The organism is Xanthomonas sp. NCPPB 1638, assembly GCF_041475635.2.
Classification (GTDB): Bacteria; Pseudomonadota; Gammaproteobacteria; order Xanthomonadales; family Xanthomonadaceae; genus Xanthomonas; species Xanthomonas cucurbitae.
Window position 1 is genome coordinate 1,599,651 of the sequence record NZ_CM192984.1, and the last position, 112,789, is coordinate 1,712,439.

104 protein-coding genes, 2 tRNA genes, 1 other RNA gene and 4 pseudogenes (1 of these 111 running past the window's edge) are annotated in these 112,789 nt (G+C 65.0%); 67 read left to right on the top strand and 44 right to left on the bottom strand.

Translation table 11 applies throughout. The features are described from left to right. Positions 1-4, bottom strand: the start of a protein-coding gene (hutH, locus tag ACCQ13_RS06940) for a histidine ammonia-lyase (protein ID WP_104601697.1). It extends 1,544 nt beyond the left edge of the window; 4 of the gene's 1,548 nt are visible here — the first part of the coding sequence; the start codon lies at positions 2-4; its stop codon lies off the left edge, out of view. A 23-nt stretch (positions 5-27) separates the two neighbouring features. Then, positions 28-1,227 (bottom strand): imidazolonepropionase, encoded by a 1,200-nt coding sequence (gene hutI / locus ACCQ13_RS06945; protein WP_104601696.1) that lies wholly within the window; start codon positions 1,225-1,227, stop codon positions 28-30. A 60-nt stretch (positions 1,228-1,287) separates the two neighbouring features. Here hutI and ACCQ13_RS06950 point away from each other — a divergent pair, with 60 nt between their 5' ends. Continuing rightward, positions 1,288-2,664 (top strand): formimidoylglutamate deiminase, encoded by a 1,377-nt coding sequence (locus tag ACCQ13_RS06950; RefSeq protein ID WP_104601695.1) that lies wholly within the window; start codon positions 1,288-1,290, stop codon positions 2,662-2,664. Positions 2,665-2,668: 4 nt separating this feature from the next. Here ACCQ13_RS06950 and ACCQ13_RS06955 read toward each other — a convergent pair. After that, positions 2,669-2,745: non-coding RNA, sX9 sRNA (locus tag ACCQ13_RS06955), on the bottom strand. Positions 2,746-2,837: 92 nt separating this feature from the next. Here ACCQ13_RS06955 and hutC point away from each other — a divergent pair. After that, complete coding sequence (hutC, locus tag ACCQ13_RS06960) at positions 2,838-3,590, top strand: histidine utilization transcriptional repressor HutC (RefSeq protein ID WP_223214445.1); 753 nt, start codon at positions 2,838-2,840, stop codon at positions 3,588-3,590. Positions 3,591-3,656: 66 nt separating this feature from the next. Here hutC and ACCQ13_RS06965 read toward each other — a convergent pair whose 3' ends face one another. The 3 genes from ACCQ13_RS06965 to ACCQ13_RS06975 all read right to left on the bottom strand — a co-directional run bounded on the left by ACCQ13_RS06965 (position 3,657) and on the right by ACCQ13_RS06975 (position 5,965). Further along, on the bottom strand, positions 3,657-4,634 hold the full coding sequence (locus ACCQ13_RS06965) for a restriction endonuclease (protein ID WP_104601694.1): 978 nt from the start codon (positions 4,632-4,634) through the stop codon (positions 3,657-3,659). A gap of 332 nt (positions 4,635-4,966) precedes the next feature. Next, positions 4,967-5,530: a phasin family protein gene (locus ACCQ13_RS06970; protein ID WP_104601693.1), complete on the bottom strand. Its 564-nt coding sequence runs from the start codon at positions 5,528-5,530 to the stop codon at positions 4,967-4,969. A 159-nt stretch (positions 5,531-5,689) separates the two neighbouring features. Continuing rightward, complete coding sequence (locus tag ACCQ13_RS06975) at positions 5,690-5,965, bottom strand: polyhydroxyalkanoic acid system family protein (RefSeq protein WP_104601692.1); 276 nt, start codon at positions 5,963-5,965, stop codon at positions 5,690-5,692. A gap of 224 nt (positions 5,966-6,189) precedes the next feature. Between ACCQ13_RS06975 and ACCQ13_RS06980 the strand changes: the two genes are divergently transcribed. After that, positions 6,190-7,002, top strand: a complete 813-nt coding sequence (locus ACCQ13_RS06980; RefSeq protein ID WP_159407941.1) for an FHA domain-containing protein — start codon at positions 6,190-6,192, stop codon at positions 7,000-7,002. Here ACCQ13_RS06980 and msrQ read toward each other — a convergent pair. Together msrQ and msrP are read right to left on the bottom strand one after the other, a co-directional pair. Beyond that, positions 6,944-7,600, bottom strand: coding sequence for a protein-methionine-sulfoxide reductase heme-binding subunit MsrQ (gene msrQ, locus ACCQ13_RS06985; protein WP_159406881.1), 657 nt, complete (start codon positions 7,598-7,600; stop codon positions 6,944-6,946). The genes ACCQ13_RS06980 and msrQ overlap by 59 nt on opposite strands. A 106-nt stretch (positions 7,601-7,706) precedes the next feature. After that, complete coding sequence (msrP, locus tag ACCQ13_RS06990; RefSeq protein ID WP_104601689.1) at positions 7,707-8,675, bottom strand: protein-methionine-sulfoxide reductase catalytic subunit MsrP; 969 nt, start codon at positions 8,673-8,675, stop codon at positions 7,707-7,709. A gap of 175 nt (positions 8,676-8,850) precedes the next feature. Between msrP and serC the strand changes: the two genes are divergently transcribed. From serC to aroA, 3 genes are all read left to right on the top strand, one after another. Beyond that, entirely contained in the window at positions 8,851-9,936 is a 1,086-nt protein-coding gene (gene serC / locus ACCQ13_RS06995) for a 3-phosphoserine/phosphohydroxythreonine transaminase (protein ID WP_159406882.1), read from the top strand. Between the two features lie 66 nt (positions 9,937-10,002). Next, positions 10,003-11,214: a prephenate dehydratase gene (pheA, locus tag ACCQ13_RS07000; protein ID WP_159406883.1), complete on the top strand. Its 1,212-nt coding sequence runs from the start codon at positions 10,003-10,005 to the stop codon at positions 11,212-11,214. Between the two features lie 120 nt (positions 11,215-11,334). Next, entirely contained in the window at positions 11,335-12,651 is a 1,317-nt protein-coding gene (gene aroA, locus ACCQ13_RS07005; RefSeq protein ID WP_159406884.1) for a 3-phosphoshikimate 1-carboxyvinyltransferase, read from the top strand. Here the strand turns inward: aroA and ACCQ13_RS07010 are convergent. Both ACCQ13_RS07010 and ACCQ13_RS07015 read right to left on the bottom strand, forming a co-directional pair. Then, the gene (locus ACCQ13_RS07010) at positions 12,635-13,201 is read right to left on the bottom strand and encodes an energy transducer TonB (protein WP_104601685.1); all 567 of its coding nucleotides are present in this window, start codon (positions 13,199-13,201) and stop codon (positions 12,635-12,637) included. The two genes, aroA and ACCQ13_RS07010, sit on opposite strands and share 17 nt — an antisense overlap. Before the next feature lie 247 nt (positions 13,202-13,448). Beyond that, on the bottom strand, positions 13,449-14,108 hold the full coding sequence (locus ACCQ13_RS07015; protein ID WP_167526852.1) for an energy transducer TonB: 660 nt from the start codon (positions 14,106-14,108) through the stop codon (positions 13,449-13,451). 110 nt (positions 14,109-14,218) lie between these two features. Here ACCQ13_RS07015 and serS point away from each other — a divergent pair, with 110 nt between their 5' ends. Further along, positions 14,219-15,499, top strand: a complete 1,281-nt coding sequence (serS, locus tag ACCQ13_RS07020) for a serine--tRNA ligase (RefSeq protein ID WP_104601684.1) — start codon at positions 14,219-14,221, stop codon at positions 15,497-15,499. 96 nt (positions 15,500-15,595) lie between these two features. On the opposite strand, the gene ACCQ13_RS07025 is transcribed toward serS, so the two are convergent. Beyond that, entirely contained in the window at positions 15,596-16,174 is a 579-nt protein-coding gene (locus ACCQ13_RS07025) for an FMN-dependent NADH-azoreductase (RefSeq protein ID WP_104601683.1), read from the bottom strand. A 101-nt stretch (positions 16,175-16,275) separates the two neighbouring features. On the opposite strand from ACCQ13_RS07025, the gene ACCQ13_RS07030 reads away from it, so the two are divergent. From ACCQ13_RS07030 to ACCQ13_RS07045, 4 genes are all read left to right on the top strand, one after another. Further along, entirely contained in the window at positions 16,276-17,298 is a 1,023-nt protein-coding gene (locus ACCQ13_RS07030; protein WP_104601682.1) for a LysR family transcriptional regulator, read from the top strand. A gap of 385 nt (positions 17,299-17,683) precedes the next feature. After that, positions 17,684-17,773 (top strand) — tRNA-Ser (locus ACCQ13_RS07035). 84 nt (positions 17,774-17,857) lie between these two features. Further along, a complete protein-coding gene (locus ACCQ13_RS07040; RefSeq protein ID WP_167526853.1) occupies positions 17,858-19,342 on the top strand; it encodes a site-specific integrase in 1,485 nt (494 codons plus the stop codon). Positions 19,343-19,387: 45 nt separating this feature from the next. Beyond that, positions 19,388-20,095, top strand: coding sequence for a hypothetical protein (locus ACCQ13_RS07045; protein WP_159406885.1), 708 nt, complete (start codon positions 19,388-19,390; stop codon positions 20,093-20,095). A gap of 520 nt (positions 20,096-20,615) precedes the next feature. On the opposite strand, the gene ACCQ13_RS07050 is transcribed toward ACCQ13_RS07045, so the two are convergent. The 3 genes from ACCQ13_RS07050 to ACCQ13_RS07060 are packed head-to-tail and all read right to left on the bottom strand — an operon-like array spanning position 20,616 to position 22,072. Next, a complete protein-coding gene (locus tag ACCQ13_RS07050) occupies positions 20,616-20,954 on the bottom strand; it encodes a hypothetical protein (RefSeq protein ID WP_159406886.1) in 339 nt (112 codons plus the stop codon). After that, positions 20,951-21,265, bottom strand: a complete 315-nt coding sequence (locus ACCQ13_RS07055; protein ID WP_159406887.1) for a hypothetical protein — start codon at positions 21,263-21,265, stop codon at positions 20,951-20,953. Before ACCQ13_RS07055 ends, ACCQ13_RS07050 begins: the two co-directional genes overlap by 4 nt. A gap of 45 nt (positions 21,266-21,310) precedes the next feature. Then, the gene (locus ACCQ13_RS07060; protein WP_274392074.1) at positions 21,311-22,072 is read right to left on the bottom strand and encodes a hypothetical protein; all 762 of its coding nucleotides are present in this window, start codon (positions 22,070-22,072) and stop codon (positions 21,311-21,313) included. Positions 22,073-22,183: 111 nt separating this feature from the next. Between ACCQ13_RS07060 and ACCQ13_RS07065 the strand changes: the two genes are divergently transcribed. Together ACCQ13_RS07065 and ACCQ13_RS07070 are read left to right on the top strand one after the other, a co-directional pair. Next, a complete protein-coding gene (locus ACCQ13_RS07065) occupies positions 22,184-22,528 on the top strand; it encodes a helix-turn-helix domain-containing protein (protein ID WP_372372363.1) in 345 nt (114 codons plus the stop codon). Further along, positions 22,525-22,761, top strand: a complete 237-nt coding sequence (locus ACCQ13_RS07070) for a hypothetical protein (protein ID WP_159406890.1) — start codon at positions 22,525-22,527, stop codon at positions 22,759-22,761. Before ACCQ13_RS07065 ends, ACCQ13_RS07070 begins: the two co-directional genes overlap by 4 nt. Positions 22,762-22,776: 15 nt before the next feature. Here the strand turns inward: ACCQ13_RS07070 and ACCQ13_RS07075 are convergent, their stop codons facing one another. Together ACCQ13_RS07075 and ACCQ13_RS07080 are read right to left on the bottom strand one after the other, a co-directional pair. Continuing rightward, complete coding sequence (locus ACCQ13_RS07075; protein ID WP_159406891.1) at positions 22,777-24,177, bottom strand: site-specific integrase; 1,401 nt, start codon at positions 24,175-24,177, stop codon at positions 22,777-22,779. Between the two features lie 476 nt (positions 24,178-24,653). Next, positions 24,654-24,953: pseudogene (locus ACCQ13_RS07080) on the bottom strand (hypothetical protein); the annotation flags it as partial. 215 nt (positions 24,954-25,168) lie between these two features. Here ACCQ13_RS07080 and ACCQ13_RS07085 point away from each other — a divergent pair. The 4 genes from ACCQ13_RS07085 to ACCQ13_RS07100 all read left to right on the top strand — a co-directional run bounded on the left by ACCQ13_RS07085 (position 25,169) and on the right by ACCQ13_RS07100 (position 32,513). Continuing rightward, positions 25,169-26,686: a site-specific DNA-methyltransferase gene (locus ACCQ13_RS07085; protein WP_159406892.1), complete on the top strand. Its 1,518-nt coding sequence runs from the start codon at positions 25,169-25,171 to the stop codon at positions 26,684-26,686. Positions 26,687-26,688: 2 nt separating this feature from the next. Beyond that, a complete protein-coding gene (locus tag ACCQ13_RS07090; protein ID WP_159406893.1) occupies positions 26,689-29,331 on the top strand; it encodes a DEAD/DEAH box helicase in 2,643 nt (880 codons plus the stop codon). 88 nt (positions 29,332-29,419) lie between these two features. Beyond that, complete coding sequence (locus ACCQ13_RS07095) at positions 29,420-31,126, top strand: ATP-dependent nuclease (RefSeq protein ID WP_208800498.1); 1,707 nt, start codon at positions 29,420-29,422, stop codon at positions 31,124-31,126. Positions 31,127-31,310: 184 nt separating this feature from the next. Continuing rightward, positions 31,311-32,513: a UvrD-helicase domain-containing protein gene (locus ACCQ13_RS07100; protein WP_338000525.1), complete on the top strand. Its 1,203-nt coding sequence runs from the start codon at positions 31,311-31,313 to the stop codon at positions 32,511-32,513. A gap of 109 nt (positions 32,514-32,622) precedes the next feature. On the opposite strand, the gene ACCQ13_RS07105 is transcribed toward ACCQ13_RS07100, so the two are convergent. Continuing rightward, the gene (locus tag ACCQ13_RS07105; RefSeq protein WP_159406896.1) at positions 32,623-32,877 is read right to left on the bottom strand and encodes a hypothetical protein; all 255 of its coding nucleotides are present in this window, start codon (positions 32,875-32,877) and stop codon (positions 32,623-32,625) included. Between the two features lie 266 nt (positions 32,878-33,143). Between ACCQ13_RS07105 and ACCQ13_RS07110 the strand changes: the two genes are divergently transcribed. Beyond that, positions 33,144-34,739 carry a MobA/MobL family protein gene (locus tag ACCQ13_RS07110; RefSeq protein ID WP_159406897.1) on the top strand — a complete coding sequence of 532 codons (1,596 nt, stop codon included), beginning with the start codon at positions 33,144-33,146 and terminating at the stop codon, positions 34,737-34,739. 52 nt (positions 34,740-34,791) lie between these two features. Here ACCQ13_RS07110 and ACCQ13_RS07115 read toward each other — a convergent pair whose 3' ends face one another. Both ACCQ13_RS07115 and ACCQ13_RS07120 read right to left on the bottom strand, forming a co-directional pair. Further along, complete coding sequence (locus ACCQ13_RS07115; RefSeq protein ID WP_159406898.1) at positions 34,792-35,133, bottom strand: hypothetical protein; 342 nt, start codon at positions 35,131-35,133, stop codon at positions 34,792-34,794. A gap of 554 nt (positions 35,134-35,687) precedes the next feature. After that, positions 35,688-37,799, bottom strand: coding sequence for a methyl-accepting chemotaxis protein (locus ACCQ13_RS07120; protein ID WP_159406899.1), 2,112 nt, complete (start codon positions 37,797-37,799; stop codon positions 35,688-35,690). 497 nt (positions 37,800-38,296) lie between these two features. On the opposite strand from ACCQ13_RS07120, the pseudogene ACCQ13_RS07125 reads away from it, so the two are divergent. Beyond that, a pseudogene (locus tag ACCQ13_RS07125) lies at positions 38,297-40,723 on the top strand (hybrid sensor histidine kinase/response regulator); the annotation flags it as partial. A gap of 132 nt (positions 40,724-40,855) precedes the next feature. After that, positions 40,856-41,161, top strand: a pseudogene (locus ACCQ13_RS07130) (response regulator); the annotation flags it as partial. Positions 41,162-41,229: 68 nt separating this feature from the next. Here the strand turns inward: ACCQ13_RS07130 and ACCQ13_RS07135 are convergent. From ACCQ13_RS07135 to ACCQ13_RS07200, 14 genes are all read right to left on the bottom strand, one after another. Beyond that, positions 41,230-41,937, bottom strand: coding sequence for a tetratricopeptide repeat protein (locus ACCQ13_RS07135; RefSeq protein ID WP_274392075.1), 708 nt, complete (start codon positions 41,935-41,937; stop codon positions 41,230-41,232). After that, positions 41,937-42,338 carry a cytochrome c-type biogenesis protein gene (locus ACCQ13_RS07140; RefSeq protein ID WP_159407944.1) on the bottom strand — a complete coding sequence of 134 codons (402 nt, stop codon included), beginning with the start codon at positions 42,336-42,338 and terminating at the stop codon, positions 41,937-41,939. The genes ACCQ13_RS07135 and ACCQ13_RS07140 overlap by 1 nt, the downstream gene beginning before the upstream one ends. 80 nt (positions 42,339-42,418) lie before the next feature. After that, a complete protein-coding gene (locus ACCQ13_RS07145; RefSeq protein WP_159406902.1) occupies positions 42,419-42,961 on the bottom strand; it encodes a DsbE family thiol:disulfide interchange protein in 543 nt (180 codons plus the stop codon). Further along, positions 42,958-44,946, bottom strand: a complete 1,989-nt coding sequence (locus tag ACCQ13_RS07150) for a heme lyase CcmF/NrfE family subunit (protein ID WP_159406903.1) — start codon at positions 44,944-44,946, stop codon at positions 42,958-42,960. The genes ACCQ13_RS07145 and ACCQ13_RS07150 overlap by 4 nt, the downstream gene beginning before the upstream one ends. Before the next feature lie 56 nt (positions 44,947-45,002). Continuing rightward, the gene (gene ccmE, locus ACCQ13_RS07155) at positions 45,003-45,473 is read right to left on the bottom strand and encodes a cytochrome c maturation protein CcmE (protein ID WP_159406904.1); all 471 of its coding nucleotides are present in this window, start codon (positions 45,471-45,473) and stop codon (positions 45,003-45,005) included. Continuing rightward, a complete protein-coding gene (ccmD, locus tag ACCQ13_RS07160; protein WP_159406905.1) occupies positions 45,470-45,670 on the bottom strand; it encodes a heme exporter protein CcmD in 201 nt (66 codons plus the stop codon). The genes ccmE and ccmD overlap by 4 nt, the downstream gene beginning before the upstream one ends. Then, positions 45,667-46,425 carry a heme ABC transporter permease CcmC gene (gene ccmC / locus ACCQ13_RS07165; RefSeq protein ID WP_159406906.1) on the bottom strand — a complete coding sequence of 253 codons (759 nt, stop codon included), beginning with the start codon at positions 46,423-46,425 and terminating at the stop codon, positions 45,667-45,669. Before ccmC ends, ccmD begins: the two co-directional genes overlap by 4 nt. A 13-nt stretch (positions 46,426-46,438) precedes the next feature. Further along, the gene (locus ACCQ13_RS07170; protein ID WP_159406907.1) at positions 46,439-47,758 is read right to left on the bottom strand and encodes a S8 family serine peptidase; all 1,320 of its coding nucleotides are present in this window, start codon (positions 47,756-47,758) and stop codon (positions 46,439-46,441) included. Beyond that, complete coding sequence (locus tag ACCQ13_RS07175; RefSeq protein ID WP_167526856.1) at positions 47,755-48,402, bottom strand: anti-sigma factor; 648 nt, start codon at positions 48,400-48,402, stop codon at positions 47,755-47,757. The genes ACCQ13_RS07170 and ACCQ13_RS07175 overlap by 4 nt, the downstream gene beginning before the upstream one ends. After that, positions 48,399-48,992 (bottom strand): RNA polymerase sigma factor, encoded by a 594-nt coding sequence (locus tag ACCQ13_RS07180; protein WP_208800538.1) that lies wholly within the window; start codon positions 48,990-48,992, stop codon positions 48,399-48,401. Before ACCQ13_RS07180 ends, ACCQ13_RS07175 begins: the two co-directional genes overlap by 4 nt. A 51-nt stretch (positions 48,993-49,043) precedes the next feature. Then, positions 49,044-49,775, bottom strand: coding sequence for a hypothetical protein (locus ACCQ13_RS07185; RefSeq protein WP_159406908.1), 732 nt, complete (start codon positions 49,773-49,775; stop codon positions 49,044-49,046). 319 nt (positions 49,776-50,094) lie between these two features. After that, positions 50,095-50,484: a c-type cytochrome gene (locus tag ACCQ13_RS07190; RefSeq protein ID WP_167526857.1), complete on the bottom strand. Its 390-nt coding sequence runs from the start codon at positions 50,482-50,484 to the stop codon at positions 50,095-50,097. 25 nt (positions 50,485-50,509) lie between these two features. Then, entirely contained in the window at positions 50,510-51,862 is a 1,353-nt protein-coding gene (locus ACCQ13_RS07195) for a cytochrome C (protein WP_104601670.1), read from the bottom strand. 72 nt (positions 51,863-51,934) lie between these two features. Beyond that, entirely contained in the window at positions 51,935-52,555 is a 621-nt protein-coding gene (locus ACCQ13_RS07200) for a cytochrome b (protein ID WP_104601805.1), read from the bottom strand. Positions 52,556-52,862: 307 nt separating this feature from the next. Here ACCQ13_RS07200 and ACCQ13_RS07205 point away from each other — a divergent pair, with 307 nt between their 5' ends. The 14 genes from ACCQ13_RS07205 to ACCQ13_RS07270 all read left to right on the top strand — a co-directional run bounded on the left by ACCQ13_RS07205 (position 52,863) and on the right by ACCQ13_RS07270 (position 66,596). After that, positions 52,863-53,300: a sugar 3,4-ketoisomerase gene (locus tag ACCQ13_RS07205; RefSeq protein WP_159407945.1), complete on the top strand. Its 438-nt coding sequence runs from the start codon at positions 52,863-52,865 to the stop codon at positions 53,298-53,300. Next, positions 53,297-53,968, top strand: a complete 672-nt coding sequence (locus ACCQ13_RS07210; protein WP_159406909.1) for an acetyltransferase — start codon at positions 53,297-53,299, stop codon at positions 53,966-53,968. Before ACCQ13_RS07205 ends, ACCQ13_RS07210 begins: the two co-directional genes overlap by 4 nt. A gap of 4 nt (positions 53,969-53,972) precedes the next feature. Next, positions 53,973-54,926: a glycoside hydrolase family protein gene (locus ACCQ13_RS07215; RefSeq protein WP_159407947.1), complete on the top strand. Its 954-nt coding sequence runs from the start codon at positions 53,973-53,975 to the stop codon at positions 54,924-54,926. A 7-nt stretch (positions 54,927-54,933) separates the two neighbouring features. Beyond that, positions 54,934-55,845, top strand: coding sequence for a GNAT family N-acetyltransferase (locus ACCQ13_RS07220; RefSeq protein WP_159407946.1), 912 nt, complete (start codon positions 54,934-54,936; stop codon positions 55,843-55,845). After that, the gene (locus ACCQ13_RS07225) at positions 55,845-56,957 is read left to right on the top strand and encodes a DegT/DnrJ/EryC1/StrS family aminotransferase (protein WP_159406910.1); all 1,113 of its coding nucleotides are present in this window, start codon (positions 55,845-55,847) and stop codon (positions 56,955-56,957) included. Before ACCQ13_RS07220 ends, ACCQ13_RS07225 begins: the two co-directional genes overlap by 1 nt. Beyond that, entirely contained in the window at positions 56,954-58,207 is a 1,254-nt protein-coding gene (locus ACCQ13_RS07230; protein ID WP_159406911.1) for an O-antigen translocase, read from the top strand. Before ACCQ13_RS07225 ends, ACCQ13_RS07230 begins: the two co-directional genes overlap by 4 nt. Further along, positions 58,204-59,154: a glycosyltransferase gene (locus ACCQ13_RS07235; RefSeq protein WP_159406912.1), complete on the top strand. Its 951-nt coding sequence runs from the start codon at positions 58,204-58,206 to the stop codon at positions 59,152-59,154. Before ACCQ13_RS07230 ends, ACCQ13_RS07235 begins: the two co-directional genes overlap by 4 nt. Further along, positions 59,151-60,284 (top strand): hypothetical protein, encoded by a 1,134-nt coding sequence (locus tag ACCQ13_RS07240; protein WP_159406913.1) that lies wholly within the window; start codon positions 59,151-59,153, stop codon positions 60,282-60,284. Before ACCQ13_RS07235 ends, ACCQ13_RS07240 begins: the two co-directional genes overlap by 4 nt. Before the next feature lie 43 nt (positions 60,285-60,327). Then, positions 60,328-61,182: a Wzz/FepE/Etk N-terminal domain-containing protein gene (locus ACCQ13_RS07245; protein ID WP_104601664.1), complete on the top strand. Its 855-nt coding sequence runs from the start codon at positions 60,328-60,330 to the stop codon at positions 61,180-61,182. A gap of 270 nt (positions 61,183-61,452) precedes the next feature. Beyond that, a complete protein-coding gene (locus ACCQ13_RS07250) occupies positions 61,453-62,295 on the top strand; it encodes a class I SAM-dependent methyltransferase (RefSeq protein ID WP_104601663.1) in 843 nt (280 codons plus the stop codon). 12 nt (positions 62,296-62,307) lie between these two features. Next, positions 62,308-63,528 carry an amidohydrolase family protein gene (locus ACCQ13_RS07255; RefSeq protein WP_104601804.1) on the top strand — a complete coding sequence of 407 codons (1,221 nt, stop codon included), beginning with the start codon at positions 62,308-62,310 and terminating at the stop codon, positions 63,526-63,528. Next, positions 63,525-64,223, top strand: coding sequence for a class I SAM-dependent methyltransferase (locus tag ACCQ13_RS07260; protein WP_104601662.1), 699 nt, complete (start codon positions 63,525-63,527; stop codon positions 64,221-64,223). The genes ACCQ13_RS07255 and ACCQ13_RS07260 overlap by 4 nt, the downstream gene beginning before the upstream one ends. Positions 64,224-64,356: 133 nt before the next feature. Next, positions 64,357-65,487, top strand: coding sequence for a glycosyltransferase family 4 protein (locus ACCQ13_RS07265; RefSeq protein ID WP_159406915.1), 1,131 nt, complete (start codon positions 64,357-64,359; stop codon positions 65,485-65,487). After that, positions 65,484-66,596: a glycosyltransferase family 4 protein gene (locus ACCQ13_RS07270; protein ID WP_104601660.1), complete on the top strand. Its 1,113-nt coding sequence runs from the start codon at positions 65,484-65,486 to the stop codon at positions 66,594-66,596. Before ACCQ13_RS07265 ends, ACCQ13_RS07270 begins: the two co-directional genes overlap by 4 nt. Before the next feature lie 212 nt (positions 66,597-66,808). Here the strand turns inward: ACCQ13_RS07270 and ACCQ13_RS07275 are convergent, their stop codons facing one another. Further along, positions 66,809-68,023, bottom strand: coding sequence for a nucleotidyltransferase family protein (locus ACCQ13_RS07275; protein WP_159406916.1), 1,215 nt, complete (start codon positions 68,021-68,023; stop codon positions 66,809-66,811). 109 nt (positions 68,024-68,132) lie between these two features. Further along, the gene (locus ACCQ13_RS07280; protein WP_167526999.1) at positions 68,133-69,623 is read right to left on the bottom strand and encodes a B12-binding domain-containing radical SAM protein; all 1,491 of its coding nucleotides are present in this window, start codon (positions 69,621-69,623) and stop codon (positions 68,133-68,135) included. A 209-nt stretch (positions 69,624-69,832) separates the two neighbouring features. Between ACCQ13_RS07280 and ACCQ13_RS07285 the strand changes: the two genes are divergently transcribed. Together ACCQ13_RS07285 and ACCQ13_RS07290 are read left to right on the top strand one after the other, a co-directional pair. Continuing rightward, positions 69,833-70,888, top strand: a complete 1,056-nt coding sequence (locus ACCQ13_RS07285) for a phosphoenolpyruvate carboxykinase (ATP) (protein ID WP_104601803.1) — start codon at positions 69,833-69,835, stop codon at positions 70,886-70,888. Between the two features lie 55 nt (positions 70,889-70,943). After that, on the top strand, positions 70,944-72,668 hold the full coding sequence (locus ACCQ13_RS07290) for an ATP-binding cassette domain-containing protein (protein ID WP_104601658.1): 1,725 nt from the start codon (positions 70,944-70,946) through the stop codon (positions 72,666-72,668). A 25-nt stretch (positions 72,669-72,693) separates the two neighbouring features. Here the strand turns inward: ACCQ13_RS07290 and ACCQ13_RS07295 are convergent, their stop codons facing one another. Continuing rightward, positions 72,694-74,097 carry an MFS transporter gene (locus tag ACCQ13_RS07295; protein ID WP_104601801.1) on the bottom strand — a complete coding sequence of 468 codons (1,404 nt, stop codon included), beginning with the start codon at positions 74,095-74,097 and terminating at the stop codon, positions 72,694-72,696. 297 nt (positions 74,098-74,394) lie between these two features. On the opposite strand from ACCQ13_RS07295, the gene ACCQ13_RS07300 reads away from it, so the two are divergent. Together ACCQ13_RS07300 and ACCQ13_RS07305 are read left to right on the top strand one after the other, a co-directional pair. Beyond that, the gene (locus tag ACCQ13_RS07300; protein WP_104601657.1) at positions 74,395-75,396 is read left to right on the top strand and encodes an LLM class flavin-dependent oxidoreductase; all 1,002 of its coding nucleotides are present in this window, start codon (positions 74,395-74,397) and stop codon (positions 75,394-75,396) included. 60 nt (positions 75,397-75,456) lie between these two features. Continuing rightward, a complete protein-coding gene (locus ACCQ13_RS07305; protein WP_104601656.1) occupies positions 75,457-75,957 on the top strand; it encodes a pyridoxamine 5'-phosphate oxidase family protein in 501 nt (166 codons plus the stop codon). A 236-nt stretch (positions 75,958-76,193) separates the two neighbouring features. On the opposite strand, the gene ACCQ13_RS07310 is transcribed toward ACCQ13_RS07305, so the two are convergent. Then, positions 76,194-76,865, bottom strand: a complete 672-nt coding sequence (locus ACCQ13_RS07310; RefSeq protein WP_167526859.1) for an exopolysaccharide biosynthesis protein — start codon at positions 76,863-76,865, stop codon at positions 76,194-76,196. Next, positions 76,849-78,189, bottom strand: coding sequence for a hemolysin family protein (locus ACCQ13_RS07315; RefSeq protein ID WP_104601800.1), 1,341 nt, complete (start codon positions 78,187-78,189; stop codon positions 76,849-76,851). The genes ACCQ13_RS07310 and ACCQ13_RS07315 overlap by 17 nt, the downstream gene beginning before the upstream one ends. A gap of 274 nt (positions 78,190-78,463) precedes the next feature. Between ACCQ13_RS07315 and ACCQ13_RS07320 the strand changes: the two genes are divergently transcribed. The 3 genes from ACCQ13_RS07320 to ACCQ13_RS07330 all read left to right on the top strand — a co-directional run bounded on the left by ACCQ13_RS07320 (position 78,464) and on the right by ACCQ13_RS07330 (position 81,096). Continuing rightward, entirely contained in the window at positions 78,464-79,090 is a 627-nt protein-coding gene (locus tag ACCQ13_RS07320) for a DUF47 domain-containing protein (protein WP_104588294.1), read from the top strand. Between the two features lie 9 nt (positions 79,091-79,099). After that, positions 79,100-80,227 (top strand): inorganic phosphate transporter, encoded by a 1,128-nt coding sequence (locus tag ACCQ13_RS07325; RefSeq protein ID WP_064508361.1) that lies wholly within the window; start codon positions 79,100-79,102, stop codon positions 80,225-80,227. A 107-nt stretch (positions 80,228-80,334) separates the two neighbouring features. Beyond that, entirely contained in the window at positions 80,335-81,096 is a 762-nt protein-coding gene (locus ACCQ13_RS07330; RefSeq protein WP_104601654.1) for a YdcF family protein, read from the top strand. A gap of 77 nt (positions 81,097-81,173) precedes the next feature. Here the strand turns inward: ACCQ13_RS07330 and ACCQ13_RS07335 are convergent, their stop codons facing one another. Further along, positions 81,174-82,688 (bottom strand): S10 family peptidase, encoded by a 1,515-nt coding sequence (locus tag ACCQ13_RS07335; protein WP_104601653.1) that lies wholly within the window; start codon positions 82,686-82,688, stop codon positions 81,174-81,176. A gap of 414 nt (positions 82,689-83,102) precedes the next feature. Next, a complete protein-coding gene (parE, locus tag ACCQ13_RS07340) occupies positions 83,103-84,992 on the bottom strand; it encodes a DNA topoisomerase IV subunit B (protein ID WP_104601652.1) in 1,890 nt (629 codons plus the stop codon). A 162-nt stretch (positions 84,993-85,154) separates the two neighbouring features. On the opposite strand from parE, the gene ACCQ13_RS07345 reads away from it, so the two are divergent. The 8 genes from ACCQ13_RS07345 to truD all read left to right on the top strand — a co-directional run bounded on the left by ACCQ13_RS07345 (position 85,155) and on the right by truD (position 92,560). After that, complete coding sequence (locus ACCQ13_RS07345) at positions 85,155-85,397, top strand: hypothetical protein (protein ID WP_159406919.1); 243 nt, start codon at positions 85,155-85,157, stop codon at positions 85,395-85,397. 172 nt (positions 85,398-85,569) lie between these two features. Beyond that, positions 85,570-87,234 (top strand): CTP synthase, encoded by a 1,665-nt coding sequence (gene pyrG, locus ACCQ13_RS07350; RefSeq protein WP_159406920.1) that lies wholly within the window; start codon positions 85,570-85,572, stop codon positions 87,232-87,234. 219 nt (positions 87,235-87,453) lie between these two features. Further along, positions 87,454-88,287 (top strand): 3-deoxy-8-phosphooctulonate synthase, encoded by an 834-nt coding sequence (gene kdsA / locus ACCQ13_RS07355; protein WP_104601650.1) that lies wholly within the window; start codon positions 87,454-87,456, stop codon positions 88,285-88,287. Positions 88,288-88,381: 94 nt separating this feature from the next. After that, positions 88,382-89,674 (top strand): phosphopyruvate hydratase, encoded by a 1,293-nt coding sequence (eno, locus tag ACCQ13_RS07360; RefSeq protein ID WP_104601649.1) that lies wholly within the window; start codon positions 88,382-88,384, stop codon positions 89,672-89,674. A 3-nt stretch (positions 89,675-89,677) separates the two neighbouring features. Continuing rightward, positions 89,678-90,043, top strand: coding sequence for a cell division protein FtsB (gene ftsB, locus ACCQ13_RS07365; protein ID WP_159406921.1), 366 nt, complete (start codon positions 89,678-89,680; stop codon positions 90,041-90,043). Next, positions 90,040-90,852, top strand: a complete 813-nt coding sequence (gene ispD / locus ACCQ13_RS07370) for a 2-C-methyl-D-erythritol 4-phosphate cytidylyltransferase (protein ID WP_159406922.1) — start codon at positions 90,040-90,042, stop codon at positions 90,850-90,852. The genes ftsB and ispD overlap by 4 nt, the downstream gene beginning before the upstream one ends. A 7-nt stretch (positions 90,853-90,859) precedes the next feature. Continuing rightward, positions 90,860-91,351, top strand: a complete 492-nt coding sequence (ispF, locus tag ACCQ13_RS07375) for a 2-C-methyl-D-erythritol 2,4-cyclodiphosphate synthase (RefSeq protein ID WP_104601646.1) — start codon at positions 90,860-90,862, stop codon at positions 91,349-91,351. Positions 91,352-91,453: 102 nt separating this feature from the next. Continuing rightward, a complete protein-coding gene (gene truD, locus ACCQ13_RS07380) occupies positions 91,454-92,560 on the top strand; it encodes a tRNA pseudouridine(13) synthase TruD (protein WP_372372364.1) in 1,107 nt (368 codons plus the stop codon). A 90-nt stretch (positions 92,561-92,650) separates the two neighbouring features. Here the strand turns inward: truD and ACCQ13_RS07385 are convergent. Both ACCQ13_RS07385 and ACCQ13_RS07390 read right to left on the bottom strand, forming a co-directional pair. Then, positions 92,651-92,842 (bottom strand): annotated as a pseudogene (locus ACCQ13_RS07385) (Smr/MutS family protein); the annotation flags it as partial. Between the two features lie 88 nt (positions 92,843-92,930). Next, the gene (locus tag ACCQ13_RS07390) at positions 92,931-93,470 is read right to left on the bottom strand and encodes a Smr/MutS family protein (protein ID WP_167526860.1); all 540 of its coding nucleotides are present in this window, start codon (positions 93,468-93,470) and stop codon (positions 92,931-92,933) included. Positions 93,471-93,569: 99 nt separating this feature from the next. Here ACCQ13_RS07390 and surE point away from each other — a divergent pair, with 99 nt between their 5' ends. The 4 genes from surE to ACCQ13_RS07410 are packed head-to-tail and all read left to right on the top strand — an operon-like array spanning position 93,570 to position 96,426. Beyond that, positions 93,570-94,349 carry a 5'/3'-nucleotidase SurE gene (gene surE / locus ACCQ13_RS07395; RefSeq protein ID WP_104601643.1) on the top strand — a complete coding sequence of 260 codons (780 nt, stop codon included), beginning with the start codon at positions 93,570-93,572 and terminating at the stop codon, positions 94,347-94,349. Further along, positions 94,346-95,023, top strand: coding sequence for a protein-L-isoaspartate(D-aspartate) O-methyltransferase (locus tag ACCQ13_RS07400; RefSeq protein WP_104601642.1), 678 nt, complete (start codon positions 94,346-94,348; stop codon positions 95,021-95,023). The genes surE and ACCQ13_RS07400 overlap by 4 nt, the downstream gene beginning before the upstream one ends. Positions 95,024-95,041: 18 nt before the next feature. Continuing rightward, positions 95,042-95,656, top strand: coding sequence for a YqaA family protein (locus ACCQ13_RS07405; RefSeq protein WP_159406924.1), 615 nt, complete (start codon positions 95,042-95,044; stop codon positions 95,654-95,656). Then, entirely contained in the window at positions 95,653-96,426 is a 774-nt protein-coding gene (locus tag ACCQ13_RS07410; protein WP_167526861.1) for a peptidoglycan DD-metalloendopeptidase family protein, read from the top strand. The genes ACCQ13_RS07405 and ACCQ13_RS07410 overlap by 4 nt, the downstream gene beginning before the upstream one ends. A 324-nt stretch (positions 96,427-96,750) precedes the next feature. On the opposite strand, the gene ACCQ13_RS07415 is transcribed toward ACCQ13_RS07410, so the two are convergent. Together ACCQ13_RS07415 and yhbY are read right to left on the bottom strand one after the other, a co-directional pair. Then, entirely contained in the window at positions 96,751-97,125 is a 375-nt protein-coding gene (locus ACCQ13_RS07415; RefSeq protein WP_104601639.1) for an Mth938-like domain-containing protein, read from the bottom strand. Between the two features lie 16 nt (positions 97,126-97,141). Beyond that, the gene (gene yhbY, locus ACCQ13_RS07420) at positions 97,142-97,447 is read right to left on the bottom strand and encodes a ribosome assembly RNA-binding protein YhbY (RefSeq protein ID WP_104601638.1); all 306 of its coding nucleotides are present in this window, start codon (positions 97,445-97,447) and stop codon (positions 97,142-97,144) included. Positions 97,448-97,512: 65 nt separating this feature from the next. On the opposite strand from yhbY, the gene rlmE reads away from it, so the two are divergent. The 14 genes from rlmE (at position 97,513) to ACCQ13_RS07490 (ending at position 112,740) form a co-directional block, all read left to right on the top strand. Next, on the top strand, positions 97,513-98,145 hold the full coding sequence (rlmE, locus tag ACCQ13_RS07425; RefSeq protein WP_104601637.1) for a 23S rRNA (uridine(2552)-2'-O)-methyltransferase RlmE: 633 nt from the start codon (positions 97,513-97,515) through the stop codon (positions 98,143-98,145). Between the two features lie 60 nt (positions 98,146-98,205). Further along, positions 98,206-100,146, top strand: coding sequence for an ATP-dependent zinc metalloprotease FtsH (ftsH, locus tag ACCQ13_RS07430; protein ID WP_014089977.1), 1,941 nt, complete (start codon positions 98,206-98,208; stop codon positions 100,144-100,146). Between the two features lie 146 nt (positions 100,147-100,292). Next, on the top strand, positions 100,293-101,195 hold the full coding sequence (gene folP / locus ACCQ13_RS07435; protein WP_159406925.1) for a dihydropteroate synthase: 903 nt from the start codon (positions 100,293-100,295) through the stop codon (positions 101,193-101,195). Beyond that, positions 101,195-102,178, top strand: a complete 984-nt coding sequence (gene miaA, locus ACCQ13_RS07440) for a tRNA (adenosine(37)-N6)-dimethylallyltransferase MiaA (RefSeq protein WP_159406926.1) — start codon at positions 101,195-101,197, stop codon at positions 102,176-102,178. The genes folP and miaA overlap by 1 nt, the downstream gene beginning before the upstream one ends. 77 nt (positions 102,179-102,255) lie before the next feature. Continuing rightward, positions 102,256-102,534, top strand: a complete 279-nt coding sequence (gene hfq / locus ACCQ13_RS07445) for an RNA chaperone Hfq (RefSeq protein WP_005915027.1) — start codon at positions 102,256-102,258, stop codon at positions 102,532-102,534. Positions 102,535-102,545: 11 nt separating this feature from the next. After that, positions 102,546-103,865, top strand: a complete 1,320-nt coding sequence (gene hflX, locus ACCQ13_RS07450) for a ribosome rescue GTPase HflX (protein WP_104601634.1) — start codon at positions 102,546-102,548, stop codon at positions 103,863-103,865. A 233-nt stretch (positions 103,866-104,098) separates the two neighbouring features. Further along, the gene (locus tag ACCQ13_RS07455; RefSeq protein ID WP_104601633.1) at positions 104,099-104,593 is read left to right on the top strand and encodes a CinA family protein; all 495 of its coding nucleotides are present in this window, start codon (positions 104,099-104,101) and stop codon (positions 104,591-104,593) included. A 514-nt stretch (positions 104,594-105,107) separates the two neighbouring features. Continuing rightward, positions 105,108-106,784 (top strand): 2-polyprenylphenol 6-hydroxylase, encoded by a 1,677-nt coding sequence (gene ubiB / locus ACCQ13_RS07460; protein WP_159406927.1) that lies wholly within the window; start codon positions 105,108-105,110, stop codon positions 106,782-106,784. A gap of 79 nt (positions 106,785-106,863) precedes the next feature. Beyond that, positions 106,864-107,508: a transcriptional repressor LexA gene (gene lexA, locus ACCQ13_RS07465; RefSeq protein ID WP_104601632.1), complete on the top strand. Its 645-nt coding sequence runs from the start codon at positions 106,864-106,866 to the stop codon at positions 107,506-107,508. Positions 107,509-107,680: 172 nt separating this feature from the next. Continuing rightward, positions 107,681-108,715, top strand: coding sequence for a recombinase RecA (gene recA, locus ACCQ13_RS07470; RefSeq protein ID WP_104601631.1), 1,035 nt, complete (start codon positions 107,681-107,683; stop codon positions 108,713-108,715). Positions 108,716-108,973: 258 nt separating this feature from the next. Continuing rightward, positions 108,974-109,462, top strand: a complete 489-nt coding sequence (recX, locus tag ACCQ13_RS07475; RefSeq protein ID WP_104601630.1) for a recombination regulator RecX — start codon at positions 108,974-108,976, stop codon at positions 109,460-109,462. Between the two features lie 101 nt (positions 109,463-109,563). Continuing rightward, the gene (alaS, locus tag ACCQ13_RS07480) at positions 109,564-112,212 is read left to right on the top strand and encodes an alanine--tRNA ligase (RefSeq protein WP_159406928.1); all 2,649 of its coding nucleotides are present in this window, start codon (positions 109,564-109,566) and stop codon (positions 112,210-112,212) included. 139 nt (positions 112,213-112,351) lie between these two features. Next, on the top strand, positions 112,352-112,564 hold the full coding sequence (gene csrA, locus ACCQ13_RS07485) for a carbon storage regulator CsrA (protein ID WP_003481884.1): 213 nt from the start codon (positions 112,352-112,354) through the stop codon (positions 112,562-112,564). Between the two features lie 83 nt (positions 112,565-112,647). Beyond that, positions 112,648-112,740: transfer RNA gene (locus tag ACCQ13_RS07490), tRNA-Ser, on the top strand. Positions 112,741-112,789 lie beyond the last annotated feature (49 nt).

The following is a 112,789-nucleotide window of genomic DNA, read 5'->3' on the forward strand; positions in this document are numbered from 1 at the left end:
TCATGACAACTCCAGAGGTAAACAGGTTCAATGCCCGCGCCAGACGCGGGCATGCAGCGGGTTGAAGCCCATGCGATACACCAGGTCAGCCGGCGCCTCGATGTCCCAGATCGCCAGGTCGCAGTCCATGCCGGCGCGCAGCCGTCCCAGCCGCGCACTGCGGCCGAGCGCGCGCGCCGCTTCGCGGGTGAAGCCGGCGATGCATTCGTCCACCGTCATGCGGAACAAGGTGGCGGCCATGTTCATCGCCAGCAACGGGCTGGTGAGCGGGGAGGTTCCCGGGTTGCAGTCGGTGGCCAAGGCCAGCGGCACGCCGGCCGCACGCAGCGCGGCGATCGGCGGCAGTTGCGTATCGCGGGTGAAGTAGAACGCGCCCGGCAGCAGCACCGCGACCGTGCCGGCGGCGGCCATCGCTTCGATGCCGGCCTGGTCCAGGTATTCGATATGGTCAGCCGACAAGGCGCCATGGCGTGCGGCCAGCGCTGCGCCGTGCTGGTTGCTCAATTGTTCGGCGTGGATCTTGACCTGCAGGCCGTGCGCCTGCGCGGCGACGAACACCTGTTCGGCTTGCGTGGTCGAGAACGCCAGATGCTCGCAGAACACATCCACCGCCTCGGCCAGCCCTTGCGCGGCCACGGCGGGAATCATCTGCGTGCAGACCACATCGATATATGCCTGTGCATCGCTGCCCGGCGGCACCGCATGCGCACCCAGAAAGGTGGGCACCACCTCGACCCGGCGCAAGCTGGCGAGCTGGCGTGCCACGCGCAGCTGTTTGATTTCGTCTTCCAGGGTGAGCCCGTAGCCGGACTTGATCTCCAGCGTGGTCACGCCTTCGGCGAGCAGCGCATCCAGGCGCGGCAGGCTGGATGCGAGCAGCGCCGCATCGTCGGCAGCGCGGGTGGCGCGCACGGTTGCCACGATGCCGCCACCGGCCGCGGCGATCTGCGCATAGCTGGCGCCGCGCAGGCGTTGCTCGAACTCGTTGGCGCGGTTGCCGGCATGGACCAGGTGGGTATGGCAATCGATCAGGCCCGGGCTGATCCAGCGCCGCTGGCAGTCGTGCGCGATGCCGGCGGTCAATGCCGGCGCCTGCGCGGCCGGGCCGGCGTAGACGATGCCACCGTCCTGGCAGGCGACCACGCCGTCGTCCACGATGCCCAGGCCACCATCGGCGGCGTCCAGGGTCATCAGTTGCGCGTTGTGCCAGAGAACGTCGCAATGCATGGCGCAGGCTCAGGGTGTCTGATATGTATATACAATAGAGTCGTCGATCGGAGGTGTCCAGTGGCAGACGAGCAGGCACATGCGCAGGTGTTTTGGGCCGCCCGGGCCTTGCTGCCGGAAGGCTGGGCCAGCCAGGTGCGGATCACGCTGGCGCAAGGGCGCATCGTCGCGGTGCAGCCGGAGGCCGCGCCCGGCGGTGCCGACCTCCGCTGCGAGGTGCTGCTGCCCGGCCTGGGCAACCTGCACAGTCATGCCTTCCAGCGTGGCATGGCGGGGCTGACCGAAGTCGGCGGGCGCAGCGGCGACAGTTTCTGGAGCTGGCGCGAGCTGATGTACCGCTTCGTCGACCAGCTGGACCCGGACAGCCTGCAGGCGATCGCCGAGCAGGCCTACGTGGAAATGCTGGAGAGCGGCTTCACCCGGGTGGGCGAATTCCATTACCTGCACCACAGCCCCGGCGGCACGCCCTACGCGCAGGCCGGGGAAATGTCCGGGCGCATCGCAGCGGCCGCCGCCAATACCGGGATCGGACTGACCCTGTTGCCGGTGTTCTACGCGCATTCGGACTTCGGCGGTGCCGCACCGAACGTCGCGCAGCGGCGGTTGATCCACGACATCGACGGTTTCGCGCGCCTGCTCGACGACTGCCGCCACAGCCTCAAGACGCTACCGGATGCCGTGCTCGGACTGGCGCCGCACAGCCTGCGCGCGGTCACGCCGCAGCAACTGGCGGAGTTGATGCCGCTCACCGATGGGCCGATCCACATCCATATCGCCGAGCAGCAGCGCGAGGTGGACGCCTGCCTGGCGTGGTCGGGCCAGCGGCCGGTGGAGTGGCTGCTGGCCAATGCACCGGTGGATACGCGCTGGTGTCTGGTGCATGCCACGCATGTCACCGCCAGCGAGGTGCAGGCGATGGCGCAACGCGGCGCGGTGGTCGGGCTGTGCCCGATCACCGAGGCCAACCTGGGCGACGGGATCTTTCCGATGCAGGCCTTTGCCGCGGCCGGTGGTCGCTTCGGCGTCGGCTCGGATTCGAACGTGTTGATCGATGCCGCCGAAGAGCTGCGCCTGCTCGAATACGGCCAGCGCTTGACGCTGCAGGCGCGCAATGTGCTGGCGCCGGCGGAGGTTTCCAGCGGCCGCTGGTTGTACGAGCGCGCAGGTAACGGCGCAGCGCAGGCGTTGGGTGTCGCGCAGCAAGGGATACGGGTCGGTGCGGCGGCCGATCTGGTGGAACTGGATCTGACGCACCCGGCCTTGCTGGCGCGCAGTGACGATGCCCTATTGGACAGTTGGCTGTTTGCCGCGCGCGGCACGGCGGTGCGCAACGTCTGGCGCAACGGCCAGCCTGTGGTACGCGACGGACGGCATGTGGACCGTGCGCGGATCGCCGCGCGTTTTGCGCAAATCCTGCGCACCGTGCTGGGTCAATGAGCGCGGCTAACACACCGTAGCGAGCAGTCGTCAGCTGGATGCGGACGGCGCGCAGGAACCGGAGTGTTACGAGTGGTCAATGCCGATTCCGGGCACCGGCCGCACCCGCCTGGCGGTGAGCGCCGTCGTTCTGTTAGCTGCTCTAAGCGGATGCGCGCACAATGCAGGCCTGACTGGAGACCTCCGCTTTGACCGCCATCCCCATCGCCGCGCCCGGCACCTTGCACCAACGCATCCGGCAGGATCTTGAGCAGCGGATTCACAGTGGCGACTGGCCGCCCGGGCACCGTATTCCGCCGGAGCATGAGTTGATGGCGCACTACGGCTGCTCGCGCATGACGGTCAACAAGGTGCTCGGCCTGCTGGCCGACGCCGGCATGATCGAACGCCGCCGCCGCACCGGCTCGTTCGTGGCGCGGCCGCATCCGCATCTGGAACAGGTGGCGCTGTCGATCCCGGACATCGAGGTGGAAATGACCACGCGCGGTCACGCCTACCGGTTTTCGCTGCTCTCGCGGCGGCTGCGCAGCGTGCGCCAGCGCGTGCCGCAAGAGCGTGCATTGGGCAGCACCGGCAAGCTGCTGGCGCTGGAAAGCGTGCATCTGGCCGATGGCAGCCCGTTCGCACTGGAGCAGCGCGTGATCGATATCACCACCGTGCCCGATGCCCTGGCGCAGCCGTTCACCGAGGTGGCGCCAGGCAGCTGGCTGCTGCGCAACGTGCCGTGGACGCGCGCCGAACACCGCATCAGCGCCGTCGGCGCCGATGCCGAACAGGCCAGGCAATTGCAGGTGGACGAAGGCGCCGCCTGCCTGGTCATCGACCGCCACACCTGGCGCGGCGAACAGCCGGTAACCTACGTGCGGCAGTGGTTCCTGGGCGGCTCCTACGACCTGGTGGCGCGGTTCGCGCCGGGAATGCGCTGAGGCCAGTACCAGGCACTGGCGCCAGCTGTGTCCGACTGCACCGATTCCCGATTCCCGATTCCCGATTCAAATCGTCGTGCACTGCCGCCAGCGCACCGGTTCGGCCACCCCTGCGCGGGGATTGAGCTGCACGCGCACGGTGCGCAGATACGGGTAACGCTTGAGTTCCTCGCAGATCAGTGGCCAGGCCGCGCTGTCCTCGACAGTGCGATCCACCGCCAGCGTGGCCTGCGTGATCCAGATGCCGCGCACCAGGCCAGGTGTCTGCGCCAGCGTCCTGGAGACGTCGCGCCGGTAGCCTTGCAACGTTGCCGCATCCGGTTCGCCGGCGGCCGCTGCCGGCAGGGTGGTTAGAGCCGGTGTGGCCGGAACAGCTTGCGCGGTGGGCGCAGCTGCCTGCGCAGGTGGTGTCTTGCCCGCCGCCGCCCTGGGCATCGCTGTCGAGGTGGGCTGCGGCGCGCGTAGTCCCAGCACTGCCGCCAGCGCCAGCATCGCCAGTGCGGCACCGGCGATGCTGCTGTGGCGGATGGCGCGGCGCCTGGCCTTGCCCACCACGCCGGTTTCCACATCGCCCGGCAGATAAGGCTTGAGCAAGGGCCATAGACGCGTGCCGTCCAGCACTTCGATGGACTGCTTTTCGGCCGCCGCCAGGCCTTCGCGCTCCATGCGCCCTTCGGTCACCATCACGCCACCACTGGCGCCGGCCAGGCGGGCCATCGCGCCCAGCTCATTCACCGCGGCCACGCCAATGCGGTAACCGCGGCCGTGCTTGCAGGCCACCAGGCGGGTGCCATGGTCGGTTTGCATCATGAAGTCGGCGGTCGGCAGGCCGTCCTGCGGTACATGGGTCGGCTGCCAGCCGCGCTGGTCCTGCAGGACACGCAGCACCACGGCGGAAAAGTCGCGCCAATGCATGGCCGCCAGGGCGCGGATGCCTTCGGTGGTTTCGTCGGCGCGGCGCCGCACCAACCACACATAGGCGCACACCGCCAGCCAGAGCAGCAATGCAGCGATCAGCGCCAGAATCCAGGAAGGCATAAGCATCAAGGTATGACGCGTATTACGAGTCGATGCTCTTAGAAGAATCCTTCAGGCGGGATTCGTCAATGGATCGCGAGCGGCGATATCACGCGCCGTGACCCAGGCAGCGAAAGACCCGCCAGTCCGAAGCCGTGAGGGGAGGGGAGCAAACGGACTTCGTGAAGCAGGACTGGCGGGCCGTGCCCGATTGTCCAAAAAACCATGTTGCTTTGCAACATCAAAGGCGGTGGCGCTGCCTCCGCTGTTCCATGAAGACGGCAGCACCCGCCGCCGCGCCCGGTTCCAGGCGCGGCGGCGGAGCGAACGCTCGCACCGCCTCCGGTACCAAGCAGGCCTTATTCCCCGTCGAAAGCCGCCGCATTGCCGGACGTGGAGGCACCGCTGGGACCGGCCGGGCCACTGCCTGCGGAATCACCACCGGCGGCCTGCGCGGCCTGGTTGGCGGTGCGGTTGGCCCGCTTGGTCGCCGCGGTATTGGCGCGCACCTGGGCCTTCAGCGATTCGACCTCGCGGCGCAGGTTTTCCAGCTCCTCCTGCTCGGGGATATTGAGCGTGCGCAGCACGCCCTTGACGCGCTCGTCGAAGGCCTTGCCCAGCTTGTCCCAGCCACGCACCGCGGTGTCGCGGGCCTGTTCGAACTGGGTTTCCACCTCTTCGCGCAGCTCGTCCACGCTCTCGGCTGCCTTGCGCTGGCCGGTACGCTCGTAGGCGGCGCCTTCGCGCACCAGCGAGTCGAACAACTTGCCGCCCTCGCTTTGCACGCGCCCGAGTGCACCTAGCCCGGCCAGCCACACGGTTTGCGCCGATTCGCCGAGCCGGCGCGAAATCTGCTCCGCCTGGGCCTGGAAGCCCGAAGCGGCGGTGTCGCGGTTACCGTTCTGATCGTATCCGGTCGTCATGCGATGCTCCTGTCGATTGCCGAAGTGACGTTGGGTTCACCCTAGTGCCGGCCCTGCATCGGGCAAGTGAAACGTGGCGCGGGCAAGCCTATCCAAGCATCCGCCCATCCGGCGAGGGGCGGGTGACTTGGCGCTGAAGCAGCGGCAGCGACGACGTGCTCAGGCCAGCTTTTCCGACAATAGCCGACGGATTTCCGATTCCACCATCGGCTGCATCGCCGACAGCGGGAAGCCGAGCTCGGCCGTTACGTGCACCTGCTGCGGCAGCAAGGCGATCGCGCCCTCCACGCCGGACCGTGAAATACGCAAGGTGTCGCCTTCCCAGTGCGAGGCCACGCCGTAGCGATCGGTGAGCTTGCGCGCCGCCTCGTCGATCGCCGCGCGGGCCTGTGCCGGCGTCAGGGAATGGTCGTGGCGGAGATCGATGCTGGACATGAGCGGCCTGGGTGAGACGGAACGTAGGCGCGCATTGTGCGCATGCACGCGCCCGGCTCCAAGTGCGGCGGTACATGGCGCCTCGCCAGCGGATGCTTCGAATAGTCGCAAGGCTCAGGGATGGCTGCCTGCACGGCGCATCATCGACACGCACTGGCCACCGCCGCGCCGGTGTGGTGAGGTCGATGGCCGCTCTGAACGGCAAACCTGCTAGGCTGCGGCCGGTGCGCGACCTGCAAGTTCATTTCACCCACCGGCAGCAGCCGGATCATTCCCTCAAGCCCGGCGTCCACCGGATCGTACGGCATGCCTCCGGCAGCGTGCGGGTGGTGGCCGATGCGCAGGGGGCGCTGCTGTTGGCGCAGTTCTGCCTGGACCAGCGCGGCCTGTGGCTGCAGGTGGCCAATGGCATCCGCGGCATCCACGTCAACGGACGCCCGGTGCGCCGCATGGCCTTGTTGCGGCCCGGTGATGCGATCTATGCCGATGGCGTGGAGATGCTGCTGCGCAGTGCGCCGTCCAGTGCGCCAGCCAACGATCTGCCGGCCGACGATGCCGGCTTGAGCGAAGTCTGCCTGCTGCTGCGCGGGCTGGGTGGGCGCCATCACGGGCGCAGCTTCACCCTGGATCGCTCGCGCCTGGTCGGGAGCGACCCGGCTGCGGACATCGTCATCGACGACCCGGCCTTCGCTGCCCAGCACGCGCGCCTGGAACGTCATGGCGATCGCGTGCTGATTCGCGATCTCGGCTCGGAAGAGGGCAGCTGGATCAATGGCGTGCAGGTGCGCGATGGCTGGCTGCAGGCCGGCGACCAGGTAGTGTTCGATGCCCGCCACCGGTTCGTGGTGGAAGTGCCGCGCATCCATCACGGCACCACCTGGGATCTCCCCGATCCCGAACCGCCACCACCGTCGCCGCGCGTGGCTGCCGAACCGGCGCGTGCGCCGATGAAGGTCGCCCGCTGGCCGTGGCTGCTGCTCAGCGCGGTGCTGCTGGCGGCGGCGCTGAGCGCCTTGCTGTGGTTCGGCGCGCGCTGAGTTTTTTCCACACCCGCCAGCCCAGCAGGGCAGCGAGAATGCCGGCATACAGCGCCGGCTCGCGGATGTCGGATTTCACCAGCCACCAGAAGTGCAGTACCGCCAGCACCCCGATCGGGTAGATCAGCTGGTGCAGCCGGCCCCAGTTGCGCTTGAGCCGGCGCATCCATCCCTGGGTGGAGGTGATCGCCAGCGGCAGCAACAGCAGCCACGCGGCAAAGCCCACCGTGATATAGGGGCGTTTGAGGATCTCTTCGAAGATCTGCGTCCAGAAGCCGCGCAGGTCCAGGCTGAGGTACACCGCCAGATGCACGCTGGCATAGAAGAACGCATATAGCCCCAGCATGCGCCGGAAGCGGACCAATACCGCCTGACCGGTGAGCTGGCGCAGTGGGGTGATCGCCAGGGTCATCAACAGCAAACGCAGCGCCCACAGCCCGGTGCGGTGCTCGATCTCGGCCACCGGGTCGGCGCCCAGCGCATCGCTGCCGGTCTGCCACACCTGCCAGAACTGCCAGGCGAGCAAGGCGATCGGCAGCAGCGCGGCACCGTGCACCAGGGTCTTGGCGGCGATCAGCGGTGTGGAGGTCTTGGCCATGCGATCTCGAAAAAGAAGATGAGGCGTAGGAGCGCACCTGGGCGCGACAGGGCTTTCCCGGAAATGCCTGTCGCGCCCGGGTGCGCTCCTACGACAGGTCGACTGCCTAGAACCACTTCTTCAGATCCATGCCCGCATACAGCGACGCCACCTGATCGGCGTAGCCGTTGAAGGGCTTGGTCGCAATCCGCTCGGCAAACAGCTTGCTGGCGGTGCCGGCAATGCGGCGCTCGGTCTTCTGGCTCCAGCGCGGGTGATCCACGGCCGGATTGACGTTGGAAAAGAACCCATATTCGGACGGCTGCAGATCGTGCCAGGCGGTTTCGGGCATCTTCTCGACGAAGCGGATTTCCACGATCGACTTGATGCTCTTGAAGCCGTACTTCCACGGCACCACCAGGCGCAGCGGCGCACCGTTCTGCTGCGGCAGCGGCTTGCCGTACAGGCCGGTGGCCAGCAGGGTCAGCGGGTGCATCGCCTCGTCGATGCGCAGGCCTTCGCGATACGGCCAGTTGATCGAGCGGTAGCGTACGCCGGGCATCTGCTGCGGGTCGGCCAACGTCGTGAAGGCCACGTACTTGGCCTTGGAGGTCGGCGCAAACCGCTTGAGCACCTCGCCCAGCGGCATGCCGGTCCACGGAATCACCATCGACCAGCCTTCCACGCAGCGCAGCCGGTAGATGCGCTCCTCCGACGCAGTGCCCTTGAGCAGCTCATCCAGCGACAGGCTGCCGGGCTTTTCGCATTCGCCGCTGACCTTCACCGACCACGGTGACAGCTTGAGCGTCTTGGCCGCCTTCGATGGGTCGGTCTTGTCGGTGCCGAATTCGTAGAAATTGTTGTAGCTGGTGACGTCCTCCAGCTTGGTCAGCTCTTCGGCGGTGCGGAAGCCGCTGCGCGCCTGCGCCGGGCTCACCACGGTCTTGGGCGGCGGTGGCGGATCGGCGTCGGCGCAGCCGGCCACGCCCAATGCCGGGGTCAACGCCATCAGTTGCAGCAGCCGACGCCGCTCGCGGTAGACGGACTCATCGGTGATCTGGCTGGCGGGCAGTTGGAAGGCATCGCGAAACGACATGGCAGGCTCCGGCAGTGGCTGCAACGTGAGAGTAACCAACCGGGACAAAAGTTCGCTCCGGCGCACCATCACGTTACGTCATGCCTGGTCAAAAGGATGCAGCTGCAACTTGTTTAGCCGCTGCCAAGCCTGAAGCACTGCGGCATACTAGAAGGCTAGCTCGACAAGGTGTGCCATGACTCGCGCGTTCAATTTCAGTGCCGGCCCTGCGACATTGCCGGAATCGGTCCTGCGCCAGGCGCAGGCGGAGATGATGGAGTGGAATGGCGTGGGCGCCTCGATCGTGGAAATCAGCCACCGCAGCGCCGATTTCATTGCCGTTGCAGCTGCAGCCGAGGCTGACTTGCGCAGCTTGTTGTCGATTCCCGATGACTATGCGGTGCTGTTCACCGCCGGGGGCGCCACCACCATCCAGGCACTGTTGCCGCTGAACTTCGCCGCGCCCGGCCAGGCCGCCGACTACGTCATCAGCGGGCACTGGGGCAAGACCGCAATCAAGCAGGCCGCGCCGTACGTGGATGCGCGCATCGCCGCCGATGCGCAGGCCGAAGGCTTTATCGACATTCCGCCGGTGGCCAGCTGGACCCTGTCGCCGCAGTCGGCCTATGTGCACATCACCGCCAACGAGACCATCCACGGCGTCGAATTCCGCGACGTTCCGGCCGTGGGAACGCTGCCGCTGTTCGCCGATTTCAGTTCCTCCATCGCCTCCGAGCCACTGGAGATCTCGCGCTACGGGCTGATCTATGCCGGCGCGCAGAAGAATCTGGGGCCGGTGGGGATCTCGGTGGTGATCGTGCGGCGCGACCTGCTGGAACGCGCCGGCCAGCCGCGCGCGGATATCTTCAACTATGCCTCGCACCTGGCACGCGATTCGATGCTCAACACGCCGCCAACCTGGAACTGGTACCTGCTCGGACTGACCGTGAAGTGGATGCTGGAGCAGGGCGGGGTGGACGAATTCGCGCGGCGCAATGCGGAAAAGGCCGCGTTGGTCTATGGCGCCATCGATCGTTCCGGCGGCTTCTATCGCAACCTGGTCAAGCCGGCGGTGCGCTCGCGCATGAACATCCCGTTCTTTCTGCCCGATGAGCAACTCGATGCGTTGTTCGTCAGTGAATCCAAGGCCGCCGGCCTGCTTGCATTGAAGGGCCACAAAGCGGTGGGCGGTATCCGCGCCTCGCTCTACAACGCCATGCCAGTGGCCGGCGCGCAGGCGCTGGTGACCTTCATGCACGACTTCCAGCAGCGTCACGGCTGAGCCCATTTCCAACTGCGGCGAAGGCCGCGCAGGCGCACGCGCCGTCTTTTCGAGGAACGCCCAGCGATGGCACCCAAATCCAGCAAGTCCAGGCCCGCCACCGGCGGTAAGCGTCAATCGGCAGATGCCGCCGGGCAGGCCACAGCGCCCGCGCCGGTGGCCAAGCCGGCCAAGCCGGCCGGCAAGCCCGTCACCGCGGCACCGGTGCTCGCCGATGTGCGCGCCAAGATCGACGAGATCGACCGCACCATCCAGGCGCTGATCGCCGAGCGCGCCAACTTTGCCCATCAGGTCGGCAAGGCCAAGGGCAAGCTGGCCGCTGCCGTGGACTACTACCGCCCCGAGCGCGAAGCGCAGGTGCTGCGCATGGTGGTGGACCGCAACGAAGGCCCGCTCAGCGATGAAGTGCTGGTGCACGTGTACCGCGAAATCATGTCCGCGTGCCTGGCCCAGCAGGAGCCGTTGAAGATCGGCTACCTGGGGCCGGAAGGCACCTTCAGCCAGCAGGCGGTGCTCAAGCACTTCGGGCGCTCGGCGGTGGGCTTGCCGATGGCGACCATCGAAGAAGTGTTCCAGGAAGTGGAAGCCGGCAACGCCGATTTCGGCGTGGTGCCGGTGGAAAATTCCGGCCAGGGCACCATCCAGGTCACCCTGGACATGTTCCTGACCTCCAACCTCAAGATCTGCGGCGAAGTCGAGTTGCGCGTGCATCAGTACCTGCTCTCGCGCAACGGCCGGCTGGACGATATCGAACGCATCTACGCGCATTCGCAATCCTTCGCACAGACCGCCGGCTGGCTGCGTTCGCACCTGCCCAAGGTGGAAAAGATCGCGGTCTCCAGCAATGCCGAAGGTGCGCGCCGCGCGCGTAACGCCGAAGACGCGGCGGCGATCGGCGGCGAGAGCGCCGCGCATGTGTATGGCCTGAAGAAGGTCATCATGAAGTCGATCGAAGACGACGACGACAACACCACGCGCTTCCTGGTGATCGGCCGGCAGATCTTTCCTTCGTCCGGGCACGACCGCACCTCGGTGCTGGTGTTCATCCACGACAAGCCAGGCGCCTTGTTCGACGTGCTCAGCCCGTTCGCGCGGCATGGCATCAGCATGAACCGCATCGAATCGCGGCCTTCGCATCAGGCCAAGTGGGAATACGGCTTCTTCATCGATCTGGTCGGCCATGTGGACGACGAGGCGATGATGCAGGCGCTGGCCGAGCTGGAAGCGCATTCGGCACAGATCAAGGTGCTGGGTTCGTATCCGGTGGCCATCCCCTGAGCCTGCATGCCCGGTTCCGGGCAGTCACCGGCGCGCTGGCGCTTCGGCGATGACGGCGCCGCCATTTCTTATCAAGCGCATCGCCCTATACGGCGATGCCGCAGCATTCGGATCATTTGCATGAGCAGCAGCACCCAACACTGGATCGCGCAGCAAGGCAGTGCCTTGCGCGGCACCCTGGCCATTCCCGGCGACAAGTCGGTCTCGCATCGGGCGGTGATGTTCGCCGCACTCGCCGATGGCGTGTCGCAGATCGACGGCTTTCTGGAAGGCGAAGATACGCGTTCAACGGCAGCCATTTTCGCCAAGCTGGGTGTGCGTATCCAAACGCCATCGGCCTCGCGGCGCATCGTGCATGGCGTGGGTGTGGATGGCTTGCAGCCGCCGTTCGAGGCGCTGGACTGCGGCAATGCCGGCACCGGCATGCGGCTGCTGGCCGGCCTGCTGGCGGCGCAACGCTTCGACAGCGTGCTGGTGGGCGACGAGTCCCTGTCCAAGCGGCCGATGCGGCGAGTGACCGGCCCGCTGGCGCAAATGGGCGCGAAGATCCAGACCCGGGACGATGGCACGCCACCGTTGCAGGTGCAGGGCGGGCAGGCATTGCACGGCATCGACTTCGTCTCGCCGGTGGCCAGTGCCCAGGTCAAATCGGCGGTGCTGCTGGCCGGGTTGTACGCGCAGGGCGAGACCTCGGTGAGCGAGCCGCATCCCACGCGCGATTACACCGAACGCATGCTGTCGGCGTTCGGCGTGGAGATCGACTTTTCGCCCGGCAAGGCGCGCCTGCGCGGTGGCCAGCGCCTGCGTGCCACCGACATCGCGGTGCCGGCCGATTTTTCGTCGGCGGCGTTCTTCATTGTCGCCGCCAGCATCGTTCCAGGCTCGGAGGTGGTGTTGCGTGCGGTGGGCCTGAATCCACGCCGCACCGGGCTGCTGGCAGCGCTGCGCCTGATGGGCGGGGATATCAGCGAGCAACACCATGCCGAACATGGCGGCGAGCCGGTCGCCGACCTGCGCGTACGTTATGCCCCGCTGCATGGCGCGCAGATTCCCGAAGCGCTGGTGCCGGACATGATCGACGAGTTTCCCGCGCTCTTCGTGGCAGCGGCCGCAGCCTCCGGTCAGACCGTGGTCAGCGGCGCGGCCGAACTGCGGGTCAAGGAATCGGACCGTCTGGCCGCGATGGCGACCGGACTGCGCAAGCTGGGCATTCAAGTGGACGAAACGCCCGATGGCGCCACCATTCATGGCGGGGCCATCGGCAGCGGCGTGATCGACAGTCATGGCGACCATCGCATTGCAATGGCCTTTGCGATTGCCGGGCAGCTGTCTACCGGCAAGGTGCAGATCAACGATGTGGCGAACGTGGCCACCTCGTTCCCGGATTTCGACACCCTGGCGCAGGGCACCGGTTTCGGACTCAGCGCTGCGCGCTGAATTCCACCGGCACCTGCACGGTGCTGACCACCGCATGCCCGTCGCGCGTGGCGGGCTCGAAACGCCATTGCTGCAGGCTGCGCACCACCGCCGCATCCAGACGAGGGTCGTTGCTGCCCGCGCGCTCGACGATGGTCACCTCATTCACGCGTCCTTGCACATCCAGCTGCAGCCGCGCAGTCCGGCTGCCTTGCAGACCCGCACGCGCCAGCTCGGCCGGGTAGGTTGGCAATGCATTGCCGGGTAGCGGAATTGCCTCCCCGCTGCTGACCGGCGCGCGCGCCGGCTGGTGCGGCACCATGGTCATCGCGTGGGGTCCATCGGCGCTAGGCAGGATCTGACGGCTGGCCGCCGGCGCAGGGGCGGTATCGGTGGCGAACGATTCGTCGGCATGTCGTGCCCACCACCAGCTGGGAATCACCACCAGCAACGCGACCAGGGTCGCCCACAGCCACGGTGAGGCCCCGTCACTGGGCGTCTCCTGCCTGCGCGCGGTGGCGGCCCTTGGCAAAGCGGGGCGATGCGATGAGGGATTCGAGGTGAAGGACATGGCCGGCCTCCTGGCACATCGGTGGGATGACCGGGCCAGTCTGTTCGGCGTTGCCTGAGGGGCAGCTAAGGCGAGGGCCGTGTCGATGCACGCAAGCGGGGTCGGGATTCAGCTTAGTGACGCTAACGGGACACCCGGCGCAGCGTGCGGTAACCGTTTCAGTTCACGTTTTAACAGTCTTTTACCGAGCATCGGTTGCCGACGCTTGCCGGCTTCGAACTCGCACTACGCGCGCTGTTAGCCCAGCTTACTGCGCCGGCTTGAACTGGAACGGGACATCCAGGCTACCGGCCACCGGCTGGCCGCTGTTCTGCGCCGGATGGAAACGCCAGTGCCGCACCGCCTCCATCGCCGCGCGGTCCAGGTCGCGCGAGCCGCTGCGCTGCACCAGGGTGACCCCGCCCGGATTACCGGCTGCGTCCACATCCACGCGCACGACCACCTCGCCGGCATCGCCGCGCCGCAATGCTGCCGACGGATAGCGCGGTGGCGGCATCTGGCCCTGCATCGGAACCGGACGGTGGCCGCCGGCCACCGGCGCGGCGGTCGGCGTGCCTGGCGCACCAGCAACCGCGTCTTCGGGCAGCGGGGCCGGTGCTGGCGGAGGGGGGGGCGCGGTTTCCACCAGGGCGGGGGTGTCTTCCGGCGGTTTGGCCTGCGGCATATCGCTGGCGCCATCCTGCGCGGGCAACGGCGCCGGCAGCGGTTGGATGGCTTGCGCGTCCGTCGGCGCGCTGGCGCTCGGCGGCGCCGGCGCCGCCTTGTAGAAGTCGTCCTTGCGGCCGGTGGCCCAGACCAACAGGAACAGCAGCAGGCCGGCGCCGAAGGCAATGCCGGCAATTTTCAGGGTATGGCGGGGCAGACGCAGGACGATCTGGCGATCGGACGCAGGGCGGGGCGCGGGCATAGGACTCACCTGAAGGATCGCCGCAATTCTGGCATAGCCCCGGTGAATCGATCGCAGCAGGTGGCGGAACAGGCGATAATCCCAGGCTCCCACTGACACACAGACTTCCGATGCTAGATCCGGCCCTGCTTCGCCAACATCCCGCCGACCTTGCCGAGCGCCTGCGCAGCACGCGCGGCTTCTCCCTGGATACCGCGGAACTGGAGTCGCTGGAGAGCGAGCGCAAGCGCATCCAGGTGCGCACGCAGGAATTGCAGAGTCAGCGCAATTCCAAGTCCAAAGCGATCGGGCAGGCCAAGGCCAAGGGCGAGGATGTCACTGCGCTGATGGCCGAGGTGGCCGGTTTCGGCGATGAGCTCAAGGCCTCCGAAGACGCGTTGGAGATGATTCGCGCCAAGCTGGAAACCATCGCGCTGGGCCTGCCCAACCTGCCGGCCGACGATGTCCCGCACGGCAAGGACGAGGCCGACAACGTGGAGCAGTCGCGCTGGGGCACCCCGCGCACCTTCGACTTTGCGGTCAAGGACCACGTGGAACTCGGCGCGCCGCACGGCTGGCTGGATGGCGAAACCGCCGCCAAGCTCTCGGGCGCACGTTTCACCGTGTTGCGCGGGCCGATCGCGCGCCTGCACCGCGCGCTGGCGCAATTCATGCTCGACCTGCACGTCGGCGCGCACGGCTATGAAGAAACCAATGTGCCGCTGCTGGTCAACGCCGATTCGATGCGCGGCACCGGGCAGTTGCCCAAGTTCGAAGAGGATCTGTTCCAGACCGAAGTGGGCGACTCGCGGCGTTATCTGATCCCCACCTCCGAAGTGCCGCTGACCAATATCGTGCGCGAGGAGATCATCGATGCCGAGCGCCTGCCGCTGCGCATGACGGCGCATTCGCTATGCTTTCGCGCCGAAGCCGGCAGCGGTGGCCGCGATACCCGCGGCATGATTCGCCAGCACCAGTTCGAGAAGGTCGAGCTGGTCACCGCCTGCGCGCCGGAACACAGCGATGCCGAACACCAGCGCATGACCCGCTGCGCCGAGGTGGTGCTGGAACAGCTCGGCCTGCCGTATCGCAAGGTGCTGCTGTGCACCGGCGACATGGGCTTTTCCGCGGTCAAGACCTACGACCTGGAAGTCTGGCTGCCGTCGCAGAACACCTATCGCGAAATTTCCTCGTGCTCCAACTGCGGCGATTTCCAGGCGCGGCGCATGCAGGCGCGCTGGCGCAACCCGGCCAGCGGCAAGCCGGAACTGCTGCATACCCTCAACGGCTCGGGCACGGCGGTGGGCCGCGCCATGATCGCGGTGATGGAGAACTACCAGAACGCCGATGGCTCGATCGACGTGCCGCAGGTGCTGCGTCCGTACATGGGTGGGCTGGAAAAGATCGGTTGATGCCACTTGGGCAGCCCAGGGGCGCGCATCCGCACATGAATCACGCGATTCGCGCAGTGCGCGAAGTGCTGTGACGATGGCTTTGAAACTGCGCGCTCAAGCCAGCACTTCTTCCGGCTGCCGCAGCGCTGCCAGTGCCTGCGCAAGCGCGTCGCTGCGATGCTGCGGCGAGTAGGCAACGCCTTCCGCACGCACGAAGCTCACCTCGGCGATGCCCAGAAAGCCGAATACCTGTCGCAGGTACGGTTCCTGGAAATCGTTGCTCGTCTCGGGATAGATGCCACCACGCGCGCTGGCGATGATGACGCGCTTGCCGCCGGCCAAGCCTTCCGCTCCCGTGGCGGTGTAGCGAAACGTGCGCCCGGCCACCGCGATCCGGTCGATCCACGCCTTCAGCGTGGAGGGAATGCTGAAGTTGTACATCGGCGCCCCGATCACGATGACGTCGGCCTCCAGAAATTGCTGCATCACCTGCTCGGCGGCGGCAGCCTCGGCCGCATCGGCCTGCACCAGCGACTGGCCGGTGAGATGGGGGATCGGGTCCCGGTCCAGATCGCGGTAGCTCACCTGTAGGTTCGGATGAAGCAGGCGCTGCTGCGCCACCACGGCAGCACTGAGTTCGCGACTGATGGAGTTGGCACCCAGGGCGCTGGAATCGAGATGGAGCAGCTTCATGGCGAGGACCTGATGACATGCGGCAGTGCCGCGGAGGGGGGCAGCCTAGGTCGTTGCTCTGTTGGGATAAAGGTGGTTAAATATAACTTATCGTTCTATCCATGGATGTCTGCGCCATGCACGACCTGAATGACTTGTATTACTTCGCGATGGTGGTGGACCACGGCGGCTTCGCCGCCGCCGAGCGCGCGCTCGGCATCCCCAAATCGCGCCTGAGTCGGCGCATCAGCCAGCTCGAAACCGACCTGGGCGTACGCCTGCTGCAGCGCTCCACGCGCCGCTTCGCGGTGACCGACGTGGGCACCAGCGTGCACCGCCATGCCCAGACCATGCTGGCCGAGGCCCAGGCCGCGCGCGAGGTGGTGGATCGTCTCAGCGCCGAGCCGCGCGGTCTTGTCCGGGTGAGCGTTCCTGTCTCGCTCGCGCAGATCCAGTTGCCCAAGCTGCTGCCGGAATTCCTGGCCAAGTACCCCAAGGTGCGGCTGCAGCTCAATATCAGCAACCGCCGTGTGGATGTCATCAACGAAGGCTACGACATCGCCCTGCGCGTGCGTTCGCGCCTGGATGACGACGGCAGCCTGGTGATGCGCAGCTTCGGCCAGGTACAGGAATTGTTGGTGGCCAGTCCCAAGTACCTGGATCGCGCCGGGCGCCCCAAGGACCCCAGCGAACTGGCCAACCACACCACCATGAGCACCAGTGAGGACGAAGCGCACCAACGCTGGGAACTACACGGCCCCAACGGCGAAATGCGCCGCGTGGACCTGCAGCCGCGGCTGGCCGGATTCGACTTCCCGCTGCTGCAATCGATGGCGCGCGATGGCTTCGGCATCACCATGCTGCCGGAAACCGTCTGCGCCGAAGCAGTGCGCAGTGGCGAACTGGAAGTGGTGCTGCCGCACTGGTCGCTGCCGCAGGGCATCTGCCACGCCGTGTTCGCCTCGCGTCGCGGCCTGCTGCCGGCCGTGCGAGTGTTCATCGACTTCCTGGCCGAACACCTGCCGCAGGAGATCGAACGCTCGCGCCTGGATTGCGGCGGCAACTGCGCCGAACTGGCGGAAAAGCTCAAGCGTGCCGCCGGCACTGCGCCGCGCTTGGCAGTGGCCGTGGCCGAGGCTGGCTGAGCAGTGGTGGCCGCAGTCGGCTGAGCACGGTGTTTGGCCGCCGCGGCTGGCGGACCGGTTAGTCGGCAGTCCGCGAGCTGCTCGTCAGTCAGTTCGCTTCAGGCTTCGGCAGGCTGCACGGGTGCGTAGATGCAGCCCGCCAACCACAACGTATAGCGGCCGGCTACTAACAGCGCCGCGTCGCACGGCGACTGCGCCAGCCCCAGAAGCGAGTGGCGTCACCAAGCAGAACGCGCCCGGGCATGCGAGAATGCGCGCCCGGGAGCAATCCTGGGAGTGGTGGATCCGCACAAGATGCCCGTGCGGCTACCGTCAGGCGTCACCCGCGCAACGCGGGCCGCCAGCGTGACAGCCGATGCCTTCGGCGGTTACGCACAGCAGCATCGGAGAGATGGCCGAGCGGTTTAAGGCACCGGTCTTGAAAACCGGCGAAGGGTCAAACCTTCCGTGGGTTCGAATCCCACTCTCTCCGCCAGTCGTTTCCAAGCCATTGATTTTTAATGAGAAAATCTGATTTGGTTTGATTGGAAGGCAGGAAGCATGCACAGGAAACACTCGCATGCGTATCCCTCATCATTTGAGCCGGTCGTCCACCGGCCGCTGGTCGTTCGTCCAACGTGTGCCCGTCGATTTGCAGACCGTGATGGGCTGCCGACTTATCAAACGCACCCTGCAAACGAAGGACTTGGCGCAGGCGCATGTGCGTGCGGTGGTGCTTGGGGCGGGCTATGCTCGGCTCTTCGCACAGTTGAAGGATCAACGCGTGACCAAGCTGAGCAAGACGGACGCTGACCTGCTCATCGCTCGCCTGACGAGCGCCGAGAACCTCCAGGAACTGACGCTCAACCGCACCCGCCAGCCGGATGGCACGGTGGTCGAGCGGTGGGAGATCGACAGCCCCAAAGACCTAAAGCTGTATCGGCAGTTGATGGAGCTGGAAGCAAGGGGTGGGGCACCCACTCAACCATCGCGGCTCCCAGTTGCCGCGTTCAACACATTCGGAGCATCGCAGGCCAGCCCTGTGCGGCAAGCCTCAGTGCCAGCACTTGAAACGATGACCTTGGGCAAGGCTCGGGACGCGTTCCTGGCGACCCTCAAAGGCTCGACGCTGCCCAAGACCTACACCATCAAGAAGACCGCCATCGAGGCGCTGGTGGCGTATCTGGGTCCGAAGGCGAAGGTCCATGCCATCACGCGCTCAGACTTGGCGCGCTGGTATCAAGACATGCGAGAGAAGGGCGCATCAACGCCGACGCTCACGAACAAGCAGAGCTACATCGGTGGCAAAGGTGGCTTCTTCGAGTGGGCCATGGCGTCAGGACACTACCCCCGTGGTGACAACCCAGCCAGCGGGCACGTCAGCTATTCCCAGCGCGAGAAGCGAGCCCGCAAGAAACTGGGCTTCAAGGCGTATGATCGGGCCCAGATTCAGGCGCTGTTTGCGCCCGAGGCGCTGGCCAAGCTGTCCGAGTCCGCCCGCTGGGCGTCGCTCCTTGGACTCTATACGGGGGCGAGGGCGTCAGAGGTCGGCCAGTTGCTGGTCCGAGACGTGTTAGAGGAGGACGGCATTCCGTGCCTCCGCATCTCGGACGAAGGCGAGCATCAGAAAGTCAAAACGGAGGTCAGCCTTCGGACAGTGCCACTCCATCCTGAGCTCCTAAAGATGGGCTTCCTTGAGTGGGTTGGTGGCAAGCGCAAGGCCGGTGAAACGAGGCTGTTCCCGGCGGCTAAGGCCACCGCTGTGAACGGGCAGGGCAATTGGATCACCAAAGCCTTCAGTCGTCACCTGGCGGAGGTGGGGAGGGACTGGGAGCCGGCCAAGCGCGGGTTCCACTCGCTCAGGAAGACGTTTATCCAGGAACTGCAAGGGGCTGGGGTCGTGTCGGAACTGAGGGCTCAGATCGTGGGCCATGAACTCGATGACGAGCACCACTCGACTTATAGCCGACATTTCTCAGTTAAGGAAAAGCTTAAGGGTATTGGGAAACAGTCGCACGGCATTGAAAGCATACGATACCGTCTGACCATATCGCGTGACGGCTAGAATGAAGTTCAAAAGAACTAATGCTGCTGGAAATGGAGGTTCTAAGTGAGATTCATCGCGAATTTGCGCCGTATTTTTTATCGGATTGGTAATGAAGAAATCCATAACCAAAAAATCTTTTTTCAGGTTCGTAGCGATCTTGATGACCTCGACGCCAAAATATCCGAACTCAATATTAAAGTGGATGCACTTAAGGGAATTCCCGGTCAAGTGCAGACTATAGAAGATAGATTAAAAAATTCATTGCTTCCTAAGTTGCATTTTGGCGTAAACCCATTTAGCGTCATGGTTGTTCTGCTAGTAATTTCAATCCTGGCTTCAATTATTGCAGTGGGTGTTAAGTGGGATTTAATTCGCCTCATGGATTTGATGGCATATCTTTTTCCGATACTTGCGGGAGTTTTCGCAGGGCTGGGATTTTATATAAGAAAGCCTGATCTCGACTCGGCTGAAAGTGGGCCAGTCATCACTGAGGTGAATTGTTTCAAGGTATCGGTTCTATTTTTGTTCTTGGGTATTATTTCATATTTGCTATCGAAAGGACTCATCCAAGATGTTGTTTTGTCAGCATTTGGTCTTCTTGGCAGCGGCGTTTCGCTGTTTTCTGTGATCATTAATTCGGGGAGGATGAACAAAGCGCCGACCGTGGCGGATAAGGTATTCAAGCCAATTGTGCGCTTAATTTTTATCCTTAATCTTCTGGCTTCTATCGGCTGGGCACTAATTTTGATAACTAGATTTGACTGGACTTGAATATGCTAGCCAGAGCCACTATGAGGAAAAGTGCGGCTACCGCAGTGACACCGTATATGCCTAACGCAACACATTGAACGTGGCTCAGGTTTGCTAGTCTGGTTCGCACTCTTCTGATCTTGTCGGCTATCATGATTCTTAAATCCGGGTCTACTTGGACACCTTTTTAGCAAGAGTTTGACGCCTGTCAAGCGCGCAGCGATATTGATGTGCTCAAAGGAAGAGGGCGTCAGGGACGACGGTTACGAATGCGCTTATTCAAGATCTAAGCAGGGCGACGACGCCGGCTTTACAGCCAAGCTGGTCACCAAACGCTGGGCCGAGCTCTGAATCCGTGTTCGGCGGGCTGGACCAATTCGAGCTTGAGTTCCGGGGCAGTGCAACGACATCGGGCTTTAGTGCGATGGGCAGCATCATTGGGCTCTCTGAAGCCAACCCTAGTTATGAAAGGCCGCTGGTCTAGTCCTTTCAGCAACGAGGAGGCCCCCAATTAGGGGGCCTTCTTATTTCGTAAACGCTTTTAGGCTTGGGTCAGCTGCACATACATCACAAACAGGAACATCGGAAGACCGCTAATTATGGTCATAGCCCCAAACGCGCCCATCAGGGTGAGCACCGTCATGACCCACCACTGCCACCAGGCGAAACCTTTGTCCCGCGCTTGGGCCACGCGGGCCTCTGCCGGGTAGAGGCGAGCCACCTTCCGGTTTCCGCGTTGGGCCATGACTGGCCCAGCGACGAACCCAAAAGGTCCCAGGAGAAGCAATGCCCCCGAATACCACCAAAAGAACCTGTCCCGTGGGGTCATGAACTTGCGCCGGGCGGGCACCGGCTGGTCAAGCAGAGGAGGCGCGCTCATTTAGCGTAGGCCCTCCAGGTTCCGGATTCCTTGGCATACCTCAGGTTCTTGCTGACGGGGATCGGCACCTGCCGGCCCTCAATGTTGAGCAAGGCTTGGCCACGGGTGTCGCAGCGGTAGCCGTCGGCGCTTTCCGCTTCCACGCACCCCGAGAGCTCGAAGCTTTGAACGTCGGTGACCTGTCCGGCACCGCTGTCTTTCAGCAACCGGACGAACGCCTCTTTGGCATTGTCAGATGATGGCTTGCCGCTGCAGGCGGTCAGGCCCAGGGCCATGGTCAACGCGACCAGGCCGATCCTTGCGTGTTTCATGTCTGTCCTTTAATAGCGAGAGGGATTGGAAAGTAGGAGGCAGGGTTACTTGTCGCGGTTCCCGTCGGACTTGAACCCCGCAATCCACATCCGGGTGTCCTTGAAGGGCGTCAGGAGGCCGGAGGGTCCCGAATGCAGATCCGCGGTCTGGAGGAATCCGGAGACCCACGCCACGCGCAGCGACACGTCCACGGCGCGGTCAGCAACCCCGGGGCGGCTCACGTTGACGACAAAGGGCTGGGCCGGAGGATTGGGGCCGGTGGAGCGCTTGGCGCCCGTGTTGGGCTTGCTGGGAGGCACGCGGACGCCGTTGAGGGTATCCCTGCCTTTCCACAGAGCGGAGGTGTTGAGCTCGGCCGTCTCGCCCAGGTCGTCCGTTTCAGTTACCGCGGCATCGAAGCAGGTGCGGAAGGTTTCGACACTGGGGGCGGTCGGACTGGTCCAGATGCGCGCTTCCACCGTCCAGCAGGGCAGGGAGGCGCCCCATTCGATGAAGGTCAGCGCCACGCGGGGCCAGTCCAGCTTCCCGAGTTGGGCCTGCTGGTGGTTGTCGCCTTTGAATAGGTTCGGCAGCTTCCCGGCGCCATCGATAGGGGTGTAGATCGAGCCCGTCCCCTGGCTGCCGGCCTTGGTGCCGGCGTTCGGCTGGATGCCGACCATCCGCTGGCCCGCGTCCTTCAAGCTGCCGCCGAGCTGGCGCAAGAAGCTAGGCTTCTGCGCCGGCGCGTCTTGTGAGTGGGCGGTGAGTGGCGAGACGAGCGTCAACGCCAAGAGCGCAGCGCGCGCTCCTTGTCCTGCGTGATCCATGCGAAAAGCCCCTGTAGACCGCCGGTCTGGCAGCATTTACGATAATCGCAGATGAGAAGCCCGCTTCCAAGCGGCACACTGAGGGAATTCAGCTTTCGTGCAATCTTCTCGATGCCCAAACCCAAGACACCGGCCACGGTCTATGGCACGCGTCTACGCCATGCGCGGATGGTCATGGGTTGGACCCAAGCCGAGTTGGCGGAGCGCATCGGGATGGTGGACAGCGTCTCGGGAGCGACGCGCGTGAGCCGTTATGAGACGGGGCAACATGACCCGGATCCTGTGACGGCTGAGGCATTAGCGAAGGCGTTGAATCTTCCTGTCGCTTATTTCCACGCCACGTCCGACGTGCTGGCGGACATCATCTTGATCGTGTCTCGGTTGCCTGCCGCCAAGCAGAAAGAGGCGCTGAAGCGTCTGAAGGAGCTCATGGATAAGCCCGAGGTGGAGCGATGAAAAAGTTTGTTTGGCGTTGCCTCATCGCTGCCGCATCGGTTGGATCTCTGCTTTCAGGATTTTTCTGGTTTTTGTCGGCAAGGATGCAGCGCGAAATCATGGAAGCCGCGGTGAGCAATCAGAAGTCTGTCCAAGACCTTTTGCTTCTCTCGGCGGACATGAACTACTGGGCGGCCCTGGGGGCGTTTTGCACCGGGATTGCTCTTGTGCTTTCGGCTCTGTTCGAAGACTGATCAAATTAGCCATTTTCACGGGTAAAACTTGCTCGGATCAGCCAAGCACTTGTCGAACTGACCCCGCTGGTAGCGCGGCAGCTCCACGTTGGGCTGATAAAGCTCTAACGCGCTGATTTGCTTGCTTCGTGTCACCTGCGGTTTCTTGTGCAGGTAGTGCTGGCGCAAGACCTGGACCCGGTCGCGGGGATCGGTGCTGTGGCCTGTGACCAGGGCAATCTCCTTCTCTGGAACATCGTTGACATCAAGCTCGGTGGCAAGGGTATGGCGGAAGGCGTGGAATCCGACGCCCTTGGGGAAGCCGAGGTTCTTCAGGTAGCGCCCGAAGTCCACGACGAACTGCTGGCTGTAACGCGCATTCGTTTCCCCTGTCGTGCGATTCACGCCCGCCGAGAGCAACGGGAATAACCGGGGGTGGCCCGTCTCCTTCATGTCTTCCACGAACTCGAGGAAGCCTGCCTCCAATAACGGCTTGGCGATAGGGATGATGCGCATGCATCCCGCGCCTTTCATGCTTTGTCGGCTGCGCCGCCGTCGCTTTGGGTCTGCGGCCAAGTCTTGGTCCAACGTTTTCTGGAAGGCGATGCACCACACGCCGCGTTCTTCGATGATGTCGGTCAACTTCAGCTGGCACACCTCATTGACGCGAGCACCGGTATACAGGCCGAGCATCGGTGCCCACCAATACTGCGGTTTCTTGGCCCAATGAATGAATGTCGCGGGGTCAAAAATGGCTTGCAGGTCTGCGTCCTCGAACAGGCGGATCGCCTTGTCGGGATCGATGGTGTCGTCCTTCTTGGGCTTTAGGAATGACTTCATCGGTGACAAGTGGATGGCTTGCCCATTGACCAGGTGGTTGAAGAAGGCAACAAGGAATCGGCGGTGGCGTTCCTCGGTGGCAGGCGCCAGCGGCGGCACGTCTTGCTCTTTCCCCAGCGCGATCGCTTCATCAAAGGAGAGGTCCTTCAGCAGCGGATCCGACAATAGGTTCCTTGGGGCCCAGCGCAGCAGCGTCCAGAGCGCTTGGATGTGGTAGTAGTCGACTCGAGCCGCCGAGATATTGCCGCAGGTGAGAAGCAGCAGCTTCAACGTGCGCTCGGTGGACTGGACGGTCTTCGGGTCGAGCTGGCGGCGACGCATGTCCTCCAGGTGGTCTTCGATTTCCTTGGACAATGGGCGCGACGGCGTGCCCATGGGCAACTGCGCAGGGTAGCGCGTGCTGTTCTTCAAGCCGCTCTTTCGTCCGGTTTCGTCGAGCGCGGCAAGGATGCATTCCTGCAGGTTGATGGCCGCTTCCCGGCCTCGGATGATGGCGCGGTCAATGCGGAACCGGCCGATGTGGATGCCTTCCAAGTGCAGGAGGCCGAAGGGCGAAGCGATGTAATCGTTGAGTGCTGCGGAGGGTAGAGCGGTCATGGGTCACTTCCATCGGAGATGGAAGTAGGGATATGACAGGACGAAAATTCGTCAACGGGGGCGATACAAAAATTTGCGGCGGCGGCGAAGTCCTTAGGCGTTGAGGCATAGCCGCTGGGATGCTTACCAGACTCGTCAATCTGTTACCCGGTGAGAAGCCTTACGGGCCAAGCGTTCCAAGGGATTTTTGCTCGGTTTATCGCAGTCAATTGTGTACTGTTTGCAGTAAATAAGCTAACTAAATAGCCTTGAGGGCGCGGCTTTAAGGTGAATATATCTTAAATGTTAGCTTATTATTGTTAGTTTGATTTATTGTTTTAAGGGTGGGGGCGATACCGCTGGCTCAGAAATTCCTGATGCCTAGGGTGGGGGAGACCTGGTGCTTCACGAAACGCCCTTGGTGCGGAGCGGGACCGATGGCCGCTCATCCTGCGGCTCGTCTGAGCAGCGCTACGTCGGCATCTCGATCACTTTGACTAGCGGCCGCCCTGAAACTTGAAGGTGAAGCGAGCGACGGATGCAGCGGATTCCTCACCGACGGGCACTGGTGTGGCGTCCACCAGCGTCAACATGCCATCGGCAACTAGGGCCGGGACGCCCAGCGTGAGATCAGTCTCCTTTGACCAGCCACCACCGAGCACTGTCGCTCTGACGATTAGGCGCCCGGCCTGAATGCATTGAACGTCGGCTGGGCAACGGCTGTCTTCGATGACGCGATCGGGACGCACCCTGGAGCCATCGACCGCCGCAATCTCTCCCAGACGCCCAGGGCCTTCCGGCTAGGCGCTTACGTGCTTTTGTCTGCCCAGGTGGTGGGTGCCGGCGGTAGACTCTGGCCCTGTGAGGTGGAGGCCATACCCAAGCCCACGCTCCCGGTCTCAGGCACTGGGAACGAGCTTTGCGAGGCTTGGCCCCGAAATCTGAACGGCCCGCTAGAATGGGTCGATACAGGCCTCCCCACCACGAGGGCAGGCGCTATGGGGATACATGAATGCCTTGGTTGGAATGGCTGGAACGCCAGCAAGACGTAGAAGCGGCGGGACATACGCCCTATCGGCTCCTGGAGCCCGTTGCCAAACTAGATTACGGGGAGGCTGATGCTTCCAACATGCTCATCGAGGGGGACAACCTCGATGCGCTCAAAGCTTTGCTTCCTTACTACGGAGGCGAGGTCAAGTGCATCTTCATTGACCCGCCCTACAATACCAAGTCAGCTTTCGAGCAATACGACGACAACCTTGAGCACGCCAAGTGGTTGTCGATGATGTATCCAAGGCTGGAAATGCTGCGTGGCCTTATGCGCCAGGATGGCTCGATATGGATCACTATCGACGATAACGAAGGTCACTACCTCAAGGTCATCTGCGACGAGGTTTTTGGTCGCAGTAACTTTATTGCCAACGTCATCTGGCGCAAGAACTACGCGCCTAAGTCTTCGGCTCGCCATTTCTCGGTGGACCACGACCACATATTGGTCTATGCCCGAAACGCCGAAAAATGGACGCCGAATCTGGTCAAGCGCAGCGCGGCCCAGGACAAAATCTACAAAAATCCTGACGCCGATCCTCGAGGTTTGTGGCGTCCCGACAATCTTACGGCACGCAACTCCTACAGCTTGGGCACCTATGGTCTAACCACGCCGGGCGGACGAGTGATCGACGGTCCGCCAAAGGGACGCTTTTGGGCTATCTCTAAGGCCAAGATGGATGAGCTGGATAAGGATAATCGCATCTGGTGGGGCAACGACGGGAACAACGTTCCCGCGCTTAAACGTTTCCTCACCGAAGTAAAGCAAGGCCGCGTCCCCCAAACCTACTGGTCATGGGAGGAAGTCGGACACACCCAAGACGCGAAGAAGGAAAGCGTCATTTTATTTGGGGATGCGCCGTTCGGCACCCCCAAGCCTGAAAAGCTGATGCAACGCATCATCGAAATTGCCACTGAAGAGAACGACTTGGTGCTCGACAGCTTCTTGGGAAGTGGAACGACAACAGCGGTGGCCCAAAAGATGGGGCGCCACTGGATCGGCATCGAGGCTGGCGAGCATGCACAGACCCATTGTCTGCCACGCATGCAAAAGGTGATCGACGGCGAACAAGGTGGGGTTTCTGAAGAACTGAATTGGCAAGGAGGTGGTGGCTTTCGCTACTACAAGCTAGGTCCCACAGTGTTCGATGAAAACGGCCACATTCGTGACGGTATCAGGTTCGAATGGCTCGCGGCGCACGTGTGGTTCGCCGAAACAGGAAGCGCACGGTCCAGCCGCGCTAAGAAGGTGCCTCTACTGGGTGTGCACGAGGGCGTCGCCTACTACCTGCTTTTCAACGGGGTGCTAGGTGACAAGCGCCCTGATGGCGGCAACGTGCTCACACTCAAGGTCTTGGCGGAGCTTGCTGAGCATGACGGCCCCAAAGTCATCTATGGCGAGGCCAGCCGCCTAGGGCCTGAGCGGCTCAAAGCGTTGGGCATCACATTCCGCCAGACCCCATACGACATCAAGGCGCGCTAAACATGGATTTGAAGGACTATCAGAAACGCACGCTCAAACGCCTTGCATTGTTCTTGGCTCAAGCTCGTGTTGAAAGCCCTGCTGCTGCGTTTAACGCAACTGCCGAAGAAGACGCTGACGGCAATCGTGCCAGCTACCATCCCATGCTAGGCGAAGACAAAGCGCCGCTGCCGACGCTTGAAAGCGTCCCATATGTCGCCATCCGGATTCCCACAGGTGGCGGCAAGACGGTGCTGGGCGCGCACATCATTCACCAGACGGCAGAAGTGTTCTTGGAGCGCTCGCATCCGATGGTACTGTGGCTAGTGCCCAGCAAGCTAATCAAGACGCAAACGTTGGAGGCGTTTCGCAATAGCAAGCACCCCTATAGGCGCGAGCTAGATGCGAAGTTTGGCGTAGACAAGGTGGCGGTGTTCGACATTGCCGACCACGGCATGATTCGCCCACAAGACTTGGCAGATAAGCTGGTGCTCGTCATCGGCACCATGGCATCCGCCCGCGTGGACGACACCGAGATCCGGGACTTCTATGCGGACAAAGAGGACCTAGAGCCGCACTTCATCAAGCTGGGGGCCGTGGAAGGGCTGGAACAAAAGGAAGGCAAGGACCGGCCAAAGTTCTCTTTCGCGAACTTGTTGAAGATTCACCGCCCCTTGGTCATCACGGACGAGGCCCACAACGCCAACACCAAGCTCAGCTATAAGGTCTACGAGCGCTTGGCGCCCAGCGCCATCATTGAGCTCACTGCCACGCCTGACATGGTGGCCAGCAACGTCTTGGTGCGTGTGTCGGCGAGCGAGCTCAAAGCCGAGAACATGATCAAGCTACCTGTTGTGCTCAAGGAGCACACGGATGGCTGGGAGGAATGCCTGCAAGCAGCGTTGCAGCGTAGAGCCTACTTGGCCACATTGGCTCCGGGCGAAGAGCCCGACTACATCCGGCCCATCTTGCTCATCCAAGCGGAGAACAAGAACCTCACGGCCACCGTGGAGGTGGTCAAAGAGCATCTGATCAACAACGAGAACATCCCCGAAGCCGAAATAAAGATTGCCACGGGTGAGCAGCGGCAGCTGGACGATGTGGACCTGTTCGATCGCAACACGCCGGTCACGGTCATCATCACCAAGGACGCACTGAAGGAGGGCTGGGATTGCTCGTTTGCCTACGTGCTTTGCTCGCTGACCATGCAACGCTCAGGCACCGCCATCGAGCAGCTATTGGGTCGAGTGTTGCGGATGCCCTATGCCCGCTCACGCAATCATCCCGAAATGAACCAGGCCTACGCGCATGTGGTCAGCCCAGCGTTTGGCACGGTGGCCCAAGAGCTCACCGATGACCTGGAGAAGATGGGCTTCAATCCCGTGGAAGCGGCCCAGTCCATCCATCAGCCCGATTTGCCCCTCAAGGGTGGCGTGGGTGGTGGGCTGCTGGCCCAGACCCTGACGCTCACCTTGCCCAAAGCACCTGACCTCACCGGCATTCCTGCAGGTGATCGGGACAAGGTGAAGGTGGAGACCACCCAAGATCAGAAAGGCTTCCTTGTCACCGTGGAAGGGCAGGTGGACGAAGCCACCCAAGAAGCCATCGTGGAGACCTTGCCAGCGCGCCACCGGCCTGAAGCCAAGAAGCGCCTGGCTCACCACAATGCTCGCGCAGCAGCGGTGAGGGTCACCCCAGCCCAAGAACAAGCTGAGTTTGCTGTGCCCAAGCTCATGCTGGTGCAAGGCAAGCTCACGCTCGAGGTATCTTCGGATCTGTTGCTGGAGATCCATGGTTGGTCCATCAATGACTACCCGGCAAACCTGTCGTCATTCCGATACCAAGAGTCAGCCCGCACCTTCCTCGTGGACATCGATGGTGTGGAAGTTGGTTGGCAGCCAGTGGCGGAGCCCCAAGTCGGCTACATGCTGGGCATGGCCGGCAGTTGGTCCAGTCATGAACTGGTGGATTTCTTGGACCGCCGCGTGCGTCAGCCAGACATCACCCAGGCGGAGTTGGTGGAGTGGATTCGCGCAGGCGTCGCCAGCCTCACAGCCCGCGGCTTTGACTTGGCGCAGCTGGTGCGCGGTAAGTATGTGATTGCCCGCAAGCTCGAGGAGCAAATCGCCAGTGCGCGCTTGTCCGCTTCAGAGTCGAACTACCAAGACACCCTGTTCGCCAATGACGCTCCCGTGCTGGCCAACTTCGACCACGCATTCCGGTTCGACCCCAACGCCTATCCAGTGCGCAATCCGTGCACTGCAAACTACAAATGGCAGAAGCACTACTACGCCGTGCCTGGTGACTTGCCGCACAAGCGCAAGGACAACAGCCTGGCTGAAGAGTTCTTGTGTGCCATTGAGCTGGATCAACTTCCCCAGGTGGAGTTTTGGGTGCGCAACCTAGTGCACGACAGCCAGTTCTGGTTGCCCACGGCCAAAGGGCGAACCTATCCTGACTTCGTAGCCAAGCTCACGGATGGGCGCTTATTGGTTGTGGAATACAAGGGTGGTGACCGGGTGAGCAATAAAGACAGCCAGGACAAAGCTCAAATGGGCCACCTTTGGGCTAAGGCGTCTGGGGGTAAGGCCATCTACTTGATGGCGGTAAAGAAGAGCGATGACGGCTTGTCAGTCGGACAACAACTTGCCAAGGCTGTGAGCTAGCGATGGCCGCTGCCGGCGCCATGATCGCGTCGATTTTTCATCGGAAGGATTCGAGGTCGAAATCATGAGAGTTGGGCGTCTGCAGATAATGAACTTCCGAGGCATCTCGCAGCTTGACTGGTTGCCTGCCGGAACCGTTCTTTGCTGCCTGATCGGGCATGGGGACTCTACGAAATCTACAGTCCTCGACGCCATCGAGGCGGCTCTGTCTTCGCGCTGGTTTAGCTTCACGGAATCAGACTTCTACCTTTGCGATACGACTAGGTCCATATGCATTGAAGTCACCATTGGGGAGCTTTCGAAGGAATTGCTGTCGGACGAACGCTTCGGGCTCTACATCCGTGGCTGGGGCACCGATGGGCAGATTCATGATGAGCCAGAAGACGGAGACGAACCTGTATTGACGGTGCGGTTGAGCGTCGACGCAACCATGGAGCCGGTGTGGGAAATCATCAATGAACGAGCAAGCCATCCTCGCACCATTTCCAACCGTGACCGCGCCCTGTTCGGTTTGGTGCGGTTATCGGGCGATGACGCCCGCCATTTGACTTGGGGCCAAGGCTCCGTCCTGTCCAAACTGACAGACGATACCGAAGAAGCGGCCATGCATCTTGCTGATGCGTATCGCACAGCCAAAGCGAGCGCCAATCTTGGCGCTATTTCCGGCTTGGCAGACGCCTCTTTGCAGGCCGAATCCCGCGCGAAGAGCATCGGTGCATACGTGACCGGCTCTTACGGACCTGGGCTTGAGCTGGGTCGCGGTGGGTTCTCCTCTGGCTCCATTGCCCTACACGACGGCGCAGTTCCACTCAGGTTGGCGGGAATGGGGACCCGGCGCTTGGCGACACTTGCTATCCAACGCGCAGCTATCGGGGACGGTGCCATCATCCTCGTTGACGAGATCGAGCAGGGGCTGGAGCCACACCGCATACTGGGGGCGATCGTCCACCTGAAAGCAGCTCAGGCGCAGGCCAACGCCGACGGCAGGGCTGTAGGGCAAGTGCTGATGACCACACACTCCGATGTTGCGCTGAGTGAGATAACTCCTAGCTCACTTCATGTTGTACGGTCTTACGCTGCGCAAGGCGTGCGGATCCTGAAGCCTCCGTCCGGCTCCGACTTCCACCGAATTCTCAAGAAGTCGCCGCGAGCGCTCTTCGCTCGGCGCGTCTTGGTCTGTGAAGGAGAGACTGAACTGGGATTGATGCTGGGGATTCGCGAGCTTTACCCATCTAGGCATGCCGACGTTCCAATAGAGCAGCGTGGAGTCGCTATTGTTGACGGTTGTGGCACTGAGGCCCCATTCCTCGCTGCGGGGTTTGGAGCCCTGGGCTACCACACGGCGCTCTACCGCGACTCTGACGTGCCACTTGAGACCAATCAGGCCAAGTTTCTGGCGGAAAACTCGGTTGAGGTTATTACTTACGCAAGCGCGATCAACACGGAGCAAGCGCTGTTCCGCGCGATCAACAATCATGAGGATATGGATTTCATTTTGCAGGTCGCACGGGAGGTAAAAGGGTGCAATACCGTTAACGACCAACTGGCTAAGGCACTGCCAGAGCTCACGGGCGTCAACTTCGCTGATCCCTTTCAAACGTGGAACCAGTTTGATGAAGTTGCCAACGACGACTTCATTGAGCGCCTAGCAGTCCTAGCTCGCAAGAATTCTTGGTTCAAGAACCGTCATGTCGCACGCTCTTTGGCGTCTCGAGTAGACACTATCGTTCGGCTGAACCCATTGAACAACCTCGCACCCGTCTTAGCACGTCTCGAAAGCTGGATGTATGGTTGAGCCAATTGACCTGCTGGCTGTCCGGCGAGGAAGCATCGTAGCCCCTGCCGGACACGGGAAGACGGAGCTGATTGCTCGAACGGCCGCGCTGGGTCAACGGACGCTAGTCCTGACACACACGCATGCCGGCGTGCATGCCTTGAGGGCTCGGCTTAAGAAGGTTGGGGTTGCCCAACGGGCGTGCTTGGTAGACACCATCGCCGGCTGGGCTGCTCGCTACGCTGGCGCCTTTCCGGCCAAAGGCCAGCCACCGAAGGGAATACCCGAAGGTGCTGAGTGGAGCCAGGTCTACCGGGGAGGGAAGGATGTTCTATCCATATTGGGGGTCAGGAAAGTCGTTGAATCGTCCTACGATCGCATCTTGATAGATGAGTATCAGGACTGCGACGCGTTGCAGCATGAGCTGGCCATTGCTTTGGCCAACATACTTCCGACCATCGTATTCGGCGACCCAATGCAAGGCGTTTTTGAGTTCACCCGGTCAAGTGTTCGATGGCAAACTCAGGTGTTTCCTAGCTTCCCGTTGGTGGCGATGTTGGAGGAGCCGATGCGGTGGCGAGGCCACAACGTGGAATTGGGACTTTGGATAGCCAAGATCCGCGGTCAACTGGAGCGAGGCGAGCAGATTGACTTGGCCGCAGGGCCAGCCACTTTCATGCCATGCAAGGACGCCTATGAAATGGGAGCCCTCTTCGATGGGTTCAATGAGCGAGAGGGCACAGTGGCAGCCATTCACTGTAGGCGTGGAGCATGCGACCAGCTGTCCAAGTCTTCGAAAGGCGCTTATCAATCGATTGAAGAAATCGGAGCTAGGCGTTTGCAGCAATTTGCTGGTGAATGGGACGACGCAAACTCACCGACAGCCAAAGTTGCCGCCCTCAAGAGCCTACTGAGCGACACGACCACAATTAAGAAGCTTGAAGTCGGAGCTGCCGATACTGAGGATGATCTGGCAACGGGTGGGCGGGTGCGTGAAGCGCTGACAGCCTTGGAAACGTCAGGTAGCGCGGCGGATGCAGTGATCTACATTGAAGAGTTCCGTAAGCATTCCCGGGTTCGACCGTTTAGGGGGGAACTGCTTCGGGACACCGCGCGCGCTTTGCGAGAGGTTGACGCTGCCCGGTTCGAATCGGTGCGCGATGCGGCTACTGCCGTCAGACAACGGGTGAGCATTGCGGGGCGCGGAATCCAGAAAAGAACTGTGTCAACCCCACTTCTGCTGAAAGGCCTTGAATTCGACCACGTTGTCATCCCTGATGCGGCCCACTTCGCCAATGAGACATTCGCCGCTGCAAAGTTGTTCTACGTCGCTATATCTCGGGCGAGAGAGTCGCTGACGATTTCGTCATCCAGCCGATACCTCGCGTTCCCAGTGCCCAATACTTGAGCGAGAGTATTCGCACGTAGCTATTTTTACTCGCGGCGGCCCCGGTCCTGAGTAAATGGTGCCGCGTCCTTGAACGCGCTCATCGACGGGACGTTTAGTTAAGAGGGCTCTAGTGAGGTGAGCCAACACGACTTCTCATGTGGCTGGTGAGCAAGGTTTCAAGTTCTTTGTCATTGAGGGTTTGTGCGCCGGCTAAAAAAACTATGTCGGCCACGCGCTGCCGTCGTTGCACTTCTTCCCGCCTCGCGGTTTCCTGGGCTTTTGCTTCTCGCCGCTGGTTGGCTAAAAGTTCCTTTGCTTGCAGCTGAGCCAGGCGTTCGGTGGCTCGTTGGATTTGGTCTCGGTAGTGATTCGTTGCGGTCATGCGTTTCTCCTGCCTGGTGGAAATGAGTCAACCAGGAAAACGGCTTGCGTCAAGCGTTGGGCTGGTCTCGAATTTCGTCCACCCCGAGAATCGAAAAGACTGAAAAACAAGGCTTCAAAGAAAGAAGCAAGAGCGCACCTAGGTGTCACATGGTGACACGTGCGCAAAGGGCTCCGCCCCTTGAACCCCAAGCGCCGAGGGCGCTTGCGAAAATCCAAAGCCGAGGCATAAACCAAGCAATCCCATTGCTTCGGAGTCGCCGCCTCATGGCCATCTACCACGCCAACGTCAAAACCCTCAGCCGCGCCAAAGGGCATTCCTCCATTGCCGCGGCGGCCTACCGTGCCGGCCTGCTGCTCGAGGACGCGCTCACCGGCTTGCGGCACGACTACCGCCGCCGGGACGGCGTGGTCGAAACGCGCTGCATCGCCCCCGAGGACGCGCCCGATTGGGCCCTGGTCCCCGCTGAGCTCTGGCCGGCAGCAGAGGCGGCTGAGCGTCGCAAAGATTCGACGGTCGCGCGTGAGTTCGAGTTTGCGTTGCCCCACGAACTCGATGACCTCCAGCGCTCTGAGCTGGCCGTGGAAGTCACCCGTGCTCTGGTGGGTCGCTACGGGTTCGCGGCGCAGGCCAGTATCCACAGCCCTGGTTCTAAGGATGGGCTGAACTGGCACGTCCATGTCCTGGCAACGACGCGGCGCATGGGGCCAGACGGTCTCACGGACAAAACCAAGGAACTGGACGGCGGGCCGTCGGGACGTGTCGAGGTGCAATGGGTGCGCGAACTCATCGCCTCCACCATCAACGCCCATCTCGAAAAGGCAGCGCTTGAGATTCGGGTGGACCACCGCAGTTTGGAAGCACAGGCAAGTGACGCCTTGGCGCGCGGCGACCTAGCCGCGGCTGCCATCCTGTCCCGGGAGCCCACCAAGCACGTCGGCAAGAACGGCACCGCGCTGGCCCGGCGCGGCCAGCCTTCGGAGCGGTTCGAGGCCAACCAGCTCATCGAAGAGACCAACGAGACGACGTTTAAGAAGCTGGTTGCTGCGTTCGAGCAGGAGGGGCGCGCCATGCCGGTGCCCGACGGTCACAGCCAGGCCCAGGCCGAGCGCGAGGCTCGCCGACCTTCTGATGGGCTGTCCTTGTCGCTCGGGCCTGGGGCAGGGCACATCGAGGTGTCCCGCAGCATGGCGACCATTGCTCGTGGGTTGGGACTGATGGAGGCAGAGGATGCCAAGCCGTCGCGCGAGCCACGTTCGGTCTCCGAGCTCGCGGAGGAAGCCAGCGACGAATGGGGAGTGGCTGTTCAAGCGGATCTCCGGCTGGCTCAGACGCTCCAATCAACCTTGGCATTGTTGCAGTGGATCAGGGAGCGCGTGACTGCCTTCGCCGAGGAGGCCCGGCTGCGCCCGGACCTCAACGAGTTGCTCCGTCGGCTGCGGCGCTTCAAGGCAGCGACCATGAAATTCGCCCGCCGGCTGCTGGCCGTGCGCCGAGCCGAGAAGCTGCACCACATGGCCGAGAACGCGTGGCACGACTTCCTGGCGAACAATCCCGAGCCGGGGACCTCGTGGACGCAGGGAGACTGGAAGCAGCGGCGCGGGCGCCGACTCGGCACGCTTGAAAGCCGGACCGCAGAACTGGCCGATGCGAGGGCCAGGGTGACCCCGGAGGAACAAGCCCTCTGCGAGAGAGAGGCGTCGGCCAGCGCGGCGCACCTCGAGGCCTGGAGCCGGGACATGCTCCAGCGCCACCCCCTCCAACTTGACGTGGCGAACCAGCCCGATGGAGCGCGTCCAGGTCCTGCCATCTCCGCCCCTCCTGCGCCTTTCTACGTTCCCAAACCGCCGCGCTTCCACTGAAACCAAAGAGCCCCGCACTGCGGGGCTCAATGTTTGCGGGCTCTCGGCCGGCTCAGTGCAGGGTCGGGCGCTTCTTGCTGCGCACTGGATCCAGCTGGGCGTCTTTGGGCTTCCGGCCCGCGCGCCATTCCTCCACCGACGGGAACTCGCGCACGATGACGGCCTCGCGGGTGCGCACTGCCGGAGAGGACATCGGAGGGGCATGCTCCAGGGATTGGGCGGCGCCGCTCCCACCTGGCAGCTTCTTCTGGCTGTAGACGATCAGCTCGCCAGCAGAGGCCCAGGCATTGCAGACGTTGCGTTGGCGCACCAGCGGTTCGTCCGATAGGGTCTGGCTCATCAGCCCGGCGAGTAAGTGGCCGGCGATCTCAAGTTGTTGGGGGGGAGTGGTCATGAAAACTCCTACGTATGGGGGGAGCCCTCATCCAATCAGTAATTTGGAACTCCGCAAGAGTTCGCTTTGAGCGGCACTTCACAAATTTGAATGCGCCAAAAAAAATTTGATGGGCGCTATGCCTTCTTTAGAATATGAGCGCCTCAGACGCCTTTTTGAATTCTTTGTCTTAGCTCATGGGCAAGCGGGCTGCTTGGACGCGGGCGAATGGTTCCGTCAGATGAACTCCCCTTCCAGCGGAGCGCTGACCTGCCAACCGCCATTGTCCTCGTTGCTGAACGAGGAGGCTGGGACGGCTGTGATGGCAAGCGGACGCTAGCAATCGAGCCCAACCCGGGGCTATGATCGAGGAAACATTGAAAGGAAACCTGCCAAGCAGGCTTTCTGCAACGGTTTGAAGGGGTTGGGTCGAAGGTGATCCGATCCCACTCTCTCCGCCAACTGTAGTGCAAGGCATCGAGACCACCCTTGTCCTCAGGTCTCGTCCATCTGTTGCATCTGATGCCGCTCACTTACGCGCCTGCATGATCGCCTGCAGGCAGCGCTTCCACGGCTCACATCACCACTGCATTGACCTTGAACACTTCCACCGCGCGGTTGAGTTGCACGGAGTGTTCTTCCAGCGCATGTGCGGCGGTACTCGCGGCTTCTACCAGGCGTACATTCTGCTGGGTGGTTTCATCCATCTGGGCGATGGTGTGATTGACCTGTTCGATGCCGCCGGCCTGTTCCTGCGAGGCGGCGGAGATGTTGGCCATGATGTCGGTGACGTGCTGGACGCTGGTGACGACTTCGCCCATGGTGGTGCCGGCGGTGTGCACCAGTGCCGAGCCGTCGGTGACGCGTTGTACCGAGTCGTCGATCAGTCGCTTGATTTCCTTGGCGGCATCGGAGGAGCGGTGCGAGAGGGTGCGTACTTCCGATGCAACCACGGCGAATCCGCGGCCTTGTTCGCCTGCGCGTGCGGCTTCGACGGCGGCATTCAGGGCGAGGATGTTGGTCTGGAAGGCAATGCCGTCGATGACGGAGATGATGTCGGCGATGCGCTTTGAGGCGTCTTCGATGCCGGACATGGTGTCGATGACCTGGTCGACCACATCGCGCCCTTGCGAGGCAATGGCGGCAGCACCAAGCGCGAGCTGATTGGCGCGGCTGGCGTGCTCGGCATTCTGCTTGACGGTGGAGGTCAGCTCTTCCATCGAGGCCGCCGTTTCTTCGAGGCTGGCGGCCTGTTGTTCGCTACGGCGCGCCAGTTCCTGATTGCCACTGGCGATGTCTTCGGCGGCAAAACCAATACTGTTGGAGGTGGTCTGGATCTGGGTGACGATGTCGGTGAGCCGGTGCACGGTGCTGTTGGCATCGTCGCGCATGGCGGCGAACACGCCGTGGAAATTGCCGGACATGCGCACGGTGAGGTCGCCGTCGGCGATGGCGCGCAGCAGTTCGGAGAACCGGGTCAGGTTGGTGTCGGCGGTGGCCATCATAGTGTTGAGGTTCTCCACCATCAGGCGGAAGTCGTGCTCGAAGTGGTCTGGGTGGCCACGCAATGCGAAGTTGCCGGCGCAGGCTGCCTGGGTGAGAGCATGGATCTGCGCATTGATGGCGCGCAGGTTCTGTTTTACCTGCTGCATGGTGGTGGTGATGACGGCCTTTTCGCCGGGGTATTGCTCGATCTCCGGTGTCAGGTCGCCTACCGCGTAGCGACCCATGACCTCGGTCATGCGCAGCTGGGTCTGCACATGTGCGTCCACCAGCGCGTTGGTGTCCTGCACCATGTGGCCGTACTCGCCGGGAAAGCGCTGTGCGTCGGTACGGTAGCTGGTCTGGCCGGCGTCATGGCGGGCAGCCATGTCGCGTTGTGCGGAGATCACTTCCTGTAGCCGGTGTTGCATCTGCTGCATCGCGCGCAGCAGTTGGCCGGACTCGTCATTGCCGGCCTGGGCGTCTTTACTGCGCAAATCGCCTTGGCTGATGCGTTGTGCCAGCTGCAGCGACTGGCGCAGCGGCAGCACCACGCTGCGGGTCAGCAGGAGGGCAATGGTGGCGCCGAGCAGCAGGGCGACGACGGTGGAGAGCACCATCAGCATCGCAAAACCGCGTGCGGTGGCAACGGCATCCTTGGCCGCCGCACGGTTCTTGGCCTCCTGCAGGTCGATGAAGGCATTGATGCTGGCCAGCCAGTCGATGAAGGCCGGGCGTGCCTGTTGCAGCAGTTGCTGCTCGGCGTGCGGTTTGTCGGCGGCTTCGCGAAACCCACGCACCTCGGCGATCAACGGCATGGTGCGTTGTTCGACGGTCTTGATCCGCTGGAGGATGGCTTTTTCGTTGGTGTCGGTGGAGGCGGCCAGCATGTCGTCCAGCGGCTGCGCCGAGCGTGCGTAGTCGGCGGCAAGCTTGTCGATCAACTGCTCGGCGGCGTGGCGCTCTGCCGGGTCGTCCAGCAGGACCACGTCGCGTAAGGCGATCGCGCGATCGTGCACGCTGCCGCGGAAGTTGATTGCATAGCGTTGTTTGACGCTATTGACTTCGTTGATGGCGGTGAGCTGCCGGTCGATGCTTCGCACGCGCTGGATGCCGACCACGGTGAGGATCACCATCAGCACGATGATGGTGAGAAAGCCAAGGGCCAGGCGTTGGCCGATGCGTAGATTCGAAAGGAAGTGCATAGGGAGTGATCCACGATCCGGCTGACGGGAGAGCAGGGCGCCCCGGCGGCGGCAAGGGCGTGACGCACACGAGACGATGCTGCTATTGACACGCGGGGCGCGTGCAAGGGACTGATGGCAACTTGTTGGTTAGCGGCCTCGGCAGCCGATTCTTGACTGGCTGGGAGGGGTCCATTTGGGGCGGGAAGGGGCTGTCCTCGCTGATTCGTGCCGTACAACACAGTTGTAGCCTGCCAACCGGTGTCGTAGGCGACGCGCGGCGTTGAGGAGCGCGATTCAGCGACTGCGCAATGTGCTGCTGGACGCGACCCGCAGCACGCCAGATGATGGGCGCCCGCGGGCACCCGCCGCCGTAATGCGGGGGCCCCTGTCTTTCAGTTCTTTCCATGGTTCGAAACGATGCATCTGTGTATGACTGGTAGGGTTCTCACTGCCTATGCGGCGATCTCGCGCGGCAAGGCGCGCACGTACCTGCGAATCTGGGGGAGGCCGCTTTCGTGAGCGCCTCCTTCCCGCACGGCGACAGTGCCATGGCCCATGCGATACGCACGTACGATTGGAACTCCACACCGCTGGGGCCGAGTGCGCAATGGCCTCCCGCGCTGCGTAATGCGCTCGACCTGATGCTTTCCTCGCCGGAAAGCATGTATGTGGTGTGGGGCGATGCACTGATCTTCTTCTATAACGATGCGTACGCCCCGATCCTGGGGCCACGCCGGGCACAGGCGCTGGGCGCCCCGCTGAAGGCGTTGTGGGCCGATGCCTGGGACGCGGTGCGCGAGCCGATCGAGGCGGCGTTCGCCGGGCGGGCCTCGCGTTTCGAGGAAATGCCGATCGGCATGAACCGCTATGGCACGCCCGAGCAGACTTGGTGGACGTTTTCGTTTTCTCCGATCTATCTTGACGATGGCAAGGTGGGCGGCGCCTTCTGCGTCACCAACGAGGTCACCGCGCGCATGGTGGCGCAGGCACGGCTGGCGGACGAGCACGAACGCCTGATCCGGCTGTTCGAGCAGGCGCCGATGTTCATGGCATTCCTGAGCGGGCCGCAGCATCGTGTGGAATTCGCCAACCCCTGTTATTCGCGCCTGATCGGCCACCGCAGTGTGATTGGGCGGCCATTGGCCGAGGCGTTGCCGGATGCGGTGGAGCAGGGGCATCTGCGGCACCTGGACGAGGTGTATCGCTCCGGGCAGGCGTACGCGGCCAATGCGGTGGAGTACCACGTGCAGGTCACGCCCGGCGGGCCGACGCAGCGGCGGTTGCTGGACCTGTTCTATCAGCCGATCGCCGGTGCCGACGGCGCTGTGTCCGGTATCTTCGTGCAGGGGCTGGACATCACCGAGCGCATCAATCTTGAACGCGCCGTGCGCGTGGCGGAGATACGCAACCGGCAGATCCTGGATAGCGTGATGGACTACGCCATCGTCGCCACCGATCTGGACGGGCGCGTCACCCTGTGGAACGAGGGGGCGCAGCGGACGCTGGGCTGGAGCGAGGCCGAAATGCTGGGACAGACGCTGGAACGTGCGTTCACGCCTGAAGACGTCGCGCGTGGCCAGCTGTTGATCGAGGCGGCTGCGGCGCTGGAGAGTGGCAGTGGCATGGACGAGCGCTGGCACGTGCGCAAGTCTGGCGAGCGCTTCTGGGCCAATGGGTCGCTGATGGTGCTGCGCGAGGAGACCGGCATGGCGATCGGGTTCGTCAAGGTGTTGCGTGACCGCACGGCCGAGCGGTTGGCCAGCGAGGCGCTGGTGAAGAGCGAGCGCCGGCTGGATGCCCTGGTGCGTGCGTCCTCGCAATCGATCTTCTCAGCCACTGCCGACTGGGGTGCATTGCGTCTGCACGTGGGCGAAGGCCTGCTGGAAGGCGGCGATCTGCCGGGAAAGGTGGGCTGGCAGCAGGAATGGATCCATGCGGGCGACCGCGCGCAGCTGGCCAATGCCATCGCCGCAGCGATCGATGGCAAGACCAGCCTGGAGTTGGAGGTGCGCGTGAGGCATAGCGACCAGCGCCTGCGCTGGATGCTGCTGCGCGCGGTGCCGCTGCTGGATGCGCACGGCGCCATCGAGCAATGGTTCGGTACTGCATCGGACGTCACCGACAGACGCAAGGCCGAAGAACAATTGCAGCTGTTGACCAACACCCTGGAAGAGCGCGTGCGCGAGCGCAGCGCCGCGTTGCTGTTGGCCGAGGAGAAGCTGCGCCAGAGCCAGAAGATGGAAGCAGTAGGGCAACTGACCGGCGGGCTGGCGCACGACTTCAACAATCTGCTGACCTCCATCACGATGGGCCTGGAATTGCTACAAGCACGCGTTGCGCAGGGCCGTTACGAGCGCCTGGAGCGCTATGTGGAGATGGCACAGGCCAGCGCAGGGCGTGCGGCGGCATTGACCCAGCGGCTGTTGGCGTTCTCGCGCAGGCAGACACTGGCACCCAGTGCAGTGGCGGTGGATGCGCTGGTGGAGGGGATGCGCGAGATCATTGCGCGCACGCTGGGGCCTTCGATCAGCCTGCAGGTGGCGCCGTCGCCGCCGTCGTGGAAGGTGCTGGTGGACGCGCCGCAGCTGGAGAACGTGCTGCTCAACCTATGCCTCAACGCACGCGATGCGATGCCCGACGGCGGCACCTTGACCGTCAGCCTGCACAACCTGTCGCTGGATCCAGACGCGTCCGCGCCGCTGGATCTGCCGGCGGGCGATTATGTGTGCCTGGGCGTGCAGGATACCGGGACCGGAATGACGGCGGAGGTCATGGCCAAGGTGTTCGAACCCTTTTTCACCACCAAGCCCATCGGTCAGGGTACCGGCTTGGGCTTGTCGATGATCTATGGCTTTACCCGGCAATCCGGCGGGCATGTGCGGATCGACTCGGTCGTGGGCGTGGGCACCACCATGTCGGTGTATCTGCCGCGTGTGATCGGTGCGCGGTCGCAGGAAGTGGCGGTACCTGCGCTCGTGCAGCCGCCGTCGCGGTCGCCGGTGCACGCTTGCACGGTGCTGCTGGTGGAGGACGAGATCGCCATCCGCACGCTCATCCGTGAGGTACTGGGCGATGCCGGCTACCGGGTGATCGAGACGGCCGAAGGCAGCGCGGCGATGGAGCGGTTGCGCTCGCAGGAAGCAATTGACCTGTTGGTCACCGATGTCGGGCTGACCGGAGGCTTGAACGGACGCCAGATCGCCGATGCGGGCCGACAGTCGCGGCCCACGCTTCCGGTGCTGTTCGTGACCGGTTACGCGGCCAGTACGGCAGTAGGCGCGGGGCAACTGGAAGCCGGCATGGAGGTATTGACCAAGCCGTTCCAGGCCGCCGAGCTGAAGCGGCGCGTGGCGCGGCTGCTGGAGCGGCGCTCCACGTGACGCCGCACCGTGCGGGTGATGCCGACAAGCCAAGGCTCCGGGCGCAGTAGCGTGCCCGTTCGCCGCGGTCAGCGCCTGGCAGGCGGCGATTGCCGTGCACGTGCCATCGATTCGGCCACGGCGATCTTTTCTGCCACGGCTTGCTGCATCGCCGAGCCGGCGTCCAGCAAACCATGCAGGTGGCGCCAGTGCGCCGTGGCGGCCGCGTAGTCGTGCTGCTGGAAATCGCTGATGCCCAGCAGCCACAAGCCGCGCTGGTTGTCCGGTTCCTGCGCGACTACGTGTTGCAGGCGCGCGCGCGCGTCGGTGTCGATGGCGAAGTCGCTGCGGGTGGCCATGTCGGCCGCGATCCAGCCTACGATGGCAGCGCTGGTGTCGGGCGCAATCTTGAGCGCCTGCGCATAGGCATCGCGCGCCTGCGCGGGCTGGCCGTCGCGCTCGTGCGTCTTGGCCTGCTGCATCCATTCTTCCAGTGCCTGCCATTGCGCCTGTTCTGCCGCGCTCGTGTCTGGTGCGGCTGCCGGTGCGCCGTCGGCGGCAGCGGGTGCGGCGCTGCGGGCCGCCGGCGCTGCGGCGATGGGTTGGGTGATCGCCTGCGGCGCGCCGACCAGCCAATACAACCCGGCGGTGGCCAGCGGCAGGCCCAGCGCCAGCACCAACGGCAGCGCGGTGCGCGAGGTGCCGCTGCTGCCGGCGCGATGGCGCAGCAGTGGCAGCAGCAATAGCAGCACCGCCACGACCACCAGCGCGGCACTGGCGAGCAAGAATCCGGTCATCACCATTCGTCCTCCGCCTGTGGTGCCGCCGGGGTGCCCAGGCGTGCGCGCCGGCGCACGGTGTGGATCACCATGCCCGCGCCGGCGCCCAGCAGCAGCAGCGGCCCGAACCACAGCAGCCAGGTACCACGCTTGACCGGCGGGTCGTACAGCACGAAATCCGAGTAACGCTCGACCATGTACTGCTTGATCTGCGCATTGCTCCTGCCGGCCTGCAGTTGCGCGAACACCTGATGGCGCAGGTCACGGGCGAGACTGGCGTTGGAATCGGCCAGGTTCTCGTTCTGGCATACCAGGCAACGCAGTTGCGCGGTCAGGCGCTGGAAGCGTGCTTCCTCGGCGGGGTTCTTGAACGGCAGCGGGTCCACGGCCTGCGCCGATAGCGAGGGGGCCAGCAGCATGCCCAGCAGCAGGATCAACAGCAGGCGCAATTGCCGGCCTTGTCGCCGCCAGTCGCAGGGCACAGCGCGATGTTGCGCGCTCACGGCGTGGCCTTGCGCAGCGCGGCGATGGCCGGCAGCAGTTCGCTATCGATGATCTCGGGGGTGAGCACGCCGATGTGCTTGTAGCGAATCCTGCCCTGCGCATCGATCAGGAAGCTTTCCGGTGCGCCATAGACGCCGAAGTCGATCGCGGTCTGCCCTTGCTCGTCGGCGATCACCAGCGCATAGGGGTTGCCGTATTGTGCCAGCCAGGCGGTGGCATCGGCCGGCGCGTCCTTGTAGTTGTAGCCGATCAACGGCACTCCGAGACGGCCAGCCTGCGCCATCAGCACCGGGTGCTCGTGCACGCATTCGGCGCACCAGCTGCCGAACACGTTGAGGACGTAGGGTTTACCCAACAGCTGCTCGCGGGTGACACGGCGCTCGGGATGGTCCAGCAGCGGCAACGAAAATGCCGGCGCCGGCTTGCCGATCAACGGAGAGGGAACCTCGCGCGGATTGTGCTGGGTGGTCCAGTAGATGCCGAAGCCGAACAGGCCGGCCACCAGCAGAAACGCCAGCAATGGCAGCATGCGATTCATGGGGAAGACTCCTGCGCGATGACCTGGCCACCTGGAATTGGCGCGGTAACGGGCGTGCCGGCGGGCGCCGGCGCGCGGAAGCGGCGGGCGCAGGCACTGACGAAACCGCCCAGCATCATTAACAGGCCGCCCGCCCAGATCCAGCGGATCAGCGGTTTGTAGTACAGCCGCAGGGTCCAGTCGTATTCGATGTGCTGATCGTCCAGCGGCTCGCCCAGCGCCACGTACAAGTCACGGGTGAGGCCGGGGTCGATCGCCGACTCGGTCTGGATGCGGTCCCTGCTGTACAGGCGTTTTTGCGGATGCAACTGCGCCACCACCCGACCGTCGCGGCTGACCTGCACGCTGCCTTGTTCGGCTTTCCAGTTCGGCCCGTCCACCAGTTGCACGCCATCGAAGCGGAAGCGATAGCCGGCGACGTCGGTGCTCTGGCCCGGCGCCAACCGCACGTCGCGTTCGACCGACAGGCTTTCGGACACCAGCACGCCAGCGACGAATACCGCCACCCCCGCGTGGGCGATCAACATGCCGGCCATTTCGGCCGGGAAGCGCCGGCCGCGCGGCAGCTCGCGCCAGCGCTTGACCACGTACAACGCGGTGCCGGCGGCGACCCAGGCGGCCACACCGATGCCGGCGATCGCCTTGGCCTGGCCGTTGGCAACCAGGCTGCCGCCCAGCGCACAGGCGATCGCGGCGATGCCGGCACGCGTGCCCAGCGCCTTCAACGGTGCGGCCTCGGCCTTGCCCCAGCGCAGGTAGGGGCCGAACGGCAGTACCAGCACCACCGGCAGCATCAGCAGCGGGAACAGCAGGCCGAAGTAGGGCGGGCCAACCGAGACCTTGCCCATGCCGAACGCATCGGCGATCAGCGGAAACAGCGTGCCCAGCAACACCATCGCCGCGGCCACGGTCAGCAGCAGGTTGCCGATCAGGATGCCGGTCTCGCGTGAGGCGGCGGCGAAGGGCTTGCCGCTGGCGATCTTGGGTGCGCGCAAGGCGTACAGCAGCAGCGAACCGCCGACTACCGCGATCAGGAAGATCAAAATGTACAACCCGCGCCGCGGGTCGGCGGCGAACGCATGCACCGAGGTCAGCACGCCCGAGCGCACCAGGAAGGTGCCCAGCAGCGACAGCGAGAACGCCAGGATCGACAACAGGATGGTCCAGGCGCGCAGGCTGCCGCGTTTTTCAGTGACCGCCTGGGTGTGGATCAGCGCGGTACCCACCAGCCACGGCATGAAGCTGGCGTTCTCCACCGGGTCCCAGAACCACCAGCCGCCCCAGCCCAGTTCTGCGTAGGCCCACCAACTGCCGGCCACGATGCCGGCGGTGAGGCAGGCCCAGGCCACGTTGGTCCACGGGCGTGCCCAGCGCACCCAGGCCTGTTCCAGTTCGCCACCCAGCAGCGCGGCGACCGCGAACGCGAAGGCCACCGAGAACCCCACGTAGCCGGTGTACAGCACCGGTGGGTGGAAGGTCATGCCCGGGTCCTGCAGCACCGGATTGAGCTCGTTGCCGTCCAGCGGAATCGGCGACAACCGCCCGAACGGATTGGAGGTGAGCAGGATGAAGGCCAGAAAGCCCACCGAGATCAGTCCCAGCACCGCCAGCACGCGCGCGGCGAAGTGCTGCGGCAGATGCCGGCTGAAGGCGGCCAGCAACACCGTCCAGGTGGCCAGGATGGCGATCCACAGCAGCAACGAGCCTTCATGCGCGCCCCACACCGCAGCAAAGCGGTAATACCAGGGCAGGGCGTGGTTGGCGTTGGCGGCGACATAGCCCACCGAAAAATCCAGCGATAGCAGCGACCAGGCCAGCAGGCCGAAGGCCAGCCACACGAACACCGCCTGGCCGGCGGCGGCAGGCCGTGCGATGCCCATCAAGGCGGGATTGCCGCGCCAGGCCCCGATCAGTGGCAACACGCCCTGGCAAAGCGACAGCAGCAATGCCAGGATCAATGCGATCTGGCCGAGTTCAGGCGTCATGGGCGAGTGGCACGTAGGGCAGGAACGTCATCGGGAAGGGAGTGCGGCGGTGCAGGTTAGCGCGGCACCGACAGCGGCGCAGCAGCGGCGGGAATCGGCTTGCCGACATGCCCCTCGGCCATCGCGTCCTTCAGCTCTTTCGGCATGTAGGTCTCATCGTGCTTGGCCAGCACTTCGGTGGCGACGAAACGCCCGTCCTGCATGCGCCCGTTGGCAATCACCGATTGGTTGTCGCGAAACAGGTCCGGCAGGATGCCCGAGTAATCGACCTGGGTGGCGGCATGTTTGTCGATGACGGTGAAGCTGACCTTCAACGAGTCGTTGGCGCGCTGGATCGAGCCGGCCTTGACCATGCCGCCGAGGCGAAACTGCTGATACCCAGCGGCCTGGCCGGCATGCACCTGACTGGGCGTGAACAGATAGCTCATGTTTCGCTGCAGCGCCAGCACGATCAGGGTCACCGCCAGCGCGGCGGCGGCCAATACACCGATCACCAGCCAGAGGCGTTGTTTGCGGGTGGCGTTCATGGCGTGTCCCGGTCCAGTGCCGTCGGCGTGCGACGGCCACGCGGCTGTTGCCGCTGCAATTGTCCGCGCAGCGCGCGCGGCAGCCGCCGCCGGCGCAGCCATGGCGACCCCAGGTCGGCCCCCAGCACCAGCACGAACACGGCATAGGCCGTCCAGACGTATTGCCCGTATCCACCCATCGCCAGGAAGCTGCTCATGCGGTGCGCTCGGTCAGCACGATGCGGCGCGCCCAGTCCTTGCCGCTTTCCAGCGCCAGCAACTCCACCCGCACGCGCCCGAACAGGCTGGCGATGTAGTACAGCTTGGTCGCCAGCGTCATGGTCAGCAGTGGCCACAACATGTCTGCGCTCATCTTGGAGGGACCGAGCAGGCGCACGGTGGAGCCTTGATGCAGGGTGTTCCACCACACCACCGAGTAATGCACGATGGGCAGGTTCACCAAGCCGACCAGCGCCAACAAGCCGGCGGCACGCATCGCCTGGCGGCGATCTTCCACCGCGTGATACAGGCCTAGCACGCCCAGGTACAGGAACAACAGCAGTAACTCCGAGGTCAGCCGCGCATCCCAGGTCCACCAGGTGCCCCACATCGGCTTGCCCCACAGCGACCCGGTGCACAGGGTGATGAACGTGAAGGCCGCGCCGATCGGTGCCGAGGCCATGGTCACCACCTCGGCCAGCTTGATCCGCCACACCAGCGCGATGAACGCTGACACGCCCATCGCCGCGTAGATGAAAAGACTCATCCAGGCGCTGGGCACATGGATGAAGATGATGCGATAGGCATCGTGCTGCTGGTAGTCCGGCGGCGCCAGCACCAAGCCGCCGTAGGCGGCCACTGCGCCCAGCAGCAATGCCAGCGCCAGCGCCCAGGGGCGCACCTTGCCGGCGACGCGGTAGAACACCGGCGGTGAACTGAGCTTGTGCAGCCATAACGGGATCCACTTGGCCATACCGATGTCGTCCTCAGTTGGAACGTCTGGAGGGCGACAACGCATCGACCGCAGCGCCGGCATTGACCTGCAGCTGGCCGTCGCTGACCTTGCTGGTGCGCTGCAGGAGATCGCGCAGCGCGCCGGCATCCATCGACGGTGACAACGACAACAGCAGCGCGGCGGTGCCGCTGACATGCGCGGTGGCCATCGACGAGCCGGAGGTGAAGTCGTAGCGGCCGTTTGGCTGGGTGGTCAGAATGTCGTCGCCGGGCGCGCTCAGTACGCCGGGCATGACGGTGCCGGCGCCGCTGCTGCGGACCACCAGCACGCCCGGTACATCGTTGGGGAAGCCGTCCAGCTGCCCGTTCGGCGGCATCGCCGCAATCACGATGCGGCCTTGCTTGACCAGGTGCAGCAGCATCTTGCTCAGCAACGGGTCGGCCGGGCCACCGAGGCTCAGATTGACCACCCGCGCGGAGCTGTTGTTGATCGCTGCCAATGCCTTGGCCAGGGTAAAGGTGTTACAGCGTGCGGTGGCGCCGACGGTAGGGGCGTACCAGCACGCCTTGTAGATGCTCAGCATGGCCTTGGGCGCCATGCCGACGATGCCCTGGTGGTTGTTGCTGCCGGCGGCGATGATCCCGGCCACTTCGGTGCCATGCGAATCGCTGCCGGGCATGGCCTGGGTCTCGCCGACCAGGTCGTGCACGTCGAGAATGCGTGCCTTCAGGTCGGGATGGCGGGTGTCCACGCCGGTGTCGACCACGGCCACCACCACGCCGCGGCCCTGGGTGACGGTCTGCGCGCTGGCCGCATCGGTGGCGATGAAGCCGCGCTGCATGTCCACGTACGGATCGTTGTAGCTCGACAGCGGGGTGTGCTTGTCTGCGGCATTGGCGGAGAACACCGAAAATTCCTGCACCGGCTGCACCAGTTCCACGCCGTCATCGTCGGCCAGCGCGCTGACCAGTTCGTCGCGCGACACGCCGGGGGCGGGCTGCAGCACGGCGCAGTACAGACCCAGCGAGGTGATCGGCCAGCTGGACACCTCGCGCAGGTTGTAGCGCTGCTTGATGGCCTGCATGCGCACGGCCGCCTTCTGGCCCGCACCGTAGTAGCTGGAGGCGTAGCCGATCAGGCTGGAACCCGCCCGCGCCGGCGGTGCGCTGAGCGGATTGGCAACCGCCAGCAGGATGTCGCGACTGCTGTCCGGCGTGATCGCTTCGGCTGCCGGTTGCGGGGATTCGGCGGGCTGCGCGGGTGCCTGGAGGGTCGTTGTGGCCTGTGCACGGGTCTGCGTGCCCAGGCCGATCAGTGCGGCGAGGCCGCCCAGGATGAGAAGGCGCTTCATGGAGCCGACACGATCTCGGCCAGCCGGATACCCGGATTGGCGCGTAGCTGTTGCAGGGTCTGCTGCGGTTGCATGGGCTGCGGTGCGGCGGGCACCACGGTATAGGCACCCATCGCGTTGGGGCCGCCGACGACCTGCAAGTGCTGCGCCTGCAGCAGCCGATCCCAGTCGGCCAAGGTCATGCTGGCATCGGGCACCACGCGGATGGTGCCTTGTGCCACCGGTACGGCGGCGGCACTGCTGAGCGTGCGGTAGTCCTGCGAGGGCGCAGGTGCGGCCAGCTTGACGCCCATGACGCCCAGGCCGATGGCCTGCACCAGCGCCGCGGCAGCCAGCGCACGTACCGTCCAGCTGCCGGAGCGGCGCGCGAGCGGCGCTGCGGCCATCGGCCGTTCCACCGTGTCGAGGCGACCGAGCAGGCGCTGCAGACCGGCATCGGCATCCACCGCCACCGCCGAGGGCAGCGCCAATGCCTGGCGCAGACGGCTTTGTTGGGCAAACTCGGCGCTGCACGAGGCGCACTTGGCCACATGCGCGATCAGCCAGCTGCTTGCTTCCTCGGTTGCGTTATCCAGCAACACTGCTGGCATCAACTCCCAGGCGTGCGAGCACTCCTTGCCAGGTGCGATGAAGAGGGTCTTCATAGCTGTGTCTCCGTGTAGGGGGCGCTGCCGGCCAGTCCGGGCAGCACATTGCGTAATTTGACCCGCGCATGGAACAGCCGGGCTTTGATGGTGCCCAGCGGGCACTGCATGATGTCGGCAACTTCTTCCAGCTTGTGTCCAACGCCGTAGACCAGTTCGATGACCAGGCGCTGGTCCGGCGACAGCCGCTCCATGCCCTTGTCCAGCCAGTCGCGTAGCTCGCGGTCGTCATTGTCGTCGGCGCTGGGGGCATGGTCTTCCACCTGCGCGGTGTCGTCGATGCTGTCGCCGTCGTGCTGGCGCAGGCATTTGAGCCCGCAGCGGTAGGCGATGCCCATGATCCAGGTGGAAACCTGCGAATCGCCCCGGAAGTCGCCGGCCTTCTGCCAGGCGATCCAGAAACAATCGTTGATGGCTTCTTCGATGATGTCCGGGCGCCGGGTCAGCCGCGACAGAAACCGGCACAGCCGCCCGTGATAGCTGTGGTACATGCTCGCCAGGGCATCGCGATCGCCTGCCGCCATGCGACGCAGCAGCATCCGGTCGGTGGCGTCACCCAGGGTGGTGGAATCATTCATCGCATCGGACATGGCATTGGACGCTAGTCAGTGCCCGCGGACGGGCAAAAGGTTGCGGGAAAATCAGAACGTCCGGGACAGCATGCCCAGCCATGGCAGCTGGCCTGGTCCACCCTGCGCACGGGGGGTACTGCTGCTGGTGAAGACGCGCTGCAGTTCCACGGTCCATCGCGCGCGGCTCCACTTCAGGCCCAATTGCCCGTACTGATAGCGGCCGCCCCGGGCCGCCCCGTAGGCCATGGCCGGAAATTCCGACACGCCGGCCCCGCCGGTGAGGCTGAACGCTGCCGAGAGAGGCAGGTTGCCGGTGATGTCGATGGCCGTATTCCAGGGCGCTTGCTGCGCACGCGGGAAGCGGAAGGTGGACAGCGAGAAGGTGAGGACATCCCGGTACGACCAGGCCAGGCTGGCTTCCTGCCGGTTGAAGGTGCGCGAGCGGCCGTCCTCGGGGTAGACGTAGTACAGCACGCTGGCTTGCATCTGCCAGCGATCGTCCAGCATCCAGGCGCGTGCGGCCTGTGCGGTGAGTGCGACCGGTTGGCTCAGCGAGGGCGCTTGCACCGCCACTGCGGCCGACACCGAGCAGCCGGGCGATGGGAGCCAGTAGCCTGCTGCCTGCAGGGTGACGCGATCTGGGGCGATGGAGATGCCGCGGTCGATCAGGGCCGAGGCCACCGCCACCGTGCCACCGGCGTTATCGGCCGAGGCTGCGCTGCCAGGGGCCATGACCAACGCCAGCAGCAGCCAGCACGGCAACCGGCCGGGCCGCCGTGGCGCAGGCAAGACGACCTGCATGATGTGCAGGGGGAAGCGCAGGGGCGCGCGGCAGGGGCGTACGCCGGCAATGCGGCTAACGTCCCACGCCTTGCCGCCGTCAGCGCAATGGCGCGGCGGGTGGAGGGGGACTGGCCTGGCAAGAGGAACTGTCGGCAATGGCGTGGAACACGAGCGCGAAGCGGGACACGATAGTGCCCCGCAGCGTAGAACGGAACCGCTGCCGCTGCGATGGTTCCGTCCGTATAGGCGAAGGTGCCCATTCAGGCACTACGGGCCGGCATGCCGGGGCGGCCGCCGGTATGCCGGTCCGGCGGCCGCGCAACCGCAACGACCCCGCTCAGCGCAGGGTGTTGAGGTAGGCGATCAGCGCATCGAGTTCCTGTGGGTCGTCCAGGCCGTCGTACTTCATCTTGGTGCCTGGCAGCGCCTTGGACGAGGGTTGCGACAGATAGGCCTTCAACTGCGCCGGTGTCCACTGCCACTTGCTGGCCTTGAGTGCATCGGAGTAGTTGCTGTAGCCCGGTGCGCTGGCGGCGGGGCGCCCGGCCACACCAAACATGGACGGGCCTTTCTTGTTCTTGCCCTGTGCGGCGCTGTGGCATTCGGCACATTCGGTGAGGAAGGTGCCCTTGCCGTCGGCCGCCCAGGCCGGCGGGGCCAGCATTGCGCCAGCCAGCAACAGGCCGGCCAGCGGCGCGCACAACGAGCGGATGTGGAATGACTTCATGGAGGTCCTTGGACGTGCTGGGGGATCAGAACGACACGTTCAACGACAACGCAAAGCTGTCGAGATCGCGCGGATTGGTGATCGGGTTGCCGCCACCGAAGACATTGGTGGTGCTGCCGTTGAACTTGTCGAAGCGGAACCAGCTGGCCGACAGGCGCATGTTGGCGATGGAGGTGTAGCTGCCTTCCTTGCCGAACGGGGTCCAGTACAGCAGGATCAGATTGCTGGTGGTGTCCGGCAGGCCGTAGGGCTGGTAGCGCGCGGCGTCGAACGAACCGGTGTTCATCATGTGCGCCGCCAGCACGCCATAGGTCTGCTTGAAGGCATAGTTCATGCTGATGGTCTGATCGCGCACGCTGCCGCGGCTGAGCGGGGCCATGGTCGGGTCGCTCGACATCAGCGGGCTGCCGTAGTTGCGGCGTTCGTAGATGTTGACGTAGGCCAGCGACAGCACATGTTCGCGGGTGCCCAGGAACTGGTAGGTCACGTCGTAGCCCAGGTCGGTGAACTCGTCGCTGGGACCGATGCGCGGACGCTGGCGGCGCGTGGTCAGGGCGGTCATGCCGACCGAGAAGAACTGCCGCTTCATGTCCTTCATGTAGGCCAGCCGTGCGTAGCCGGTGTCGCTGAGCTTGCCCGGGTCGCCATTGGGCTGCCAGCCCAGGTGATCCTGCGCATCGACCGACAGTGCGCTGTAGCTTCCCACTTCGCCGTACCAGTTACGGTCGTACAGGCCATACACGCTGGCGCCGATCACCCGATTCGATAGCGAGGAGGAGCTGAGCATGGTGGCCGAGGCATTGCTCGCCGTGGCCGGAGTGAAGGTGGACGCGTTCGGCAGCACGTGGATCGGGTCGGAGATGCCGGGGTTGTTGTTGACGCTAACGCCGACCATGGTGTCCTTGCCGGCGAGCTGGAACGGCTTGCTGACAAAACGCAGATCGACATCGTCCAGCTGCGTGTTGAAGGTCGCGTTGCCGCTGTTGTTGGAGCGGATCTTGGAGTAACCGCCGATGTTGTCGTTGACCCGGCCGGCCAGATACAGATCGGCCTGGGTGATCCGCGCGGTACTGTCGCCACGGTTCGGATTGCGGCGCGACCAGGTGAGCTGGCCGGAGGCGGGAATCTTGGTGCCTTCGCCGTCGGTGTCGGTAAAACCGCCGAGTTTGAAACGCATGCCGTATGGCGTCAGCGAGGGACCGTAGGAGCCGATGTGGCAGTCAGCGCAGGACGAGCCGGTCTGGCGTGCGAAGGAGGGGATCGCCTGCGCTTGCGTACTGGCCAGCAACAGCAAGGGGCCGGACACGCATAACAGCGAGGTCAGGGATGCGGTGCGGGATTGGGCGGCGCGGCGCGAGGCAGGCGGGTAGGTAGACATGTAAAGTCCTTGTTCGACGGTGCGGGTTTCGACGGTGTGGAAACGAACGGGGAGAACGGGAGGCGCTGGCGCTTACGGTTGCCGGCGCGGTAGTACGCGGTGCAGCAGGCCGTCGCGCAGCACCAGGTGGTGCCATAGCGCAGCGAGGATGTGCATCAGCACCAGCGCCAGCAGCGCCCAGGCGGCATTCAGGTGCCAGGTGCCCAAGGTGTCGCCCAGATCTGCATCCGGCGCGACCAGGGACGGCAGGGTCACGCCGAATAGATAGACCGGTTTGGCGTAGGCGTTGCTGAGCGACCAGCCGATCAGTGGCAGGGCCAGCATCAAGCCGTACATGGCGAGGTGGGTGCCGCCGGCGGCCAATCGCAGCAGCAGTGGCGATGGCGGGCCCGGCGGCAGCTTGCGCAAGCGCAGGCGAAGGCCAACCCGCAGGACGAACAACAGCAGAACCATCAGGCCGAAGTGTCGATGCCCTTCCAGTAGCCACTGACGCAACGCGCGTCCATCCAGTTCGGCACGCAGCAGGATCAAGGTGGCTGCCATAACCAGACAGACCACGGTAAGCCAGTGCAGGACGCGCATCGGCTTGGGTAAGGGGACGACGTGCGGACGCGCGTCGGCCTGCTGCGGTGCTGGCGTGGTTGTGGCGCCAACGGTGGCCACCACCTCGGGGGGCTGGGGGGAAGAATGCATTGCGTCGGTGTCCTCACCGGTGGTGATCGTTGGTTCCGGCCGCGCGATGCGCGGCCAGGCCTGGCTCCCCACGCCGGCCGGACAGCGGCCAGGTGAACGTGCATGGATATGTGCGGCAATGCCTGCGAAAGGTTGCATCCTCGTGATGCCCGCAGGTGTCGTCGAGAGATTGGAGGGGGATATTGGTCTGCTGCTGCGCTTTTACGTGCACCGCTTCGTGGGTTGCGGGGCCGTGCAACCTTTCCCGCATCGTGGCGCACTCAGCCATGTCGCACTATGTGCAGTCAGCGCTAACGCCTCACCGATCATGGCCATCGAACGTATCCAGTTGCATACCCACGGCGACGATCGTGGCCTGCTCATTTCCTTGGAGCAGGCGCGCAATGTCCCGTTTGAGATCCGCCGCGTGTACTACCTGTTCGGAACCCGTGCCGGTGTCCATCGCGGCCAGCATGCCCACCGCCAGCTCAATCAACTGGCCGTGGCGCTGCATGGGTCGGTGGCCATCCTGGTGGACGAGGGAAAGGGCGAGGGCCCGACCGAAGTGGTGCTGGACGATCCCTCGCAAGGTCTGTTGCTGGGGCGCATGGTCTGGCGCGACCTGCATCGCTTCAGCCCCGACTGCGTGCTGATGGTGCTGGCCGACCAGCTGTACGATCCGGACGATTACATCGTGGACTACGATCAGTTCCTCAGCGAAGTGCGTGGCGATCTGCCGCTTGAAGCATGCAGGTTGGAAGCATGAGCGGCCGCAAGCGGTTGGTGATTGTCGGTGCCGGCGAGTTTGCGCAGATCGCCTGCGAATACTTCCGGCACGACAGTGATTACGAAGTGGCTGCCTTCAGCGTGGAGCGCGATTTCCTGACCCGCTCCAGCCTGGCGGACGTTCCGGTGGTGGCCCATGAAGACCTCGAGCAACACTATCGGCCCAACGAGTACGAGGTGTTCGTTGCGATCCCTGCCACGCAGTTGAATCGCTTGCGGATGCGCTTCTACGAGGACGTGTTGCGGCGGGGGTACCGTTGTGCCAGCTACGTCAGCTCGCGTGCCTTTGTCTGGCGCAATGCGCAGATCGGTGCCAATTGCTTCATCTTCGAAGGCAACGTCATCCAGCCGTTCACCCGTATCGGCGACAACTGCATCCTGTGGAGCGGCAATCATGTCGGCCATCGTACGGTGGTGCAGGACCATGTGTTCATTGCCTCGCATGCGGTGATTTCCGGTTACTGCGAGATTGGTCGGGGCAGTTTCATCGGGGTCAATGCCACTCTCAGCGACAAGGTGCAGATAGCGGCGGACAACATCATCGGCGCCGGCGCGCTGGTGACGCGGCACACCGAAGCGGGGCGGGTCTACGTCGGCTCGCCAGCGCGCGCGGTGGCGGGAAGATCCAGTTTTGATGTGGAACTCTGACGGCATGTTCGCCTGGACCAAGCGGGGCCTGGTGTTCGATGTGGCGCGCGACGGTGTGGGCGGCTGGATGCAGCATGCTGCACTGACGCCCACGCCGTATCGGCTGTCGGCCGAGGTACTGCGGATCTATGCGGGTTTCCGCGACGCGCAAGGGGTGAGCCGGATCGGTTATGTGGACGTGCGCGCCGATGCGCCCACCCAGGTCATCGCTGTGAGTCGGCACCCGGTACTGGACATCGGGCGCGACGGCTGCTTCGACGATAACGGCATGATCCTGGGCGATGTGCTGGACGGGCCGGATGGGCTGTACATGTTCTACGTCGGCTTTCAGCGCGTGGCCAAGGCCAAGTTTCTGGCCTTCACCGGTCTGGCGGTCTCAGACGACGGCGGTCATACGTTTCAGCGCCGTCAGGAAACACCGTTGCTGGACCGCGCCCCGGGCCGCAGCACCATCGCCGCCGTGCATTCGGCACGCTACGAGGGCGGTCGCTGGCGGCTGTGGTATGCGATAGGCGATGACTGGGAGCAGATCGGCGGTGTGCCCTATCCGCGCTATCACATCCGCTACGTGGAAACGGCGGACCTGCGTGACATCCCGCTCGAGGACACCGTGTGCCTGCGGCCGCGTGAGGGCGAATACCGTATCGGGCGTCCGCGCGTGTACCGGTTTGGCGATGCCTATCTGATGTATTTCACCCGTGGCGACGTTCGTGGCGGCTACTTTCCGGGTGTGGCCTTCAGCGACGATGGCGTGCGCTGGGAGCGTGACGATCGCCGGCTCGGGCTGCAGTTGTCCGATGAGGGCTGGGATGCGCAGACGCTGTGCTACCCGGCGCTGATCCAGCAGGGCGAACGCGTGTTGATGTTCTACAACGGCAATGCCATGGGCCATGCGGGCTTTGGCCTGGCCGATGCTGCACTCCCGACAGGCCAGCAGGGGTGCCATGTATTCGGTTAGATCTTACCTGCCCAGCGACGCGGCGGCATGGGATGCACTGGTGGCGCGCTCACGCAACGGGAATCTGTTGCATCGCCGCGGGTACATGGATTATCACGCCGACCGTTTCGTGGATGCGTCCTTGCTGATCGAGCGTGGAAGCGAGCTGGTGGCGGTGTTCCCCGCGAGCATTCGCGGCGATTGTGTCAGCAGCCATGCCGGATTGACCTACGCCGGATTGTTGTCGTCGATGGCCATGCGGGCAAGTGGCACGTTGCAGGTGTTCGAGCAGATTGCCGCGCACTACCGCGCGCTGGGCGCGAGCCAGATCGTGTATAAGCCGGTGCCGCACATCTTCCATGCGTATCCGGCAGAGGAAGAGCTGTATGCATTGCATCGGGTCGGTGCGCAGTTGGAGCGACGCGACCTGTCGTCAGTGATTGCGCTCGGCCAGCCGTTCGCCTTCAGCGACGAGCGGCGCAGGTCGATCGGCAGGGCGCGCAAGGCAGGCGTGCAGGTGCGGGTCGGCACCACGCTGGAGGCGTTCCATGCGTTGTTGACCGAGGTCCTGCAGCGACATGGCGTGGCGCCGACGCATCGGCTGGATGAACTGCAACTGCTGCAACGTCGTTTTCCGCAGCACATCGTGCTGTACGAGGCACATGCGGACGAGCAGCTGCTGGCAGCAGCACTGGTCCTGGATTTCGGTCGCAGTGTGCATACCCAGTACCTTGCGGTCTCCGAGCGCGGGCGTCGAATCGATGCGCTGAGCCTGTTGTTGTCCGAGCTGATCTGCCAGGTCTATGCGGCGCGTGAGTTCTTCAGTTTCGGCATTTCCACCGAGCAGGGTGGGCAGGTGCTTAACGAGGGACTGGTCGAACAGAAGGAGCGCTTCGGCGCTCGTGCAGTGGTACAGGATTCTTATCGATGGACGTTGTGATGGATGTTCCCTTCCTGGATTTGCGCGCAGTCAATGCGCGTTACGCCGATCAGCTCAAGGCGGCTGCGGCGCGCGTCATCGACGCTGGCTGGTATGTGCTTGGCCAGGAGCTGGAGGCGTTCGAGGCGGAATTCGCCGGCTACTGCGGCGCTGCCCACGCGGTGGGCGTGGGCAATGGTCTGGATGCGTTGTCGCTGATCCTGCGCGGCTACCGTGAGCTGGGCGTGCTGCGCGAGGGCGATGAGATCATCGTGCCGGCCAATACCTTCATCGCCACTTATCTGGCCATCAGCCAGAACCAGTTGGTGTTGGTGCCTGTGGAGCCGGACCCGGCCACCTTCAACATGGACCCGGCCAACGTGGAAAAGGCCATCGGTCCACGTACCCGCGCGATCATGGCGGTGCATCTGTATGGCCAGCTGGCGGACATGGCGTCGTTGCAGACCCTGGCGCATCGGTACGGGTTGCTGCTGATCGAGGATGCAGCGCAAGCGCATGGCGCAACCGCCGATGGTGTCCGTGCGGGTGCCTTCGGCGACGCAGCGGCCTTCAGCTTCTTCCCGACAAAGAATCTTGGCGCCCTGGGCGATGGCGGTGCGGTATTGACGTCCGATCCCACGCTGGCCGAGCGTATCCGTGCGCTGCGCAACTACGGCTCGGTGGTGAAGTATCACCACCTGTGCCAAGGGGTCAACTCGCGACTGGACGAGCTGCAGGCGGCCATGCTGCGGGTCAAGCTGGGCTATCTGGACGAGGAAGTGGCGCTGCGACGCGCGGTGGCGCGGCGTTATCTGCACGAGATCGACACCCCCTGGATCACGTTGCCCACGGTAGTGTCCGAGGAACAGCACGTCTGGCATCTGTTCGTGGTGCGCAGTACGCGACGCGACGCCTTGCAGGAACATCTGCTGCGCCTCGGCGTGCACACTCAAATCCACTACCCGGTTCCCGCACATCTGCAACCGGCGTATGCCGCCCTGGGCGATGCCCGCCTGCCAGTCAGCGAGCGCTTGCACGAGGAAGTGTTGAGCCTGCCGATGGGGCCTGCATTGAGCGCGGCAGCGGTGGACCGCGTGATTGCCGCCTGCCAGGCCTTCGACGCCAGCGCATGAATGTCGTTCGCAGCAGCGCCTACACTGGCATCGCAACGCTGGCGAAGCTGCTGGCCGCGCTGGTGGTCGTGAAACTGGTGGCGGTGCACGCCGGGCCGCAAGGCATCGGCCGCCTGGGCCAGTTCCTGAATTTGATGTCGGTGCTGGCGGTCCTGGCAGGTGGCGGCATCAGCGCCGGCATCGTTAAGTACGTCGCGCAGTATCGCGACGATCCACAGGCGCTGGCGCGGCTGCTGGGTGCAGCGTTGTGGTACGGGTTCTGGGCGGCCTGCCTCATGGCGGTATTGTCGCTGCTGTTCAGTGGAGTGATCGCCGAACGTCTAATGGGAGACGCCGCGTACCAGCCGCTGATCTGCGTGCTGGCGGTCGCGCAGTTGGGGATCGCCGCTGTCAATTATGTGCTGGCGGTCATCAATGGGTTCATGGACGTGCGGCGGTTGGCCTTCGTGCAGGTGAGCGGGGCGGTGATGAGCGTGGTGCTGGTGGCATGGTTGTCCAGTCGGTCACAGTTGCAGGGTGCCTTGCTGGGATTGGTGGTGGGCCAGGTGCTGTGGCTGCTGGCCTGTGTTCCGGCCGTGCGGCGCAGTCCGTACTTTCGGCCGCACATGTTCCGGATGCGCTTCGACGCGGTGATGACACGTCAGTTGGCTGCCTTTTCGGCAATGACCCTGACCTCCACGCTGGTGCCGCTGTTGGTCACCATGCTGGTGCGCGACCATCTGGCGGATCAGTTTGGATGGCAGCAGGTCGGTTACTGGCAGGCGGTCAGCCGGGTGTCGGATGCGTATCTGCTGTTCTTCACCACCGCCATCAACGTGTATTACCTGCCCAAGCTGGCCTCCCTGCACGAGCCCGCAGCCCTGGCACGCGAGCTGCGTAGCGCGTATCGGTATGTGATGCCGGCAGTGGTGACGATGGCGCTGGGCGTGTATGTCTGCCGCGACTGGGTGACCTGGCTGCTGTTCGACACCCAGTTCGCCGCTGCCGCTCCGCTGTACGCCCCGCAGTTGTTGGGCGATGTGATAAAGATCGCCGCCTTCGTGCTGTCCTACGTGATGCTGGCCAAGGCGATGACACGGCTGTTCGTGGTGTCCGAATGCCTCTTCGCTGCCACGTACCTTGCGCTGGTGTACCTGCTCAGTGATCGCTTCGGGCTGATTGGCGCGGTGTATGCCTTCGCGGCCAATTATGCGCTGTATCTGCTGTTCAACATCGTGGTGGTGCGGCTCTATCTGGTGCGGGCAGCATGAGCGGACACGGACAGCCACTCGCGCACGCAGACTGGCCGCTGGTGTCGGTGTTGATACCGGCCTTCAACCATGCGCGTTTCGTGCAGCGCTGCCTGGACAGCGTGCTGGAGGATCCGTATCCGAGCAAGGAGATCGTCATCATCGATGACGGCTCCAGCGATGCGACCGGCGAGAAGATCGCGCAATGGATCGCCATGCACGGGGATCGGCTGCCGGTGCAGTTCGTGCAGCGCGAGAATCGTGGGGTTGCGGCAACGCTCAACGAGCTGGCCGCGCGTGCCACCGGCGATTACCTGCGGCTGGGAGCCAGCGATGACTATTTGCTGGCAGGTGGGCTGGAGGCGCAGGTGCGCTATCTGCGCGCGCATCCGCAGGCGCTTGCGGTCATCGGCGACGCCTGCGTGGTCGATCCAGAGGGCCAGTTGGTGCATGCCAGCGCAATGCGTGACCTGCACCGGGCCGATGTCGATCTCTACCGTTCTGTTTCCGGCATCCGGCGCGCGGTGATTGGCCAGTGGGCGGTCAGCGGCGCGGTTGCGATGCTGCGGCGTACGGCCGTCGATAGCTGCAATGGTTGGGACGAATCATTGCGGATCGAGGACTGGGATTTCTTCCTGCGACTGGCCGCCCGCGATGCGTTGGGGTTCATCGACAGGCCGGTGTGCGCGTACCGGTTGCATGGGAGCAATCTCAGCAAGACCGCCAACGTGGCCGCGCGCATCGCCAACCTTGACGAGTCGCGGCAGGTGGCGCTGCGTTGTGCGGGGTTGTTCGAGGAACCCGAGCGCACGCTGCTGCGCGCGCAGGCGCGTTACATCGCTGCCAAGGTGGCATTCCTGCAACACCGGCCGCTTCGCGTGTTCGGCCATCTTCTGGCCTGTGCATGGTTGTCGATGCCGGTATATTGCCGCGCCAGATCGGTGCGCGGCGCATCGGAGCCGGCATGAAGACGTGGTTGCGCCGTCCGGCGAGCTATCTGGCATTGCCGATGCTGCTCAGTTGTATGCTGACCGTGCTGACCTATAGGTTGCCGGACGACTATCTTGCCGGCATCGCTTTGCTGGTCGTCACCGCAGCGACGATCGTGCTGGTCGATGCGTTCCAGAGGGCGCGGCTCCCCAGCGCCGAGCGCTTCCGCAACTACCACTATGCCGGCACGCGCGATGCGTTTCTGGCGCTGGCGCTGGCGGCGGGGGTGACGGCGTTCTGCATGGTGGACCTGCTGCTGTTCCCGATTCCGTTGTTCAGTGATCCGTCTTCATACGCGAGCTTGAGTCCATTGCGCTCGCATGTGCGGCACGTCTCCAATATGTGCTGGATCCTGCCGCCGATCGCATTGCTGTGCGTGCGGCACCGGGGGCTGCGTACGGCGATGGTGGTGCTGGGATTCGTGTTCCCGATCATGGTGATCGACCGCAACCGCATCTTTGCCGGGCTGTTCTCCTTCGTGCTGGTGATGCTGCTGCGGCGCGATCCAGGACGCAAGCTGCCGTGGAAGCGCATCGGTCTGTTGGTGGTGGCCGGTGGCGCGGTGTTCTCGGTGCTGGGTGCGTTGCGCTCCGGCTCCCTGGCCAGCGTTGCGCTGCCGTTCGGTGCGTTCTACCGGGCCATGCCACAGGGCGTGCAGTGGCTATTGTTGTATATCAGTGCCGGGCCCTACAACTTCAGCGCGATCCTGGCAAAGGGCTACGTCAACGCGAGCTTTTTGGTCAACCAGATCGTGCCGTTCACCGGGTCGATCGCCACTGCCGGGACCAGCATCCCGCTGGATGCGCCCAATATCAACGTGGGCACCGAATTCTTTCCGTTCCTGATGGCCTGGGGCGCACCGGGCGCGGTGATCGCGCTGCTGGCCCTGTATGCCGGGCTGGTGTGGAGCGTGCGCCGGCTCAATGGGTCGTTGTCGATCTTCCACGTGCTGATCTTCTTGCGCCTGGCCTACGCCTGCCTGATGTCGCCGTTTGCGCCACAGGCATTCACCTGGACCAACTTCGGCTTCATTGCGCTGTGCCTGGTGCTGCACGCCTGCACGTTGCTGCTGCCGAACCGCCACACGGCACAGCGGTCTGCCGCATGACCACGCCCACTCTCCGTCCATTCCGTCTTCGAGCCTGCGCACCATGACCCAACACGATGAAATCTACCTGATCGACCTGTGGCGCATCCTGCGTCGCGAGTGGCGTTGGGCGTTGGCCGCCCTGGTGCTGGTGCTGGGCATGACCTTTGCGTTCCTGCGCGTGGCCCAGCCGCAATGGGAAGCCACGGCCTGGATCCAGGTGGGCGAGATCGGCCCGACGCCGGCCGGGCGCGATCCCAAGGTCGAACCGTTCCAACGGGTGATCGATCGCATGAAGACCCGGCTGTTCCAGGATGCGGTGTTGCGCCAGGCCGGGGTGCCGCTCAAGAGCCGTGCCGCGCAGTTGTACCGTGGCAGCCTGAAGCCGGATCCGGACCCGTATGCCAACCTGATCGGCATCACCATTCGCGCCGCGTCGCCGCAGCAGGCGCGCGTGCTGGCAACGGCGACACTGACCCAGCTGCAGACCCTGCATGGCCAGACCAATACGGCGGCGCTGGCGCTGGCGCAGACCCGCCTGCAGGGCCTGAACGAAGACCTGCGCGTGGCCCTGCTCAATCGCGCGCAGCTGCAGCGGCAGTTGCAGGCCGTGACCGGTGGCGCTACCGCCACGCCTGGACAGGTGCTGGCAGGGGTGTTGCTGACCGACAGCAATACCACCATCCGCGCGATCAAGGCCGAGCGCGACGATCTGATCGCACGCCTCACCGCGCGCTACACCTACCAGACCTCGCTGGCATGGCCGTTGTACGTGCCCGAGCAGCGGGCATTTCCGAACGCGATCGTGGTCGGCGCGGCCGGCCTGCTCGCCGGGGTGGGGCTGGGTGTGCTGGCGGCGGTGATGCGCAATGCCTGGCGTCGGCGCGCGCGGGTCGGTGTCGGAAGCGTCACCGCCTGATTTCCTGCGCCAGACGATGCCGTGTGTAAAGACGGTGGGATACGAGGCAACGTCTCTGGGTACGCGTGTTCTGCGGCCGGCGCGCGCTGGGCGAGGGGCGCAGATGGTTGCCCGGTCGTCGCACGATCGTCGTCCAACGGATGGGTGCCGCAGCGCTGCAACCAAACCGGCCGCAGGTGGCACATACCTGCCTATCGAGCGATGCCGCAGTGGCGGCACCGCGCCTGGAGAGTGCAGTGAAGTCAGCAAGATGGATGAGGAAGGGAGTGCATGGCGTTGGCCAGTGAACATGCGGCACGCGGCGGCTCGGTTGCGCCGGAGCAGTTGCTGGAAACCCAGCGCGCCTTCGACAGCGTGGCGCCCGACTACGATGGCCCGCGCGGAAACAATGCGCTGATCCAGCGGATGCGCACCACCTTGTGGGACACGCTGGCCGCGCAGCTGCCGGTCGGCTCTTCGCTGGTGGATCTGGGGTGCGGTACTGGCCTGGATGCCGGGGAATTCGCCCGTCGCGGCTACCGTGTGCTGGCCACCGACTGGTCGCCGGCCATGGTCGAACGCACCCGTGAGCGTGCCGTTGCGCTGGGACTGGAAACGCGGCTGGCCGCCGCGCACGTGGGCATCCAGCAACTGGATCAGCTGGCAGGTCCGTTCGATGGCATGTATTCCAACTTCGGCCCGCTCAATTGCGCGCCGGATCTGCCGGCGGTGGCGGCGCAGTGCGCGCGCCTGCTGCGTGCCGATGGCTGCCTGGTGTTTTCGGTGATCGGGCGCATCTGCCCGTGGGAAGTGGGCCACTATGCACTGCGCGGACGCTTCAAGCGCGCGGCGGTGCGGGCTGCCCGGGGAGCGACGGCGGTCGGTATGAACGGCCATACCATCTGGACCTGGTACCACCTGCCGCGCGAGTTTTACCGGGCGTTCGCGCCGCATTTCGCGCTGGAAAGCTACCGCGCATTGAGCCTGTTCCTGCCGCCCCCGTACCTGGTGGATGTTTGCGAACGCAACCCGCGCCTGTCGGCAGGCCTGGGGTGGCTGGATGACCGTCTGGGCGGATGGCCCCTTTTGCGCGAGATGGGCGACCACTTCTTGATCGTGATGCGCAAGCGCTGAGTGAACATGTCGATGTCCATGGCAGATGTCTGCCTGCAGGGCGCGCGCTCGCTGACCCTGGCCGGTCCGTCGCACGCGCCGCTGCATCTGCGTGCGGGCCGCTTCGGTGGCACGCTCGGCACCGGCACCCTGCGGCTGGATCTGCGTGGCCACGTGCTGCTGCCAGGATTGATCAACGCCCACGATCACCTGCAGGTGAACTGCGTGCCCCCGTTGCCGCAGGGTGCGCCTTTTCCGAACAGCTACGCGTGGATCGAGGCGTTCCAGGCGCACTTCCGGCATCCCGACGTGGCGGCCGCGCTGCGCATCCCCAAGGCGGTGCGCCTGCGCCATGGCGGCCTGAAGAATCTGCTGGCCGGGGTGACCTGCGTGGCGCAGCACGACCCCTGGCACGCCACCCTGGACGAGCCAGGCTTTCCGGTTGGATTGCTGCGCGACTTCGGATGGAGTTATGCGCTGGGCTGGACCGGTTACGGTCCCCCGGTGCAGGGCAGCTTCGCCGCCACCCCGTCCGCCCATCCATGGATGATCCATCTGGCCGAGGGGACCGATGCGGTGGCGGGTGCCGAGCTGGACGAACTCGATCGGCTCGGCTGTCTTGCGTCCAACACCGTGGCGATCCATGGGGTGGGAATGGGCGAGCAGGATGTCGAGCGGATCATCGCGCGGGGTGCAGCGGTGGTGTGGTGCCCGTCCAGCAACCTGGCACTGCTGGGCCGTACGCTCGATCCATGGCGGCTGTGCATGGCCGGGCGGCTGGCACTCGGCAGCGACTCGCGCATCAGTGGTGCACGCGATCTGCTGGAGGAACTGCGTATCGCTGCCGACAGCGGTCTGGCCGCAGATCTGTTGCTGGGCCTGGTCACCGACCACAGCGCGCGCATCCTGCGTCTGCCGGCACGCGGACGCATCGCGCCGGGGGCAGTGGCCGATCTGGTCATCGTGCGCGACCGCGGTGGCGAGCCCGCCGCCAGCATCGTTGGCTGCGAACGCAACGAACTACGCGCGGTGATCCGCGACGGTAGACCGCGCATTGCCGACCCGGATTTCGCCCCGTGGTTCGAGGCAGCCGGGCTGCGTACCGTCTCGGTGGTGCTGGATGGCCGGCCCAAGTTGCTGGACGCCGCGCTCGCAGACCCGGCCGTGCTGGCGTTGGAGCCCGGGCTGCACTGCGTGCCGGCTGCAACGCGCGCGCCGCACGCGGCCAGGGCCGCGATGGGGGCCGCATCGTGAGCGAGGTCGCGCTACTGGAGCCAGCGGCGGCTTACGCGCTCTGGGCACAGAGCTATCCGCCGCATGCACACAATCCGGTGATGCTGGCCGAGCAACGCGCCATGCTTGGGCTGCTGCCGGCCAGCCTGCATTGCCAGCATGTGGTGGATGCCGGCTGCGGCAGCGGCCGCTACATGCTGCATGCCTTGCAACGTGGCGCCTGGCATGTGACCGGCGTGGACCTGTCACCGCAGATGCTGCAGCGTGCGCAGACGGAACTGACACAGCAATGGCCAGCCGAGCGCATCAGCCTGCGCCAGGGGCGCCTGGACCAGCTTCCGCTGGGCGACGCCGTCGCCGACCTGAGCATCTGCGGGCTGGTGGTCGGGCATCTGGAGCAGCTCTGGCCGGCGTTGGAAGAGTTGCATCGCGTCACGCGCATCAATGGCATCGTGTTGTGCAGCGACGTGCATCCGATCGGTCATGCGCTGGGCTGGCGCCGTGACTTCAAGGCTGGCGGCGAGCGTTACGCCGTGCGCCATACCCAACATCTCTACAGTGACTGGCACTGCGCGTGCACCGCGCTGGGATTCGCCATCGAGGCGGTGGTCGAACCCATGCTGGACCCGGCCGACATTCCCGCCGGCGCGCGCTTCGACCGCACCGCGCTGCAGGTGCCGGTGGCGTTGGTGTTGCGGCTGCGGCGCATCGCGTGACCAGGGCCGCGTTCCATGCCGTGCCTGGCGGCCGTGCACGGTGCGCAGGCAGCCAGGCGAGTGCACCCTCGCGAGGCGTGCGTGCGCCGTGTTGCCTGCACCGCGTGCGCCAGTTGGCTGCGAGCGGCGTTGCATGAGCCTGCATGTCGCCCAGCTCAACCTGGTCGTCACCCCGGACGGTGCAAGCGTGGAAGAAGTATTCGCGCAGTGGCCCTCGCTGGCCGACATCGCCGAGGCGGTGGCCAGTGCCGGCGTGCGCGTCACCGTGATCCAGGCCTCCCGGCGCGCGCAGCAATGCGTGCGCGGCGGCGTGCATTACCACTTTCTCGATCTGGGTGCGCGTGGCAGCAAGGTGCGCGCCGAAACCCTGGCAACGCTGCTGCGGCAGATCGACTGCGACGTCATCCATGTGCATGGGCTGGAATTTGCCCCCGATGCACAGCGGCTGGCACGGCTGCTGCCGACGCCGCCGATCCTGCTGCAGGACCATGCCAATCGACCACCGCGCTGGTGGAGCCGATGGCTGTGGCGTGGCCGGTACCGCGCCGTGGCCGGTATCGCGTTTACGTCGTTGGCGCTGGCGCATCCGTTCCAGCGCGCGCGGCTGTTTCGTGCAGACACGCCGCTATTTGCGATTCCCGAATCCAGTAGCCGCTTCACGGCTGGCGAGCGGCTGGCGGCGCGCGCGCATACGCAGCTGCATGGCGAGCCCTGCGTGCTGTGGGTCGGGCACCTGAGCCCGGCCAAGGATCCGCTGTGCGTGCTGGAGGCGTTCGCCACCGTCGTGCGCCAGTTGCCCGACGCGCGGCTCTGGTGCGTATTCGACCAGGCACCCTTGCTGGAGCAGGTCCGCCAGCGTCTGCGCGAGGATCCGCTGCTGGCCGGTCGCGTTCACCTGCTCGGCAAGGTCGCGCATGCGCAGGTGCAGGAACTGATGCGTGCCAGCGATCTGTTCGTGTCTGCCAGCCACACCGAAAGCTGTGGCTACGCCGCCCTGGAAGCCTATGCCTGTGGCACGCTGCCCTTGCTCACCGATATCCCGGCCTTTCGCGCGCTCAGCGATACCGGCGCGATGGGCGAGCTGTGGCCGGTGGGCGATGCGCAGGCGTTGGCGAGCCTGTTGTTGCGGGTCGCGCGGCAACCGCCCAGGCGGGTGCAGGTCCGCGCGCATTTCGATGCGCGTCTGTCATTTGTGGCTGTGGGGCAACGCTGGGCACAGGCGTATGCACGGTTGCTGCAGCGCGTGCCCGGCGATCGCGCATGAAGCTGGCCCTGGTGGTGCCCGGTGGCGTGGACCGCAGCGGCGACCGGCGAGTGATCCCGGTGATATTGACGCTCATCGAAGGCTTGGCGCGCCACCATGAGGTGCACGTGTTCGTCCTGCACCAGGAGCCCTTGCCGGCCAGCTGGATGTTGCGGGGCGCCACCATCCACAACATTGGCGAGCAGCGCACGCGGTGGCGGGCGATCACCGCCATCGGCCGTGAACATGGGCGCGCGCCATTCGATGTGATCCAGGCGATCTTCTCCGGCTACTGCAGCCTGGTGGCGGTGGCTGCCGCCACGTTGCTGCGTCGGCCCAGCATGGTGCACATCGCCGGTGGCGAACTGGTGGCGCTGCATGCCATCGGCTATGGCGGCCGTCGCAAGTGGCGCGGACGCGCGCGCGAGGCGCTGACCCTGCGCATGGCCGACTGTGTGACGGCGGCCAGTGCGCCCATCATCGCCTCGCTGCAGGCGCTGGGCATTGGCGCACAGCGGGTGCCGCTGGGTGTGGATCTGCGCGCATGGCCGGTGGCGCCACCGCGCGCGCGCGCCGGCGGTGTCGCGCGGCTGTTGCACGTCGCCAGCCTCAACCCGGTCAAGGACCAGGCCACGTTGCTGCAGGCAATGGCCGCGCTCAATCGCGCCGGGGTGGCCTTCACGCTGGACATGGTGGGTGTCGACACCCTGGATGGCGCGATCCAGCGGCTGGTGCAGCAGCTGGGCCTGCAGCAACAGGTACGCTTCTTGGGGTTCAAGACGCAGCGGGAGCTGCGCCCGCTCATGCTGGCGGCCGATCTGCTGGTGCATTCGTCGCTGCACGAAGCCGGGCCGATGGTGCTGCTGGAGGCGGCGGTCGCCGGCGTGCCGACGGTCGGCACCGGCGTCGGGCATCTGCTGGAATGGGCTCCGGTCGCGGCACTGGCGGTGCCGCCGGGCGACTGGGCCGGCATGGCCGAGGCGATCCGTCAGGTCATCGCCGACGACGAGTTGCGCCTGCGCCTGGCCTGGGCAGCGCAATGCCGGGCGGTACGCGAGGATGCCGGCTTCACCACGCATGCGTTCGAACGACTCTATCGGCAGCTGTGCGAGCGGCGTCCGCTGCGCTGAGTGCGCGAACTGCTGTCACCCTGCCGCTGATCGACGATTCGTCCCCGTCATTCCCGGTCATCCTTTGCAGCGCAGCATGCGCAAGGGATGCGCCGATGCCGCAGGCCGCACCCCGCGCGGTACGGCAGGAAGCACGGCGCCCGCGCTGGAAGATGTGCGGCGGCCAGGCAGCGATGGCCCGGCAGGTTTCGTGCGCTGTCCCGTGCCAGGCGTTACGCCGGCCGCAGATACCCCGTCAGCGCCGCGCGAACCACGTAGAGCATGTCGGTGCGCGGTACCGGCCGTGTCAGGCGCGTCATCAGGCGGCGCGCCTGGGTCTGGCGCACCCACGGTTGATCCTGCAGCCACAACTGGGTCTGCAACATGTCCGCGCGCTCCTTGCGGCTTTCGGCCGATGGCGCGACACGTTGACGCAGATACTGCCGCGCCTCGGCCAGCGAGCCGCACCAGGCGATGCCCGGCAGCGCGGACAGCCACAGGTTGGAGCACGATGCGGCGGTGAGCGTCTGGCGGTCTGCACGCAGCCGCAGCAGGCGTGGGCAGTGTGCGTGCAGGCGCATCATCACTTCCGCGGGCACCACGGCGCGGTAGTAACGCTGCAGCAGCAACAGCGGTGGCAACGCCCACCACGGTGTCACGGCAGGATCTTCCCACAGCTGTTCCCAGTCGCGTGGTCCCATGCGTGTGGCCAGCAGTGCAAGGTCGTGCAGATGCATCAGCCGGATACTGCGGTGGCAGATGCCGCCGGCGGCATGCAATAGCAGATGGCACATCAGCGCGCCGATGCTGGGATAGGAGTTCAGGCCCGGCTGCGGGTGCTCGGGCTGGATATGTGCAGTGATATCCACGCTGTGCACCGGCAGGCGTTCCTGGATGCGGGTGTGCAGTTCGATGTTGATCGGTGCGTCGCGGTGCTCACCCAGGCCGGCGACCGCATCGCCGCCCACCGGCGTGAACACCTGGTGCTTCCACTGTTCGAATGCGTTCACGTAGCCGAGCGCGCACAGCAGTTCGGCGGCCGCCGGCGCATCGTCCGGGGCCACCAGCAAATCGATATCGGCCATCGGGCGGTCGCCGGGCAGGTACACCCCCAGCCGATGCAGCGCGGTGCCTTTCAAGCCTACCAGCGCGATGCCTGCGCTACGCGCGGCACTGTCGATGCGGGTCAGCAGCAGCGCGATGCGCCGATGCCGGTCTTCGACATGGCGGCGTTGTTCGCTCAGGAAGTCGGTCCAGTCGGCGTCCTGCCATAGCGAGCGTCGCTGCAACAGCGGCGAGACGCCATGCGCAGCGGCGGCGGCGGCGGCCAGCTGCCATTGCAAGCGATCCCAGCGTGGCGCGTCGCCGCCGGGTTGCGCCAGCTCGTGCGCGAGCCGTTCGGTGGTGGTGCGCAGACCATGTTTGATGGCGCGGAGGGAAGGCTGCATGGGGGTGTCCCGACGAATCGAAGAGGGGTGACAAGGCTGCTGCGAGATGCCTGGCTGGGCTGGATCTGTGCGCCGGTTGCCGGGCGCCGGTTACGCGCGCCCGGCATGCTCAGCCGACCAGCACGGTCGTCAGCTGTCGCGGCGGTCGCGTGGCTGGGCTGACCAGCGGCTCGGTGCGGTGCAGGTGTTCGGAGGCGATCAACGCAGACCAGCGCGCTTCCAACTGCTCGCAGGCCTGCGCAAGCGCATCGGCGCTCATGCGCGCGCGTGCCTGCTGCAGATCGACCTGGGTGTGCAACAGGTCGCGCACGCTGCGGTAGAACTCCGAGTCGTAGGCACCATGGAACATCATCGCCAGGTCGTCGCTGTCCTGCCAGTGCGTCTTGCCGCCCAGTTGATTCTTCACCTCTTGGTAAAATTTGGTGCCGGGCAGGGGATAGGAGACGCTGACGCCGATGATGTCCGGGTTGGCCTGCGTCACCAACGCGCGCGTGGCCAGGATGTCGTCCAGCTCCTCGCCCAGATAGCCCAGCTGGATGAAGAAGCCCACGCGGATACCGTGCGCCCCCAGTCGTTGGCGTGCCGCGATCACCTCGGCCACCTCGGTCCCCTTGGTCATCTTGTCCAGGATGCGCTGGCTGCCGCTTTCCGCGCCGATCCAGGCTTCGGCGCACCCGGCGCGTGCCAGGGCCGCCGCCATGCGGTCGCTGGCCAGGTCGGCACGGGTCTGGATGGTGAACGGGATGACGCCATCGGCGTCGTCCAGCCGTTGCGCGAAGGTCTCCACCCAGTCGATATGGAAGCCGAAGATGTCGTCGGCCATCCACAGATGATCCGGCTGGAAACTGCGCTTGAGGTGGATCACCTCGGCCGCCACGTCCTCGGCACCGCGACGGGCATAGTGGTTGCCCCAGATCGGCTTGGCGCACCAGTTGCAGCGGAACGGGCAGCCGCGCGAGGCGGCCATGTTGAGGCTGAAGTAGCCGTGCCGTTCCTTCCAGAACTGCCGGTAGCGCGCCATATCCACCAGATCCCAGGCCGGCAGCCCGCTCAGGCGCGCGTCCGGTGGTTGCGCGCCGGGATGCGTGCGCGCCTCGCCGGGCTGGCTGGTGGCGATGCGCGGTACGTCTGCCAGCCAGGTGGGAACTTCCAGTTGCGGGTCGGCCTCGAGGCGCTCGATCAACGTCAGCAACGGTGCGATGCCTTCGCCGATCAGCACCGCATGCGCGCCTGCGGCCAGGAAGACGTCCGGATTGTCGGATGCATCGGAACCGGCCACCAGCACCCGGCAGCCAGCTGCGCGCGCCTGAGCGATCATGCGGCAGGCCGCCTCGCGCATCCGGCTCAGGCACATCTTGGTGAGGAAGTTGAAATTGTCCTCGTAGAACACCACCAGCTCCGGCTGCGCAGCGTGCAGCGCACCGGTGTAGTCCTGCACATCGTCGGCCAGCATGGCGTCGAACAGGCTCAGGACATGCCCGCGTTCGCGCAGCAATGCCGCGATCTGCAAGGTGGCCAGCGGGGGGTACGGCTTGCCGCGTTCCCATTGTTTGGGGTCGTAACGCAGGAAATACGAATGACTGACCTGGATCTTTAGCATCTGCACAAGGCTCTCGTTCTGTCGCCGGGTGGCGCGCAACGGCGGCGTGCGCAGACACCGGCATTCGGCTCGGCAGTAGGTGCGCCTGTAGGTGTTTTTGGTTGCGCTGTCGCGATGCGCACGGTGGTGCCTGTCCATCGCGTGCAGTGATGCAACCTTTGCGCGCGCAATCGGCACACACCGGCTGATTGGTGCAATGGATGACAGGCATGCCGCAGTCGGCTGCGATGGCGCAATACCCGCCGCTGGGCGAGCGTGCAGGCGACACCGCGCCAGTCGCCGTGGCGGCGGACCCGTTCGGCGAGCAACGCTCGCGCGCTTTGAGTGTGCAGCGGCAGATCCTCGGTGCGCTGTTCCACTTTCATAGCGACAGCCCGGCACTGCTGGCCCTGGTCGATGCCGCCTATGCCGGCTTGCCGGCGCACCATCTGCCCGGTGCGCCGCAGTTCCATCTCACCCTGGACCTGGTGCTGCGGGCGTCGGGCAATGTGGCCGCCGAGCCGCCGCCGGTGCGCACGCACGCGGTGGGTGGGCTGGTCTGTGGCGTGATGGATGCCTGCAACCATCTGATGCTGTCGATCTCGGAGCGCCGCGCCATGCTGGTGGTCTCCGAGGACATGCTGGCGCATGCGTATCATGTGCGCTACGAGCTGATCGAGTTTGCGGTATTCCTGCTGGCCGCGCGTGGCACGGGGCTGGTGCCGCTGCATGGCGCCTGCGTGGGCCGACGCGGCCGCAGCGTGCTGTTGCTCGGCGCCAGCGGCGCGGGCAAATCCACGCTGGCGTTGCACAGCCTGCTGCACGGGCTGGAGTTCATCGCCGAAGATGGTGTCTTCGTGGCACCGGACAGCCTGCTGACCACCGGTGTTGCCAACTTCCTGCATCTGCGGCCCGAGGCGTTGGGTCTGGTCGATGCGCAAACGCATGCATGGGTTCGCGCGTCACCGACCATTCGTCGCCGCAGTGGCGTGGAAAAGTTCGAAGTCGACATCCGTCATGGCCATGCCACGCTGGCACCCACGCCCTTGCAGCTGTGTGCCGTGGTGATGCTGTCCAAGTTGCCGGCCAGCACTTCGGCCAACGCGCTGGTGCCGGTGCCGGCTGCGCAGATCGCCGAGTGCCTGCAGCGCGATCAGCCTTATGCCGCCGGCCAGCCGGGGTGGCAACGCTTTGTGGCCCAGGTGCAGCGCATCGGCATGTTCACCCTGCACCGCGGCCCGCATCCGCAAGCCTCGCTGGATGCCTTGCTGCAGGTGCTGCGATGAGGCCGCCAGGCAACCGGCAGCATGCGCGTGTCGGCACAGGCGATGTGAGCGGTTGATGGATCCGGACGCACGCAAGCGGATGCGGGTGGTGCTGCACAGCTTCGTCCAGACGCTGGTGCCGGCGGACCGGCCGGCCGTCGCGGCGTATGTGGTGTTGTCGCTGGCGGCCGCCTTCGTCGGCAGCATCGTGGCGGTGTGCCTGTTGCCGCTGGTGCAACCCGGGCACAGCGTGCAGCTGGCCGGCTATCGGCTGGCCTTGCCAGGTGGCCTGCCGATGCAGGCCGGGCTGTTCGTGGTCGTCAGCGTGCTGTTCGCGCTGCTGCGTTGGTACGGCGCGCGGCTGGCTGCGCGGTTGACCAGCCGCTACGCGATCGGCTTGCGCCACCGCGTCCACGCCGCGCTGATGGATGCGCCGCTACCGGCCTTGTCGGGCGCCAGTTCGGCGGAGATCGCCAATGTGCTGACCTACAACATCGAAATTGCAACGCAGGGCTTCAGTGCGGTGTTGCAACTGCTGGTGGCCGGCATCACTGCACTGGTCAGCGTGTGCGTGGCGGTCTTGATCGTGCCTGAGCTGCTGCTTGCGACACCGCTGCTTGTACTGCTGGCCTGGCTGGGCCTGCGCATCTCCAGCAGCGATGCGCAGGCGCGCATCAGCCGTGGCTACGTGGCCGACATGACCCAGCTGTTCTGGTTGAGCGAGGACTTTCCGCGCCGTCTGCGCCATGTGCGATCGTTTCAGCGCGAAGCAGTGGAAACCCGGCAGTACGAGCGCATGTCTACCCGCCTGGGGCAAGGCTACGCGCAGCAGCAGGAACTGGTGGCGGCCAGCCGGATGGTGCTGGAGCTGACTGCCGTGGCGGCCATCGCCGGCATTCTGGTGCTCGCCAACCTGTGGCAGGGTGCCGACCGCGCGGCGCTCATCACGGTCAGTCTGTTGCTCGGCCGCCTGCTGCCGTATCTGATTACCACGCGGCAAAGCGTGCAGCAGTTGCGATCGGCCTGGCCGGCCCTGCAGTTGTGGCGGCGTTACGTGGATCTGGGCACGGCGGGCACGCATGCGCCCGACGAGGAAGCCACACGACTGCCGGCCGTTCTGCACCTGGAGCGCATCGATCTGGCACCGCCGCTGCCCGCGCTGGCGATCGACGGCTTGCTGCTGGTGGCAGGGCAAATGACCTTGGTGGTAGGCCCATCGGGCATCGGCAAGAGCAGTCTGATGGATGTCCTGTCCGGGCAAACGCCGCCGCTGCTGTTCGAAGCGCACATGAGCGGGCGCCGGCTGGACTTTGCGGCGTATCGAAAGCTGATCCGCCATAGCGCCTACGTCAGCCAGGCGGTGCGGCCCTGGCAACGCAGCGTGCGCGATTGCCTGGACTGGGCGCTGCCGGGGACGTCCGATGCCCGCATGTGGGACGTGTTGTGCGATGTCGGGCTGAGCGCACGGCTGCAACGCGAAGGGCAGGGGCTGGAGACTGTCATCCATGGCCCGGAGGGCCGCCTGTCCGGCGGTGAATTGCAACGCCTGCTGCTGGCGCAGGTATTGCTACGCGCCCCGACCCTGGCGGTGCTGGACGAGGCAACCAGCGCCCTGGATGCAGAGGCCGAACAGCAGGTCCTGGTAACGCTGCGGCAGCGGTTGCCGCAGACCGCCTTGGTGGTGGTGTCGCACCGTACCAGCCTGGCCGCCGTGGCTGATCGCACGGTTGCGCTGGGTCATGCGCCCGGCGTGCCGCCCCAGGGCAAGGCCGCAGTGGCGGCAACGCGCTGCGGCGCATGAATCGCGCCGGCTTAGCGCACGGTGGTCACCCGGCGATTTCCTCCAGCGCTCGATTGCGCGTCTGTGGCCCGAACACCGCGATCACGCTCGCCACGATCGACAGGCTGATGGCAATGAAGGTCAGCACGCCATGGCTGCCGACCTGCGCCAGCAGCCAGCCGATCAGCACGCTGCTCACGGCTGTGGACAAGCGGCTGAACGAATAGCAGAACCCCACTGCGCGCGCGCGCAGCCCGGTGGGAAACAGCTCGGCCTGGTAGCCGTGATAGGCAAAACTCATCCAGGCATTGCAGAACGCGATCATCGCCCCGCACATCACCATGCCAACGGCCTGGTGTTGCAGCGAAAACAGCACGCCGAACAGCACCGCGCCCAGCGCCGAGGCGGTGATCTGCCATTTGTTTTCCCAGCGCTGCGCAAAGCGCAGCAACAAGAGGGGGGCCAGTGGGTAAGCCAGCGAGATCGCGAACGAATAGGCCAGACTCTTGGTCACCCCGGTGCCCTGCGCGGCGATCAGGGCCGGCAACCAGTTGCCGAAGCCGAAGAAGCCGATCGCCTGGAAGACATGAAAGACCACCAGCATGCCGATGCGACCCCGGTACGGCGGGCGCCACAGCAACGATGCCTGCGCCGGGCTGGCGGACACGATGGTGGCCGGCTCCGGCTCAGCCAGCGGCCGACCAAGGTCGCGCGCGCAACGCGCCTCCAATTGCGCCAGCACTGCGTCTGCTTCCGCGTGGCGGCCGCGGGTGACCAGCCAGCGTGCCGATTCCGGCAGCCGATTGCGCAGCCACCAGATTGCCAGTGCGAAGACACCGCTCAGCAAGACCACCCAGCGCCAACCGCTCACGCCCAGCGGCGCATGTGGCACCAACAGCCAGGCGGTCAGGGCCACCGCCGGCACCGCCAGGAACTGCACGAAGAACGCAAACGCGAACGCCGCGCTGCGCATGTGCCGCGGCACCAGTTCGGACAGATAGGTGTCGATGGTCACCAGTTCGATGCCCAACCCGATGCCAACCACGAAGCGCAGCACGATCACACCGGTGGCCGTGTCCTGCAGTCCCATCATCACCGTGGCGGCGGTGTACCAGACCAGCGCGAAGGTGAACACCGGACGACGACCGAAGCGGTCTGCGAACGGACTCAGCAGCGCGGCGCCGACGAATAGCCCGAGAAAGGTAGCGGCGGCAAACGCGGCCTGGTCGGGCATGCCGAACGCACCATCGGCGCCCTGGGCAAAGATACCGTCGGCGATCAGCCCCGGGCTGATATAGGCGGTCTGGAACAGGTCGTACAGCTCGAAAAAGCCGCCCAATGCCAACAGGCCGACCAGCCGCCACACGCTGGCGCTGGCAGGCAGGCGATCGATGCGCGCGCCAATCCGTGCAACGTCGGCACCTTGCGCGGAGACAGTAGGAGAGACCATGGTCGTACCGGGCAGCCAAGTGAACGCCAGCATAGCCAGCGGCGGCATGCGGCCCGGCCGGTGCTTCGTCGGCTGCTCGATGGGTTCGTAACGCCGTGCGTGTGGACCAGGTGCCTGCGCTGGAAAGGGGCCGCAGACGCATTGGACGCCCGCCCGTGCATGGCCGAGGCCGCTGCTTTACCGACCCGGTGTTCGATGGCTGGAATGCTGTAATCCTGCGCGGCGGCGGCAAGGCGACTGGCAAAGCCACCGGTCAGCCCCATCTCTGGCACATCCACTTTGATTCGGAGTCATTCCATGACCCCCATTTCCGTGCTCGATCTGGCGCCGGTCTGCGAAGGCAGCGACACCACCCACGCCTTTGCCAACATGCTGGATCTGGCGCAGCACGCCGAGCGTTGGGGCTACCAGCGCTACTGGTTGGCCGAACATCACAACATGCCGGGCATCGCCAGCGCCGCCACTGCGGTGCTGATCGGCCATGTGGCCGGCGGCACCAAGACCATTCGCGTCGGTGCAGGCGGCATCATGCTGCCCAACCACGCACCGCTGCAGGTGGCCGAACAGTTCGGCACGCTGGCCTCGCTGTATCCGCAGCGTATCGACCTGGGCCTAGGGCGCGCGCCCGGCACCGACCAGCCCACTGCGCGCGCGCTGCGTCGTTATTTCGACAGCGCCGACCAGTTCCCGCAGGACGTGGCCGAGTTGCTGCGCTACTTCGCGCCGGCCGTGCCGGGGCAGCTGGTGCAGGCCGTCCCCGGTGCCGGCCTCGACGTGCCGGTGTGGCTGCTGGGCTCGAGCCTGTTCAGTGCACGGCTGGCGGCGGCCATGGGCTTGTCGTTCGCCTTCGCCTCGCATTTCGCTCCCGATGCGATGGAGGAAGCGGTGGCGATCTACCGCCGCGAATTCCGCCCGTCCGCGCAGTTGTCCAAGCCGCATGTCATGCTGGCCTTGAACGTGGTGGCCGCCGAAACACAGGCGCAGGCACGCCGGCTGTTCACCACCCAGCAGCAGAGCTTCGTCAATCTGCGGCGCGGCACGCCGGGCAAGATTCCAGCGCCGATCGACGATATCGACAGTTTCTGGCAGCCGCACGAGCGTGCCGGTGTGGAACGCGCGCTTGCGTGCACGGTGCTGGGCGACGCCGAGCAGGTGGCGCAGGGCGTGGCGGCCTTCATCGAGCGGCATGCGCCCGATGAGTTGCTGTTCACCGCCAACATCTACGAGCACCGCGCACGTTTGCGTTCGTTCGAAATTGCCGCCGCCGCGATGCGCGAGCTGGACGTGACCACGGCGTGATTCACGTCGCTTTGCACGGCAATCCGCTCAGATGCGTGCATATCCATTGGGAAGGCACGCATGCAACTTCACGAACGCAGCGAGAGCATCAAGCAGTTGGCCGAATTGATCCGCGGGGTGGACATCGCCATGTTCACCACCGTCTCGGCCGACGGCAAGTTAGTGAGCCGCCCGCTGGGCACGCAGGAAGTCGAGTTCGACGGTGACCTGTGGTTCGCCACCGCTGCCGACAGCCCGAAGGTGGCGGAAATCGCCGCCGACCCGCGTGTCAACGTGGCCTACGCCTCGGCATCGAAGAACACCTATGTGTCGGTGGCCGGCACTGCGCAGCTGGTACACGACCGCGCCAAGATCGAGCAACTGTGGTCGCCGACGATGAAGGTGTTCTTCCCCGGCGGCAAGGACGATCCGAACCTGCGCCTGATCCATGTGCGCGCCGAGTCGGCGGAGTATTGGGATGGCCCGAGTGGACTGCTCGGCAAGGCGTTGTATTTCGTCATGACCGCCGTGACCGACGACCCCGGTAGCCTGTCCGACAACCGCGTGGTCGATCTGAAGTAAAGCCCCAATGGGCCACTGGTTGTCAGCCCCTCTGCCTGCGGGAGAGGGGTTGGGGTGAGGGTACGGGACTGCTGCAAGCTACAAACGCCTGCGCTTCAAGACTGGCCAGTCCTGACGCAATGACCTACACGCCCGGCCGTCGGCCCGGCGTACAGCTCAGCACCGGGTAACCCCGACACTCGCAGCGCCAAGGAACGCGTAAGCAAAGACGCTACGACTACGCGCCCTGTCCGGCTTTACCGCCAGGCCACCGGCCACCAACCGCGAATCAGGTCCACCAGCTGATCCGAGGTCACGCCGAACACCGCCACCGAGATCAGCGCCGCCGCCCAGGCAGCCAGCAGCAAGGCGCCGTCGCGTTCCAGCAACGCCAGCGCGAACAACAGCAGGATCAGCCCGAAAAGATAGTTGGTGAACGGGATCGGCAAGGTCAGCAGGATGCCCACCAGCACCAGCAGCAGGCCGGTGAACATCTGTGCCGGCATCCGGTCCAGCACCCCATGCAGGCGTGGCTTGAGCAGGCGGTCTAGCCGCCGCAGGGTGGGCGCGAGTTTGGCGACGAAGCGCTGGCTGGTGCGCCGCCGCGGCCCGCGTTCGCCGATGAAGGCCGGCACCCACGGCTTGCGCAGGCAGCACATCGTCTGTAGCCCGATCAGTACCGTCAGTGGGCCGCTGATGCCGCCGGCCACGCCGGGAATGGGAATGAACGCAGGCAGGATCGCCAGGAACAGAAACACGCCAAACGCGCTCTGCTGCAGGTCGGCCAGGATTTCGCGCACACGCAGCACCTGTTCCGGGTCGCCATCGCTGAAGGCCGCCAACAGGCTGCGAATGCCCTCGTTGCGATACCGCATCTGCTGCTGGTCCGCGTCCCCGGGCGGCGGCCCGCCCTCAGCCGACGATGTCATCGCTGTCCTCGTCGCCGATCCGGCTCAGCAACAGCTTGTCCACGCGCGCGCCGTCCAGGTCCACGATCTCGATGCGCCAGCCGGCCCAGTCGAAGAACTCGCCGGCCTGCGGAATCCGCCCGAAGTAGTAGATGCACAGCCCGGCCAGCGTGTGGTAATCGCCATCTTCGGCGTCCGGCAACTCGGCGCCCAGCACTTCGCGCAGCTCTTCCACCGGCAGCGAGCCGTCGATCAGCAGCGAGCCATCGGCGCGGGTCACCACCAACGCATCCTCGTCGGTGTTTTCCACCGCCTGCAGGCGGCCGACCACCGCGCCCATCAGGTCGCTGATGGTCACCAGGCCACGGATCTCGCCGTATTCGTCCACCACCAGCGCCATCGACTGCTGTTCTTCGCGGAAGATCTCCAGCAGCTTCATCGCATGCGTGGATTCGGACACGAACAAAGTGTCGCGCAGCGCCTGGAACAGGTGCGCGCCGTGGCCATCCATGCGGGTGACCAGCGACTTCACCTCCAGCACGCCGGCGATGTCCTGGTCGCTGCCGCGATACACCGGATACCGCGAGAATTCGTGTTCGCGCATGACCGCCAGGTTGCGTTCCGGCTCGGCGTTGGCATCCAGCCAGGCGATGCGGTTACGTGGCGTCATCAGGCTGTCGGCGGTGCGGTCGCCCAGCCGCATCACGCGGTTCATCATGTCGCGCTCGTGCGCGTCGATCACCCCGGCCTCGTGGCTTTCGGCCACCAGCATGCGGATCTCTTCTTCGGTCACCGAGGCCGATTCGTCCTTGCCCATGCCCAGCAGGCGCAGTACCAGCCGGGTGGAGCGCGCCAACACCCACACCCCGGGCGCAGCAATCTTGGCCAGCCAGGCCATCGGCACCGCGACGAAGCCTGCGATGTCCTCGGAATTGCGCAGCGCCAGCCGCTTGGGCACCAGTTCGCCGAAAATCAGCGTCAGGAAGGTAATCAGCGCCACCGCCAGGGTGCTGCCGATCACCACCGAATATGGGCGTGGCTTGCCGACCAGCTCAAAGGTGGCCGATAACGCCGGGAACAGCCCCTGCAGCCAGTTGCTGATCGCCTCGCCGATCGCCTCGCCACCGAACACGCCGGTCAGGATGCCGATCAAGGTGATGCCGATCTGCACCGTGGACAGAAAATTCTCGGGGCTCTCTGCCAGCGCCAATGCCCGCGCCGCGCGCTTGCTGGAGCCGGCCATCTGCTTCAGGCGGCTCTTGCGCGAGGTCATCAGCGACATCTCCGACATGGCGAAGAAGCCGTTCAACACGATCAGGGCGATGACGATCAAAAACTCAACCACGGGCACAGTCCCCGGTCAGTGAAGAGGAGGGCGGGGGTGCACGGCGATGGCCGGCGCGCGCTGGGGCGGGGCGGCAAGCGGGGGGATTAGGGTCGTCGTCCATAGGGTGCGCCTGTCGAGGCGCGGGGGCATGGTAGCAAACCACAGGGTGGTTGGCGCCGGGAAATGCCGGTGTGAAGGCGCTCGGCGGCATCGAGATACCCAGACAGGTCATGGAACGGTCATAATTCGCCCTTGGTGCCGTCCTCCCTCGACGGCAGGAAGTTCTCCACCCATGTTCTCGTTGCAGACCATCTTCGGTTCCGGCAAGCAGTTCTATTCGCTCCTGAACGAAGCGGCGCAGGCCGCCTACGACAGCACCAAGGCCTTGCACGCCATGATGCGCGAGTCCGACCGGCAGCCCGCGCTGGACGCCTTCAAGCTCGCCCGCCTGCGCGAACGCGCGGCCTCCGACAAGATCGGCCAGGCCCTGGTAGACAGCTTCATGACCCCGATCGAGCGCGAAGACATCGAAGCGCTGGGTTCGGCGCTGTACAAGATTCCCAAGCAGGTCGAAAAGTTCGCCGATCGCTATTCGCTGGCGACCAAGCACCTGGAACACATCGATTTCGCCCCGCGCGCAGCGATGCTGGAGCAGGCGGCCGCGGTGGTGGTGGAGATGGTCGACGAGCTGCCGCGCATGAACATCGATCGCATGACCGCGCTCAACGACAAGCTGCGCATGCTCGAGAACGAAGCCGACCGGCTGATGCTGGAGCTGTACCGCGACATCTATTCCGGCCGGCTGGACACCCTGCAGATGTTCCTGCTCAAGGAGTTCTTCGAGATCCTGGAAAAAGCCATCGACCGTTGCCGCGAGGCAGGGGTGGTGGTGTACCAGATCGTGTTGAAGAACAGCTGAGGCCGCCGCGTGCTTACCCTTGTCCTGGTGGTGATCCTGGCCGCGTTGGTGTTCGAGTTCATCAACGGCTTCCACGACACCGCCAACTCCATCGCCACCGTGGTCGCCACCAAGGTGCTCTCGCCGGGCTGGGCGGTGATGCTGGCCGCTGGCATGAACCTGATCGGCGCCCTCACCGGCACGGCGGTGGCGCTGACCATCGCCTCGGGGCTGCTCAACACCAACGTGGTGGATGTCACTCCACAGGTGATCCTGTGCGCGCTGTTGGGCGGCATCATCTGGAACCTCATCACCTGGTGGAAAGGCTTGCCGTCCTCGTCCTCGCATGCCCTGATCGGTGGCCTGTGCGGCGCCGGGCTGGCCGCTGCGCACAACAACTGGGATGCGTTGATCTGGTCGGAGAACATCGGCAACTGGGCCAAGAACAAGGGCCTGTTGTGGAAGGTGTTCGTGCCGATGATTACCTCGCCGATCGCCGGTTTCCTGCTCGGCATCGTGGTGATGGTGCTGCTGTGGGCGATCATCGCCGGCATGTCCAGGCTGGGCGGCCCGATCGGGCGGCTGGCACGGCCGCGCTGGGTCAACGCCTTCTTCGGCAAGGCACAGATCGCTTCGGCTGCATACATGGGCTACGCGCACGGCCATAACGATGCGCAGAAGACCATGGGCATCATCGCCATGACCCTGATCGGCGCGCAGTCGGCCGGTGCGCTGGACAATCTGCCCAGCTGGCTGGCCTTCCTGCATCCGGGCACCGGCCTGGCGGCCGGCGACGGCATCCCGATGTGGATCGTGTTGACCTGCGCGGTGGTGATGGCCGCCGGTACCGCGTCCGGCGGCTGGAAGATCATCAAGACGCTCGGCCACAAGATGGTCAAACTGCATCCCATCCATGGCTTCGCCGCCGAAACCAGCTCGGCCACCGTGCTGACCATGGCGGCGCATTTCGGCATGCCGGTGTCCACCACCCACAGCATCTCCACTGCCATCATGGGTGTGGGCTTTGCCAAGAATCCGCGCTCGCTGCGCCTGGGCGTGATCGAGCGCATCGTCTGGGCGTGGATCCTCACCATTCCCGCTGCCGGCGGCGTGGCGTACCTGATCCTGCGTGCCTTCGAGCTGTTCGGCTGGACCTGAGTGGTGTCGCGGTGCGGTCATGCGCCGCGATCACCCTGTGGCGATATCTGGTGTAGACCCTGCGTGTGGGCGGGACAGCCGGCGCGCTTTGAGCGAGACCCTTCTTGATGATGCTGGCATTGGTATGCGTGTTGTTCGGGCTCGGCTGGTGGATCGATCGCCGCGGCCTCAGGCGGTTTTCCCGCGCGCTGGGCGCGATTGCACTGGTGCTGGTGTTGGCGGTGGGCTGCGGTCCGCTGCCATCGTGGATGCTGCAACACCTGCAGCGCACCGGAGTCAACGATTTCAATGACTGGGGTGCGCGCAACGTCATTGTGCTGCTCGGCGCCGGTACGGTGCGGCCGGAGGGCAGGGATGCGGTGGCCGAGGCCAATCTGTTCGCCTATGGCCGCATCGTCGAGGCGGCGCGGCTGTACCAGCAGTGCCGCCACGGCGGTGGCGACTGCAAGATCGAGATCAGTGGCGGCGATGCGCGCGGCCTGGGCCTATCGGAGGCGGTGGTGTACCAGCGCGTGCTGATCGGGCTGGGGATCGACCGCGCGGACCTCATCATGGAGCCGTCCAGTATGAACACCTGGCAGAACGCCCAGTTCAGTCAACCGCTGCTGCGCGCGTATCGGCCCGATCGCATCGTGCTGGTGTCCTCGGCCACCCATTTGCGTCGCGCCGCGCTGTACTTCCGCCACTTCGGCATCGATGCGGTTCCGGTACGCGCCGATTGGCTGACCGCCTCGTGGTCGATCCTGCCGCAGAGCTACAACTTCACCCTGGCCGATGTGGCCCTGCACGAGTACCTGGGCATCGCGCGCTATCAGCTTTACCAATGGCTGGGCTGGAACGTGAAGGCGAGCGAGCCTGGTGCGTTGTGATTCGGGATTGGGGATTCGTAACGGCTGGTGCGTCGTGATGCGTCGCCAGCCGCGTGTGCGGCCGGCGATGGCTACGCTCAGCGCGTTTCGTACATCGCCTTGACGTCGTTGCGGAACGCGGCCTGGCTGGCTGCGCGGCTGTAGAACATATGGCCACCCGGATACTCGCGCACCTGCACGCGTGTGGGATCGCTGCCCATGACCGGCATCTGGTCCACGGTGAGTACCGAACCCATGAACGGGCAGGAGAGATCGTTCCATCCATGCGCGATCAGCACGCGCAGCTGGGGGTCGATCGCCACCGACTGGCGCAACTGGGTGACCGCGCCCTTGCGTTGTTCGTCTTCCCAATTCCACAAGGCATTGATGTCGTAATTGAGGGCTTGATAGCGCGCATCGATCTTCCAGCCGACCACGCGGGTGACGAAGTCCACCATCGCGGTGGTGGTCGGGGCAATGACACTATCCAGCAACGGGTCGTTGGCGCGCTGCGCCGGGTCGTTGGGGAACGGATCGAACGCGGTCACGTTGGAATCGTAGCGGCTGCCCAGCTCGCCCTTGTCGCGAAACACCTCGCGCAGATACGCCTGGGTTTCCAGCCTGCCACCGGAGCGGCGCACATAGGCTGGATCCAGTCCGGTCATGCGCGTGACCTGTTGCAGCATGGCCTCGGTGGCCTGTGGATCGGTACGGCCCTTCATCAGCGTCACCGCGTAGTCACCGCGCGTGTAGTCGATGACCTGGTGCATTGCGCTGTCACTGAGCTGACCCTGACGCTCCAGGTGTGCAGCAGCGATCGAGGGCAGCGTCAGCATCCACGCCAGCGGCGAGACATCGCCGTTGTCGTCCAGCGTCGGATTCAGATACGGCGAGACCAGCACCACGCCATTCATCGCCACGCCCAGGCGGGTCTGCAGAAAGTGGGTGATGCGCGGGCCGCGGAAGCCGCCATAGCTTTCGCCGACCAGATACTTGCGCGTCTGCAGGCGGCGATTCTTGAGCAGCCAGTCGTAGATCACGCGCGAGAGGTATTCCACATCCGCCTGCGGGTTGTAAAACTGCTTCTTGGCCGCGTCGTCACCGATCAGCGCGCGGCTGAAGCCGGTGCCGACCGGGTCGATGAACACCAGGTCGGTGAAATCCAGCCAGGTGCCCGGGTTGTCACGCAAGGTGGCCGGTGCGGAGGCGCTGTTGCCTTCGGCACCGAACCCGACCACCTTCGGTCCGATCGCACCCAGATTCAAATACACCGACGCCGCGCCCGGACCGCCATTCAATGCAAAGGTCACCGGGCGATCCTTGCCATCCACGGTGTAGGCGGTAAAGACCACCTCGCCGGTGGTCTTGCCCTGTGCATCGCGTACCGGCAGCGTGCCGACGGTGGCGGTGTAATTCAGCGTCCGGCCGGCCACACGCGTGCTCTGGCGCACGCTGGCATCGGCCGGCAACGGCGCAGGCCTGGACGCCGATGCATCGGGTTTCGCCTCGCTGTTGGAGTCGCTTTTACGATCGTCTTTATCTGGCGCGGACGCCAGCGCCGCCCCGCTAAGCAGGACGCAGGCCAGCAGGCTGGCGCGGAGAAAGAAGGGCATGGGTGTCGACGCCGGAACAGGGGAGTGCTGATGCTAGTCCACGGCAGAGCCTGGTCAATGTGCAGAAAGGCAGGGGTGTCGCGTGCAACGAGGTGGTAAGCGAGGCGGATTTCTGCGATCCGCTGAAGTGAGTGCCGACCGACAGTACGTCCTTCTCCCTCTCGGGACGTTGTCCTCCTTTATGGAGGAGAAGGTGCCCCGCGGGGGCGGATGAGGGGATGGGCGAAGCCTCGTGCTCCCCACTTCACGAGTGGCTACGCCCGTCCCCTCACCCCAACCCCCGCTCCGCGCCCCGGCCAGCGCTCGCAGCGCGGGCGCTCCAAGGCACGCGCGCCAGTGGCGCGCAACCCGTGCCTTCTCGCCCCATTGGGGGAAGGGCTTTTGCTACTCGGGCGTTTAAAACTTCCGGTGTCCTCAAACTTCCAACGAAGCTAGATCGCCCTTGCTCTCCAGCCACTGCTTGCGGTCGCCCGCGCGCTTCTTGGCCAGCAGCATGTCCATCAGCGAACGGGTCTGCTCGCCATCGTCGATGGTCAGCTGCACCAGCCGGCGCGTATCCGGGTGGATGGTGGATTCGCGCAGCTGCTGCGGGTTCATCTCGCCCAGGCCCTTGAAGCGGGTGACGCTGATCTGGCCCTTCATTTTTTCGCGCGCGATCTTGTCCAGCAGCGTGGTCTTTTCTTCTTCGTCCAGCGCGTAGAACACCTGCTTGCCCACGTCCACGCGGAACAGCGGCGGCATCGCCACGAACACGTGGCCGGCCGCCACCAGGGCGGGGAAATGCTGCAGGAACAGCGCGGTCAGCAGCGTGGCGATATGCAGGCCATCGGAGTCGGCGTCGGCCAGGATCACCACCTTGCCGTAGCGCAGCCCGGTAATGTCGTCCTTGCCCGGATCGCAGCCGATCGCGATCGCCAGGTTGTGCACTTCCTCCGAGGCCAGCACGCTGCCTGAGGCCACTTCCCAGGTGTTGAGGATCTTGCCGCGCAGCGGCAGGATCGCCTGGAAGTCCTTGTCGCGCGCCTGCTTGGCCGAGCCGCCGGCCGAATCGCCTTCCACCAGGAACAGCTCGGTGCGCGACAGGTCCTGGCTGATGCAGTCGGCCAGCTTGCCGGGCAGGGCCGGGCCCTGGGTGACCTTCTTGCGGACGATCTGCTTTTCGGTCTTCAGGCGCGCACTGGCGCGGTCGATGGCGATCTGCGCGATCTTCTCGCCGATCTCCACGTTCTGGTTGAGATACAGGCTGAAGGCATCGTGTGCGGCGCCTTCGATGAAGCCGGCGGCCTGGCGCGAGGACAGCCGCTCCTTGGTCTGCCCGGAGAACTGCGGGTCGGTCATCTTCAGGCTGAGCACGAAAGTGACCCGGTCCCACACATCTTCCGGCGCCAGCTTGACTCCGCGCGGCAGCAGGTTGCGGAAGTCGCAGAACTCGCGCAGCGCATCGGTCAGGCCCGAACGCAGGCCGTTGACGTGGGTGCCGTGCTGCGCGGTGGGAATCAGGTTGACGTAGCTTTCCTGCACCAGCTCGCCTTCCGGCACCCAGGCTGCGGCCCAGTCGACGATCTCGGTGTCCTTCTTCAGGCTGCCCACGAACAGCTCGGCCGGCAGCAACTCGTGCTGGGCCATCTCGCCCTTGAGGTAGTCACGCAGACCGTTCTCGAAATACCAGCTGTCCTGCTCGCCGGTGGCCTCGTCATGCAGCTTGACGGTCAGGCCGGGGCACAGCACGGCCTTGGCGCGCAACAGGTGGCGCAGTGCGCGCACATTGAATTTGGGCGTATCGAAATACTTCGGGTCGGCCCAGAAGCGCAGCCGCGTGCCGGTGTTCTTCTTGCCGACGGTGCCGACCACTTCGAGCTTGGAGGCGGCGTTGCCATCGCGGAACTCCATGCGGTGCTCGCTGCCTTCGCGCTTGATGAACAGCTCGACCTTGGTCGAGAGCGCATTGACCACGCTCACGCCCACGCCGTGCAGGCCGCCGGAGAAGGTGTAGTTACGGTTGTTGAACTTGCCGCCGGCATGCAGGCGGGTCAGGATCAGTTCCACGCCCGGAATCTTCTCTTCCGGATGGATGTCCACCGGCATGCCGCGGCCGTCGTCGGACACCTCGCAGCTGCCATCCTTGTACAGGGTGACTTCGACCTGCCTGGCGTGGCCAGCGAGCGCCTCGTCGACGGAGTTGTCGATGACTTCCTGCGCCAGATGGTTCGGGCGCGCGGTGTCGGTGTACATGCCCGGGCGGCGTTTGACCGGGTCCAGGCCCGACAGCACTTCAATATCGGCGGCGTTATAACGGGTGTTCATGCATCTCGTTGGCACGTGAAACGACGCGCAAGTGTGCGGGCTGGGGCAACTTTTTGCACGCGGCAGGCGTTCAGTGCAGGGCTGGGTGCGCGTGGCTACCCTGGCGTTGGTTTCGGAACCGAACGTCCCCACCGTCAGGATGTGACCGAACCGGAGGACACCATGAAGTTCAAACAGATGCTGATGCTCACCCTGGGTGCGGCCGCCGTTGCGGCATTGCCGGCGCTGGCCCAGGCCGCCCCGCAGCAGGCCGGGCAGGGCGCCGCCACGCAAAAAGCCGAGGACGCCAAGGCCAAGACCGAAGCCGAGCGCAAGGCCGAGCGCCGCGCCGCCGCTGCCGCTCAGAAGCCCAAGGCCGACAGCGCCCCGCGCGAGGAAGAAGAAGAGGAAAAGCCGGCACCCTGATCCACGCGCACTAGCGCCTTGCACCATCGACGCCCCGGCTCAGGCCGGGGCGTCTGCATTTACGCATGGTTGCAGCCACTTTTGCCATGCGGGACGAGCTTGTCATCACGCAACCCTTGGGCATTCGCCCGTCACCCGTTAAACTATGGCTTTCCGGGAGGCCTTGAGCCCCATGACTCCCCTGATTTTTGTAACAGGCGGTGTAGTGTCCTCGCTAGGCAAGGGCATCGCCGCTGCTTCGCTTGCGTCCATTCTTGAAGCGCGTGGCCTGAAGGTCACGATGATGAAGCTGGACCCGTACATCAACGTGGACCCGGGCACGATGAGCCCGTTCCAGCATGGCGAGGTCTACGTCACCGACGACGGTGCCGAAACCGACCTGGACCTGGGCCACTACGAGCGCTACGTGCGCACGCGGCTGTCGCGCAAGAACTCGGTCACCACGGGCCGGATCTACGAGAACGTGATCCGCAAGGAGCGTCGCGGCGACTACCTGGGTGCCACCGTGCAGGTGATTCCGCATATCACCGACGAGATCCGCCGTTGCATCGACGAGGCCACGGCTGGCTTCGACGTGGCGTTGATCGAGATCGGCGGCACCGTCGGCGACATCGAATCGCTGCCGTTCCTGGAGGCCATCCGCCAGGTGCGTACCGAGCGCGGCGCCGAGAAGGCCATGTTCATGCATCTCACCCTGGTGCCGTATATCGCGGCGGCCGGTGAGCTGAAGACCAAGCCGACCCAGCATTCGGTTAAGGAGCTGCGCTCGATCGGTATCCAGCCTGACGTGCTGCTGTGCCGTTCCGAACAGGCCGTGCCGGATTCGGAGCGTCGCAAGATCGCGCTGTTCACCAACGTGTCCGAGCGCGCGGTCATCAGCTGCCCGGACATCGACGTGCTGTATGGCATGCCGCTGGAACTGCTGCGCCAGGGCCTGGACGAGCTGGTCATCGACCAGTTCAAGCTGCGCGACAAGGTGGCCGCGGCCGATCTATCCGAATGGACGGCGGTGGTGGATGCGGTCAAGCACCCGCTGGATGAGGTCACCATTGCAGTGGTCGGCAAGTACGTCGATCACCAGGACGCCTACAAGTCGGTGGCCGAAGCGCTGCGTCACGGCGGCTTGCGCCAGCGCACCAAGGTCAACCTGAAGTGGCTGGAAGCCCAAGACCTGGAAGGCAGCGACATGGCCGCCCTGCAGGACATCGACGGCATCCTGGTGCCGGGTGGATTCGGCGACCGCGGCTTCGAAGGCAAGGTGCTGACCTCCAGGTTTGCGCGTGAGCACAAGGTGCCGTACTTCGGCATCTGCTATGGCATGCAGGCCGCAGTGGTGGACTATGCCCGCCACGTTGCCGCGCTGGACGCCGCCAATAGCACGGAGAATGATCGCCAGTCGCCGCATCCGGTGATCGGCCTGATTACCGAGTGGCGCACCGCCAGTGGCGAAGTCGAGAAGCGCGACGAAAAGTCGGATCTGGGCGGCACCATGCGCCTTGGCCTGCAGGAGCAACGGCTGAAGCCGGGTACGCTGGCGCGCGAGGTCTACGGCAAGGACGTGGTGGCCGAGCGTCACCGTCATCGCTATGAGTTCAACAACCGCTACCGCACCCAGCTGGAAGATGCCGGCCTGGTGATTTCCGGCAAGTCGATGGACGACACGCTGGTGGAAGTGGTGGAACTGCCGCGCGACACGCATCCGTGGTTCCTGGCCTGCCAGGCGCACCCGGAGTTCCTGTCCACCCCGCGCGACGGGCATCCACTGTTCATTGGCTTCGTGCGAGCCGCGCGCGAGAAGAAGGCGGGCGGCAAGCTGCTCAAGGAAGCGCGTGCGTGAGCAGTCCCTTCTCCCCTTGGGACCTCGGTCCCCTTTATGGGGAGAAGGTGCCCTGAAGGGGCGGATGAGGGTGCGCCGCAACGCACTGGAAGATGGCAGCCATGACGAACGCGTCGCTACGCGCCAGCCAGGGCAAACCATTTTGCTTCAGCAGTACTTCGCACCCTCACCCCTACCCCTCTCCCGGCGGGAGAGGGGCTTTAATCAACAGGTGATCTGATGAAACTGTGTGACTTCGAAGTCGGCCTCGACCAGCCGTTGTTCCTGATTGCCGGCCCCTGCGTGATCGAGTCGATGCAGCTGCAGCTCGATGTCGCCGGCAAGCTCAAGGAGATCACCGGCAAGCTGGGGATCAACTTCATCTTCAAGTCGAGCTTCGACAAGGCCAACCGGACCTCCGGCACCAGCTTCCGTGGCCCCGGCCTGGAAGAAGGCCTGAAGGTGCTGGCCGAGGTGAAGCGGCAGATTGGCGTGCCGGTGCTCACCGACGTGCACGAATACACCCCGATGAACGAAGTGGCCGCCGTGGTCGATGTGCTGCAGACCCCGGCGTTTTTGGTACGCCAGACCGACTTCATCAAGAACGTCTGCGCGGCCGGCAAGCCGGTCAATATCAAGAAGGGCCAGTTCCTGGCGCCGTGGGACATGAAGCCGGTGGTGGACAAGGCCAAGTCCACCGGCAACGAACAGATCATGGTCTGCGAGCGTGGCGCCTCGTTCGGCTACAACAACCTGGTCAGCGACATGCGCTCGTTGAGCGTGATGCGCGACACCGGCTGCCCGGTGGTGTTCGACGCCACCCATTCGGTGCAGTTGCCGGGCGGGCAGGGCAGCAGCTCCGGTGGCCAGCGCGAATTTGTGCCGGTGCTGGCGCGCGCGGCGGTGGCAGTCGGTATCTCCGGCCTGTTTGCCGAAACCCATCCGGATCCGTCCAAGGCGCTGTCCGATGGACCCAATGCGTGGCCGCTGGACAAGATGGAAGCCTTGCTTGAGACGCTGCTTGCACTGGATACCATCACCAAGCGCAACGGCTTCCTCGAACACGGTGTCTGATCGCCCTGGCATTTGGCAAGCCGGCATCCTGCGGCGATAATCCGGCAGCTTGTTTCCGGTGTACTTCCCCCCTTACTGGTAACCGAACGGACCTATGACCACTATCGCCAAGATCCTCGCCCGCGAAATCCTCGACTCCCGCGGCAATCCCACGCTGGAGGCGGAAGTCACGCTGGCAGATGGCGCGTTCGGCCGCGCGGCGGTGCCCTCGGGCGCCTCGACCGGCACCAAGGAAGCAGTGGAACTGCGCGATGGCGACAAGACCCGGTACCTGGGCAAGGGCGTGCGCCATGCGGTGGACAACGTCAACGGCACCATTGCCGAAGCGCTCAAGGGCTTCGATGCGGCCGACCAGCAGGGCCTGGACCGTCGCTTGATCGATCTGGACGGCACCGAGAACAAGGGCCGCCTGGGTGCCAATGCGTTGCTGGGCGTCTCGCTCGCTGCCGCGCATGCGGTGGCCGCTTCGCGCAAGCAGCCGCTGTGGCAGTACCTGTCCACCATCACCGAATCGGACGTATCGCTGCCGGTGCCGATGATGAACATCATCAACGGTGGTGCGCACGCCGACAACAATGTCGACTTCCAGGAGTTCATGGTGCTGCCGGTCGGCTGCGGCTCGTTCTCCGAAGCGCTGCGCGCCGGCACCGAAATCTTCCATTCGCTCAAGTCGGTGCTCAAGGGTCATGGCCTGAGCACGGCGGTGGGCGACGAGGGCGGCTTCGCGCCGGATTTCCGCAGCAACGTCGAAGCGCTGGACACCATTCTCGAAGCGATCGGCAAGGCCGGCTACACCGCCGGTGAAGACATCCTGCTGGGCCTGGACGTGGCCTCTTCGGAGTTCTACGACAACGGCAAGTACAACCTGGTTGGCGAAAACAAGCGCCTGACCAGCGAGCAGTTCGTCGACTTCCTGGCCGACTGGGTCGCGCAGTATCCGATCATCAGCATTGAAGACGGCCTGGCCGAAGACGACTGGGCCGGCTGGAAGCTGCTGACCGACCGCGTGGGCAAGAAGGTGCAGCTGGTGGGCGACGATCTGTTCGTCACCAACCCGAAGATCTTCAAGCAGGGCATCGACTCGGGCACCGCCAACGCCATCCTCATCAAGGTCAACCAGATCGGCACGCTGACCGAAACGCTGGAAGCCATCGCGATGGCGCATGCGGCCAACTATGCCTCCATCGTCTCGCACCGCTCCGGCGAAACCGAAGACACCACCATCGCCGACATCGCCGTGGCCACCACTGCCACCCAGATCAAGACCGGCTCGCTGTGCCGCAGCGACCGCGTGGCCAAGTACAACCAGCTGCTGCGCATCGAGCAGGCGTTGGGGGCCGGCGCGCGTTACGCCGGCCGCGACGCGTTCGTCTCGCTCAAGCGCTAAGCCGTGCGCAACTGGCGCTGGCTACTGCTGGTGCTGGCGGTGTTGCTGGCTTGGCTGCAGTACCGCTTTTGGTTCGGGCCTGGGAATTCTGGCGAAGTCATGATGCTGGAAGCCCAGGTCGCGCATCAGACACAGGACAACGACGGTCTGCGCCAGCGCAACCAGGCGTTGGCCGCAGAGGTCAAGGACTTGAAGGATGGCGAGGCGGCAATCGAAGAGCGCGCACGCAGTGAGCTGGGCATGATCAAGCCGGGCGAAACGTTCTATCGCGTGGTCGAGGATGCACCGCTGCCGTCACCTACGTCGGCCGAGGCGCCTGCTCCTGCGCAGCAGGCGCCGGCCTCCACCGACCCGGTGGATCATCCATGACCGGCTCCATCTGGGCCATCGTGCCGGCCGCCGGGCGCGGCACGCGGTTCGGTGGGCCCACGCCCAAGCAATACCTGCACGCGGCCGGGCAGCCGCTGATGGCCTACACCCTGGCCGCACTGGCCGCACATCCGGCGGTGGCCGGCATCCTGGTGGCGATCGCTGCCGATGATGTTGATTGGCCCGGTTGGACGGCGGTGCAGTCCAAGCCGGTACTGCGTTGCGTGGGCGGTGCGACGCGCGCTGCCTCCGTCCTGGCCGGGTTGCTGGCATTGCCCGACAGCGTGCGTGCAGACGATTTCGTGCTGGTGCACGATGCGGCGCGTCCGAATCTGGCCTTGGCCGATCTGGACCGATTGCTGGAAATCGGTCGCGGCGATCCGGTGGGCGCCATCCTGGCGGCACCGGTGCGCGACACGCTCAAGCGTGCCGGCGACGATGGCGGCATCGATGGCACCGAACCGCGCGAACGTCTATGGCGCGCGCTCACTCCGCAGCTGTTTCGCCGGCATCAACTGATTCGCGGCCTCACCGAGGCCGCGGCCGCCGGGGTAGACGTGACCGACGAGGCAATGGCGATGGAGCGGCTGGGATTGCGCCCCTTGCTGGTGGAAGGGGCCGAAGACAACTTCAAGGTCACCACCTCAGCGGATCTGGCACGGTTTGAATTCGAACTGGCGCGCTGCGGCGTGACGGTCGATGCCGAGTCGTCAGTTGCGCAGGCCACCGAGGTGCCGACCACCGCGCGCAACGCCGCTGCCCAGTCGGTCACTGCCGGACACGGCAACGACGTCACTCAATCACCATAGGGTCTGCATGTCCTTCAATTTCCGCATCGGCCAAGGCTACGACGTCCATGCGTTCGGCCCTGGCGACCACGTGATGCTCGGCGGCGTGCGCGTGGCGCATCGCCACGGCGTGCTCGCACACAGCGATGGCGACGTGGTGCTGCACGCGTTGTGCGATGCCATGCTGGGCGCGCTGGCGCTGGGCGACATCGGTCAGCACTTTCCGCCCAGCGATGCGCGCTGGAAGGACGCCGACAGTGCGCAATTCCTGGAGCATTGCGATCAGTTGCTGCGTGAGCGCGGTTGGCGGGTCGGCAATGCCGATGTCACCGTGATCTGCGAGCGTCCCAAGGTCGGCCCGCACGCGCTGGCAATGCGCGAACGTATTGCCGGCTTGCTGGCGATCGAATGCGATGCGGTCAGCGTCAAGGCCACCACCAGCGAACAGCTCGGCTTCACCGGCCGCGGCGAAGGCATTGCTGCACAGGCGGCGGTGCTGCTGGGCAAGATCGCTACCTGATTCACTCCTGCCTGCCGGGCCTGTCCGGCGGGCGAGGTGACATTCCGCGCCGAGCCATCGGCCCACAGCGCACGATGCGTCGGCGCGAAGGTAAACCACAGCATGACCCACACCTCCGTTCTTCCACGCGCGCACGGCGCGGCCGTGCTGCGTGCGGCCATGCGCTGCACGCCGGACGACTTCCAGGTGGATGAGTTGCCGGCATTCGAGCCTTCCGGCGAAGGCGAACATCTGTTGCTCACCATCCGCAAGCGTGGGCAGAACACCGCCTATGTCGCCAAGGCGCTCGCGCGTTGGGCGGGCATCGCCGAAATGGGGGTGAGCTACGCCGGCCTGAAGGATCGCCATGCAGTCACCACGCAGCGTTTCAGCGTGCACCTACCCAAGCGCGTCGCCCCGGATCTGGCCACGCTCGACGACGCACAACTGCTGGTGATCGAGAGCACCTGGCACAACCGTAAGCTGCAGCGCGGCGCGCTGTTGGGCAATCGCTTCGTGTTGACCCTGCGCCAGGTGCAGGGCGAGCGCGAGGCCATCGAGCAACGCCTGCAGGCGATCGCCGCGCGCGGTATTCCCAACTGGTTCGGCGAACAGCGTTTTGGCCGCGACGGCGGCAACGTGGCGTCGGCGCTGGCGATGTTTGGCCATGTGCAGCAAGCCGACGGCAGCCTGGCGCCGGCGCCGCCATCGAAACGGCGGCTGCGCAACGACCAGCGCTCGATCCTGCTGTCGGCAGCGCGCTCGGCGCTGTTCAATCGCGTGCTGGCCGCCCGCGTGCAGCAGGGCAGCTGTGATAGCGCGCTGGAGGGTGAGGCCTGGATGCTGGATGGCTCGCGCAGCGTGTTCGGTCCCGAGCCGTGGAGCGAGGTGCTGGCCGAGCGGCTGGCGCGCTTCGACATCCATCCCAGCGGCCCATTGTGGGGCGCGGGGGAGTTACGCCCCACCGATCAGGCGGCCACGATGGAGCAGGGTGCACTTTCGGACCTGCCATCGCAGGCGCTGCGGCAAGGCCTGGAGGCCGCAGGATTGATGCAGGAGCGCCGCGCATTGCGCTTGCGTCCGCAAGACCTTGGCTACCGCTGGCTGGATGCGCAGACCCTGCAGGTGGAATTCGCATTGCCGCCAGGCTGCTATGCCACCGCAGTGCTGTGGGAGCTGGGCGATGTCAGCGACGAAGGCCGCGCCGCGCCGCTGGGTTCCGACGCCTGAGCGTAATTCTGTACAGGAGCGGCCCTGGCCGCGACAGGCATTGCCGGTAGCGCCTCTCGCGGCCGGGGCCGCTCCTACAGGATGCTGCGACTACTTCCGCGCCAACAACACCAGTAAAGCCCCGGTCCCGCCTTGCGTGGGCGGTGCGGAATGAAACGCCAGCACGTCGTTGCGCTGGCGCAGCAGGCGGTCCATCAGGTTCTCCAGTACCGGCGCACCGTTGCCCGATTGCAGTCCCTTGCCATGGATGATGCGCACGCAGCCATGTTTCGACGCATCAGCGTAATTCTGTGTAGGAGCGGCCCCGGCCGCGACAGGCATTGCCGGTAGCGCCTCTCGCGGCCGGGGCCGCTCCTACAGGATGCTGCGACTACTTCCGCGCCAGCAATACCAACAATGCCCCGGTCCCGCCTTGCGTGGGTGGTGCGGAATGAAACGCCAGCACGTCGTTGCGCTGGCGCAGCAGGCGGTCCACCAGGTTCTTCAGCACCGGCGCACCGTTGTCCGACTGCAGGCCCTTGCCATGGATGATGCGCACGCAGCCATGTTCGTGCGCATGCGCCTCCAGCAGGAACTGGCGCAGCAAGGCCTCGGCCTGTGCAGCGGTGGCACCATGCAGATCCAGCTCGTCCTGCACTGAAAACTGCCCGCGCTTGAGGCGCTGGAACAGCCTCGCAGGCAGCGTGTCGCGGCGGTAGCTGGCGGTATCGCCGGCTTCCAGCGGCGCACTGTCGCGCAGCAGGCGGGCGAATTCAGTCTGCGCCTGCGCCTCGTCGCGCTCGGCCATGCGTGCGCGCGGCTTCGGGCGCGGCTTGGCATTGGCCGGCGGCGCGACCTCGCGCAGCGGCTGGACCGCGCCAATGGCGGCACGGAACAGCGCGCCGTCGTCTTCGTCTTCGGGATGCGACATGGGCACAGCGTAACCGTTCCAACCTCAGGCAGACGCGAAGATCAAGCGGCAAGCCCGTGGACGCATCCGGTATCATGGCCGGGTTTTCCGAGGAGTCCCATGCGCGTACTGGTTAGCAACGACGACGGTGTCGACGCCCCCGGCATCCAGATCCTGGCCGAGGCACTGCGGAGTGCCGGTCATGAAGTGATGGTGGTCGCGCCCGATCGCGACCGCTCCGGCGCCAGCAATTCGCTGACGCTGGATGTGCCCATCCGTACCCGCCGTATCGACGCACAGACCTGCGCGGTGGCCGGCACGCCAACCGACTGCGTGCATCTGGCGCTCACCGGCATGCTGGAGTACGAGCCGGACATCGTGGTCTCGGGTATCAACAACTCGGCCAATCTGGGCGATGACGTGATTTACTCCGGTACTGTCTCCGCTGCGATGGAGGGCCGCTTCCTGGGCCTGCCCGCGGTGGCGGTGTCGCTGGTCACGCACAACCACGAGGCGCACAACTACGAAACCGCCGCGCGCGCAGCGGTGGAGATCGTTGCGCGGCTGAAGGCCGATCCGTTGCCGGCCGACACCATCCTCAACGTCAACGTTCCGGATCTGCCCTGGTCGGATGTGCTTGGTTTCGAGGTCACCCGGCTCGGCAACCGCCACCGTTCCGAGCCGTGCGTGCCGCAGCGCGACCCGCGCGGCCGCACCGTGTACTGGATCGGTCCGGCCGGTCCCGAGCAGGATGCCGGCGCCGGCACCGACTTCCATGCCGTGCGCACCGGGCGGATTTCGATCACCCCGATCCATGTCGATCTCACCCGCTACCAGGCGCTGGAGACCGTGGCCGGCTGGGTCGGCGGACTGACCGCCGCGCTGGACGCGTCGGCATGACGCCGAGGCTGCGCCTGCAACCGGAGTCGGTGGGAATCGGCATGACCTCGCAGCGCGTGCGCGACCGCCTGGTCGAGCGCCTGCGCGAGGCCGGCATCCAGGACGAAGCCACGCTCAATGCGGTGCGCACTGTGCCGCGGCATCTGTTCATCGATGAAGCGCTGGCCTCGCGCGCCTACGAAGACACTGCCTTGCCGATTGGTCATGGCCAGACCATTTCCCAGCCCTGGGTAGTGGCGCGCATGACCGAAGCGGTGCTGCAGGTGGCGCCGACCAAGGTGCTCGAAGTGGGCACCGGTTCTGGCTACCAGGGCGCGATCCTCGCCGCGCTGGGACTGGAGGTCTATACGGTCGAACGCATCGGCGATCTGCTGCGGCAGGCGCGCAAGCGCTTCCGCCACCTGGGCATGAATGTGCGCAGCAAGCACGACGACGGTCGCATCGGCTGGCCCGAACACGGTCCCTACGATGCCATCGTGGTCACCGCTGCCGCGCCGGCGCTGGTGGATGCGTTGGTCGATCAACTCGCGGTCGGCGGGCGGCTGGTCGCCCCGGTCGGTGGTGCGTCCTCGCAGTCGCTGGTGCAACTCACCCGCGCGGCCGACGGTGCGATCGAACACCAGGTTCTGGCCCCGGTCACGTTCGTCCCGCTGTTGTCGGGCATGCTGGATTGACCTCATGAGAGTTCCACGATGAAGATTTTCGGGCCGTTGTACGACGTGGCCATCCGTTGGTCGCGCCATCGCCGCGCCCCCGCGCTGCTGACCGGCCTGAGCTTCGTGGAGGGCTTCATCTTTCCGGTGCCGCCGGAAGTGATGCTGGCGCCGATGTCGTTGGCCGAGCCCAAGCGCTCACTCTGGTTCGCCACCTTGAGCCTGATCGGTTCGATCTGCGGCGCGCTGGTCGGCTACCTGCTGGGCCACTTCGCCTTTGCCGCCCTGCAACCGTTGATCGAATGGCTGGGCTGGAGTGCGAAGATCCAGCAGCAGATCGAGACCCTGCGCGTGCTGGTGGCCGAGTCGCCGTGGAAGGCGTTCTGGGCGCTGGTGCTGGTGGGCTTCACCCCGATCCCGCTGAAGATCTTCACCTGGGCCTCCGGCGTGGTCGGTGTGCCGTTGTTGCCCTTCATCGCCAGCATGCTGGTCGGGCGCGGCAAGCGCGTGTATCTGGTGGCCGGTGCCATCCGCCTGGGCGGTGCGCGGGCAGAGGCGGCGTTGCATAAGTGGATCGAGCCGCTGGGCTGGGTGGCGATGGCGGTGCTCGCGGCCGGCGCCGGCTGGCTGGTGTGGAAGACAACCAACGGATGAGCAAGACGCAGATGAATTCGGTACGCAAGACAGCAGTCCTGCTCATGGTCGCCATCGGGCTGGCCGCCTGCAGCAGCGCCACGGTGGTGCGTTCGCCCGGCGGCGGATCTTCGTCGTCGCGCCCTGCGGCGGCGCAGCGGCCGTCGGTGCCGCGTCCCGGTGCCACCGTCACCGTGCAGCGTGGCGACACCCTGTACGCGATCTCGCGCCGGACCAATATCACCGCTGCGGACCTGGCGGCCTGGAATGGCCTGTCGTCTCCGAACACGATCTATCCCGGCCAGACGCTCAAGCTGTATCCCGGTGGGGCGAGCAAGCCCGGCAGCAGCGCGCCGGTGGCCGGCGGCAGCGTGGTCCCGGCGCGCCCGGCGGCGCCGGTCGCCGCGCCGGTCAGCAGCGGTTTTGCATGGCGCTGGCCCGCTGATGGCGTGGTGGTCGGGACGTTCGTGAGCGGAGAGACCACCAAGCAGGGCGTGGATATCGCCGGCGCCAGCGGGCAGGCCGTGCGTGCCGCGGCCGATGGCGTGGTGGTGTACTCCGGTGCCGGCCTGGTCGGCTACGGCGAGCTCATCATCATCAAGCACAACGACCAGTGGTTGTCGGCCTATGGCCACAACCGCAAGCGCCTGCTCAACGAAGGCCAGAACGTCAAGGCCGGCCAGCAGATCGCCGAAATGGGCCGCAGCGGCGCCGCGCGCGACATGCTGCACTTCGAGATCCGCTACAACGGTAAGCCGGTGGACCCGTTGTTGTATTTGCCGAAGAAGTGAATCGGGAATCGGGAATGGGGAATCGGGAATCGGGAATCGAGAATGGGGAATGGGGAATGGGGAATGGGGAATCGCAACAGCGTTGGGCTGGTCGGTAGTTTGACGATCGGCAAATACTGCAGCTAAGAGATTGGTCGAGCGGGTGCTTGACAGAAGAAGCTTAGTCCAGCTTGCTATTCCCGATTCCCGATTCCCGATTCCCGATTCCCGATTCCCGATTCCCGATTCCCGATTCCCGATTCCCGATTCCCGATTCCCGATTCCCCATTCCCGATTCCCGATTCCCGATTCCCGATTCCCGATTCCCGATTCCCGATTCCCGATTCAGCCAGGCAAAATCATTGCCAAGGCCACCCGGCGGCCTTCGCTGGCCAGCACGTTGTAGGTGCGGGCGGCGGCGGCGTTGGTCATCGCTTCCAGGCCGATGCCGCGGGTCAGGCAGGCGGCCAGCACCTGCGCATTGGGAAATTGCTGGCGCTCGCCCGTGCCCAGCAGGATCACCGCCGGGGACAGCGCCAGGATTGCATCCAGATCGCTGGCCTGCAGCTGCGCCAGGTCCTGCACCGGCCAGTGGTCCACCAGTTCGTCCGGCATCAGGATGAAGCTGTGTTGCAGGATCTGCTCGTTCACCTTGGCGTGACGGCCATCGGCCGCACGCAAGGCATAGGTGTAATCGGGGTGTTCCTGGCTCAAAGGCATGAAGGCACTCGCAGGTTCAGCCGCGCGGCAGCACGATCTGGCGCTTTTCCTTGCTGGGGCGGTACAGGATGGCAACATGGCCGATCCGCTGCACCAGGGCACTGCCGGTCTGCTCGACCAGTTCGGCGATCAATGCATCGCGGGTCTCACGGTCCTCGGAAGCCACCTTCACCTTGACCAGTTCGTGGCGCTCGAGCACGTCCTCGAGTTCGGCCAGGAATGCCGGCGTGACCCCCTTGCCGCCGGTCTGCAGCAGGGCCTTGAGGTCGTGGGCCTGGCCGCGCAGGAAACGGTTCTGGGCGGAGGTGAGAACAATGGACATGCAGGATCGAAAGGCAGCAAAGGGTGTTCAGGGTATCATGGCGGCCCGTTCGGACCCCTTTGCCAATGCCTTCCCGCAGTAAAAGCAGCCAGCGCTGGCTCAAGGAACACTTCGCCGACCCTTACGTGAAGAAGGCCCAGGCCGAAGGCATGCGCTCACGCGCGGCCTACAAACTGGAAGAGCTGTTGCAGCGCGATCGCCTGCTCAAGCCGGGCATGGTGGTGGTGGACCTGGGCGCCGCGCCGGGTGGCTGGTCGCAACAGGTGCGCAAGTCGATGGGCAACAGCGGCCGGGTGGTGGCGCTGGACATCCTGGACATGCCGGCCCTGGCGGGCGTGGAGTTCCTTCACGGTGATTTCAGGGAGCAGGACGTCCTATCGCAATTCGAGGCGATGCTGGGCGATGTGCCGGTAGACCTTGTGCTGTCGGATATGGCCCCCAATAAGAGTGGCATGGATGCGGTCGACCAACCGCGGATGATGCACCTGGCGGAACTGGCGATGGAATTTGCCGACACCCATCTCAAGCCGGGTGGGGCGTTCCTCATCAAGCTGTTCCAGGGTGTGGGGTCCGACGACTACATTCGCGAGCTTCGCCGCCGCTATGACAAGGTGACGATTCGCAAGCCGGCGGCCTCGCGCAAGCGCTCCCCGGAAGTTTATGTGCTCGGTCAGGGCAAGCGTGTCCAGATCAAGTAAGCTGCCAATGACCACCGTGTTTCAAGAATTGAAGAGTAGAGGGCACCGGAGCCAATGAGGATGAACGACTTGACCAAGAATCTGCTGCTGTGGGTGGTCGTCGCGGTTGTGCTGATGGTCGTCTTCCAGAGCTTCTCGCCGCGAATGGCGGGTGGTGTCGGTGCCGACTCGATCACCTACACCCAATTCCTGAAGGAAGTGGACTCCGGACGCGTCAAATCGGTGGATTACACCGACGAGACCAACCTGGCCGTCAACGCAATCCGCTTCAAGCGCACTGACGGCAGCGAAGCCACCGTCTACGGTCCGCGCGACGACAAGCTGGTCGACGTGCTGTACAGCAAGAACATCGAAATGACCCGGCAGAAGCCGTCCACCGGCCCCGGGTTCTGGTCGCTGGTGCTGAATTTCCTGCCGGTCATCCTCATCATCGGCTTTTGGCTGTTCATCATGCGCCAGATGCAGGGCGGTGGCGGCGGCGCCAAGGGGGCGATGAGCTTTGGCAAGTCGCGCGCCAAATTGCAGGGCGAGGACCAGATCAAGATCACCTTCGCCGATGTCGCCGGTTGCGACGAGGCCAAGGAAGAGGTGGGCGAGCTGGTTGACTTCCTGCGCGACCCGACCAAATTCACCAAGCTCGGCGGCAAGATTCCGCGCGGCGTGTTGATGGTGGGTCCGCCGGGCACCGGCAAGACCCTGCTCGCCAAGGCGATCGCCGGCGAGGCCAAGGTGCCGTTCTTCAGCATCTCCGGTTCGGATTTCGTGGAAATGTTCGTCGGCGTCGGCGCCAGCCGCGTGCGCGACATGTTCGAACAGGCTAAGAAGCATGCGCCGTGCATCATCTTCATCGACGAAATCGATGCGGTGGGCCGTCATCGTGGTGCCGGCCTGGGCGGCGGTCATGACGAGCGCGAGCAGACCCTGAACCAGTTGCTGGTGGAGATGGACGGGTTCGAGGGCGGTGAAGGCGTGATCGTGATCGCTGCCACCAACCGTCCCGACGTGTTGGACCCGGCGCTGCTGCGCCCGGGTCGTTTCGACCGCCAGGTGGTGGTTGGCCTGCCAGACGTCAAGGGCCGCGAGCAGATCCTGCGCGTGCACATGCGCAAGCTGCCGCTGGCCGAGGACGTGGTGCCCATGGTCATCGCGCGCGGCACCCCGGGCTTCTCCGGCGCGGACCTGGCCAACCTGTGTAACGAGGCGGCGTTGTTTGCTGCACGCGGCAGCGAGAAGGAGGTCCGCATGGATCACTTCGACCGTGCCCGCGACAAGATCCTGATGGGTGCCGAACGTCGTTCGATGGCCATGAGCGAGGACGAGAAGACCCTGACCGCCTACCACGAAGCCGGCCATGCCATCGTCGGTCGGCTGGTGCCGGAGCACGACCCGGTCTACAAGGTCACCATCATCCCGCGCGGTCGCGCGTTGGGCGTCACCATGTATCTGCCCGAGGGCGACCGCTACTCGATGAATCGCGTAGCGATCGAATCGCAGCTGTGTTCGCTATATGGCGGTCGCGTCGCCGAAGAACTGATCTTTGGTGGCGACAAGGTCACCACCGGCGCATCGAACGACATCGAGCGTGCCACCAAGATGGCCCGCAACATGGTCACCAAGTGGGGCCTGTCCGACGAACTCGGCCCGGTCGCGTACGGCGAAGAGGAAGACGAAGTGTTCCTGGGTCGTTCGGTGACCCAGCACAAGAACGTGTCCGACGAGACGGCGCGCAAGATCGACGAAGTAGTGCGCTCGATCCTGGACAAGGCCTACAGCAAGACCAAGACCATTCTCACCGAGAATCTGGACAAGCTGCACGCCATGTCGCAGTTGCTGTTGCAGTACGAAACTATCGACGTGCCGCAGATCGACGCCATCATGGAAGGCCGCGAGCCGCCGCCGCCGGCAGGCTGGGGCAAGTCGGACAAGGATGGTGGCAACAACAACGACAAGGGCAGCCCGCGTCCGCTGCCGCCCATCGCAGGACCGGCCGAGCAGTTGTAAGCTGCCGCCGACCAGCGTGATGTAACAAGTGTCGGGGCCAGGAAGCGATTCCTGGCCCCGATGCGTTGTGGCCTTCGATGCAGCGCGACGCACGCCAGCAAAACGCGTCGTCCACCCCCTCGTCCAACCGATTCAGGAGACTTCCGATGTTCGACACCGCCCTCAAGCTGGATTGCGCCGGTCGCAGCCTGCGACTGGATGCGCCGCAGGTGATGGGCATCGTCAATGTCACGCCCGACTCGTTCTCCGACGGCGGCCAGCACGCCACCTGCGAGGCGGCCATCGCCCACGGCCTGCGGCTGGTGGAGCAGGGCGCGGCGGTGCTGGATATCGGGGGCGAATCCACCCGTCCCGGGGCAGCGCCGGTGTCGCTGGACGATGAACTGCAGCGCGTGATTCCGGTGATCCAGGCGTTGGCGCATCGGACGACGGTGCCGATCAGCATCGATACGTTCAAGCCGGAGGTCATGCGCGCGGCCGTCGCGGCTGGTGCCGGCGTCATCAACGATGTGTACGCCCTGCGTTCGCCCGGCGCGTTGCAGGCCGCCGCCGAACTGCAGGTGCCGGTGGTGTTGATGCACGCGCGCAACGCGCCGCATGCGATGGAGCAGTCGCCGCACTACGACGATGTGGTGGGCAAGGTGCATCGGTTTCTCGCCGAGCGCATCTTCGCCGCCGAAATGGCCGGCATCGACAAACGTCGGCTGGTGCTCGACCCCGGCTTCGGTTTCGACAAGACCACCGCACATAACCTCACCTTGCTGGCGCAGTTGCAGCGCCTGCAGGAGTTCGGCCTGCCGGTGCTGGCCGGGCTGTCGCGCAAGCGCAGCATCGGCGAGTTGACCGGGCGCGAAGTGGCCGCCGAGCGGGTGCATGGCTCGGTGGCCGCGCATCTGATCGCCGCCCAGCACGGCGCGCTGTTGTTGCGTGTGCACGATGTGGCCGCGACCGTGGATGCACTGAAGGTCTGGAGCGCGGTCGCGGCGATCCCGGTGCCACGGGTGACGGCACCGGCTGCGCCGACGATCCGTTGGCCGGACGAGGACTGATGCCAGCAGACCGCCGCCCGCTGGCGATCGCGCTGATGGGCCCCACCGCCAGCGGCAAGACCGCGCTGGCGCTGGAGGCGGCGCAGCGCTGGAATGGCGAGATCGTCAGCGTCGATTCGGCGCTGGTCTATCGCGGGCTGGATATCGGTGCGGCCAAGCCGGATGTGGCGATGCGCGCGGCGGTGCCGCACCATCTGATCGACCTGCGCGATCCCTGGCAGACCTATTCGGCCGCCGAGTTCGCCAGCGATGCGCGGCGTGCGATCGACGACATCGTTGCGCGCGGCAAGCTGCCGATCCTGGCCGGTGGCACGGGGTTGTACTTCCGCGCGTTGCTGGAAGGCCTGTCGCCACTGCCCGAGGCCGACCCGGCCGTGCGCGCGGCGATTGCCGCGCAGGCCGAACAGCTCGGATGGGCGGCCCTGCACGCGCAGCTGGCGCAGATCGATCCCGTCGCCGCGGCGCGCATTCATGCCACCGACCCGCAACGCATCCAGCGCGCGCTGGAGGTGTATCGCATCAGCGGCCGGCCGATCAGCTACTGGCAGGGCCTGCCGGCGCCGCCACGGCTGCCGGTGCGGGTGCTGAAGCTGGTCCTGGCCCCGCGCGAGCGGGCCGTGCTGCATGCGCGGATCGCGCAGCGGCTGGAGCAGATGCTGGCGCAGGAGTTCCTTGGCGAAGTGGAAGGCCTGCGCGCGCTGCCGCAGATGCGTGCGGTGGTCGCGCCGCTGGATCTGCCGGCGGTGCGCGCAGTGGGCTACCGCCAGGCCTGGGAATATCTGGACGGCGCCGGCAGCCTGGCCGAGTTCCGCGACAAGGCGGTGCAGGCGACCCGGCAACTGGCCAAACGCCAGCTCACCTGGCTGCGCGGCGAACTCGACGCACGCTGGTTCGACCCGCAGCATGACCGGCATCGATTGGATGACGCACTTGCCGGCTTCCTCGCCCATCGTCCCGCTGTACGGCCGCCTTCAGGCGTGTAACATCGTGTTTCCGGGGCCTGCTGGGGATGGCAGGTATCGACCGGGACAATAAGAACAATAATGAAGGAGTTTTTTCGATGGCTAAGGGGCAATCTTTACAGGACCCGTTCCTCAACGCGCTGCGGCGCGAGCGGGTGCCGGTGTCTGTGTATCTGGTCAACGGCATCAAGCTGCAGGGCACGATCGAGTCGTTCGACCAGTTCGTGGTCCTGCTGCGCAACACCGTGAGTCAGATGGTCTACAAGCACGCCATCTCCACGGTCGTGCCGGCGCGCAATGTGCGCGTGGGGCCGGGTGGCGGGTATGTGCAATCCAATGAAGGCAATCAGGCGGAAGATGACGACGTCGAGCAGTAATGGAGTAGTGCGTGTTTGATCGCTCACGCAAGGGTGAACACGCGTTGTTGATCCAGACCCACGCCGGTGGGCCTGCCGAAGAAGATGTGCTGGAGGAGTTCGCCGACCTTGCAAGGTCGGCGGGCGCCACGGTGGCGGCCACGCTCACCGCGCGCATCGACAAACCCAGCCCGTCCACCCTGATCGGTAGTGGCAAGCTCGAAGAGGTCAAGGCGGCGGCCGAGGCCACCGGCGCGGATCTGGTGCTGGTCAACCACACCTTGTCGCCTGGCCAGGAACGCAACCTGGAGCGCTATCTGGAGCGGCGCGTGATCGATCGCACCGGGCTGATCCTGGATATCTTCGCGCAACGTGCGCGCAGCCACGAAGGCAAGTTGCAGGTGGAGCTGGCGCAGCTGCGGCATATGGCCACACGGCTGGTGCGCGGCTGGACCCACCTTGAGCGTCAGCGCGGTGGTGCGATCGGCCTGCGCGGCCCTGGCGAAACCCAGCTGGAAACCGACCGCCGCCTGCTGCAGAAACGGGTGGAACAGTTGCAGAAGCGGCTGGAAAAGGTCGAGGTGCAGCGCAACCAGATGCGCCGCGCGCGGCTGCGCAGCGAGCTGCCGCGCATCGCGCTGGTTGGCTATACCAATGCCGGCAAGTCCACGTTGTTCAATGCGCTGACCGGTGCCGATGCGTATGCGGCCGACCAGTTGTTCGCCACCCTCGATCCTACCGTGCGGCGCATCGCCTTGCCGGGTGGCAGCGCGATCCTGGCCGATACGGTCGGCTTCGTGCGCGATCTGCCGCACGAATTGGTGGCCGCGTTCCGTTCGACCCTGTCCGAGGCACGCGAGGCCGATCTGCTGTTGCATATCGTCGATGCCGCCGACCCGCTGCGCGAAGAACGTATCCTGCAGGTGGACGAGGTGCTGCATGCGGTGGGTGCCGGCGAGCTGCCGCAGCTGCTGGTATTCAACAAGATCGACAGGATCGAAGGCGCGCAAGTGCGTCACGACGCGCAGGACGGGATTCCCGATCCGGCGCGCCGCGAGCGCGTGTGGATTTCCGCACGCGATGGCCGCGGGCTGGAAGAACTGCAACGCGCACTCGGCCAGCGCCTGGATCTACGCCATGTGACCGGCCAGCTGCGGCTGCCGCCCTCGGCCGGCCGCCTGCGCTCCAAGTTGCATCAGCTGGAAGTGGTGCGCCAGGAGCAGGGTGACGAAGACGGTTGGCTGCTCGAAGTCGATCTGCCGATGGTCGAGGCCGAGCGTCTGGCTGCGGGCGACGACGGTGCGCCGTTGCGCGCGATGTTGCCCGATCGCCGCGAAGACTGGGAAACCTGATGCACGCCAGCATCAGTGCCGGCGCATGAGAGGACGGGGGTGGCGATGGGCGTGCGGTTGCTCGCCCACGCCGGCCGCTCGCCTTCCCTGAGCCTTGCGCCGCGCCACGACCACCACGCTGCTGGCCTCCCCGGACCTGAGGCGCTGCTCGCGGCCAGGGCACCGGCACTGCAGCGCAAGACACGGCCGGCGAATTCGGATAAAAGTGGGCGCTGTCCAAGCCGAACCCCGCAATGACGTTTCCGACCGACCACGATCTCCAGCAGCTTGCCCACGCGCTGAGTACGCAGTTGCGTGCCGCGCGCGAACGGCTGGTGACGGCGGAAAGCTGCACCGGCGGCTGGATTGCCAAGGCGATGACCGACATTGCCGGCTCGTCGGACTGGTTCGATTGCGGCATCGTTGCTTACAGCTACGAAGCCAAGCAGGCCTTGTTGCGGGTGCGGCCGCAGACCCTGGAAGTCCACGGGGCGGTCAGTCGGGAAACCGTCATCGAGATGGTCTCCGGTGCCTTGGTCGGCTCCGGTGGCAGCATTGCGGTGGCGGTGACGGGAATCGCCGGTCCGGGTGGCGGCAGCGAAGGCAAGCCGGTCGGCACGGTCTGGATTGGGTGGAAGCGACGGGGCGGCTATGCCACCGCGCAGCTGTGCCAGTTCGATGGCGACCGCGATGCCGTGCGCCGACAGACCGTGGTGGCTGCGCTCGGTGGATTGAGCGCGCTGCTATAGGGCAAGCGTGCGCACCAGCGGTTGTCGTTTACAGCGCGTGCGCGATCACCGATAGCGTCCGCCAGATCGTCATCACACGCTGCTGCCAGCCGGCCGCTGGGCCGCATGCCTCGTTGCGCCAGTGGCCCGCGCGTCGCGCCAGCGCCTGTGCAATCGACCGGTCGCACGCCAGGCCTGCCCAAACCCGGCATGGCCGGCCGGCAGCATCGGGCGCGCGACAACGGGTGGCAGATGGGCTACAACCCAGGCTCTGCTTGCCGACCTGTGTGCCGATGCCCGCGTTCTCCGCTGTCGAAATCGTTTCCTCGTCGCCGTTCCCGCCTGCTGCGTGCCGGTGGAGTGCGCAGTTCGCGCGGCGATGCGTTGCTGCAATCGCCCAGGGCCTGCAGCAGTCCAGCGCGACACCCCCGCACGCGCCCCCCTGGTGCGGCGGCGTGCGCGTCCACCGCTTCGCTCCTGCACCGGCAGGCCTGCGGCAGCGCTGTGCGGTCCAGCCATGCCAGGCGGTGCGCTGATGTGGGAGGCACTTGGCACCGTGCGCGACCTGGGGCGGCTGCAGGAAATTGCCGCCGTGCTGATCCGCTATGGATTCGGCGATATCGTGCGCCGGATCGGGCTGGCGGACGTGTTGGAGCGGGCCGGCAAGCTATTGCAGTGGGGCAATGCCGAAAGCCGCCTGCGCATGTCCGCCGCGATGCGCGTGCGACGTGCGTTGGAGGAACTGGGCCCCACCTTCGTCAAGCTGGGTCAGGTGCTGGCCACGCGCGTTGACCTGCTGCCGCCGGACTGGATCGACGAACTGAGCGAACTGCAGAATGCCGTGCCGGCCTTGCCCTTCGCGCAGGTCCTGCCGCAACTGGTCGCCGCGCTCGGTGCCGAGCCCGATAGCGTGTTCGCCCGCCTCGACGAGCAACCGCTGGCCGCCGCCTCGCTGGCGCAGACCCACCGCGCCTGGCTGGCCGACGGCACCCCGGTGGTGTTGAAGATCCGTCGCCCCGGGATCGGCGACACCATCGAAGCGGATCTGCGCCTGCTGGCGCGGCTGGCCGACATCGTCGAGACCCGCGCACCGGATCTCAAGCGCTACCGCCCGGCCGAGGTGGTGCAGCAGTTCACCGTGTCGCTGCGGCGCGAACTGGATTTCGCCGCCGAGTGCCGCAATGCCGAACGCATCGCGGCCGACTTCGCTCACGACCCGCAGGTCGTGGTGCCGGCGGTGTATTGGCAGTGGACCTGCGAATCGCTCAACGTGCAGGACTTCATCGACGGCATTCCCGGACGCGACCTGCAGGCGGTGGACGCGGCCGGGCTGGATCGCAAGGCGCTCGCGCGCGCCGGTGCCGGCATCGTGCTCAAGATGGTGTTGCAGAACGGGTGTTTCCACGCCGATCCGCATCCGGGCAATATCTTCTACCTGCGCGACGGGCGCATCGCCGTCATCGACTTTGGCATGGTCGGGCGTGTCTCCGAGCAGCGGCGCTTCCAGGTTGCGCAGCTGTTGCACGGCATGGTGAGCCAGGACGCCGAAGCCGTCATCGATGTGCTGCTGGAATGGGCCGGTGCCAGCCTCGAGATCGATGAGCCGCGCCTGCAGCAGGACATCGGCGCGTTTATCGACCAATACCGGGGCGTGCCGCTGAAGGAACTGCGCATCGGTGCCATGCTGGGCGATGTCACCGCAATTCTGCGCGACCACAGCTTGCCGCTCCCGTCGGATCTGGCGCTGATGATCAAGGCTTTTCTCACGCTGGAAGGCATGGGGCGTCAGCTCGATCCGGATTTCGACATGGCCACCGAAGCGCAGCCGTATCTGGAGCGCGTGGTCCTGCAGCGTTATGCGCCCAACGCCATGCTGCGCCGTGGCCGCCGCACCGTGACCGGCGCGATCGACCTGATTGGCGATCTGCCGCGTGATCTCAAGCGGCTGATCCAGGCCGCGCGGCGCGGCAAGCTGCAGTTGCAGGTGGAAACGCGCGCATTGCGCGAATTCGGCGAACAGGTCGACCGCGCGGCCAACCGATTGACCATGGGCATCGTCACCGCCGCGCTGGTGATCGGCTCCTCGATCGTGATGAATAGTGTCGGCGGCAGCGCCAGCCGCTGGCTGCTTGGCCTGGGCGTGAGCGGTTTCATCGGCGCTGGGCTGTGCGGCATCTGGATCCTGTTTTCGATCTGGCGCAGTCGGCGCTAGCGCCGCATTCCGGTTGCCAACGACGTGCTGCCGTGCGCAGGGCTTGCACGCCGCTGCGTTAGTAGTAATACTACTAACCATGGACCTGACCGATACCCAACACGCCATCCTGGCCCTGATCGCCGAGCGCATCGAGACCGACGGCGTTCCGCCGTCACAGACCGAGATCGCGCGCGCCTTCGGATTCAAAGGCGTGCGCGCGGCGCAGTATCACCTGGAGGCCCTGGAGCAGGCCGGTGCGATCCGGCGCGTGCCCGGGCAGGCACGCGGCATCCGCCTGGCTGGCCAGGGCAGCGCGCAGCCGCGCGCACCGGCGGGCGGCGAATCGAACCGCGACGATGTGCTGCGGCTGCCGGTGCTGGGCCGGGTGGCCGCCGGCCTGCCGATCGGTGCCGACATCGGTTCGGACGACTTCGTGGTGCTGGACCGGGTGTTCTTTTCGCCATCGCCGGATTACCTGCTCAAGGTGCAAGGCGATTCCATGCGCGACGAAGGCATCTTCAACGGCGACCTGATCGGTGTGCACCGCACCCGCGACGCGCGCTCCGGGCAGATCGTGGTGGCGCGGATCGACGAAGAGATCACCGTCAAGCTGTTGAAGATCGGCAAGGACCGGATCCGGCTGCTGCCGCGCAATCCGGACTACGCCCCGATCGAAGTGCAGCCCGATCAGGATTTCGCCATCGAAGGCCTGTATTGCGGGCTGCTGAGGCCCAATCGCTGAGGGCTGTACCGATGCCTGCGCGGGGCGTTTTCCCAGTCGGCATCGCCGCATTGTCCGCTGCCCGGGCACCGACCGCATCGTTAACCTGAGTGTGTCGCCGCCAGTCTCAGCCTTTGCGATACACCACCGCTACATTGGCTCCACACCGAAATCACTGACAAGGATCACCCAGATGGACGAGAACAAGAAGCGCGCCCTTTCCGCCGCACTGAGCCAGATCGAAAAGCAATTCGGCAAGGGGTCGGTCATGCGCATGGGCGACCGCGTGATCGAGGCGGTCGAGGTCATTCCGACCGGCTCGCTGATGTTGGACATCGCACTGGGAATCGGCGGCCTGCCCAAGGGCCGCGTAGTGGAAATCTACGGCCCTGAATCCTCGGGCAAGACCACCTTGACCCTGCAGGCGATTGCCGAATGCCAGAAGAAGGGCGGCACGGCGGCCTTCATCGATGCCGAGCACGCGCTGGATCCGATCTACGCCGCCAAGTTGGGCGTCAATGTGGATGACCTGCTGCTGTCGCAGCCGGATACCGGTGAGCAGGCATTGGAAATCGCCGACATGCTGGTGCGTTCGGGCTCGGTCGACATCGTGGTGGTCGACTCGGTGGCGGCGTTGACGCCCAAGGCGGAAATCGAAGGCGAGATGGGCGACCAGCTGCCGGGCCTGCAGGCCCGCCTGATGAGCCAGGCGCTGCGTAAGCTCACCGGCAACATCAAGCGCTCCAACACGCTGGTGGTGTTCATCAACCAGCTGCGCATGAAGATCGGCGTCATGATGCCGGGCCAGAGCCCGGAAGTGACCACCGGCGGCAATGCCCTGAAGTTCTACGCCTCGGTGCGCCTGGACATCCGCCGCATCGGCGCGATCAAGAAGGGCGACGAGATCATCGGCAACCAGACCAAGATCAAGGTGGTCAAGAACAAGCTGGCGCCTCCGTTCAAGCAGGTGGTCACCGAAATTCTCTACGGCGAGGGCATCAGCCGCGAGGGCGAGTTGATCGACATGGGTGTGGAAGCCAAGCTGGTGGACAAGGCCGGCGCCTGGTACAGCTACGGCGACGAGCGCATCGGTCAGGGCAAGGACAACGCGCGTGGTTACCTGCGCGATAACCCGCAGGTGGCGGTCAAGCTGGAAGCGGAGCTGCGCGAGAAGTTCCAGCCCGCCGAGGCGCCGCGCGAAGCAGGCGACGACGCCGAGAAGGAATAAGCAGCACTGGTAGCCGGAAGGCGTTGGCCAGGCTGGCGCGACCGGCGTGCCGTGATGGGGTTGGTGTCCCGGGGGGCGTGGCAGTCTCAGCCGCTTCCCCCCCCTTCTGACGTAGTTCGCTGGTGATGTCGTTTCAAGTTTTTCTATCGCGGGAACGGTGGAGTCAGTGCTGCTGCTTCTCGCGGTAGATCTATCGAGGGCCAGGAGGGCGGGCGCCAGGGACGGCGCATTGATGCAGCAATCGAGGGACACGTCACGATGGACGAGCAAGAATCCGCCCCCAAGCGGGGCCGCCGGTTCAAGGAGCAGACGCCGGTCCAACGTGCATTGGGGCTACTGGTGCGGCGCGAGCACTCGCGCAAGGAATTGAATCGCAAGTTGCTGGCGCGCGGGATCGAGCCGGACGCCGCGCAGGCGGCCGTCGAGCGCCTGGCGGGCGAGGGGTGGCAGGATGACACCCGGTTTGCCGCCTCGGTGGTGCGAAACCGCGCCGGTTCGGGCTACGGCCCCCTGCACATCCGCGCCGAACTCGGCACCCATGGGCTGGACAGCGAGGCCATCAGTGCCGCAATGGCCACCTTCGAGGGCGATTGGACCGAGAATGCGCGCGATCTGGTCTGCCGCCGTTTCGGCGAGCAAGGGCCGGTGGATTTGCCGCAGCGGCGCAAGGCCGCCGAGCTGCTGGCCCGGCGTGGTTTCGACGGCAACAGCATTCGCAGCGCCACGCGCTTCGACCTTGAGGACTGAGGGCGTCAGGCCTGCTACCCTTGGTGGTTTCAGGTTGTTCCGCTCATCTGCGCCCATATCTCATTGGGTGACCGGGACTGCCGCCCGCCCAATGCCAGCACATGAACGCACCTGCCAAATTTAGCACTTCCCAGATCCGCCGCGACTTCCTTGCGTTTTTCGAGGGCAAGGGCCACACCATCGTGCCATCCGCACCGCTGGTGCCGGGCAATGACCCGACCCTGCTGTTCACCAATTCCGGCATGGTCCAGTTCAAGGACGTCTTTCTTGGCGCAGAGAAGCGCAGTTACGTGCGCGCCGCAGACGTGCAGCGCTGCCTGCGTGCCGGCGGCAAGCACAACGACCTGGATTCGGTGGGCTATACCGCGCGTCACCATACCTTCTTCGAGATGCTGGGCAACTGGTCGTTCGGCGATTACTTCAAGAAGGATGCCATCGCCTGGGCCTGGGAACTGTTGACCCAGGTCTGGAAACTGCCGGCCGAGCGCCTGCTGGTCACCGTCTATCACACCGACGAAGAAGCTTTCGCACTGTGGCGCGACATGATCGGCATTCCCGAGAGCCGCATCGTACGCATCGGCGACAACAAGGGCGCCCCTTACGCCTCGGACAACTTCTGGCAGATGGCCGATACCGGCCCCTGCGGCCCCTGCACCGAGATCTTCTTCGACCATGGCGACCATATCGCCGGTGGCCCGCCGGGTTCGCCGGACGAAGACGGCGATCGTTACATCGAGATCTGGAACCTGGTCTTCATGCAGTTCGACCGCCAGCCGGATGGCACCCTGGTGCCCCTGCCGGCCCCCTGCGTGGACACCGGCATGGGTCTGGAACGGTTGGCTGCAATCCTGCAGCACGTCCACACCAACTACGAAATCGACGTGTTCCAGGCGCTGATCGGCAAGGCCAGCGCGCTGACCGGTGTCAGCGATCTGGAAAACAAGTCGCTGCGGGTCATCGCCGATCACATCCGCGCCTGTTCGTTCCTGATCGTCGACGGCGTGTTGCCCTCCAACGAAGGGCGCGGCTACGTGCTGCGCCGGATCATCCGGCGTGCGCTGCGGCATGGCTGGATGCTGGGCGTGCGCCAGTCGTTCTTCAGCAAGATGGTGCCCACCCTGGTCGAGCTGATGGGCGAGGCCTATCCCGAGCTGGTGGTGGCCAGGGATACCGTCGCCCGCGCCTTGTTGGCCGAAGAGGAGCGCTTTGCCGAGACGCTGGACGCCGGCATGAAGATCTTCGACGACGTGGCGGCGCGGTCGCAGGACGTCATTCCGGGGGCGGACGCGTTCCGTCTCTACGACACCTACGGGTTCCCGGTCGATCTGACGGCCGATATCGCGCGCGAGCGCGGCATGCGGGTGGACATGGAGGGCTTCGAGTTCTCCATGGAGCGCCAGCGCGAGACCGCGCGTGCCGCCGGCAAGTTCGGCGGTGGCGTTGCGTTGCCGGCCGACCTGGTCGCCACCATGTCGCCGACCGTGTTCCTGGGCTATGAGGCGCACGACGCCGATACCCTCAAGGTCGTCGCCCTGCTCAAGCAGGGCCGCCCGGTCGAGCGTGCGGAGGCCGGCGAGGAGGTCATGGTGTTCACCGATCGCACGCCGTTCTACGCCGAATCCGGCGGTCAGGTCGGCGACAGCGGGCAGTTGAGCAACACCCACGTATCGATCGACATCACCGACACCCAGAAGTTCGCCGGCCAGTTCCACGGACACGTAGGGCGCATCACCGAGGGTGCGCTCGCGCTGGGCGACGTGCTGGCGGGCGGCATCGATGTGCAGCGCCGCGGCAAGACCATCCTCAACCACTCGGCCACGCACCTGCTGCATGCCGCGTTGCGCGAGGTGCTGGGCACGCATGTGCAGCAGAAGGGCTCGCTGGTGGCGCCGGACCGGCTGCGTTTCGACTTCTCGCATTTCCAGCCGATCACCGCCGACGAACTGGCGGTGATCGAGCGCAAGGTCAACGCCGAGGTGCGCGCCAACCATGCCGTCGAAGTGCACAACATGGCCATGCAGGAAGCGCTGGATTTCGGCGCGATGGCGCTGTTCGGCGAGAAGTACGGCGAGCGCGTGCGGGTGCTGAAGATGGGCGGCTATTCCACCGAGCTGTGTGGCGGCACCCATGTGAGCCGCACCGGCGACATCGGCCTGTTCAAGATCACCTCCGAAGGCGGTGTGTCCTCGGGCGTGCGTCGCATCGAGGCGGTGACCGGGCAGGGCGCGCTGGATCATGTTGCCGACCAGGAGCGACGCTTGTCCGAGGCGGCCGGCCTGCTGGGTGGCAATGCCGGCGAAGTGGTCGACAAGGTGCGCGTGCTGACCGAACGTCAGAAGCGCCTGGAGCGTGAGCTGGACGCATTGAAGGCCAAGCTGGCATCCGGTGCGACCGCAGATCTGGGCGCGAGCGCCGTGGATGTTGCCGGGGTGAAGGTCGTCGCCGTGCGTCTGGAAGGCTTCGATGCGAAGGCCTTGCGCGAGGCGATGGATCGCCTGAAGCAGCAATTGGGCGACTCGGTGATCGTGCTGGCTGGTGCATCGGCCGGCAAGGTCGCGTTGGTGGCCGGAGTGAACGGCAAGCCAACCGGCAAGGTGAAGGCGGGGGAACTGCTTGGCCATATCGCCAGTCAGATCGGAGGCAAGGGCGGCGGCCGTCCGGATCTCGCCCAGGGTGGTGGCGAGGACGGTCCCGCTCTTGCGACCGCACTCGACGGTGTGACCTCCTGGGTCAAGCAACACTTGGGCTGAACACTTGTCCTGCTATGCCTTGATGGTCAGCGGGATGTGCCGCTACCATTTATCGTCTATTCCCTTTACCTAGGGCGCGTCTCACTCAGGAGACCGTCGATGCTGGTGGGAAGCCCACCAGTTCCAGGAGATTTGCAAAATGTTGATCCTCACTCGCCGGGTAGGCGAAACCTTGATGATCGGCGACTCGGTCACCGTCACTGTGCTCGGCGTCAAGGGTAATCAGGTGCGTATTGGCATTACCGCACCCAAGGATGTGGCTGTGCATCGCGAAGAAATCTATCAGCGCATCCAGCGTGGAGACGAGCCGGTGGCCTCCGGCGCGCATCACGGCGACGATTCTTCGAATTGATCGTCATAAAGGGTTTACGTTAGCCCCTCTTACCCGGTATTCTTCGCGGCCTGCCACAGACAGTGCGGCAGGACGAAAAAACTGGAGCGATGCCCGAGTGGCTGAAGGGGCTCCCCTGCTAAGGGAGTATAGGGTCAAAAGCTCTATCGAGGGTTCGAATCCCTCTCGCTCCGCCAGTGTTCCAGACGCCTGCAAATCGCTGATTTGCAGGCGTTTTTGTTTAAT

Coding starts and splice junctions, on each gene's coding strand:
- hutI (WP_104601696.1), bottom strand. CDS start 1,227: ATGCATTGCGACGTTCTCTGGCACAACGCGCAACTGATGACCCTGGAC.
- ACCQ13_RS06965 (WP_104601694.1), bottom strand. CDS start 4,634: ATGCTTATGCCTTCCTGGATTCTGGCGCTGATCGCTGCATTGCTGCTC.
- ACCQ13_RS06970 (WP_104601693.1), bottom strand. CDS start 5,530: ATGACGACCGGATACGATCAGAACGGTAACCGCGACACCGCCGCTTCG.
- ACCQ13_RS06975 (WP_104601692.1), bottom strand. CDS start 5,965: ATGTCCAGCATCGATCTCCGCCACGACCATTCCCTGACGCCGGCACAG.
- msrQ (WP_159406881.1), bottom strand. CDS start 7,600: ATGGCCAAGACCTCCACACCGCTGATCGCCGCCAAGACCCTGGTGCAC.
- msrP (WP_104601689.1), bottom strand. CDS start 8,675: ATGTCGTTTCGCGATGCCTTCCAACTGCCCGCCAGCCAGATCACCGAT.
- serC (WP_159406882.1), top strand. CDS start 8,851: ATGACTCGCGCGTTCAATTTCAGTGCCGGCCCTGCGACATTGCCGGAA.
- pheA (WP_159406883.1), top strand. CDS start 10,003: ATGGCACCCAAATCCAGCAAGTCCAGGCCCGCCACCGGCGGTAAGCGT.
- aroA (WP_159406884.1), top strand. CDS start 11,335: ATGAGCAGCAGCACCCAACACTGGATCGCGCAGCAAGGCAGTGCCTTG.
- ACCQ13_RS07010 (WP_104601685.1), bottom strand. CDS start 13,201: ATGTCCTTCACCTCGAATCCCTCATCGCATCGCCCCGCTTTGCCAAGG.
- ACCQ13_RS07015 (WP_167526852.1), bottom strand. CDS start 14,108: ATGCCCGCGCCCCGCCCTGCGTCCGATCGCCAGATCGTCCTGCGTCTG.
- serS (WP_104601684.1), top strand. CDS start 14,219: ATGCTAGATCCGGCCCTGCTTCGCCAACATCCCGCCGACCTTGCCGAG.
- ACCQ13_RS07025 (WP_104601683.1), bottom strand. CDS start 16,174: ATGAAGCTGCTCCATCTCGATTCCAGCGCCCTGGGTGCCAACTCCATC.
- ACCQ13_RS07030 (WP_104601682.1), top strand. CDS start 16,276: ATGGATGTCTGCGCCATGCACGACCTGAATGACTTGTATTACTTCGCG.
- ACCQ13_RS07040 (WP_167526853.1), top strand. CDS start 17,858: ATGCGTATCCCTCATCATTTGAGCCGGTCGTCCACCGGCCGCTGGTCG.
- ACCQ13_RS07050 (WP_159406886.1), bottom strand. CDS start 20,954: ATGAGCGCGCCTCCTCTGCTTGACCAGCCGGTGCCCGCCCGGCGCAAG.
- ACCQ13_RS07055 (WP_159406887.1), bottom strand. CDS start 21,265: ATGAAACACGCAAGGATCGGCCTGGTCGCGTTGACCATGGCCCTGGGC.
- ACCQ13_RS07060 (WP_274392074.1), bottom strand. CDS start 22,072: ATGGATCACGCAGGACAAGGAGCGCGCGCTGCGCTCTTGGCGTTGACG.
- ACCQ13_RS07065 (WP_372372363.1), top strand. CDS start 22,184: ATGCCCAAACCCAAGACACCGGCCACGGTCTATGGCACGCGTCTACGC.
- ACCQ13_RS07070 (WP_159406890.1), top strand. CDS start 22,525: ATGAAAAAGTTTGTTTGGCGTTGCCTCATCGCTGCCGCATCGGTTGGA.
- ACCQ13_RS07075 (WP_159406891.1), bottom strand. CDS start 24,177: ATGACCGCTCTACCCTCCGCAGCACTCAACGATTACATCGCTTCGCCC.
- ACCQ13_RS07085 (WP_159406892.1), top strand. CDS start 25,169: ATGCCTTGGTTGGAATGGCTGGAACGCCAGCAAGACGTAGAAGCGGCG.
- ACCQ13_RS07090 (WP_159406893.1), top strand. CDS start 26,689: ATGGATTTGAAGGACTATCAGAAACGCACGCTCAAACGCCTTGCATTG.
- ACCQ13_RS07095 (WP_208800498.1), top strand. CDS start 29,420: ATGAACTTCCGAGGCATCTCGCAGCTTGACTGGTTGCCTGCCGGAACC.
- ACCQ13_RS07105 (WP_159406896.1), bottom strand. CDS start 32,877: ATGACCGCAACGAATCACTACCGAGACCAAATCCAACGAGCCACCGAA.
- ACCQ13_RS07110 (WP_159406897.1), top strand. CDS start 33,144: ATGGCCATCTACCACGCCAACGTCAAAACCCTCAGCCGCGCCAAAGGG.
- ACCQ13_RS07115 (WP_159406898.1), bottom strand. CDS start 35,133: ATGACCACTCCCCCCCAACAACTTGAGATCGCCGGCCACTTACTCGCC.
- ACCQ13_RS07120 (WP_159406899.1), bottom strand. CDS start 37,799: ATGCACTTCCTTTCGAATCTACGCATCGGCCAACGCCTGGCCCTTGGC.
- ACCQ13_RS07135 (WP_274392075.1), bottom strand. CDS start 41,937: ATGACCGGATTCTTGCTCGCCAGTGCCGCGCTGGTGGTCGTGGCGGTG.
- ACCQ13_RS07140 (WP_159407944.1), bottom strand. CDS start 42,338: ATGCTGCTGGCCCCCTCGCTATCGGCGCAGGCCGTGGACCCGCTGCCG.
- ACCQ13_RS07145 (WP_159406902.1), bottom strand. CDS start 42,961: ATGAATCGCATGCTGCCATTGCTGGCGTTTCTGCTGGTGGCCGGCCTG.
- ACCQ13_RS07150 (WP_159406903.1), bottom strand. CDS start 44,946: ATGACGCCTGAACTCGGCCAGATCGCATTGATCCTGGCATTGCTGCTG.
- ccmE (WP_159406904.1), bottom strand. CDS start 45,473: ATGAACGCCACCCGCAAACAACGCCTCTGGCTGGTGATCGGTGTATTG.
- ccmD (WP_159406905.1), bottom strand. CDS start 45,670: ATGAGCAGCTTCCTGGCGATGGGTGGATACGGGCAATACGTCTGGACG.
- ccmC (WP_159406906.1), bottom strand. CDS start 46,425: ATGGCCAAGTGGATCCCGTTATGGCTGCACAAGCTCAGTTCACCGCCG.
- ACCQ13_RS07170 (WP_159406907.1), bottom strand. CDS start 47,758: ATGAAGCGCCTTCTCATCCTGGGCGGCCTCGCCGCACTGATCGGCCTG.
- ACCQ13_RS07175 (WP_167526856.1), bottom strand. CDS start 48,402: ATGAAGACCCTCTTCATCGCACCTGGCAAGGAGTGCTCGCACGCCTGG.
- ACCQ13_RS07180 (WP_208800538.1), bottom strand. CDS start 48,992: ATGTCCGATGCGATGAATGATTCCACCACCCTGGGTGACGCCACCGAC.
- ACCQ13_RS07185 (WP_159406908.1), bottom strand. CDS start 49,775: ATGCAGGTCGTCTTGCCTGCGCCACGGCGGCCCGGCCGGTTGCCGTGC.
- ACCQ13_RS07190 (WP_167526857.1), bottom strand. CDS start 50,484: ATGAAGTCATTCCACATCCGCTCGTTGTGCGCGCCGCTGGCCGGCCTG.
- ACCQ13_RS07195 (WP_104601670.1), bottom strand. CDS start 51,862: ATGTCTACCTACCCGCCTGCCTCGCGCCGCGCCGCCCAATCCCGCACC.
- ACCQ13_RS07200 (WP_104601805.1), bottom strand. CDS start 52,555: ATGCATTCTTCCCCCCAGCCCCCCGAGGTGGTGGCCACCGTTGGCGCC.
- ACCQ13_RS07205 (WP_159407945.1), top strand. CDS start 52,863: ATGGCCATCGAACGTATCCAGTTGCATACCCACGGCGACGATCGTGGC.
- ACCQ13_RS07210 (WP_159406909.1), top strand. CDS start 53,297: ATGAGCGGCCGCAAGCGGTTGGTGATTGTCGGTGCCGGCGAGTTTGCG.
- ACCQ13_RS07215 (WP_159407947.1), top strand. CDS start 53,973: ATGTTCGCCTGGACCAAGCGGGGCCTGGTGTTCGATGTGGCGCGCGAC.
- ACCQ13_RS07225 (WP_159406910.1), top strand. CDS start 55,845: ATGGATGTTCCCTTCCTGGATTTGCGCGCAGTCAATGCGCGTTACGCC.
- ACCQ13_RS07230 (WP_159406911.1), top strand. CDS start 56,954: ATGAATGTCGTTCGCAGCAGCGCCTACACTGGCATCGCAACGCTGGCG.
- ACCQ13_RS07235 (WP_159406912.1), top strand. CDS start 58,204: ATGAGCGGACACGGACAGCCACTCGCGCACGCAGACTGGCCGCTGGTG.
- ACCQ13_RS07240 (WP_159406913.1), top strand. CDS start 59,151: ATGAAGACGTGGTTGCGCCGTCCGGCGAGCTATCTGGCATTGCCGATG.
- ACCQ13_RS07245 (WP_104601664.1), top strand. CDS start 60,328: ATGACCCAACACGATGAAATCTACCTGATCGACCTGTGGCGCATCCTG.
- ACCQ13_RS07250 (WP_104601663.1), top strand. CDS start 61,453: ATGGCGTTGGCCAGTGAACATGCGGCACGCGGCGGCTCGGTTGCGCCG.
- ACCQ13_RS07255 (WP_104601804.1), top strand. CDS start 62,308: ATGTCCATGGCAGATGTCTGCCTGCAGGGCGCGCGCTCGCTGACCCTG.
- ACCQ13_RS07265 (WP_159406915.1), top strand. CDS start 64,357: ATGAGCCTGCATGTCGCCCAGCTCAACCTGGTCGTCACCCCGGACGGT.
- ACCQ13_RS07270 (WP_104601660.1), top strand. CDS start 65,484: ATGAAGCTGGCCCTGGTGGTGCCCGGTGGCGTGGACCGCAGCGGCGAC.
- ACCQ13_RS07275 (WP_159406916.1), bottom strand. CDS start 68,023: ATGCAGCCTTCCCTCCGCGCCATCAAACATGGTCTGCGCACCACCACC.
- ACCQ13_RS07280 (WP_167526999.1), bottom strand. CDS start 69,623: ATGCTAAAGATCCAGGTCAGTCATTCGTATTTCCTGCGTTACGACCCC.
- ACCQ13_RS07285 (WP_104601803.1), top strand. CDS start 69,833: ATGCCGCAGTCGGCTGCGATGGCGCAATACCCGCCGCTGGGCGAGCGT.
- ACCQ13_RS07290 (WP_104601658.1), top strand. CDS start 70,944: ATGGATCCGGACGCACGCAAGCGGATGCGGGTGGTGCTGCACAGCTTC.
- ACCQ13_RS07295 (WP_104601801.1), bottom strand. CDS start 74,097: ATGGTCTCTCCTACTGTCTCCGCGCAAGGTGCCGACGTTGCACGGATT.
- ACCQ13_RS07300 (WP_104601657.1), top strand. CDS start 74,395: ATGACCCCCATTTCCGTGCTCGATCTGGCGCCGGTCTGCGAAGGCAGC.
- ACCQ13_RS07305 (WP_104601656.1), top strand. CDS start 75,457: ATGCAACTTCACGAACGCAGCGAGAGCATCAAGCAGTTGGCCGAATTG.
- ACCQ13_RS07310 (WP_167526859.1), bottom strand. CDS start 76,865: ATGACATCGTCGGCTGAGGGCGGGCCGCCGCCCGGGGACGCGGACCAG.
- ACCQ13_RS07320 (WP_104588294.1), top strand. CDS start 78,464: ATGTTCTCGTTGCAGACCATCTTCGGTTCCGGCAAGCAGTTCTATTCG.
- ACCQ13_RS07330 (WP_104601654.1), top strand. CDS start 80,335: ATGATGCTGGCATTGGTATGCGTGTTGTTCGGGCTCGGCTGGTGGATC.
- ACCQ13_RS07335 (WP_104601653.1), bottom strand. CDS start 82,688: ATGCCCTTCTTTCTCCGCGCCAGCCTGCTGGCCTGCGTCCTGCTTAGC.
- parE (WP_104601652.1), bottom strand. CDS start 84,992: ATGAACACCCGTTATAACGCCGCCGATATTGAAGTGCTGTCGGGCCTG.
- ACCQ13_RS07345 (WP_159406919.1), top strand. CDS start 85,155: ATGAAGTTCAAACAGATGCTGATGCTCACCCTGGGTGCGGCCGCCGTT.
- pyrG (WP_159406920.1), top strand. CDS start 85,570: ATGACTCCCCTGATTTTTGTAACAGGCGGTGTAGTGTCCTCGCTAGGC.
- kdsA (WP_104601650.1), top strand. CDS start 87,454: ATGAAACTGTGTGACTTCGAAGTCGGCCTCGACCAGCCGTTGTTCCTG.
- eno (WP_104601649.1), top strand. CDS start 88,382: ATGACCACTATCGCCAAGATCCTCGCCCGCGAAATCCTCGACTCCCGC.
- ispD (WP_159406922.1), top strand. CDS start 90,040: ATGACCGGCTCCATCTGGGCCATCGTGCCGGCCGCCGGGCGCGGCACG.
- ispF (WP_104601646.1), top strand. CDS start 90,860: ATGTCCTTCAATTTCCGCATCGGCCAAGGCTACGACGTCCATGCGTTC.
- truD (WP_372372364.1), top strand. CDS start 91,454: ATGACCCACACCTCCGTTCTTCCACGCGCGCACGGCGCGGCCGTGCTG.
- ACCQ13_RS07390 (WP_167526860.1), bottom strand. CDS start 93,470: ATGTCGCATCCCGAAGACGAAGACGACGGCGCGCTGTTCCGTGCCGCC.
- surE (WP_104601643.1), top strand. CDS start 93,570: ATGCGCGTACTGGTTAGCAACGACGACGGTGTCGACGCCCCCGGCATC.
- ACCQ13_RS07400 (WP_104601642.1), top strand. CDS start 94,346: ATGACGCCGAGGCTGCGCCTGCAACCGGAGTCGGTGGGAATCGGCATG.
- ACCQ13_RS07405 (WP_159406924.1), top strand. CDS start 95,042: ATGAAGATTTTCGGGCCGTTGTACGACGTGGCCATCCGTTGGTCGCGC.
- ACCQ13_RS07410 (WP_167526861.1), top strand. CDS start 95,653: ATGAGCAAGACGCAGATGAATTCGGTACGCAAGACAGCAGTCCTGCTC.
- ACCQ13_RS07415 (WP_104601639.1), bottom strand. CDS start 97,125: ATGCCTTTGAGCCAGGAACACCCCGATTACACCTATGCCTTGCGTGCG.
- yhbY (WP_104601638.1), bottom strand. CDS start 97,447: ATGTCCATTGTTCTCACCTCCGCCCAGAACCGTTTCCTGCGCGGCCAG.
- rlmE (WP_104601637.1), top strand. CDS start 97,513: ATGCCTTCCCGCAGTAAAAGCAGCCAGCGCTGGCTCAAGGAACACTTC.
- ftsH (WP_014089977.1), top strand. CDS start 98,206: ATGAACGACTTGACCAAGAATCTGCTGCTGTGGGTGGTCGTCGCGGTT.
- folP (WP_159406925.1), top strand. CDS start 100,293: ATGTTCGACACCGCCCTCAAGCTGGATTGCGCCGGTCGCAGCCTGCGA.
- miaA (WP_159406926.1), top strand. CDS start 101,195: ATGCCAGCAGACCGCCGCCCGCTGGCGATCGCGCTGATGGGCCCCACC.
- hfq (WP_005915027.1), top strand. CDS start 102,256: ATGGCTAAGGGGCAATCTTTACAGGACCCGTTCCTCAACGCGCTGCGG.
- ACCQ13_RS07455 (WP_104601633.1), top strand. CDS start 104,099: ATGACGTTTCCGACCGACCACGATCTCCAGCAGCTTGCCCACGCGCTG.
- ubiB (WP_159406927.1), top strand. CDS start 105,108: ATGTGGGAGGCACTTGGCACCGTGCGCGACCTGGGGCGGCTGCAGGAA.
- lexA (WP_104601632.1), top strand. CDS start 106,864: ATGGACCTGACCGATACCCAACACGCCATCCTGGCCCTGATCGCCGAG.
- recA (WP_104601631.1), top strand. CDS start 107,681: ATGGACGAGAACAAGAAGCGCGCCCTTTCCGCCGCACTGAGCCAGATC.
- recX (WP_104601630.1), top strand. CDS start 108,974: ATGGACGAGCAAGAATCCGCCCCCAAGCGGGGCCGCCGGTTCAAGGAG.
- alaS (WP_159406928.1), top strand. CDS start 109,564: ATGAACGCACCTGCCAAATTTAGCACTTCCCAGATCCGCCGCGACTTC.
- csrA (WP_003481884.1), top strand. CDS start 112,352: ATGTTGATCCTCACTCGCCGGGTAGGCGAAACCTTGATGATCGGCGAC.